Consider the following 115,343-nt stretch of genomic DNA (forward strand, 5'->3'; position numbering starts at 1 on the left):
CAGCAACTTGATTCTTGGTGGGTCGATCCATCGATACTATGCATTTATCGTTGCGGCATTACGAAGCTAATCGAACTGGAACTGATTGAGCTAGGGCACCAAGATTTGCTTAAAAAAGCTAAACGTCGTTTGGAAAAGCGAGTGATTGCCCAAACGCTCAATACGCAAAAGCTGCTCGGCAAATCGCCTTATGAGTTGTATCTGGATTGGGATTTTGATAGGGACGATGGAATCATTTTGTATACGTTTGATTAAGTGATGGTGACGCTTTGAGCATGTGGGAAGTTCATGATGATCGCTTTATTATGAACACATTGAAATGTGTTTGAACCTGATTTTTGCTGGACACAATTTACTCTACTATTAGACGAATATGCACAGACGGATCAAAGACGAATCGCAAAAGGCAGTGTGGCATGTTCCACACCGCCTTTTTACAATGATCATGCTATAAACGCTACGTATAACTGGTAGCTTGTCTCAAGTACATGTACAGTTTGTCGAGCTAACCATCGCTTGGTACTGAATCGATTAAGGTGCGTTTAAACACAATTTTCATGTGAGGTAGCCCACTATTACCTTGTCTCACATACATTCAGGGTATGTCTTTTTCATCATCGCTTAATCATGAACGTACCTTAACTTATTCATCATCAAGCAATGGTTGGATAGACAAACCGTAAATTTAATCGATACAAGCAATTAGTAGGATGTCTCAAATTTATTCAGGGATTGCGTTCGTCTGAATCCTGCACGGTTCAAGCAGGGTTCAGATGGGCGCAACCTTACATCTTCTTGAGACAAGTCATTAGTCGGCTAACCGCGCTAAATGCGGAGTTTAATGTCGTATAATTTGGAGAAGTTCATAGTGTGATACAGGTATACGTTCATACGATGGAGTCGATCAGACAGCACATTTAAGCTGGGCAAGCTATTAGTATTTTGACCAAGATTAATCTGAGTGTTAAAGCTGCAGCAAGCGCTTATTTATAACTATGTTAGTACACAGTCAAAGTTGAAATTTAACTTGGTCGTTGTAGTAGGATTCAACTAACTAGGATTGAAACTACATAACTTAAACGAATGGCTTAGGGCTGGAGCCGAAACGGTTATCTCCGCGTGTACCTTCCAAACACATAAATACGAACAGTGTGATCGGCCCGACAACAGGAACGAAAAAGAACCATATCCATCCTCCGCTGCGATTTGTATCATGCAGACGGCGGATCGTTACGCTCAATCCAGGCAGAAGTACAGCTAACGAGTACAGCCCAGTCAGTAAATTGTTCAAGCTCAGCATATAATCGAGCAAATACAATGCGAGCGTGATCGGAATCGAGATCAGCACGTACATCCAGTATTCCATCCGTCTTGCACGACCTTTGAAATTAACATAATTTCTCAAAACTTTTACATACCAGTTCATCTGCGTTTCCTCCTATACATTATGTAGTAAAAACAATACATATATAACATATACATATGGAAAAACGAATGTTTAATTATGCTTTTCTGACTTTCATTACCAAAAAAAAGTAGCTTCTTAAAAAAATCAGTTATTTAGTCCTAGCTGTTGCCTGTACACGTATACAAAGCAACCGGAACAGATTTTTGCCCGGCTAGTACGGAAGACATCTAACTGACACTAACGCCCCAAAAACAAGCGCTAACTGTAGTCTGTTTCGTTTGCAATTAACGCTGGTCAAAGCTTATTTTCGTGATACAATACTTAAAGTCTATAAATGACCATGTGAACTAGGAAGGATCGTACAACTATGAAACAACCCCCGTTTATTGCCGTTGAAGGCCCGATTGGTGCCGGTAAAACAACGCTATCCACGATGTTGTCGCAGGAGCTTAGACTGCCGCTTTTAAAAGAAATCGTGGAGGAAAATCCATTCCTCGGCAAATTTTATGACAATATTGACGAATGGAGTTTTCAACTGGAAATGTTTTTCCTCTGTAATCGGTACAAACAATTGGAAGACACAGGCATCCAATATATTGCCAACAATCAGCCGGTCATTGCCGATTATCATATCTATAAAAATATGATTTTTGCTCAGCGTACATTAAAAGGTGTCAAACGGGATAAATATCGTCAAATTTATCATCTGTTAACCGATGATTTGCCCAAGCCGGATGTGATCATTTATATTCGTGCCAGTCTGGATACGTTGCTGCGCCGGATCGCCAAACGGCAGCGTTCGTTTGAGCAGGCGATGGATACGGCGTATTTGGAACAGCTTATTATCGATTACGATGAGGCGATGGCAGCGATTGCGGAGCGTGAGCCGGAAACGACGTTAATTACGATCGACGGTGACAGCATTGATTTTGTGGAAAATAAGGAGCAGTTCGCTAACATTGCTGCCCGCTTAAAGGAGATTATGCATGAACGAATACAACATACCTGAAAATGCGTTAATTACGATTGCCGGAACGGTCGGTGTCGGTAAATCAACACTTACTTCGACGTTGGCAGAACGTTTGCAGTTTAAAACATCGCTTGAAAAAGTAGATCATAATCCGTATTTGGAAAAGTTTTATCATGATTTTGAGCGGTGGAGTTTCCATTTGCAAATTTATTTTTTGGCGGAGCGTTTTAAGGAACAAAAACAGATTTTTGAAGCGGGCGGCGGCTTTGTGCAAGATCGTTCAATTTATGAAGATACAGGCATTTTTGCGCGTATGCATGCCGATAAAGGGACGATGTCGAGCACCGACTATGAGACGTATACAAGTCTGTTTGAAGCGATGGTGATGACGCCATATTTTCCGCATCCGGATGTGCTCGTTTATTTGGAAGGCAGTTTGCCCTCAATTTTGACGCGTATCCAGCTACGTGGACGGCAGATGGAGATCGATACCGATCGTTCGTACTGGGAGCAAATGCATGAGCGTTACGCAAACTGGATCAATGAATTTACGGCTTGCCCGGTGCTGCGCCTGAATATCGACGAATACGATGTTCATGATCCGGCTTCGATGGATGAAATTTTGCGCCAGATTAGCGCGGTAATCGCGGCATCGCGTGCGGAGAAGCAGCTTCCTATTTCGCGCTAATTCGCCTTAATATAGTTGGTTTGATGAAGTGAGCTGTATGTACATCGTAATCTAGTAGCTTGTATAGGTGTAGATTAAGATTGCCGTCGGATTTTACAATTCGATATATACATGGGTGAGCGAATAGGCATTAAGGCAGGAGTTGATCTTGCTTGTGCTTGTTCGCTTCTTTTGTTTATATGAAAGGTATTGTAGTAGTATGGATGTAGATTTGTTTTCCTGATCTGCTTGTGCCGGTACAAGTTTGGATGTGAAGCGGCGTGGAATCGATCATTTTTGAAAGCGTATACTGAAAAGGAATATACATCTCCACGTTATCGCCAATCTATACTATGTTTGAGAAAAACACCGGTAGACTGTCTTAAATAAAAATTGTGTCTAACCGTACCTAAATCGATTCAGCACCAAGCGATGGTTAGATCGACAAACTGTAAATGTATTTCAGACAAGCTGCTAGTAGGCTGTCTCAAATGGAAATTTTGTTTGAACGTACCTTCACCTATTCATCATCAAGCAATGGTTAGATCGACAAACCGTAAATGTATTTGAGACAAGCTACTAGTACTATGACCGCTTTCGATTTATAGTTTGATGTTGCACAGCTTCCCTCTATTCATCAGGACAGGCAGTAGAATTAAAATCAATATGCTATGCAGTCAAAGTACTAGCTACCGGAAAAGATCGATTTTATTAAATGCCCATTGGATGGAGGCGATGATGTGGAACGTTTAGTCGATATTCGCTGGCAGCAGTGTGCGCCGGAGTTGGAACGTTTGCTAGCGGGGGAAGGGAATTGTGAGATCGAACGATTGGTGCCGGGTTTTGAAGCGCAAGTATTCAAGCTGTCTGCCAGAGGGCAGCAGTATGTGCTGAAGCGCTGGAATGCGGAATCACAGCCGGATATTCGGCTTCAATATGAGCTGTTATCGATGCTCCATAGACAGCAGCTTGCTGTACCTACTGTCTACGGATATGGTTTCTGTCATGAACAAGCGGTGTTGCTTACGAGTTATAACGGTGCACCGATTCGCAAAATTACGACACCACAGCTATCATTGCTGGCACGTGAGCTGGCACGGTTGCATCAGATTAGTTCAGATACGATGCAAGGAGTGACGATTCCGACGTATGAGCGCAGCCGTTATTTTTACGTTGGTATTGACGATTATGAGGAGCTGGCACAGGCGCTGGATGAGCTGGTGCATCGCATTGTGTGGCGGGAGCGTTCGATTGTGCATGCGGATTATCATTTGGGCAATATCGTATATGATGGGGAGCGTTATACGACTATTGATTGGACGAATATGCAGCAGGAAGATGCCCGGCTTGATGTGGCGTGGGCGCTGTTAATGTTGGAGTTGTACGTATCGGCACGGTATGAACGTGTGTTTCGGCAAGCGTATTTGGAAATCTGTCCGCAGGCGAGCGAGCAGTTGGAATGGTTTACCGCGCTTGCTTTTGTACGCTGGCTGATGCAGTACGAAAAAGGACATACACCGAAGCTACCCGCCGCACGTAAACGGGCGCAAGCGCTGCTACAGCGCAATGAATGGTTGCAGCAGCAGGCGGAGTTGCTGCCGGGTTGGAGTAGGTTGCGTTAATAGGATAGAGCGGACTTTCGGCTGAGTCGTATCGTTGCATATTTCAATGAGTTCACTTTGTATAAGGAAAAAAGTGGGCTGTGATCTGTACTTTATTTGACGTACAAGCCGTATCGATGATCACAATATGATCCATACTCCCGCTATACACATACACGATGACATGACATTGATCAACAGAAAGACGGAGGCGATATGATGAACACATTTGATCCGCTGTACTACCCTTATGCATCCCGGCGCAATACCGTATATGCACATCACGGTATGGTGGCGACTTCACAGTCGCTAGCTGCACAAGCTGGACTCGATATATTAAAAAAAGGCGGTAATGCGGTCGATGCGGCGATTGCGACTGCCGCTTGCCTGACGGTGGTAGAGCCGACGTCCAATGGCATTGGTGGTGATGCGTTTGCGCTCGTGTGGATGAAGGATGAACTGCATGGTCTGAATGCGAATGGCGCTGCACCGCAAGCGATCTCGATTGAAGCGGTACGGGCGGCAGGGCACGAAGTCATGCCGACCTATGGCTGGACACCGGTGACCGTGCCAGGTGCACCGGCAGCATGGGGGGAATTGTCGCGTCGGTTTGGACGGTTGCCGTTGACGGAGGTGCTTGCGCCAGCGATCGACTATGCGGAGCAAGGCTTTCCGATCTCGCCAACACTTGGTTACTATTGGGAACTGACATTCCGGCGTTTTCGGGACATGTTAACAGGTGCAGCGTATCAAGGTTGGTTTGATACGTTTGCACCGCATGGACGTGCGCCACGGATTGGTGAACTATGGCGTTCGCCTGGACATGCAGCGACATTGCGCAGCATTGCGGACAGCGGTGCAGCTTCTTTTTATACGGGTGAGCTGGCGGAGCAGATCGATGCCCATTCGCAGCAATATGGCGGCTATTTGCGTAAAGATGATCTGGCAGCTTTTCAGCCTGAATGGGTAAAACCGATTTCGGTCGATTATCATGGTTATGAAGTATGGGAAATTCCGCCTGCCGGTCAGGGCTTGATCGCATTGATGGCGTTGAATATTTTAAAAGGGTATTCGTTTACTGAGCGCGATACGGTGGATACGCATCATCGGCAATGGGAAGCGATGAAACTTGCTTTTACGGATGGGCTAAAATACATTACACAGGAAGATAAAATGACCGTGCATACAGCGGATTTGTTGTCCGAACGCTATGCGGCAGCGCGGCGCGCATTGATCGGCAACGAAGCGTTGCAGCCGGAGCCGGGTAAGCCGCTTGCCGGCGGTACAGTCTATTTGGCAACGGCTGATCAAGAAGGTAATATGGTGTCGTATATTCAAAGCAATTATATGGGTTTTGGCTCCGGTATTGTCATTCCGGGAACAGGCATCAGTATGCAAAATCGCGGTCATTCTTTTTCGCTGGATGCACAGCATGACAATCGGCTGGAACCAGGCAAAAAGACGTATCATACGATCATTCCGGGCTTTCTGACCCGCAATGGACGTGCGGTCGGCCCGTTTGGTGTGATGGGTGGATTTATGCAGCCGCAAGGACATGTGCAGATGGTGATGAATATGATCGATTTTGGCTTAAATCCGCAGGCGGCGCTTGATGCACCGCGTTGGCAATGGTTGGAAGGCAAAGTGGTAGAGGTGGAGCCGGGTTTTCCGGATCATCTTGCCGAAAGTTTAATGCGCAAAGGGCATATCGTGCGTCGTGCAGTGACATCAGGCGGCTTCGGTCGCGGGCAAATTATCGTACGCGATGAGGCGACCGGTGCACTGATCGGCGGTACAGACGGACGCACAGATGGAGCGATTGCTGCATGGTGAGTAGTGAACATCGCTGTAAACGTAAGCACGTAAGCCAAGCAGATCGTGTGCAGCAGACGTATAAACAGACATGTAGCCGCGGCAGGCGCGCAGCGGTTTACTAGTAAGCCAAACTGAGCTGCTAGGGCAAAATAAACAGACCAATAACATAGTGGCAGACGTATGCTTGCCGATGTAGTGTACACATTTCAGCTATACACATAAATGAGGTGTGCCTACTTAGCAGTTATGTTTGGCAAGTAAGGAATGAAATGCAAACACAGTCAAGATGCTGCTTCTTTCTGATGTTTACTCATCCAGTTTTCCAATTGTTTGGCAAGCCATAATCCGGCACCGAGGAAGCAGACAACAGGCAATAACAGCCACGGATGCTCGATATAGTTGTCCAGATCAGAGCCGATATACGATACGGCAAAGATCATGACTGCGCGTCCTGTTGCTGAGGCGATGAGAAACGAACGCAGCGAAATGCCGCTCAATCCGGCAGCAGCATGCATAACGGTAAACGGTCCGAACGGGAGCAGGCTAAACAGAAACAAATACCAGAATCCGTTTTTTTCGATCCAGCCGAGGCTTTTACGCATACTTTTACGGGCGGCAATACGCTGGATCAATGACCAGTGTGACAGTTTGCGCACAAGTATAAATACAGTCATAATGCCTAGCATTACACCGATCCATGAGCAAATAAAGCCGTACCATAATCCGTTAGCGGCGGCATTCATGCCGATCACAGCAAGCGTTGGCAGCGGGGGGATGAATGACAGCAGAAATGCCATAATCATACTAATTAGCGGCCCGAAGGAACGGTAGCTTTCTACCCAATCCGCCATGTCGAGATGGGCTGCCACTACCCCTGTTGTAAATAAAATCATATCCATAGCGGTCTGCTCCTTTTTATAATGTATAGGCATATTACCCGCTAGAGACCGCTATGACAGCAGGCAAAGGACATCGATTTTGCTGCACATGTTGTGTCAATGGATACGAGCCGCTGGCGAGCATCGCTGCTTGATCTTGACTACATAATGCACCTGCCGCATCCTTCGTGCCAAGCGAATTTGGCTAAAAACAGCGCTTGTGGCAATGAGTACCGCACCGCGTGTAGCAGGCGATGTTCCCGTTCCGAAAGTATATGCAAGCCAAATTCCGCTTTGGTCAGCAGCAGTGCAGCGCTAATACAGCTGATCCAGCTAATAGAGCGATTCAATGCAAAAGGAGCAGCTCAACGAGTCTGCTCCTTTTGACTGAAAAAAGCTTCAATTTTGCGGCTGATCACTAGACAGATGACGATAAACAGGATGACGAGTGCGATATACCACGGTTTTTCCCAGTATACAGCGAGATCGGCACCGATAAAAGAGACGGCAAACACCATTAGCCCACGACCGAACAAGATCGCGATCAAAAAAGAGCGAAAACGTATACCGCTCAACCCGGCAGCCATATTAAGCAATGTAAACGGCCCGACCGGGAACAGACTGAGCAGAAATACATACGTAAAGCCATTATCTCTAATCCAACGCCGCGTGCGCTCCACACGCGGTTTGTTCACGATGCGTGCAAGCAGACGATGTTCGGACAGCTTGCGAATAAGTAGAAAGGCTGTCAGCGAACCCGTAACGATACCGATATACGAATACAAAAAGCCGAGCCATAACCCGTATACGGCAGCATTGACGCCAAGCACGACAATCGTAGGCATCGGTGGAATAAATGATTTGAGAAACGGAATCAACATGCTAATTAGCGGCCCAAGTGACCGATATTCGTTCATCCACCGTTTCAGATTTTCCTCGTTTATATAAGATAGCCATTCCGAAACTGAAAGCTCCATTCGTTGTCGTACTCCTTCGTTAAATAAGGTTAAGCTTGCGGGCGCAGCTATAGTACATGTTGTGTACAATTGCTTTTATTATAGCCGATTTGACGTTTGCGTAAGCAGAGCAGTGTGGGCGAAGTGAAGGCATTTTGGTAATTTTGGTTATGTTATGAACAATGGCAGCAACTATGCTATAAAAAATGAATAGTTGATGAGCAAGTACCGCGCACTATGTATAGTGTTATGTCGTTATAGATCGATGTAAAACTTTGTTGCTGTTGGCTCTGCTATGCCTTTGCACAAAGCGTCGGCAATCGTTGTTTCATCCGACTGCCATTCTCAACCTGTTCAATAACAGGTATACTAGTTTCAATAAGCAGGAGTCAGTGCCCGATGAAGTGAGCAGGTGCAGGCGAAGCATGCTTTTCATGTACATATTAAGATGAGGCGATTGGTTATTACTCGCCTCATCCGCTTGTAACTGTCGGAGCGGCTGTTCATGACGTTGCAGCATAAGGTAGTCGAGCCAACAACATATCAGCATCGTTTTGCTCGTTCTATCCGCTTAGTTGTTGAAGCAAGCAGCTTAATGAAGTGTGCTTGAACTCATTTACAAATTATTGTTGAAAAGGAGCTTGTTCTATGACGAACGAATGTAAATCTGTGATCGTAAAACACGTTGTCATCGGTGAAGGTGCGCCTAAAGTGTGTGTACCGTTGGTTGGCAGGACGACTGAACAATTGCAGGAGGAAGCACGCTTTTTGCAAACCGCTGATTTGGATGTGGTGGAATGGCGGGTAGATTTTTTTGAGCATGTGCATCAGATCGAGCGTGTGCGTGCAGCACTGTTGGAAATTAGGGCGTATTTGCCATCGGTTCCGCTTATTTTTACCTTTCGGACGGCGCGTGAAGGTGGAGAATGCGAGATGGCGATCGATGAATATGTGCAGTTAAATCAGGCGCTGGCATCTTCCGGCCAAGTCGATCTGATCGATGTGGAATTGTTTAGTGGTGATGAACATGTGCGTGCGATTGTGGACAAAGCGCATCAGCATCATACGCCGGTCATTATTTCCAATCATGATTTTGAAGCGACGCCGCCAAAAGAGGAGATGATTGCGCGTTTGCGCAAGGCGCAAGAGCTGGGCGGCGATCTGTTGAAATTGGCTGCGATGCCGCAATCGCCTGCCGATGTGCTTGCTTTGATGGAAGCGACGTATACGATGAAGGAACAGTATGCCGAGCGTCCGCTCATTACGATGTCGATGTCCGGCCAAGGAGTAATTAGTCGACTGGCTGGTGAACTGTTTGGCTCTGCACTTACATTTGGGGCGGCAAAACGCGCGTCAGCTCCGGGTCAAATTCCGGTTTCAGAGTTGCGTAGCGTACTGAATTTGCTCCATAATCAGTTGTAGTTGTAGTTGTAGTTGTAGTTGTAGTTGTAGTTGTAGTTGTAGTTGTAGTTGTAGTTGTAGTTGTAGTTGTAGTTGTAGTTGTAGTTGTAGTTGTAGTTGTAGTTGTAGTTGTAGTTGTACGTAAATGTCTTATACTTTTATACCGTATCCTCCACAACCATACTGTGGAGGATTTTCCTTATATCGACATGTATAATACAAATAAAGACGATGTGGAAGGAAGGATGAACGGAAATAAAGGCATAGATACGGAATCGTTAATCATATTCATTTAGTTAAGAGAGGAGATTCGTCTATGTATATCGTATCTTCACATCGACATATATGTTCAGCCGCCGAATTGGACGGTATAGAACAACAGTATCAGGTGAAGTTGCCGGAAGGATATGGTCAATTTTTACAGCAATACGGTCAGGGGACGTATTGTGATTGGTTTCATGTGAATATGCCTGATGCTGAACGGTTACAGCAATTTGCTGAATATGGACTATGGGAGCACGAACAAGATAGTCCGATTACGGCAACTCAGCTTAGAGATTGTGTTGTCATTGCAAGCACAGTGGATGGCGATATGTTGGCATTGCATAGCGATGTGAAAGGTGGATTGTGGTTACCGCGTCATTCGGAGCAGATTATGGCTGTATCGTGGCAGGAGTTGTCGTGGCAAGCGTTTATGAATGGGGAGCTGCAACGTTTGTATACAGGTGCTCCTACATCGTTGGAGCGACAATGTTATTTTGAACCGTGGAATGGACGGCAGCAGCATGAATTTGTGATGCTACAGCCACAATATGCTGCTGTGCATGTCGCGGCGGGGTCTGAGCTCACCCTTGAGCACAAGCAGGCTTATTTGCGCAATGTTGCAGCACAGATTGCCGAGCACTATGTGCCGGCATTACGACTGGAAAATCCGTATTGGGGCAAATTATTTTACCGCGAGCTGGAAGGGTATGTTCGTTTTAATTATGCGTATGGGAATGAAGTGGCTTTATTTTATGAGCCAGTGAGCGAACATGGTGATGGACAAGCGCAAGCTGGAAAGACGTTTATGGAAATCATGCGCGAGCAGTTGAAATTGTGGGGAATTTATTAAATAAAACTTTTAAAATGGGAACAAGTGTTCTATAATGTAGTTATATGATTTGGTGAATCGTTAAACGAACCGCTGGAAAGCTAGGTTGATCATCATGTTGTACAGCTTAACAACAGCGATATTCAGCGGTACGTCGACGAAATATTCGTTAATTGCCAAAAGCTGCTTTGAATTTAGCATTGCCTGTGTCACCTCAATCGGATTTGTCTTATAACGATTATGATGCGTATGTTCGATCCACTCGATATGTTGCATAGTAGATAAAGCTGCAAGCGGATATTTATATTCAGGCTGATTGTAAAAGATACACTATGAACAGCTAGTTATAACTGCATAGCCTGATCGTTGACCTATTCGTCTGTAGCCTCATTCTATTACTAATAAAGGAGGCTTTATCTGATGGCACTTGAAATAGATAATCAGTACATAGACAGTCTTGCTCCAAATGTAGCCGCAGCGAAAAATGGCCGTAGCTTACTGCAAAAAAAGAAGTTGGTAGCGTTATACCGCACCGCTGACGAGACGCTCATTTTCGGTGAATGTGCGGGTAGCGGAAAAAGCAATTATGAGTGCTCCGTCGATTTTGTGCAGCAGGACAAACCCGTCTCTCGCTGTACGTGCCCAAGTCGACAGTTCCCGTGCAAACACGCACTGGCGCTTATGTATGCTTATGTTGCAGGCGAGACATTTGCCGAGGCACCTCTACCAGATGAGATTGCTAGCAAACGTGAAAAAATGGAAAAACGCGAGGAAAAAAAGGAAGAACGACAGCAAGTAACACCAGCGGAATCGACGCGCAAAAAGACGGCTAGCCAAACTGCGCTCAAAAAGAAAATAAAGGCACAGCTGGATGGGCTTGATCTGCTGGAAAAATTTACGCTAACGCTTATTCGTAGCGGGCTAGGCACAGTTGACACCAAAGTTGTGAAAACGATTAACGAACATGTGAAACAGATGGGCAATTATTATCTAACAGGTGCGCAAAATGAATTGCGCCGTCTAGCGTTACTTATGGCAGACAAATCCGATCCTGAGCAGCGCTATACGGCGGAAGTGGAGCAATTATGCCGTATTCAGGCATTGGTGCAAAAGGGAAGAACCCACTTGCAGGCACGTTTAGAAGATTCGGAATTGGCTCTTGATACCGAATCTGCGATCGAGGAATGGTTAGGACATACATGGCAGCTTGCCGAGCTGGAACAATATGGTCGAAAACAAACGGACGGTGAGCTAGTACAGCTTGCGTTTGTCAGTTATGACGATGCCGGGCGACAGGAGTTTGTCGATCTCGGTTATTGGATTGAGCCGGGGAAAGATACGATCTGGCGTACGTTTCATTATCGTCCTTATCGTGCGGTCAAACATTTGCGTGAAGAAGATAGCTATACAGGTTCGGTACAGCCGATGGAATGGTATCGTTATCCGGGCGATTTGAATCCGCGTATTCGTTGGGAAAATGGCGTTTTGCATCCATTGCGTCCTGATCAGCTGGTCAACATTCGTCAGTACGCCAAGCGCGATTATACCGATGTGATCAAAACCGTCAAAAATCAACTTAAAAACCCGCTTGCTAATACTCATCCAGCGCTGCTGCTGCATGTGAAGTCCACCTGGAAAGGGGACAATGGCGAATTGTACATTACGGATGAACAGGATCAGCAGATTGTGTTGGGCGATGTGCGGGAGCAAGGGCTGCCGATTCCGGCAACGACTGCGCTTCTCGCTTATGTGGAACAGCATCATTTGCGAGATGCGGTATGGCTCGGTCTGTTTGAACATCGTGTCGATACTGGACAGTTAGTATTTCAGCCGCTATCGATAGTCGGTGAGCATGAAATCATTCGCTTGCTTTATTAGTTGCTCTATTCATTGGATAAAAACGTAAGCGACATGAACATAGGTCAAATGCAGATTGGAACGTTCGGATAGGGAAGACGTCGATAAGCTAAAGTAGTGTCGGATAAAGACCCAAATTGCTGTTTTATTTGTAGCGGTAGCTGATCGATCAGTGAAGTGAATCGAAACGATAGTTAACGATACGGTAATGTATAAGGAGGAATGAGCATGAGTACAGCATTGCTACAAGAAGTGTATCAAGAAGCTCGCCGTTTATATGTGGCAGGCAGTGAGCTGGCAACGGATGATTTCAGATTGAATCGCTTGCTGCCCAAGTTACAGCAACTAGGTGAGCGTTCGCCGGTGTTTAAACGTATCGGTGATGGGGTTGCCGCTTTAGTCGCTGGGACATCTTCGACTGGAGACGATGCAGATTCGGCAGCGCAATTGCAGCGGTTGACATTGCTTGTGTTAGCGGTGCTACGTACGCAAGGCAATACGACAAGCGAGGCGGAAGGAGCTGTACCGCTGTCTAATGATGCGACCGCACTGCGTACCCGGCTTACATACCGCCAGCTTGCTCCGGTGCAGCAGGCATTGACTACGACCGGCAGCGGACGACTGGAAATTGTGGAGCATGCGTGGAAAGAAGGTTATTTTGACGATTTACGCCTGTTGCCACTTGCGATGTCTGCGCTAGCTGATCCGTATACGGAAATTGCAGAGCTGGCGATGAACCGTATCGTGCCGGGTTATGGCGAGACGATTTTGCCATATTTGCTAAATGATTTTGATCCGCAAGGCGGCAAGCTGGACGTGCGTAAAATGAAGGCAATTCAGCTTATTGCCGGTGCCACGCATGCGGATTTTTACTACCGTATTGCCGAAACGGGCAAAGGGGATATGAAAGCGGCGGCGATTGCTGGTTTGGCAGGCGTGGAGCACTATACGCCATCATTACTGGAATGGAGTAATGATAAGAAAAAAGAAGTGCGTGCCGCTGTGTATGAAGCGCTGGCGCAAAGCAATTCGCCCCAGGCGCAAAATATGCTGTATACGAATTTTACGGAATCAAGCCGTGATGTGGAGATGGTCGTACAGGCGCTATGTAAAGCGATGCAGCCGGAACTGGCGGAGCGTCTGCATGCTGCGGCATGGGAGGCATTAAAGCTGGTCGCTTCACAACCGCTAGATGATGCTACAAGGGAACGTTACACGGCGCAATTACAAGCGTATTTTCACGTATGGCAGCAGTATGACCGGGATGCACTGCTTGACATGTATCGGTTTGTAGTGCGACATCCTGAGCCATTTGAAAATATGGTTTTATCAGGCGACAGTTATTATAAAACGACATTGCTCCGGCCCCCTGCATATGAGCTGGCACATCTGGGCAATGACGAAGATGTAGAGCTGCTGTATGCGCTGCAAGATCGTTATCCGCACTATATTATTGCAGCAACGATCGCTGCATATCGTTTTCGTTCGCCAGTGGAAATGTATGAGCGTTTTAGCAAAGGGCTTGGTGCGGGGAGCGTCCGTGGAGGGCGGAGTGCGACACCAAACAGCAAACGCATGTTCGAGTGGATGGAAGAACAATTGGTCGCTCGTCATGATGAGGAAGTCGAACTGTTGTATATCGATGGTGAGTTTCATCGCTATCCACTATGGTTTCATGTGCCATTGTCGTTGGAACAACTGCAACAACGCTGGGACCCGCGTTGGTTGAACATTGCCTTGGCGCATCGCCAGGAGTTGCTTGTAGCTGCGTTAGCAAGACCGGGTGCTACAGAAGCGGAGGAGATATTGCGACAAGCGTTAGTGGAACGCGGCAATTTCAGTCATCAGAATACAGGGTTATATTTCCGAGCATTGGATCGTATAGGCATAACACTGGACGATATGCGGGAGCTATTCTGGGATATGATGGAATCGCCAAAAGGCGGCGCTTCGAGTACAATCGATCCGTTTATTATGCGGTTGATCTGTCGCTTTCCAGCTCAAGATATCGAGCGGTTGGAGCAGCTCATTCCTGATAGTGATGTGAAAAGTGCGGGCAAGTTGCGCTATGCAGCTGCCTCGCAAATGCGAGCGGTCATTAACCAAATGAAGGAGATGAAGGCATGAGCAATGTGGAAGCATGGAATCAAGTATTGAGACAGCCGGCAGAACAGTTATATGCGCATGAACTGGAAGCGTTAAAAAAGGTGGATAAAGGGCATATTCCCCCTGGCTGGTACATGTCACCACAGTCGGTGCTCACCTTCATTACTGGCGGTAAAGCAGGTAAAGTCGATATTACACCTAAATATATCGGTAACCGTCGTTTGGTAGAAATGGCGATTGCAACACTTGTTACCGATCGTGCATTGCTATTAATCGGTGAACCGGGCACAGCCAAATCATGGCTATCGGAAAATTTGGCGGCTGCCATTTATGGGCATTCCGGGCTTGTTGTTCAAGGCACGGCGGGAACAAGTGAAGAACATGTGCGTTATTCGTGGAACTATGCGATGTTGCTTGCGAATGGACCGACGCAACAGGCATTGGTGCAAAGCCCGATTATGCGTGCGATGGAAGCGGGTGGGATCGCCCGGTTTGAGGAAATTTCGCGCTGTGCATCTGAAGTGCAAGATGCGTTAATTTCTATTTTGTCGGAAAAGACGATCTCGGTGCCGGAGCTTGGCAAAGAAATGCAAGCACGCAAAGGTTTTTCGATTATCGCCACCGCCAATACACGCGACCGTGGTGTGAACGAAATGTCGGCTGCGCTCAAACGCCGTTTTAATATTATCGTCTTGCCCGCACCGGACAGTCTGGAAACGGAAGTTGAAATTGTGAAAAAGCGTGTCGCTGAGATTGCATCTGCTTATGAGTTACAGGCGGCGATTCCGACCGATGAAGCGTTACATAAAGTAGTGACTATTTTTAGAGAGCTGCGTCAAGGAATGACACTGGATCGCAAAGATAAAGTGAAGTCACCAGCAGGCGTTATTTCTACAGCCGAAGCGATCTCGCTGTTAACGAACAGTATGTCGCTGGCAGCAAGCTTTGGTGGCGGTGAAATGACGGATGAAGACTTGGCAGCCGGTCTACAGGGGGCGATCGTCAAAGATGATGATAAAGATCGGATCGTCTGGCAAGAATATCTTGATCATGTGATGAAAAAACGCGGTGCAGAATGGCGCGGATTGTATCATGCATGTAAGGAGCTAAACGGATGAAGACGTTGCCAATAGCGGATGTGCACGTATTTGGTGTGCGCCACCTGTCCCCGGGTGGCGCTTACCATCTGCTGCACACGCTAGATCGCATACGTCCAACCGCTGTACTGATCGAAGGCCCGGCAGATGCAACGGCTGAAATTCGGCATCTTGTAGCAAAAGGGACTAAACCGCCGGTAGCGATACTGGCATTTACGGATGAGTTGCCCGTACGCACGGCAATGTGGCCGCTCGCTTCGTATTCACCGGAATACCAGGCGATGCAATGGGCGGTAAAGCATGGAGCGGAAGCGGTGTTTATCGATCTTCCGTCATCGATTATGATCGCGCTGGAACAACAGTATGATCAACAACTAAAGCGTGACAAAGGCAATGGAAATCCCGATAATTTGGATGCTGATGCTGATGCTGATGCTGATGCTGATGCTGATGCTGATGCTGATGCTGATGCTGATGCTGATGCTGATGCTGATGCTGATGCTGATGCTGATGCTGATGCTGACAATGTATCTGTTACGCAGCCTATACATGCTGGCATAGAGCCGTTAGCGGACGATGAACTATGGACGGCTAGCGGTAATGGCGAGCAGTTGCTAGAACAACCTGTCGCAACACGGGCACAATTGCAAGCGGATATGATCGACTCGAACGATCATCCGCTAGATTCGATGTACGAACGGATTGCCGAACTTTCCGGTGAATCGGATTATGATGCCTACTGGGAGCGGTATTATGAGCATCCACTAGGTGTAGATCAGTATGCCCATTCGATCGCTTTATTTTCAAAAGAGCTGCGTCTTTGGTCAGAACATGATGAGCGTCCGTTCGCTCGGCGTGCCTTTGCGTATCATGCGGTGCGGGAAGCCTATATGCGGCGGCGAATTGTGGAAACGATTCAAGCGGGGCATGAGCCAGAACGGATCGTCGTTGTATGCGGTTCTTACCATGCGTCTGCGCTAAATGTGAGCGCTGCATTGCCGCCGATGCATGATGATGAGCTTGCACAGCTGCCGCAGCGTTCAACCCGGCTTACATTGATGCCGTATTCGTATTATCGTCTGTCTTCGCTGTCCGGTTATGGTGCAGGTAACGATGCACCGCATTATTATGAGCTAATGTGGCGGATGATGCAAAAGGATACATTGCACGAATTGCCGCATCATTATTTATCCGGCGTTGCTCGTGAGCTGCGGCAGCAAGGTACGTATCGTTCGACTGCTGAAGTGATTGAGGCGGTACGTATGGCGAAGTCGCTTGCATCGCTGCGCGGTAGCATCCAGCCGATACTTGCTGATTTGCAAGATGCTGCGCGCACATTGCTAGGTCAAGGTGATTTGTCGGTAGTAGCGGAGCCGCTAACTCGGCTAAATATCGGTACAGCGATCGGTGAACTTGCCGAAGGGGTGAGCCAGACGCCGATTCAGGAAGACCTCAATCGCTTGCTCAAACAGCTTAAATTAACACGTTACAAAACAGCGGTCGCGTCCGAGTTGGCATTGGATTTGCGCGAAAATCGCCGCGCCAGTTCCGAAGCTTCGGCGTATCTTGATTTGCGCCGTTCGTTTCTACTGCATCGTTTGCGTTTGCTTGGCATCGAGTTTGCGCGGGAACAAGGTACCCGCCAGGAACAAGCGACTTGGGCAGAGCATTGGACGTTGCAGTGGTCGCCTGAAGTTGAAATTCAAGTCATTGAATCGACATTATTAGGCGAAACGGTTGAGATTGCTGCTGGCTATCGTTTTCAGCAACGATTGGAGCAATGTAACACACTGGCAGAAGCGTCAAAGCTGATCGCGATTGCTGTGCGTAGCGGTATGATTGCACAGCTTGAGCCTGCCAGACGGGTGTTGCAGCAATTGGCTGTAGATAATCGGGATGTGCTGCAAATATCGTCTGCGGCAGGTGAATTGTCGCGTATGATCCGGTATGGTGATGTGCGGCGGGTGGATACATCGCCACTTGTACCGTTGCTGGAACAGCTCTTTTTCCGGGGCTGCCTGTTTTTGACAGATAACTGTAATTGCAAAGATGAAGTCGCTACCGCCATGATGGGAGCGATTCACGAACTAAATGTGATCGGTCAGGAGCATGATGAAGCGGTTGATGGGGAGCTATGGCTGCAACAACTCGGTGAGCTAATGCGGCGTGATGATCTGAATGCGCGTTTGTCCGGTTTTGCCTGTGCGATGCTAATGGAGCGGTCGGCAATTGGTCATCATGATATCGCTGCCGAGATGTCGCGCCGTTTATCGCCAGGGGTGCCGGCAGAGCTAGGCGCAGGCTGGTTTGAAGGATTGTCCGGTCGCAATCGGTATATGCTTCTATCCCGTTTAAGTTTGTGGCAACAGCTTAGTGAATATATGGATGGGCTGGAAGATGAGCATTTTATGCGTGCACTCGTATTTTTACGTCGTGCGTTTAGTACGTTTTCGGCTGCGGAAAAAGCGCAGGTAGCCGAACTGCTCGGTGAAGTATGGGGTGTTCATGCTGAACAGGTAGCCGAATTGTTAACTGGCGAGCTGGAGCAAAAGGAAGAACAGATGCTCGATAATCTGAATGAATTTGATTTTGATGATTTTTAATTGGACAAGCGTAGCGGATCAAGTTTTGCCGGGAAGGAGTGGAGTTGATCGATGAAGCGGAATAGTTATGCATGGCATAGCCATCCAATGGGCAATCGTCTTTATTTATCGCCAGATGATGGTCATATCGGAGGAGGTTCAACGGGTGATGAACATATGCCGTCTGTGCAGCAATCGTCCAATGATACAGGATCAGCAGCTCCATCGGTACGTTCATTGCCATTACAGCCACAAGCCGCTGCCAAGACAGCAGCGCAGTCTCCAGCGTCGGCGGCGAAGCGTTTTGCGCGCTGGCGTTTAATTCTCGGCGCAGCTGCCGAGCAGGAGTTGAGCGGGTTACAGCAATCCGCCTATCCAGGGGAATGTCTGTTGTCTGATGATGAGCGGGTGATGGATGAGGCGTTAGCTGCAATCTATGATGAGACCGACGGGGCAGGTCATACAGGACAGTCTGGTGGCAGACGTACGACAAGCGGCAGAGGAGCGGGCAGCGGTGCTTCGGCGCCGGTATTATCACGTTGGCTCGGGGATGTGCGGACATTTTTCCCGGATGATGTCGTATCGATTATTCAGCAGGATGCGATGGAGCGTAAAGGCTGGAAAGAATTGCTGTTTGAGCCGGAAGTGTTGGCGCGTGTGAAGCCGGATATTGCGATGGTCGGTACGTTGATGGCACTGAAAGGCAAAATTCCCGAACGGACGAAGGAGACGGCGCGCCAACTTATTCAGGCGGTTGTTGATGATTTGAAGCAACGGCTGGAAAGCAATTTGCGCCGTGCGGTTACAGGGGCGCTCAATCGTCGTCAGCATTCCCCATTGCCCTCGCTGAGCGGGATCGATTGGAAACGTACAATTCAGCGCAATCTTAAACATTATGATCAGGAGCATAAGCGTATCATTCCGGAAAAGTTTTATTATTTTGATCGGGCGCAGCGCAGTAATGAATGGAAAGTCATTATCGATATCGACCAGAGCGGTTCGATGGCAGATTCGATCATTTGGGCATCGGTCGTAGCGGCGATCTTTGCCAGTTTGCCGTCGCTCGATACGAGAGTGGTCGCGTTTGATACGTCGGTCGTTGATCTGACCGAGCAATGTAACAATGATCCGGTCGATATGCTGTTTGGCATTCAACTTGGCGGCGGAACCGATATCGATAAATCGGTCGCGTATTGCCAGCAATTTATCGAAGAACCGAAAAAAACGCTGTTTATTTTAATTTCTGACTTGTATGAGGGCGGCAACCAAAATCGGCTAGTGCGGCGGATGCGGGAAATGCGCGAGTCGGGGGTGAAGACGCTCTGTTTACTAGCATTATCCGATGATGGCAAACCTTTTTATGATGCAGGTGTCGCGAAGCGTTTTACCCGTGATGGTACGCCGAGTTTTGCTTGCACACCGAATGTACTGCCTGCACTTGTAGAAGGCGCACTAAAAAATCAAAATCTGTCTGAGCTCGTACAGCGGCTAGGTATAAAGCTGGACAGCTAAGCTGCTTTTGTTTACGAATGCGCCAAATCGTGTAACCAATGGGTAGAGCTGCTTTTCGCGGACTGATCGGTTCCCGGCAAAGCACAGCATGAACTACACTTTGGAAACGATGAAGGAGGCAGCATTATGTACCCGGATTTGGCAGGCAAAACGGTTATTGTTACCGGCGCGGCAACCGGTATCGGTCAGGCGATTGCGCTTCGTTTTGGACAGGAACAGGCGAATGTGGTGATCAATTACCATAGCAATCATGACGGTGTAGAGGAAACGATTGCCCGAATTCAAGAAGCAGGCGGTCAAGCGATCGATGTGCAGGGCGATATGTCGAGCGAAGAAGATGCGCAGCGTATCGTGCAGACGGCGCATGATACGTTTGGCAGCATGGATATTATGATTAACAATGCTGGGATGGAAAATGAAGTGCCTTCGCATGAGCTGTCATTGGACGATTGGAACAAAGTCATTAATGTCAATCTGACCGGTGCCTTTCTTGGCAGCCGTGAGGCGCTTCGTTATATGCTCAAACATCAAGTGAAGGGCAGCATTATTAATATGTCGAGTGTGCATGAGCTTATTCCGTGGCCGCATTTTGTCCATTACACCGCTAGTAAAGGTGGCGTGAAAATGATGACTCAGACGCTGGCGATGGAATATGCACCGCATGGTATACGGGTCAACGGCATTGCACCAGGTGCGATCAATACGCCGATTAATGCGGAAAAGTTCGAAGACCCCGAGCAAAAAGAAGCGGTGACCAAGCTGATTCCGATGGGTTATATCGGTGAGCCGGAAGAAATTGCCGCTGTCGCTGCCTGGCTGGCATCATCGGAAGCAAGCTATGTGACTGGTATTACGTTATTCGCTGACGGCGGGATGACCAAATATCCTTCCTTTCAAGGTGGAAACGGCTAAAACGGGGGTGGTATGCATGATTCAGCGTGAAACCCAGATACAAGATCAAGGTCATCCTATAACCGGTTCAACCGTTAACAAACAGGATGATCCAGCGATTGTATGGTATCCCGAGCCGGACGATGTGCTAGATCATCCGGCGCTATCTTGCTATTTTCTGCCGCTTGTTTCTTTTACACAGGAGCATTTGCAAACTGGGCAGTCTTATCGGATTCATCTATTTGGCATCGAAGGACTGCCTTGTGTCGCACCGAGTCGTTATGGAGAGCCACATGTGTGGGGCTTTGCTTATAATGGTGGCAAATATCGCTGGCTTGGTGATCCGGCGGTATTTGGCGGTATTAATGTGTCTGAAGTGTACGCATGGTTATTGCAAGACTTTGACCGTAACTGTGAATATTATATGCATGAACGGATGAGTGCTGCCGATTATGTGACAGGTGCACAAACGGCGCTAAATAGCATTGCGAACTTTGATGCGCAGCAATATGCTCACAGTGTGTACAGTTATATGTACACACGTATCCATTATCAACGTACCGGGCAATTCCGACATATGGATGAGCTAACTGGCAATCCGCTTTCTTTTACAGGATTGCGCTCAGAGCGCTGGTTGCTCGATCGGCTGGAAGCACAGCAACTGGGCAGCTCGATTTTGGCTCGTTTTACACCGGTCGAGCGCAATCGCTATAAATTGGAACCAGCGATGATTGTAGGTGGGACAGAACGTTTTCATTTTATAGATAGCAGTCAAGGAGCTGTGGTGGCGGCGCTACATGCAGAACGCCGGCATGTGTATTTGTTGCAATAAGTGCACGCACGTGCATGTAATGAACATAGTAGCTTGACTAGCTTACATGTGCTGTCTGCTCGATTCCATCCTATGAACATCTATCTAGATCAGACAATGAACTTTTCTAGTACATTGACCGGGATGAATTTGAGTATTGAATCTGTTTTAAGGTCGTATTGATCAGGAATTCAGTACACAGCCCAAATTAACATTTAACTTGGTCAAGCTGCTAGTAGGCTGTCTCAAGTGGAAATTGTGTTTGAACGTACCTTAACCGATTCATCATCAAGCAATGGTTAGATCGACAAGCTATAAATGTATTTGAGACAAGCTACTAGGTACGTTTAAACTTAATTTTTACTTGAGATAAACGGACAGGTATATATGTGTATAACGGAAAGTTTCTTTTTGCAGCGGCAGTGCTCGTTTGGATTTAACTCGTTTGGATTTAACTCGTTTGGATTTAAAAGGATGAAGTGGAACGCTTATGAGTGATTGTATGATGATGCGTTTAGCCATCATAAACTGTTCTTTTAAAAAATGATCGGTAAACAGAAACAAGTATTCGTGCTTGTAGCAGTAGCTGTACATTCATCTTTTGCCCGAGTCTGTCAATTATCGATTCTGTTTACATGTAGCATCGATCTAGACTGCTGCCCAAATTGCGAAAATACTCGTATTGCGCTCCAAAAAGCATCGTCAAGGGATAGATGTTATTGTGGCGGTTATGCTATGATGGTGCTGAGGTGAGTTTATTGACGACAGAACAAAATCAACCATCGTCCACATCGGAAGACGTTGCCGCGAAAAAGCAAAGCCAAGCTGAAATGGCAAAACGTCTGTTAGCTCAAAAAAAGCAAAACAGTCAGGGCAAAGGCGCTAACAGTCAGCAATCGACCGGCACGAAATCGCTGAAAAGCCAGATGACCAAAAAAGTAAACAATCAACGCAAAAAGATGGGAACGTAATTGTTCGTTTCAATCTGCGTTTGCCGGATGATGTATTCGGATAAGCTGTACACTTAAGTACATGCAGTAAACTTAAGTACATGTAGTACACACAGACCCTTTGCAGCGCTCGATGAGCCGGAAGGGTCTTTTTCTCTGTTCACTTGGTTTGTCATGGTATGATGATAAAATAAGCAGCGTACGCATCTTTACATCTTATCTACCCTATATAAACGATCTGTCACTAAAGCAGACGATAATGGAAGCGGGGAATTATACAGCATGAAAAATATACTGATTACCGGCTACCGGGCGCATGAGTTGAATATTTTTAACCAAAAGCATGACGGGATTCCGTATATTCGGCAGGCGATTCGCAGCAAGTTGATTCCGTTGCTGGAGGAAGGGCTTGAATGGGTCATTACACCAGGGCAATATGGAGTTGATCTATGGGCATGCGAAGAAGCGATCGAGCTGAAAAAGGAGTATCCACATTTACGGGTATCGATTTTGTCGGCATTTGCCAGCCCGGAGGAACGATGGAGTGACGATAAGAAGGAGTATTATGAAGGTGTTTTAAAGCAAATTGATTTTCATGGTGTAGTTAGCAATCGTTCGTATGAAGGCATTTGGCAGTTTAAGGCGCGAGATGAGCTGTTGTTTCGTAAAACGGATGGGTTAGTGCTCGTATATGATGAAGATGCTGGTGAAGGCAGTCCGCGTTTTTTCAAGCAGGAAGCGTTGCGCAGACAGCAGGAGAATGGGTATCGATACATTAGCATTAGTTCGGAAGATATCCAAACGCTGGCGGACGAGCAGCGGATGGAGCAGCAATGGGAAGAACCGGAGCAAGGTGGAAGCGAAGGTGGAGACGAGTTTGGCGCAGATGGTGTAGCGGTACGAGAAGGAATAGAATGATCGGTATTACTGTAAGTAAGATCGGCACTGAATTCAGACATTGCTTGCGGGAGCACGGTGAGCAGCATCGGTATGATTGTGTGGGATCGGCACTGCGTGTCGCTATAATGTGGTGGATGCAGCAATTGACCGAAGCGCTGACGCCGTAGTTGTCTGTTTGTAAAATGATAGCTTGTAGCTTCGAGATACTTGGCAAATATTTGGCGAGCATAGCTGGCTGTTCATACCGAGCAAGCCAGCCGAGATTGTGGATAGTATGACAGAATGTGTGGGTAGGTAAAGTGCAGATCGTGATCACATAGCAGAAGATCATGAACATATAGCAGATCGTGACCACATAGCAGGAGATCATGATCATATAGCAGCTTGTGACTGTATAGCAGGCAGATCGTGGCTACATAACAGATCGTGACCACAAGTACATACAAAATTACTATCGACGGACACGATTTGTTCAATTTTAAAATACATTCAGGCTGAAGCGAGAAAGACTTAAGCCTCTTAAATACATTGTTATAAAAATTACAGCGGCAATAAAATAACTAAAAGTAAAAAAGTAAGGTGACAAATATTACATCCTCTCTCCCTATGCAGCATTATACTAAACCCATAAAAGATTCCAATTTTAGATATCAAAGATTGTGAAATATGTTACTTGAACATAAGATGCGTAAAAGTACAGTCACACCTTCAATCGCTAGCCGTCGCGGTTGGTGTAACTTGCGACACATGTACGTACAGATGCAGCCGTACGTTTGATACAGCGCAAGCTGCAATATAGACTAATGAATACAACGGAGGAATTGCTATGACAGCAACACGCGAACGACTTGTTCTGATCGGTAATGGTATGGCTGGAGTAGCGACATTGGAACAGATGATCAAGTTAGGCGGTAATTACGATATTACGGTGATCGGCAGCGAGCCGCATCCGAATTATAACCGAATTATGCTCTCTTATGTGCTGGAAGGCAGTCTTACGATCGATGATATCGTGCTGAACAGCCTGGAATGGTATAGCGCCAATAATATTACACTGCATACCGGCACAACTGTGACTGCAATTGACCCGCAGCAGCAGATCGTCATAGCGGATAATGGTTTGCATATTCCATACGATAAGGTTATCATCGCGACCGGTTCCAGTTCGCTGATTTTGCCGATTCCGGGGCATGACAAACAAGGTGTAGTCGGTTTTCGCGATATTGCCGATTGTCAGCACATGTTGGAAGCGGCGGCGCATTACCGTAAGGCAGCCGTGATCGGTGGCGGGCTGCTCGGTTTGGAAGCGGCAAAAGGGCTGGCAAGTCTCGGCATGGACGTAACCGTTGTACATTTGATGAATGATCTGATGGAACGTCAGCTCGATTCGATTGCCGCAAGTATGCTGAAAAAGGAGCTGGAAACGCACGGTATTCGCTTCCGCATGGGCGCGCAAACGTCCGCGTTGCTGGGCGGTGAACGGGTGGAAAAGCTGCTGTTCCAAGATGGTAGCGAGCTGGCAGCCGATTTTGTAGTGATGGCAGCCGGTATTCGTCCGAATATCGCGGTCGCTCGTGCTAGCGGCATCGAAACTGGACGTGGCATCATCGTTAACGATGATATGCAAACTTCGCTGGAACATGTATACGCGGTCGGTGAATGTGTAGAACATCGCGGCATATGTTATGGGCTGGTCGCGCCATTGTTTGAGCAAGCGCTTGTGCTGGCACGGCATATTTGCGGGTTGGAAACAAAGCCATATGAAGGCTCGACCGTATCGACTAAACTAAAAATTTCCGATGTTGATGTATTTTCGGCAGGTGTTTTTATCGAAAATGAGCAGCAATCGGTCATTACAGCGCGCGACGATTGGAAAAAAACGTACAAAAAGATCATTTTGGACAACAACCGCATCGTCGGTGCGGTACTGTTTGGCGATATTAATGATGCAGCCGAACTGCAAAAGCTGATTCGTCAGCAAGCGCCGATGACCGATGAATTATACGCAACACTGATAGGAACAGGTAGTTGCAGCCATAGCCAAACGAAGCCAACGGTTGCAGCGATGGCGGATGATGAGATTGTATGTGGTTGTAACGGTGTGACCAAGCTTGATATCGTGCAGGCAATTCAGGAAAAAGGTTTAACGAGCGTTGATGAAATTAAAGCATGCACCGGAGCGACACGTTCGTGTGGTGGTTGTAAGCCGGTCGTAGAGCAAATTTTGCAATTTGTGCTTGGCGATGGGACGGCGGTCGCTTCCAGTCAAGGCATGTGTACATGTACGAAGCTCGGTCGTGATGAAGTGGTGGCAGCGATTCGCGATCAAAGGCTGAAAACGATCAAAGAAGTGATGCATGTGCTAGAATGGAGCCAACCGGAAGGCTGTTCGAAATGCCGTCCGGCGATCAACTACTATCTCGGTATGATTCATTCGAACGTATATCAAGATGAAAAAGAATCGCGTTTTGTTAACGAGCGCATGAACGCTAATATCCAAAAAGACGGTACTTATACCGTCGTGCCACGCATGTACGGCGGCGTGACCACACCGGAACACTTGCAAAAAATCGCTGATGTAGCGGTAAAATATAACGTCAAAGCGGTCAAAATGACCGGCGGTCAGCGGATCGACTTAATCGGTGTCCAAAAACAAGACCTGCCGCTCGTCTGGGCAGAGCTGGATATGCCGTCCGGTTACGCTTACGCCAAATCGCTGCGTACTGTTAAAACTTGTGTTGGCGCGCAATTTTGTCGCTTTGGCACACAGGATTCGATGGGAATGGGTGCTGCGTTGGAACAGCGGTTTGAACGTCTTGATTTCCCTGCCAAATTCAAAATGGCGGTCAATGGCTGTCCGCGTAATTGTGCGGAATCGTGCACCAAAGATATCGGCATCGTCGGCAACGATGGCGGTTGGGAAATTTTTATCGGTGGCAATGGTGGTATTAAAGCACGTCTGGCAGATTCGTTTGGCAAAGTCAAAACCGATCAAGAGCTGATCGATCTGTGTGGAGCGATTATCCAATATTATCGCGAAACCGGTAAATATTTGGAGCGTACGTCGGAATGGGTGGAACGGATGGGGCTGGAGCAAATTAAAGCCGCGATTTTGGACGATGCCGACCAGCGCAAGCAATTGATCAAACGTGTCGAAATCGCGCTGGCACAAGTGGAAGACCCTTGGCAAAAAATGCTGCATGATGAACCGACACGTACCGCTCTGTTTGGCACAAAAGCAAATGTGTAACAAAGTAGGTCAAAGACATATATGCAGATGTGTGGGCAGACGTATCGTATACAGGAACATAGACACAAGCATAGGAATGAGAAAGGAGGAGCGACAATGACGATGACACAGACATTTTACAAAGCAGGGATGCTGGATGAGTTTTTAAGTCGAATTGGGCGTGTATTAGTCGTAGACGGACAGGAGATTGCCGTGTTCCGCACCTCGGATAATGCTGTGTTTGCACTGGAAAATCGCAATCCCCATCCAAAAGGCGGCACGATTGCCGAAGGGATCGTTTCCGGACATATTTTGTATGATCCGCTGTACGATTGGCAGATCGATCTTGCGACGGGTAAAGTGCAGGCACCGGATGAAGGTCAAGTGCGTACATTTCCGGTTAAATTGGAGCAAGGTGCGGTGTGGATTGGACTTTGATATGGACGGTTAGTAGGCTGACCGCGCTAAATGTACAGTTTAAAGTCGTATAGCTTAGCGAAGTTTACCGTATGATGTAGGTATATGTTCATACGATAGAGTCGATCGGACAATATATTTAAGCGGGTCAAACTAGGTGGTGTCTTCAAACTGTCATCCTTGTCAGTTTATCGGTCGAATGGGTCACGCTTCAAGTGAGTTGAGCTGCTTATACGACAATAATCTAATGAAAAAACGCATCAAACTGCTTATAAAGAAGTTTGAAGACACGTTCTAGTACGTTGACCAAGTTCAATGTTCATTTGGATTGTGTACTGAAATGCTGATCCATGCGACCTTAAAACAGATTCAATACTCAAATTAATCTCGGTCAAGGTACTAGTCATTTGTATCAAATACATTTACAGTTTGTCGATCTAACCATTGCTTGATGATGAATAAGTTAAGGTACGTTCAAACAAAATTTCCATTTGAGACAGACTACTAGTGACTTATCTCAGGAAGATGTAAGGTTGCGTCCATCTGAATCCTGCTTGAACCGTGCAAGGTTCAGATGGACGCAATCCTTGGATAGATTTGAGACAAGCTACTAGTTATCATTTTGATACAGATACAGATACAGATACAGATACAGATACAGATACAGATACAGATACAGATACAGATACAGATACAGATACAGATACAGATACAGGTACAGATACAGGTACAGGTAAAGAATAGCTATAGACGCAAGCTGTATTGCCTTATAAAAGGCAGGGCGGTTTGCGTCTTTTTGTATGATGATCAGCGTATGACGGTATGTTTGCCTACGACATTCGCAAAAATTAGTGACACAGAAACTTCATTTGCTTATAATGTAGCAGAAGTGGCACATATAACAGATATGGAAAAATAGTAATACAATAACTAAGTGCCACCGTACAAAAGCTGCGGCGCAACAGACAGATTGCATTTACAATGGAACCTCATCGGTCCGGGTTGAGGCGGAGGAGGGAGCAACGATGATTACGCTGGAAAGCGTGAGTAAATATTTTGGCTCTGCCGGGATGGGGCAGGCGGCAGTGCAAGCGGTCGATCTGCACATTGCCGCAGGCGGCATTCATGGCATTGTCGGCAGCAGTGGAGCAGGCAAATCGACGCTGCTGCGTATGATCAATATGTTGGAACGTCCAGATGCAGGGCGTGTAATTGTAGACGGCACCGAGCTGACCGCCTTGCCGGAACGTAAATTGCGGCAGATACGGCAGCAAATCGGCATGATTTTTCAGCAGTTTAATCTAGTACACAATCGCACCGCTGGCGGCAATGTGGCGGCACCGCTTGAACTTGCCGGGATGAAAGGAATAGCACGTAAGCAGCGAATTAGCGAATGTTTGGCACAGGTCGGTTTGTTGGAACGGTTGCATGCTTATCCGGCAGAGCTAAGCGGTGGACAGCGCCAGCGTGTGGCGATTGCGCGTGCGCTCGCTAACCGTCCGCAAATACTACTTTGTGATGAACCGACATCTGCGCTTGACCCGGCAACAACCGCTGGTATTTTGGAGCTGTTAACACAGATCAATGCGCAGCTTGGCGTGACGATTGTGATTGTGACCCACGAAATGGATGTTGTCAAAAGTATCTGTCATACCGTCTCGGTCATGGAGCGAGGTAGCATCACGCAGAGCTATGCACGGGCAGAGCACGGTTTTGCGCCTGCGCCGGATTATACGCTATCGTATCGTGAGCAATTGCTTGGCAAGCAGACTGGACAAGCAATGTCGGGCAGTGCTGGGCGGTCTAACGATTCGGAATGTCCGGAAAGTCAGCACAGTCAAAAAAGTTATCATCATCAAAAAAGTCATGCCATTCAGCATCAACAAGCACTACACTTTAACACAGCACCAGCACCAGCACCAGCACCAGCACCAGCACCAGCACCAGCACCAGCACCAGCACCAGCACCAGCACCAGCACCAGCACCAGCACCAGCACCAGCACCAGCACCAGCACCAGCACCAGCACCAGCATACAAACAGCAGCTAAACAGCAAACAGCAGCAGGACGGTGAGCGGAAATGAGCGGATCGCGAACATTTGGTGAGATGATGGAGCGTTATCAACATGAAATATGGCGGGCGATTGGCGAAACGTTTACGATGGTCGGCATTTCACTCGCTGCGGCAGTGCTAATCGGTCTGCCGCTCGGCACACTGCTATATTTGACCAAAAAAGGGCAGCTGTACGAGCAACCGCTATTCGCTAGTGTGCTCAATACGTTAGTAAATGTAGTGCGTTCGTTTCCATTTTTGCTGCTGGTCGTGTTTTTAATTCCGTTTACGAGGTTGGTGGTGGGCACATCGATCGGGACGGAAGCGGCGTCTGTGCCGCTGTCGATCATCGCGATCGCTTATTATTCGCGTCTGGTGGAGCAGGCATTGCTTGATATACCACGCGGCATTGTAGAATCGGCACGCGCGATGGGGGCGTCACCGCTGCAAATCGTATGTAAATTTTTGTTTGTAGAGGCGCGTTCGGGCTTGGTGCTTGGCTTGACTACATCAGCGATTAGCTTTATTTCGTATTCCACTGTCGTTGGCATCGTCGGTGGCGGTGGAATTGGCGATTTTGCGATCCGTTACGGGTATCAGCGTTTCGAGACTGATGTGATGATCTATATGATTGTGCTGATGATTATACTCGTGCAAGCTGTGCAATTTACCGGCAGCTGGCTGGCACGGTTATTGGATAAACGTTGACACTAACGATACTGTAGTTGGCATCGTTATTTTGGAAACAGAGGCTTGAATACAGATTGAACATTAGAGCTATAGTAGGCTGTCTCAAATGGAAATCAAGTTTTAACGTCCTTCAACCTATTAGACTGTCTCAAATGGAAATTTTGTTTGAACGTACCTTAACCGATTCATCATCAAGCAATGGTTAGATCGACAAACTGTAAATGTATATGATACAAGCTACTATGCCTGATCAAGCGATGATAAGATGGACAGACTGTAAATGTACTCAACACAAGCTAATAGTTTCATGCCATACGAGCAATATGATTGTTCGTGTGAACGTGTAGACGGGCAATATGATGAACGGCGATCTGTTGCAGTTTTGCTTTTATAAGTATGGCTCTGAATACAACTGAACTTAATTAATGGAGGAACACTATGAAAAATAAAAATGGATTATATATCGTATTGATCGCGCTGACATTGCTGCTAGCAGCATGTGGAAGCAAAACCGGTTCTGATTCAAGCGCCACTACAAGCTCCAACGATTCAGCAGCGACAACGAACGAAACGACACTCAAGGTGGCAAGTCTAATCCCACCGATGACCGATATGCTTGATATCGTCAAACCATTGCTCAAAAAAGATGGCATCAACCTCGAAGTTGTCGTACTGTCAGACAATGTGCAACCTAACGATGCATTGGCACACCAAGAAGTAGATGCGAATTTTTTCCAGCATGTGCCATATATGAACCAGTACAATGCTAGCAAAGGCGCTAATTTGGTTGCGATCCAGCCTGTATACAATGCGATCTATGGCGCCTATTCCAAAACGTACAAAAACATAAATGATCTGCCAGATGGCGCAGTTATCGCGATTGCCAACGATCCATCCAACATCGGTCGTTCCTTGCAAATGCTGGCGCAAGCAGGCATGATCAAACTAAAAGACGGCGTTGGCATGAACGCAACCCAAGCGGATATTACATCTAACCCGAAACATTACCAGTTCAAAGAAGTCGATCTGCTTATGCTTGCCCGGATGTATGATGAAGCCGATCTCGTTGCGATGACACCAGCCTATGCCAAACCGCTGAATTTGACGCCGGTAAAAGATGCACTGGTGACCGAAAAAGCAGACTCAACATTTGCGATCACGCTTGTCGCCCGCGCGGATAATAAAGACGCTGAACCGATCCAGAAGTTAAAGCAGCATTTGGCTGGGCCGGAAGTGAAGCAGTTTTTGCAGGACAATTATGCCGATATCGCTGTGCCTGCCTTTTAAAATAACAATGGAACAGCCAGGTTGCCATATATTCGGTGAGCTGGCTATTTTTTTGGCAGAGCGATGGAATAGGCATGTATCGATTGTAATGTATTTGATTGTAATGTATTGATCGTCATGTATCGATAATACTGTTTAGGATCGTTTTGCCTGTTATATAACAACAGGCTACGGCATTGGCATCGTAAAATGCTTCGCTAAGCTGGCTTGCCGTATTGCATTTGCGACACATACATGGTGTACTTCTTTTACATAAGTATTGCATCTAGTTTGTATAACGATGAAATGGCAGCGGTAAGATAAAAGGTGGAGTATTGCAGTTTTGCAGGAAGGTGGAATGAATACGATGCATCATACAGAAGCAACGCAGAAATTTGAAGCTTTTGTGCAGCAATTGACCGCAGCATGGCAACGTGAAATGGACGAACCGCTACAGCAGTGGAATGTGCCGCCGCATTTGTCTGCTAAGGTGAATGAGGATGGGACATTAAACGATTTTTTTGGTTATACGACGGTCATTCCGTTATCTGTGCAAGATCGGGCAAGCTGTGAGCAGGCGCAAGCGCTGCTGTTGGAACGGCTTGGCGATTATTTGGTGCCGCTGTTGCCAGAAACGTTTCATATGACGATTCATGCGCTTGCTAATGAGCGCAATACCGCTGGTGGCGCAGACGCGGTACAGCAGTGGATGCAGGCAAACGAACAGCAGATACATGATACATTTACCGTCATTGCCGAACGCTCGGCAGGGCGCAAAATTGCGATGCGTGCGCTTGGTGTCAGCACAAGTAACAACGATGTGATCAGCATTCGCTATGTGCCGGAAGCGGAGGAAGATTATCAACTGTTGCTAGATATTTATAATCGAATTGCCAAACTGTCACCGGAGCAGAGTTCGTATCGTCCGCATGTGTCGCTCGTTTATTTTAAGCTGCAACCATTAGGACAGGAGCAGATTGCCCGGTTGTATAAGACGATGGACGAAATGAATCGTACGCTGTCACTTGATGTCGTGTTGGAAGTGGATCGGTTAGCTGTGCAATCGCATGATCATATGAACCGATTTCCGACATTGTATACGATCGCTGATTTGCAAAAGGAGGATCATGACTAAGCAAACAGCGAACGATTTTCCTGCAAATGTCGCTCGTGTATGTCTACACATTGGTTACGTTCGATCTAAAGCATTCCAAACGCCGCTCCGCACGCATAAATAAAAGCCGCTATCCCTGTTCCGTAAGGACAGGCGATAGCGGCTTGTTCAACTCCGCGTTCAACTCCGCGTTCAACTCCGCGTTCAACTCCGCGTTCAACTCCGCGTTCAACTCCGCGTTCAACTCCGCGTTCAACTCCGCGTTCAACTCCGCGTTCAACTCCGCGTTCAACTCCGCGTTCAACTCCGCGTTCAACTCCGCGTTCAACTCCGCGTTCAACTATCCCGTACGGGCACAATCACTTCGCGCTGACGGCGTTTGCGCTTATTGCCTGCACCAAGTTTCCACTCCGATATGACCACACCGATCAGCACCAATGCCGCTCCAACATAACCTTTAAGCGACATCACTTCATGTTGAAACCAGTATGCAAACAGCGCAGCAAATACCGGTTCCAATGAAAAGATCAGCCCGGTGCGGGTCGGGGTTGTATATTTCTGCGCGATCGGTTGCACGACAAAACCAAATGCGCTGCACACTACGCTTAATGCCAGCACAGCGATCCAGCCAGCATTCGTATGTGGCAGTGCAGGCGTTTCGAAGCTCAGCGAAAAGATGAAGCCGTATAGCCCGGCAAAGCCAAGCTGCATAATGCCCAAATTCAGTGTACTTCGTGTCAAACGTGCCGCTGCGCCGGTAAGCAAAATATAACCGGCATAACAGAGCGCCGCCAATATGCAGAGCGCATCACCTGGATGAATGGCAAGCTGTCCGTTTAACGTCAGCAGTCCGATCCCAAGTACCGCGCATAATACGCCGATCATCTGTTTGCCTGCCAGTGCACGCCGAAATAGTATCCAATACAAGATCGGCACAAAAATAACGGTCAAACTAACCAAAAAGCCCGCATTGGACGTAGAGGTCGTCTGTAGCCCGAACATAATAAACGCAAACACACCAAACAGGCACAGTCCAAGCAGCGCGCCGTAACCGGTCGTGCGCCAGTCCAGCTGCCGTAACTGGCGAAAGAAGATTAGAGCTGTCAATATAAATGCCAATCCAAAACGCAGTGCGATCAGATTATAGGGGCTAAGCGAGTCCATGCCCATTTTCATAAATAAGTACGAGGAGCCCCAGCAGAGCGTGACCGTGAAAATTAGCAGGTCGGCTCGTGATTGTTTCATGTGTAATCCATCCTTTGCTGTCGCATCCGATCCACCGCTGCCGCTCTGCTCCGGATACATACTGGTAACGGGATCATTAGATCAGTATAGTATATTACAGATACAAGCATATTGAATGTTTGTAATGGAATACATGAAGAAATGTAATGCATCAAACTATAGTATAGACTTAGTTGAATTTTATGTTTGGCTATGCGCTCGTCTTGCTATTGTTCAACATTTAAACCGGCAGCGAAATTGAAATGAATCTAGGTGGAGAGGATCGCATAAACAATATGATCCAAAAGAGGGCACACCAAAACATCCGCCAATCCAGCGTTTACCGATAAAAGGAGTGTACCAAGTTTGAATATTCATAAATACGAAGTGCTGCTTAAAGTCGTCGAGTTGGGCAGTCTAACACGAGCAGCGGAAGTGCTCGGTTTTACCCAATCCGGGGTTAGTCATATTATTCATAGCTTAGAGCGCGAATTTGGCTTTCCGCTTTTGCTGCGCGATCGTTCCGGGGTGCGTTTGACGACGAATGGCGAGCGTGTGTTGGCGCCGCTACGCGAAACGGTCAATTGGAATGAGCAGCTAAAGCAGGTCGTTTCATCGATCCACGGGCTGACGTCCGGGGTGATTCGAATCGGTACGTTTACGAGCGTGTCGGTACATTGGCTGCCAGGTATGATCAAACATTTTCAAAGCGATTATCCGGGTATTAGCTTTCGGCTCGTTGAAGGCGATTATGAGCAGATTGAAGATCGACTTGCTGCTGGCGAGATCGATTGCGGTTTTATGACATTGCCGGCAAGGGGCAACTTTGACATTTTGCCGCTGCGTCAAGATCGAATGCTTGTCATCGTGCCGCCGGATCATCCGCTGCGGCATGCTGCGCATTTTCCGTTGGAACGGTTGGCAGAGGAAGCGTTTATTATGCCACGTGAAGGCTCGGATTATGATGTGCGGCGTGTGCTGGAACATACCGGCATTACGCCGGATGTGCATTTTGTGCTGGGCGATGATTATGCGATTATCGCGATGGTCGAAAATGGGTTAGGCATTAGCATTTTGCCAGAACTGGTGCTGCAAGGGCGTGATCATAATGCCGGTATGCTGGAACTGGAACAGCCTGCTTTTCGCTCGCTCGGGCTTGCCGTCCATTCGTTGTCCAAAGCGTCTCCGGCGACCCGGCGTTTTGTGCAATACGTTGGCGCATGGGTACAACCGGAAGCAGAGTAGTCGCTTGTTTGGCGTAAAATAAGTATGTCTGTTGTACTGCTCAGTACAACGTTGCAAAGGCAAGTCGGATCGAGCGCACGAAATAGCTCGTCCATGTATACGACAGGCGCAATGGCAATCATTTATATATGAATCACACAATCAATTTGCAAAAATACGTTATTATACGCATCGTTTCGATGTTGGCACTATAATACGGAGCTTCCATTTCCGACTGTTCGACTGTGTTTATTTGCTCGTAAACTATGTTATAATGAAGTCCGAATTCCAATGTAAGCGTTATTTCAAAAGAGGCAGTTAAAGACGACCTGCCGCTTACATAGTTGTACACATGATGGGCGTTGCAGGTTATGTATTGATCAAAAACGTATTTTGCAGGAGGTATAACGATGGCTCTTGGTACAAGCATGATCATGCGTTTACAGATGGACAAAAAACAGGTGAGCTTTGGTGAGGTAGCCGGCGCGATTGGGGAAGCTGGCGGCGATGTAGTAGCGATCGACGTGATCCATGCCAGCTCGGAGAGCACAACACGCGACCTGACGATCAATTTGCCGGAAAATGTACGCGAAAGCATGCTGCAAACAGTCGGCGCATTGCCGGGAGTCAAAGTCGTCAACGTATCGGATCGCACCTTTCTGGCGCATCTGGGCGGCAAGATTGAAGTACAGCCCAAATCACCGGTCAAAAACCGCGAAGATTTGTCGCATGTGTATACACCTGGCGTAGCCAAAGTGTGTATGGCGATTCATGAAGATCGGCAAAAAGCATTTTCATTGACCGTAAAGCGGAATATGGTGGCAGTCGTCTCCGATGGCACCGCTGTGCTCGGACTGGGCGATATCGGCCCTGAAGCGGCGATGCCGGTCATGGAAGGTAAAGCGATGCTGTTCAAACAGTTTGGCGAAGTGGATGCGTTCCCAATTTGTCTCAATACAAAAGATACGGAAGAAATTATTCAGGCGGTCAAATGGATGGCACCTGCATTTGGCGGTATCAATTTGGAAGATATTAGCTCGCCACGCTGTTTTGAAATCGAGCGCAGACTAAGTGAGGAACTGGATATTCCGGTATTCCATGACGATCAGCATGGGACGGCGGTTGTTGTGCTTGCCGGTCTGTTAAATGCGCTGCGCATCGTAGGCAAGCCACTGGAAACAGCCAAAATCGTCGTGCTTGGCATTGGTGCTGCCGGAGCGGCATGCGTACGGATGCTGTTATCGGCAGGTGCGCAAAATCTGATCGCTGTTGATAAAGAAGGCGCTCTCGTACGTGATGAGCAATATGCGCATGACATGTGGAACTGGATTGCGGCGAACAGCAACCCACAGCAAGAGCGTGGCAGTTTGAGCGATGTGATCCGTGATGCGGATGTGTTCGTGGGCGTCTCCCGTCCGGGTCTGCTGACGGTTGAGCATTTGCATACGATGGCGGATGATCGGATCGTCTTTGCAATGGCGAATCCTGATCCAGAGATCGATCCGGAAGTGGCGGAACCACATGTGCGTGTATTGGCGACCGGACGTAGCGATTATCCGAACCAGATTAACAATGTGCTGTGCTTCCCAGGTATTTTCCGCGGTGCACTTGATTGCCGGGCGTCCACGATCAATGAGGAAATGAAAGTCGCTGCCGCACGTGCGATCGCATCGGTTGTGAAGGAAGATGAGCTGAACGAACTGTACATCATCCCCGGTGTGTTTAATGAACAAGTCGTGCAAGAAGTACGCCGCGGCGTAGTTGAAGCGGCGATCAAGACGGGTGTCGCACGCCGTATTCCGCCTGAGTTCCGATGATTGCATCGCATGTCGGTGCAATCATCGCATTGATGGGGACGGTAGATCGAGACAGTATAAAGCAACTGTATCCATATCGTATGGAACGGTAGATTAGGACAATTTAAAATACCTAAATCGATATCGTAAAACGACCTGGCGGTTCATATTACCGTCGGGTCGTTTTGTGATTAAAAATGTATAGAGTTGCTCAAATGATACGTTACTGCATGCGGAGCTGCACCGCTTGGCGATTCAGAAGTAAAATAAAGCGTATTGCCTGTCCGCTTATGAAATGTGAGACGATCTTCATTATTTTTTGATACATAACATAGCTGCTCGGTTTTTGCGCTAATCGTATTATGATAACTGCTCGTTGGTGCCGTCTTTGCTTAGGGTGCGGTGAGTGGGGGCAGCAATAATGTGGCGGACAGTAGCAGTGAGATACAGGATTTCGTGATCATCCGATAACATCAGTTCCTTTCCGTAAAAAGGGCATAGGAGCGTGCCGCCGTGACTGTATTTATAGCGTTGTCTGCATTAGTATGGACAAAAGAGCATGTATAAAATCTCAAAATACGGAAAATGATCAATCCATTAAAATTATTCACTCGAACTCCGAATATTCATCCGGCACCTTATGATCGGTAGCGGAAGCCCAAATAAATTTCAGACAAAGGAGCCTACAATCATGGACAGCAAACGTTCGGAATTCACTAATATTCATACAAACCTGCACATGATACTACCGAATATGCATATGACACTGCCACAACAGCTAGCGACAAATGCGTCTATTACGTCCACAACTGGTCATAAAGCGGATATTCATGCTGCCGCTTGCCAGCCTGTACAGCCATCAACCGAGGAAACAGTGCCGCCACTTTCGGTCAGCGCAAGTTTGTATACGAGTAGGCTCGCCCATACGAGCGCTCGTCCGCAATTTTATGCCTATTATTATAAACAGTGGCAACGATACGAAATGGATTATCATCAACATCGCTCCACCGAAATTATGTATATGATCGCCGGCAATTGCCGTATCGAACTATTGCCGCCAGCAACCGATGGAGCTGTTTCTGAGACGACGCAGGCGAAGGGAACAGTGGATCGGGCTGTTTCTGAGACAACGCAGATGAAGGAAGCAATAGATGGAACTGTTTCTGAAACGACGCAGATGAAGGAAGCAGTGGATAGAGCTGTTCATGTAGCAGGTCAAGCTGCTCATGGCAAAATGCAGACGAAGACAGCAGTAGATGAAGCGACTCAACGGATGACAAAGGCGGAAGTCATCGAGCTGCAACGCGGTCAGTTTATATTGATTGATGCTGAAGTGCCACATCGTCTAATCGTAGGGGAGCAGCCGTGCCGGATGCTTAATTTGGAGTTTGGGCTGCGGCTGGATGAGTCGGATATATCGACATTATCACCGCCTGCAACGACTATTTTGCAACAGCTCGCCCGCCAGGAAGACGATCTAGCAGCGATGATTGGTCAGCCGCAGCGTTATAGCGTGCTGTCCGATCCGGAAGAAGTTTATTATACGCTCAAATCGCTTGTGCTGGAACTGGATCAACGGGGCGGCACATCGATGCTAAGCGAACTATTATTTGCCCAGCTGCTCGTACGCATTGCCCGCTTGTGGCGCGAACATGAGCAAAGTCGATCTTCCCAAAGCGAACGTTATGTGCGACAAAGCATAGAGTTTATGCGGCAAAATTACGATCGCAGCATTCGGATGGAGCAGATTGCGGCAGCGGTTAATGTGCATCCAGGCTATTTGCACCGTGTATTCCGCAAGCATATGGACACGACTCCGACCGAATATTTAAACACATTGCGGATGGAAAAAGCGATGATGTTGCTCGGCAGCACCGATATTCCGATCGCTGAAATCGCTGATTATGTCGGCGTAACGAGTCGGCAATATTTTCATCTATTGTTTAAAAAGCATACGGGACAGACACCTGCCGACTATCGTAAAACGATGGAACACACCCAATGGAGTGACTCGTGAACGGATGGAAAGTAACAATGAAAAAGCAAGTTTAAATATGTTCATGATAAAGCATCATAAGGTAGACTGATCCTAAAATTAATAGGGACAAGACATTATTAATGATTAACAGTTATAGTTTGCAATGACACTGCAAGCACTGATCTTGTATCCGTGCTTTTTTGATCTATGTTTAGCGACTATTTTTTGTTCAGGTTAGGATTTTGGACAGCTATCCGGCAAACTGGTGATGATATTGGTAACGCTTTAATCATGAGGGCAGTTACAATAAAATCAATCAAACCGCTGCCTGATCGGTTTGGAATTGTACTGTTATGCCAGTTGTTTGGACTAGCATAAAAACAGTAACCGTTCAGATCAGGGGAATAGGATCGAACCTGCCAACAGCAAACAACAACGGTGTCATGTATAGCAGGCAGATGAGCATATTATACGAGCGGTAATATGACGATGAATGATGGAGGATGCTAAATATGTCATTTAAAGTAACGTTTGTCGGAGCGGGAAGTATCGGTTTTACACGTGGGTTGTTGCGTGATCTGCTAGCTGTGCCGGAGTTTGCCGGAATTGAGGTCGCCTTTACCGATATTGCGCCGCATAATCTGGATATGGTTACCCGTTTATGTCAGCGCGATATTACGGAAAATGGGCTGGACATTACGATTCAATCGACGACCGATCGACGTGAGGCGTTGAAGGATGCGCGCTATGTTATTTGTACATTTCGTGTAGGTGGGTTAGAAGCATTTGCGACCGATGTTGATATTCCGCTGAAATACGGTGTCGATCAGTGCGTAGGGGATACGCTGTCGGCAGGTGGCATTATGTACGGTCAGCGTGGTATTGCCGAAATATTAAACGTATGCCGTGACATTCGTGAAGTCGCTGCGCCGGATGTGCTGTTGCTGAACTATTCCAATCCGATGGCGATGCTGACATGGGCGTGTAATCAGTATGGCGGTGTGCGTACGGTTGGATTATGTCACGGTGTACAGCACGGTCATGAGCAAATTGCCGACGTGTACGGTCTGGATAAACAGGACGTGGATATTATTTGCGCTGGTATTAACCACCAAACATGGTATATCCAAGCATCACATAAAGGTCGTGATTTGACCAAAGGGCTGCTGGAAGCGTTTGAAAAGCACCCTGAATATGGCCGCACTGAGAAAGTACGGATCGATATGCTGCGTCGCTTCGGTTATTATAGCACCGAATCGAATGGTCATTTAAGCGAGTATGTGCCGTGGTATCGCAAACGTCCGCAAGAAATTGTCGACTGGATCGATATGAATAGCTGGATTAACGGGGAAACAGGCGGTTATTTGCGTGTATGTACCGAAGGACGTAACTGGTTTGAAACCGATTTTCCAAACTGGATGAAGGAGGAACCAAAGCGTTTTGTGGCGGAAGAACGCAGCCAAGAGCATGGTTCGTACATTATTGAAGGGTTGGAGACAGGACGTGTGTATCGCGGTCATTTTAATATGGTCAATCGCGGTGTAATTACGAATTTGCCGGATGATGCGATTATCGAGGCACCGGGTTATGTAGATCGTAACGGCATTTCGATGCCACATGTGGGCGCATTGCCGCTCGGTCCTGCCGCCGTCTGCAATGTGAGCATCTCCGTCCAGCGGCTTGCGGTTGAAGCTGCCGTACATGGTGATGACCAACTGTTGCGTCAAGCATTTATGATGGACCCGCTCGTCGGAGCGGTATGCAATCCGCCGGAAATTTGGCAAATGGTAGACGAAATGCTCGTAGCAGGTGAAGCATGGTTGCCGCAATATGCCGAAGCGATTGCAGCCGCCAAACAGCGTTTGCAATCCGACACATTGCTGCCAACTCGCGAATATACCGGCAATACACGTCTTAAAGTGAAAAGCATCGAAGAAATGCAGCAAGATCGCGAAGCTGCCAGCCGCAACGCCGGTGAAGCGGATAAAGGCAAAGAGCGCGCGCAAATCAAGCAGTAACAGCAGTAAAAGCGTTCAACACAATGAACGCAGTTAAATAGGTTTATTGGAAAATAGTTAGTTGCATTTAACAGCCTGTTTGAAGCGAGCGGCAAACGGGCTTGTTTTGCAAATTTTGTCTTCCCTACACTATCCAATAATCTCTAGTACATTGACCGAGATTAATTTTGAATTTGGTTCAAGCGCTGGATCGTAAGGATTCCAGTATACTATCAAAATTAGCATTTAACATAGTCGATATACTATAGTCTATCTTTACCTAATCACTCTTACTAAATAGGTGCCCTATTCGCTTACCAACAGGCGAGTAGGACACCTATTTATCGTGCCAGCGCAAATATATAATACAATCAAGCACAATTGTGCTATACACAGTCGATCTCAACCTTTACGCTTGATAAGTGGGCATTATGGTGAAATAGAAGTGAAGGTAAATAATATGTATACGGCAGGCGAACGGATGTAGCCATTTATACTAATGGTGGCTATATGTTTGTAATGATGTGCTGTACATAAACGTTTTGCATCCGTGCACCGCTTGTCTGCTCAATGCTCGCACAACATGAAATTCGACAGGAGGTTATACAATATGTCTCAACCGCATGAACGTAAGTTAAACTGGGGAGTGGTCGGCACTGGTGGCATCTCCAACAAATTTATCGCTGATCTGCCGTTTACGAGCAATGGTGTCGCTTATGCAGCCAGCTCGCGCAGTATGGACAGCGCAGCAGCTTTTGTACAAAAATACAATATGAGCCGCGCCTATGACAACTATGAACAGATGCTGGCAGACCCGGAGCTTGATGCCGTCTATGTGGGCACACCGCATCCGTTACATAAAGACAATGTGCTGAAGGCGCTGCATGCCGGCAAGCATGTACTGTGTGAAAAGCCATTTACGATCAATGCGGATGAACTGGAACAAATGATCACACTTGCCCGCGCTAAGAAGTTGTTTCTAATGGAAGGCATGTGGACGCGCTTTTTGCCGCCATTGCTTAAAGTGCGCGAATGGATTCGTGATGGGCGGATCGGTGAAGTGTTGCTGACCAAAGCGGAATTTGGCTTCCGTATGCCTTGGGAGCCGGAACATCGCCTGTTAAACCCGGAACTGGGCGGCGGTGCGCTGCTCGATACAGGCATTTATCCGGTATCGTTTGCTTCGATGGTCTTCGGCGCACAGCCGGAAACGATTTTGAGCACTGCACATATGGGCGAAACAGGTGTGGACGAGCAATTTTCGATCATTCTCGGTTACTCTGGTGGACGTACTGCAACGCTAAACGGCTCGATTCGTCTATTGCTGCCAAATGAAGCATATATTCATGGCACCGCAGGCTACATCCATATCCCCCAATTTCTATTTAGCCGCGAAGCATCTTTGTTCGTGGATGGAGAAAAAATCGAAACATTTACCGATGATCGTGAATGCGAAGGTTACGCCTTTGAAGCGGAGGAAGCAGGACGCCTTATTTTGGAAGGTAAACTGGAAAGCGATATAATGCCACTCGACGAATCATTGGCAATTATGCGCATTCTCGATCAATTACGCGCACAATGGGGCTTTAAGTATTCATGGGAATAAAATGTACGATGAACAGCACCGTTATATGCTCAATCCAGCCGGTGTTTTAAGTATTCGTGGGAATAAAATGTACTGGATTTTAAGTATTTTAAGTATTTTAAGGCAGTCTGCTTTTAAGCGGACTGCCTTTTTGCCGTCGCTCCATCGGAATCCGTACCCTTAGTCCTTCCCAACGTGGTGTCTGACCTCCCACATCTGTATGCCCAAAAAATATGTCTATTTTTTGATAGAAGCCGCCTAAATCGGTTGATATACATAGTAGACTCTGTATAGTTTAACATTGCTCTAACTTCATTTTACAAAGGACAGCATAGGATAAAGGCATAAAACAGCGATCAAGCTGCCAAACGCAAATGCTAATCGCTGCGCCAGAGCAAACGATCTATCCAGCAGGCGAGCAAACGATTATGTAGAGCGAGGTGTATCGACATGACATTAGTAAACAACACAATGTACAAATGGATTAGCTGGCTGCTTGTATTGGCAGCGGTAGCGGTGTATGTAGCTTTTCATACGCGAGGAGCAGTATGGTCTGGTATGGTCTTATTGACCGCCGGCATTGTTATCGGGTTGCTCACGCTTCCGCGCACACAACGCATTTCATTTACGATGTTTTATGTGGTGGCGGTGCCGATCATTTATTTTATTCGCGCCTTTATGTAAGCGTATGAATTGGAATTTTTTAAATGATAATTGTTCTCATTTCAAAATAAAGATGCTATACTATTCCCGTACAGAAGCAGCGCTGAATGAACAGTCCGATGCAAATGACTGTTCATTCAGCGCTGCTGTGCGCCTAAGCCGGAGCGACTGTCCGGGGCAAGCAGCACGATAACCGCCCGCATAAACATTAGTTTGGCGTGGCGGCAGACGAGGGGGAAATACATATGCTACGTCGCTTTTTTGCTTATTACAGACCGTATAAACGGCTGTTTATGATCGATTTTGGCTGTGCGGTGATCGCTGGGCTGTTGGAGCTTGCGTTTCCAATCGCGGTGCAGCGAGTGATTGATGATCTGCTGCCGGGAGGGGATTGGACGATCATTTTGTGGGCATGTGCCGGTTTGTTTGGCATTTTCCTGATTAGCTCGGTATTGCAATATATCGTGACTTACTGGGGACATAAGCTCGGCATTAATATCGAAACCGATATGCGCAAAAAGCTGTTTGATCATATTCAGCGGCTGCCGTTTCGCTTTTTCGATAATGCCAAAACCGGTCATCTTGTGTCGCGCATGACGAGCGATTTGATGGATATCGGGGAGATTGCTCATCACGGGCCAGAAGATTTGTTTATCGCGATTATGACGCTGATCGGCGCGTTTGTTTTGATGGCAAATTTGAATTTGGAGCTGGCGATTCTGACGTTTATCGTCATTCCGTTTATGATCTATTTGTCGATCTTTTTTGGTAGCCAAATGTCGCGTACATTCCGCAAAATGTTTAGCGATATTGCCAATTTCAATGCGCGTGTCGAAAACAATGTCGGCGGGATGAGAGTTGTGCAGGCTTTTGCTAATGAAGATCATGAAATGGCGCAATTTGCCGTAGACAATGGACATTTTCGTCGTACAAAGCTAATCGCTTACCGGATTATGGCGTGGAACTCATCGATCAGTTATATTTTGATGCGGTTTGTATCGTTATTTGTGCTCGTATGTGGAACTTGGTTTGTGCTCAAGCATGGGATGAGCTATGGCGATTTTGTTGCGTTTGTGTTGTTGTCCAATGTGTTTCTAGCACCGATTAAGCAACTGAACTCCGTCATTGATACGTATCCAAAAGGCATCGCCGGATTTCGCCGTTATGAGGAATTGTTGAATACCGATACCGAAATTCACGATCTGCCTGATGCGGTGCCTGCGCCGCCGCTCAAAGGGGAGATTCGCTATCGCCGCGTATCGTTTGGCTATGAAGGTAAGGAGCCGATTTTGAACGAAATCGATCTGGAGATTACGGCAGGTGAGACGGTAGCGCTGGTCGGGCCATCGGGAGCGGGCAAAACGACATTGTGCAGTTTGCTGCCGCGTTTTTACGATATTCAGAGCGGTGAAATTACGATTGATGGACTCGATATTCGCCGGATGACATTATCGTCTTTACGTACGCAGATTGGAATTGTACAGCAGGATGTGTTCCTGTTTGATGGCACGATTCGCGAAAATATCGCGTATGGCAAGCTGGATGCAACCGAAGACGAAATTTGGCAAGCAGCGCGCCGTGCCCAACTGGAAACATTGATCCAATCGTACCCGGAAGGGCTGGATACGGTTATCGGTGAACGCGGTGTTAAATTGTCCGGCGGACAGAAACAGCGTCTATCGATCGCACGTATGTTTCTAAAAAACCCGCCGATTCTTATTTTGGATGAAGCGACCTCAGCACTTGATACCGAAACCGAAGCGGCGATCCAGCAATCATTGAATGAGCTGGCGGTTGGGCGCACGACGTTAATTATCGCGCACCGCCTAGCTACGATCAAAAACGCCGACCGTATCATCGTCGTCACGCCGGAAGGCATCGCCGAGCAAGGCGCACATGATGAATTGATCGAAGCTGGCGGCGCCTATGCTCGTTTGCATGCAGCGCAGTTTGGGGCATGAAGTGCAAAGTATAATATAGCCAGCACGTTGTAACCGTGTATGTATAATAGAATGCCTGTTAGTTTTGAGCCTCCTGTAAGGGGGCTTTATTTTTTACGCTGTTTCGATGCTTGCGTATTTGAATAGGTATGAGCTGGAGGAAAGTGATATCCGTCATCATAAGCTAACTCTGACATTTTGCGAACAGTAACTTTTGTAAAAGGGTTAGATTTTCCGACACGAAAAGAGAGCGGAATATAAAAAGTGGAACTGGGATCGTCTTTATGCATTTTTCGAATACGGAACTCACACAACTTATTGCTTAATGGACTCCGAAAATAAAAACTCGCTTGCGTCATATCATTTGGTCGTGCTAAATGAAGGTGAGGAGTATGGATCATTTGATAAATAAACGGTAAACAAAGCATACGTAGCTCATCATCTTCAAAAGCTCCTTTATTTACAGCGAGCAGATTCTCAAACGTAACAGCGCCGTTTTTTAAATCTAATAATCCCTTATGCCCACTTGAAACGCCTTCAAAGTGGTGGACACCAAGCAGATGCGGTAGATGATTCGGCTCAAAGCGAAGACGAATCTCTTTAAGTTTATTAGCAATTTCAAAGTGGAATTGTCGTCTGGCTAGATAAGTTATGTAAAATTCAGTTATCGTTTGTAAAGATAACTCACCGCGTACAGGTATATGATCAAGGGTCAGTAAGCGTTCAGCAGTTAATGGCAGCAACGTTCAGTCTCCTAATATAAAGAAAAGACCTTGATATCCTCAAGGTCTTTTCACAGTGTAAGTTGGCAACGGCAGAGACCTTCTCTCTGCGGGATCAACCAAGCCAGTAACACGTTCATATTCCCAACGTATTGCTGTAGTATGCAGCGATACTTTAATTATTTTCCATCTTGTTTGTGTAAGATGCCGCCCGGCGCGGTATGCGAAGTGCCAACAATCGACCCGCTCAAAAGCAGATCACATTCACATAAGGTATCATTATTCAAGCTAACGATACATAGTTATTTTAGCGTAATCTTAGATGGAATTCAAATGAATTTGTTAGTATTCAGTTGTTATCCATCTTTTTTTGAACATAAAATTATACCCGTCTCTGCCGCTCACCGTGGCAAATGCTGCAAAAAATTACGATGCGCAAATCCCCGCACCTGATCCTCGCTATAATGCTTCAGCAGCTCATTAATCACATTTTGCGCTTGTCCGGCATGTTCCAGTTCATGCACATGATAAGCGATGCCGTCAAAATCCGAGCCAAGTCCGATATGTTGCACACCGCCCAGCGCACAGAAATGATCGATATGCCGCAGCAGATCAGCGATGTGTACCTGTTCTTGTTCGCTAATAAAATAAGGGCAGTACACGACGTGAATCATCGCATCCCGCTGGAACATCGCTTGTGCTTGCTCATCGGTCAGATTGCGCGGATGATCGAAGATCGCGCGTGCGTTGGAATGCGAGGCAAATGGATACTTTGCGGCTTCCAGTACGTCCCAGAACGCACGTTCACATAGATGGCTCACATCGGTCAGCATCCGCTTGCGGTTGAACATGGCGACCAGTTCCCGTCCAAACGCAGTCAACCCCGCACCGCGTTGTTCCAACGCGCCATCAGCCGCCAAATTGGCAAAATTCCACGTTAGCCCGACCGAGCGTACACCGAGCTGATACAATAGGTTCATCTTTTTCAGATCATTGCCGATCGGATCGACACCTTCGAGTGTTAGCAGTGCCCCGATCTGTCCGGGCTGTAAGGCAGCGATGTCCGACCAGTCGGTAATATGTACCATCTGCGGATGTTTGCCGAGCACCTCGTCATAGAAATAATGGACTTGTTCCAATGCATTTTGAAAACGAAGCGGATCAGGCAGCTCCGGGTCTACAAAAATCGCAAAGCCTTGCATACGCACCTTACCCGCCTGTAACCGGGTATAGTTCGTATCCAACTCCGGTGCATCCGTATAGCTAAGTTTGCCTTGTGACTCGGTAATTTTGTACAGCGCATCACAATGAAGATCGATAATATGCATCGTTAACGACTCCTTTCGATAGACAGTTGCTTCTATGTATCAACGGCAATAAAATTACTTTACATCATACGCCAGCCAAACGATAAAGTACAGGTGAGTGATGGGTAATCATACAGAAGACAATGAGTATCAACCCGCAATGCCTGTCCGCAACGAGCCATTCACGATAGGGTAGACAGGCTGTGATAGATCACAAGATTGAGGTGCAAAATGAGGAAAAAGATAGATCGTATTCGCTCATTTATGCGGGCATGGTTGGATCGTGATCACGATCAGCGCATCAAATGGGCGGAAGTGTATTTGGCGCTTGGCGGTATTGTTCACCGCGCATTAGTTGAAGCACCGCGCAGACGGGCGGCGGCGCAACGTCAGCACGAGGATATACCGGTGTCACGAATGCGGGAGATTCCACTGTTGCCTGGAGATATACTATATACGCCCAGCTCAGAATCGACTTATTATGCCGGGCATATGGGCATAATCGGCACGGATGGGCGTGTATACCATGTACATCCATTTGGCCCGGTCTTTGCTGATACGGTGGAATGGTATGTCAAACGGTTTTACAGCGGCGATCGCTTTATCGTATTTCGTGCGCTGCGTGCAGAAGTTGGAACGGAAGCAGCGGCATGGGCGGAGCAGCATGTGCGGCAAGTACAGGCGTATCGTCTGCATACCGATATGGATCATATCGAGCACAATTATTGCTCCAAATTTATCGATCAGGCGTACCGCTTCACATCCGGCACGGACATTTGGGGCAAAGGCAAGCGCAAACTGCGACACGGTTACCTGTACCCATTTCGTATCGTCAAATCCAAACAGTTGCAGGTGTTAGGCACGTATTTCCGTGAATAGATAAATAAAAAAGGTGCACCGGAAGCAGCGTTTTGCTGTCTTTGGTGCACCTTTTGCTTCGGATGAGCTAGAGCGTGTATGCTTCAACGCAATAGTTTGCGTACACGCTCTAGCATCTAACTTGCCGCTAATTACCGTAATATGATCATGCTAATAGGCTGACTTAAGCACAACAAGACCGTAATAAGCAGCATACGCCAGTACTTTGACCAGCTTACATTCAATAGTTGATTGCCGACAGCTTATGCAAAATACAATGGCATGGTAGCATGAGAACATCGCTGCTTTGCAACATGAAACGGCATATTTAACGCAGTCAGCCTACTGCGTATACTACGCTAACTTTACAAAAAAGCTACCTGATTTTTGCCTAGTTCTTTGGCTTGCATTAACGCTTCTTCACCGCGCAAAATCAGATCGGTCGGGTGTACAAGCGGATCGGGTTGCAGCATTACGCCGCCTACACTGACGGTAATAAAATCGCTGCTGGACGAAGTGCCGGTCGGGATTTGCAGCGCTACTACACTGCTGCGAATATCTTCCGCCAGTTGCACAACGCCATCTTTATTCATACCGCGAACTTGCAACATAAATGTACCGCCACTAAAGCGCGCGATTTCAGCGTTGCAGCGAGCACTGGTTACGCTAAGCACGTCCGCTACCCATTGTACGCACAGATCGCCGCCATTTAAGCCATGAATCGCATTGTATTCACGCAGATCGTCGATATCGATTAACAATAGCGACATTAACTGTTCTTCCTGAATCGCCATATGCCAATTATCCATTAGCTTTTTCTCAAATGCCGTTCGGTTCGGCATATCGGTCAGCGAATCGGTCGCCATATAATTTTGCAACTGATTGCTCATCACACTGTATGCTTCCGATAACCCTATATCCTGCGTGGATTCACGCGCAATAATCATCACTGAAGGTTTACCGCCATAGCTAATTGCGGCGAGCGTAATTTCAAGCTTGAGCGAGTCGTTAGCTGTATTTTTGAACCAGGCATTGTTGGAGATCATATGGATTAGATTTTGTTCCAATTGATTCAAATAATGAATCATATCGTTTTTGAAATCATCCTGTACAAATTGCAGAAAATCCATCCCGATTAGTTCATCACTTATGTCCATCCCGAGCAATACCGCTGCCTCATGATTACAATAAATGATTTTGCGCTGAGTCAATGTGAAAAAAGCAACCGGTGACATTTCCATCAATTGAATGTACCGCTGTTCGTTCCGGCGCAATGTACGGGCATCTTGCAATGCCTGTTCTTCCAGTTCACGCAGCTGATTTTCCGTTTGCCGATGGACGATCGCTTTCAGTTCCGGCAAAATATTCAGCTCTTTGGGCTGCCACGGCATCGAGGTCGATTGTACAACTTGCCGCCATTTTTCAAACGATTTGCGCGGCGACAACCGGACGCCGTCATTTTCTTGAATTACCGCTTTGGCGGGATCGCCTGCCCATTCTACAACTTGCAGCACTTCCGGTCGGAACCAGATAATATAGTTTTGCAAACCAGGCGAAATCGCCAAATACAATGCGCCTGATGCTTTCGCTTTGTATGCTTTGGCTGGTTCGTATTCCAGACTGAGTCTGGAACTGGAATAAATGTAATCGCGCGAACGGCTGCCCATCCAGCCTGCCAGCTCGCGCACTTGTCCCGGTTCCGGTGTATCACCGTATAATAGCAGCTTGTCTTGATAGCTAACCGCAGCACCGGATGCGCTCATGAGCGCTAGCAAGCTATGCTCCTCATCATGAAGCTGCTCGGCAACACGAATCGAATTCATCGTGCCGGTGAAAATGCTGGCGATGCGCAAAGCGGTTTTGCGCAATTGGCGCTCGGATTCATAATCGTCAAGCTGCTGGCGTTGATACAGCTCATTGGAGAAAAACGCACCGAGGAAATTACACAGATTACGTTTGCGATGCGAGATGTATTTGGGTGAATAATGGTGACACGTAATGAGTCCCCATAGTTGATTGTTATGGATTAGCGAGATCGTCATCGTCGCACCAACGCCCATATTGTGCAAATATTCGATATGCAGTGGCGATACACTGCGTAGCACAGACAAGCTTAAGTTGAGCGGTTTGCCAGTCAGCGGCTGTGTTGTTGGAACAATGTCTACTGGCGTATAATTTACATCCACAATCAGACGCAGCCAGTTGCGCAAATATAGCTCGCGCGCCTGCTTTGGAATGTCGGAGGCTGGATAATGATGTCCTAGAAATGGCTCCAATTCCGCTTGCTTTGCTTCAGCGATCACTTTACCGTTCCATTGACTGTCAAATTCGTACACCATAACCCGATCATAACCGAGCATCTCACGAATTTGGTCTGCGGCAGCTTGACTCGCTTCAGCACGATTTGTCGTCTGTTTGACACGACCAAAAAAAGTCTGAATCCATTCAAATTCATTGCTGATCATCGACTCGTCTTCTGCCGGGCATTCCAGTTCGATAATAATCAAGCCTTCGCTTTCATGCAAAACCGCATAAAATTCGACTCGTTCACCGTTCACGTCTACATGGATTTCAATATATTGAAGATCAGATGTCGCTTCGGCTGACAGATCACCGCTCATTAACGTAAACAATTGTTCTTCGCCAATGATCGTTCCTAGCGGTTGCCCTAGCAGTTCTGTTGAGGGACGTCCGAGCAATTGATCGGTATTTGTGCTGCATTGCACAATTTTGTGCTCGCTGTCACGAGTGACGGCAAACAATACGCCATGTGGCTGAATCCGTCCGGGAATATGGATCGGCTCCTTATCACAATTGGTCAAATCGATCGGCTCGCTCGTAATGAAATTTCCATCCGTTAGCAGTGTACGATTAAGGCGCTGGTTGTTGTTGCTAGCATCAGACATAGCGGACTGTCCTCCATTCTCGTGTTGTACCGTACATTATGCATTAATCCATTGCTGCAACAAACGGAAAGTGTCCCGTGCGGAATAAACAATCTCCTGCCGGCTTGGATCGGAATCGCCCCATTTGAGCACAAGCTCACGGAAGCTAAGCCATTGATCCCGTGTGTGCTGTCCGTATCCGTTAAAATAAGAAATGCCTGCTTCCGGCTCAACGGGCAGGAATTTCATCAATTGCTTCGTAATAATCTGACCGCCAAGCGTAGAACCCTCGATCACATAAAAGCAGCCGATTAGCCGCTCTGCTGTCGAAATATCCGGCAGCTCGGTGCACAGTGGTAGCTCGGACAGTTGCTGCGTGGTCAGTCCGAGATGAAGCAAATCACGCTCCAACAACGCTGTTTTGCCGCGCATATTCATATCCAAGCCAAGCTGCTGGGGCAAACCGGAATGAAGGGCACGCTGTTCCAACGGCTGCAAAAAGCCATAAAAAAGCTGCAAATAGTTCGTATATTGCGGCAATGTCATCGTTTTGTCCATCATCGAACGGGCATAGCTGTTATTTTCAATCTGTTGATGGGCATCTGCGGTATCGATGCGCAGACGTTCCAAAATGTTGGTGCTCATCATTCATCCATCCTTTACTGATCGAGGTTGTTATGTTCATATATACCACCGGAGCAGGAGCGAAAAGCATGTGCATGCCTGTTATGTCCTTTTGTTTACCGTCCGCAAGCAATCCGCTGGTCATTATGTCACTGTTGATTTTTTTGGAAAATAATAGAAAACAGTATACGAGTTGTCGCTGGCACATCATAATGCTAGACTTTAGATTACGAATATAAGTTCGTAAATGACAAAAAGGCAGGATTCTATTTTATCATGCAAATAGAGCTAAATCATAGTGAAGTTTTAAAAGATACGATTCGGCAATTAAGCACAAAACAGCATAATTCCATCGAAATTGGATAAAAATAGTACGCACTATAGGCTGTGTAGCAGAACGTACCATATAATGAAAGTAAACGCAAATAGCTTATAGCCACAGCCGATCAACAAGCAAATAGGCATGTAAATGAAAGCGAGCCAAGCGCGCTTGGGCAATGTACAGTTGCCGCTGCAAACGTATTGCACAAAAAACACATCCTTCCGCATTTCGCAGGGAAGAATGTGTTTATTTGTTCCATCAATGTTGTACAGCTTTAGCTTGTCGTCCACGTACAAGTAGCAGGAACAGCAATACCGCCAGCAATTCAGCGCCGAAAATAACGATGCTCATCGGAATAGCGGTCGTACCGCTACCGAGCCCGACGAGCGGTGAAGCGAGCGCGCCAAGCGTCAGTGGTAGCAGACCAAGCAGTGCCGAAGCGCTGCCTGCCGAATTACCTTGATTTTGCATTGCCAGCGAGGTCGACATAGCACCGCCCGAGCCGACGCAAGCAACGATCAAAAATAACATGCTGGCGATCGCGAACAGTCCACCACCTGCCATCGCGATGATCAGTAGCGCCAGCGAAGCGGAAAAGGCAATACCGAGACTTAGCTTCAGCAACCGATATTCACCAAAGCGTCTGGACAATCTGCCAGCCAGCTGTGAGAATAAAATAATACCAAATCCGTTTAGCGCAAAAAACAAACTAAAACCTTGTGCTGAAACGCCGAAAATATCTTGAATGACAAATGGCGACCCGGCGATATACGCAAACATCGCTGCCATTACAAATGCCTGTGACAACGCAAACCCGATAAAGCTACGATCACCGATCAGCCGGGCGAATGTACGCAATGTTGTACTTAGTCCGCCGGTCGCTTTGCGATCCGCCGGCAATGTTTCCGGCAGTCCGAACCAAACGGAGACGAGCATAATCGCGCCAATCGCCGCCAGCACGACAAACACACCTTGCCACGGCACGACTTTTAGCAGCAAGCCACCGATGACAGGAGCAGCAATCGGTGCGACACCGTTGATTAGCATGAGTAGGGAAAAGAAGCGGGTTAGCTCATGACCGGAATACAGATCGCGCACGATCGCACGCGAAATGACGATGCCGGCAGCTCCGGTCACCCCTTGAATGAAACGAAGCAAAATCAGCACCCAAATATTGTCTGTTAACGCGCATAATAATGAAGAAATCGCATATAAAACAAGCGAAATGAGCAGTGGCATCCGACGACCTTTTACATCGCTAAGTGGCCCAACAACGAGTTGCCCGAAAGCAAGCCCGAGCAAACAAGCGGTCAGACTAAGCTGGGCGAGTGAAGCATTCGTATGCAAATGATCCGCAAGTGTTGGTAGCGCAGGCAGGTACATATCGATCGATAATGGCGCAAACGCCGACAGGGAACCGAGGATTAACGCGATGCCAAGACGGCGTGAACGGGTCAGTGACGATGCGGATAATGTACGTTTGGATAAAAGCTTATTGGACATAGCTATATTCATTTCCTTTCTGCCATTGTGCAGCACAATCCGGCGCTGCAACTCATTTTTGCACATGGTCTAGTGTAAACGATTATGTTCAACCGATAAAGCAAAGATTTCAGCGCTATACATTTCATGCTATAATAAATCCCAATGATTTATATATCCCGAATGACAATATAATTGAGGAAGGTAGGTCAAGCATCTTGTCTACAAAAGCTAAGCAACCGAAGCCCGAATGGATCAAAATCAAGATGACCAACAACGAAAACTATCAGGAAATTAAAAGCATGATGCGTTCCAAAACATTGCATACCGTATGTGAGGAAGCACGCTGCCCGAACATCTATGAGTGCTGGGCGAACCGTACCGCAACCTTTATGATACTAGGCGACATTTGTACGCGTGCATGTCGTTTCTGTGCGGTAAATACGGGGATGCCAACGGAGCTTGATTTGCAGGAACCAGAACGGGTAGCGGAAGCGGCTGAACAGATGGGCCTGAATCATTGTGTCATTACGAGCGTGGCTCGCGATGATCTGAAAGATGGCGGAGCGACGATTTTCGCTGAGACGATCCGTGCGATGCGCCGCCGCCTGCCGCTGTGCAGTGTGGAAGTGCTCATCCCTGACTTTATGGGCGATATCGAATCGCTGCAAATCGTTATGGACGCGAAGCCGGATATTTTGAACCATAATATTGAAACCGTTGAACGGATGTCCGATCGCGTCAGAGCGAGAGCCAAATATCCGCGTTCAATGGAACTGCTGCGCAATTCCAAAACGCTGCAACCGAACATTCCGACCAAATCGAGCATTATGCTTGGTGTTGGTGAGGAGTGGGATGAAATTTTACAAGCAATGGATGACCTGCGTGCCGTGGATTGCGATATTTTGACATTAGGGCAATATTTACAGCCAAGTCCGAAGCATTTGAATGTCGTGAAATATTACACACCGGAACAATTTGCAATTCTGAAGGAAGAAGGCTTGAAGCGCGGATTTAGCCACGTTGAATCCGGCCCGCTCGTTCGCAGCTCCTACCATGCGCATGAACAGGTGAAATCCGCATCCAAGTCGAAGGAGACTTCGACCGTTTAATTGCTGAAAGGCGGGAAGACCTTGATTCATATTGGCGGCAAAACGTATGAACTGATCAAAGAACACCGGAATGGCTGGAACCAGGAAATTTTCCGTGAACGCTATAGTGAGGTGCTTGATCGGTATGATTATATTCTTGGAGACTGGGGCTACAACCAGCTTCGTCTCAAAGGCTTTTATCGGGACGGTCATCCGAAAGCGGCAAAGGACAGCTCATTGTCCAGCATGACCGAATACATTAATGAATATTGCAATTTTGGCTGCGCCTACTTTGTTTTGCAAAAGACAAAGGACGGCCCAGCCGAACCGAAACCGAGCGAAAACGGCGAGCGCGACAAGCCGCAACGCTCCAGCCGCAATCACAATAAACGTGATCGCCAGGACAAAGGCAACGCTGGTAACAAGCAGCAAGGCGGCAAGCAACAGGCTGCCATACAGTCAAATGGCAATGTGCCTGCGGTTGTATCCGAATCCGCTGCGCCAACCAAGTCAAAGCAACAATCATCTGCAACTTCATCAGCACCAAATCATGCAGTTGAAGCTGCTAAACGTGAACCGTCTAAACCAGAAGTAGCTCCGAAAGTGGAGGTTGCCAAAGTGGAGAGTGCTCCGCCAGCAGAAGCTATTACAGCGGGAACAGCTCCCAAAGCGGAATCTATCCAACCTGAAGCTGTCCGAGCAGACGTTTCCAAAGCCGAAGTGTCCAAATCGGAAACGATTCGCACGGAAGCCGTTAAAACCGCAGCGTCGGAGACGGCAGTGTCAAAAACCGAAGCTACCGAAGCAGCATCTGCTAAAACTGTCGATTCATCCAATTCACAATCAAATAGCTAACTAGAAAAAGCCCTCATCCGATCAGCGGCAGTGTTGAAATACACTTCAAAGATCGGGAGGGCTTTTTCTAGTTGCGGTTAGTCCAAACATTTCAATCTGCCAAGCTGGCTACAATCAGCCAAGAAACGATTGCCGTACCCGGTTCCAGAACGGATACGGACGGTAGCGCGCAAAGCTTACGCGCACATTGGACACCTGACAGCGAATCGAGATCAGATCGTCAAGCGGAATGTTCAGATGATCGATCGTTAGTTGCAATCGCTGCGGTTTACGTGAATGAATATCACAGTGATGGTGCTTAGGCAGCATCATCGATGAGCCGAGTGTACGGTAAACCCGATTGTTGATCGAGGCGATTTCGGCAATTTGCAATGCTTCAATCGTCGGATGTACCATCGCGCCGCCAAGCGCTTTGTTGTACGCGGTGCTGCCGGACGGGGTTGAAATGCAGATGCCGTCGCCACGGAACATCTCGAAAATCTCGTCATTAATGTCGACCTGGGCGACAATCGTAGTGCCGTCCAGACCTTTTAATGTAAATTCATTCAATGCGGTATAACGGGATACACCGCTTTTCGCTTGAATTTCCAGATCGACTAGCGGATATTTGACAATTTTCGGATTGTTTTCGTCATTGTCTTCCATCTCGCCTGCCATAAATTTGACCAATTCCTCTAGCTCATCGGCTTTCCAGTCTGCATAAAAGCCTAGATGACCGGTATGAATACCGACAAAGGCGAGGTCGGGAATATGGTCGATAAACGTATGAAAAGCGTGCAACATCGTGCCGTCGCCACCGATGGATACGACGATCTCCGGCGATTGTGCATCCAGCTCGAAGCCATAATCAGCGGCTAGCTTATGAAACCGTTCACTCAGTTCGATCGATAATTGATCTCCGCGATCCAGTACATAGTATCTCAAGTTAGGAAAGCTCCTTTATCCAGAATCGTTAACCTGCTCCCTTTTGATGATAATCAATTCTTTCGGGGAAAACAATCTTTTTGCCTGTGATTGCTGCTTGAGGTGCTGCTGACATCGTATGATAGCTCGCTTATGTCCAGAGTTATGTCTACGAAACATAAACGCAATAATAGCTTATTTTGTAAAGAGCCTGTAATCTAATTGTAAAAGAAAACGCTTACAAAAATGGTTCTATTTTCGGCAAAATATGATAAAATAAAGCCAGAAGCAATCGTCGGAAGTCAAGCAATACATTCAAAACACATTTGGGAATTGGAGTGATCATGATGGGTGTTAGTATTATTTCCGGACTTCTGGTATGTGGTTTTGTCTATGTCATCCGATCCTCTTTTGCGCAGCCGGGGGAAGAAGACGGCAGCATGTACTGAGCATTACCGATGCTAAGCGGATCGATGTCCGTGACGCTGTGATGGTAGCAGTCAGCCGAATGAAATAAGTAGCATTTTCTTACGTTGATCCGAAGTTGATATTATAGAACGAATACCGCATATTGCTATTTGCATGAGGCTAATCGTGAAAAGCTGTTCCTGTCGTCTACATTCGGACGAGGAACAGTTTTTTTGTTGTGAATAGTGAGCAACACCGCTGTAACCAACTTGAGCGATCTGTAGCAAAAAGGATAACAGACGTATGTCAAAATACTGCATCTTTTATTAACACAGCTATCTAAAATTCAGCAACTAGCGAGGCATAACCAGTATAACTATGGTATACTTTCTCCAATGACGTAAGGAAAGTTGGCGATTTCAGTTGAACTATCGTGCATCTCTGTATGAATTGCTCGGCGGTGACGAAGGTGTTCGTCGTCTAGTCGAAGCGTTTTATCCGAAAGTGCAACAAGACCCGTTAATTGGGCCGTTGTTTCCGGAAAATATTGATCCTGTTATGGAAAAGCAGTATATGTTTTTGTCGCAATTTTTCGGGGGACCTTCGCTTTTCTCCGATCAGTACGGTCATCCGATGATGCGTGCACGTCATATGCCGTTTCCGATTACTCACGAAAAAGCGGACGCTTGGCTTGCTTGCATGAATGAAGCATTGATCGAAGTTGGCGTGGAAGATGAGTTGCGTTTATTTGTAATTGAGCGGCTATCCGGTCCGGCTCATCATTTTGTAAATACCGATTAAATGCCGATTCGTCCGGCTTGATAATTTTATAGTGGGGGAAGAATGCCAGATGGAAGATTCTATACAGTTAGAGCCGCTGTATCAGATTAAAGTAAACTGTCCACAGTGTGAGGAGGATTTTCAGACGAGTCGGGTGCGGCAAAGTCTGAAACGTGTATCGCGCAGGGACTCGGATTTTTGCGCCTATTACCATCATGAAAATCCTGATTTTTATGTGGTGCGTGTTTGCCCGCATTGCGGGTTTGCCTCGACCGAAAATTCGATGGCAAAGCTAAGCACACTGCATAAACAAAAGTATATGAATGAAATCGGGCGTCGTGTGACCAAGCGTGATATGGGCGGTCATCGGAGCCGTGAACAGGCGCTGGAGTCGTACAAGCTTGCCTTGATGTGCGCACAGACGATAGGGGATCGTGAGCGGATCATTGCCAGCTTTTTGCATCATATTGCTTGGTTGTATCGCTATAGCGGGGAAGTGGAGCAAGAACAGCGTTTTCTGCGTTATTGTATGGAATCGTATATTCGTGTATTTGAGTTGGAAAGTGTAGGCGGCAGCGATGCGCGTTTAATGTTTCTGATCGGTGAGCTGCATCGCCGTCTCGGTGAATTTAATCCAGCGGTCAAATGGTTCGGGCGTGTCATTAACGATCAGCGCATTACCGACTCAGCGATGATTCGCGCTTCGCGTGAGCAATGGACGGTATTACGTGAGCAAATGTTGGCGAAAAACCAGGAACTGCCTGACGAGATGAAATGAGATAAGTAAGCAATCAAGCTTGTCGTTAAAAGGGGTATCAGACGATATAGGCGCAGTGTCGGTCACCTTTTTGTCTAATAAAATGACGAGATAGACGGCTTGAAAACACTGCCTAATTTACGGTTATGTTTATGGCGGAATTTAAAACCATGTTGAATAACATAATGACGATGCTGCTGTTCAGATTGTTTGCTTATTCAGCGCTATACTTGTCTCCATCACAAACAAAAACAGGCTTGAACACTCCATCCGAGCGTTCAAGCCTGTTTAATGTGGTGAGCCTAAAAGCGAATCGTGACAACTAGCATCTGTGACGATCAGCCCATCGTAATGTCGATGTTTATGCTATTTTTTGGGAATCATAGATCATGTTGTATTTTCGTCATACTATACTAAAGCTTCCGTATTCAGATCAGCGCCAAGTTCGCTTATCGCAACACCGCATCGGTCAGCAAATAATCGCTGTCACTATCGAGCAATGTGACGCGATTGCTGCAACAAGGGAAGACGAGCAGCTTTTTTTTGCCATTGTGAATAGTGGCAAGCTCCTTAGGACGAAGCGGCAGCAGCACATTGCCGGTTCCGCAAAAAGGGCATTCTTGCACATACACATCGTTCATCACAATATCGTAAGGCCAAGCCTGGTTAAACGGAATCATTCGGACGCGCCGTCCTTTGGTTGTTCTTTAGCCAGCTCAGCAAGTTTTTGCATCAAAATATGCTGGGGCATATGCATCAGCTGTTCCAGCGGAATATTTAGTTTTTCGGACAGCTTGAGAGCTGTATCAGCCGAGATTTGCAGTGGGCGCATGTCAGACTCCCTCCTCATTACCAAATTAGTCTTGAATTAGAGTATACTATAGTTATAAACGATTGGCGATGTACGATATTGCCAGCGCTGTACATTTACCCGGAAAGGTGTTGTTGATCATCATGAATCATCCACTGAATCAAACCTGGAATTTGGAAACGATCTTTGCCGGTGGCTCGACATCGGAGGAGCTACATACGTATTTGCAACAGGTTACTAGCGATATCGCTACGCTGACTGAACGCTTAAAAGGATTGTCCGCACCGGAGACGGCGACACAGACGTACGATTTTGACGAGCTGCTCGATCGTTTGCAAGATGTGCGTATTCGTTTGCGGGAAGCGGGTGCTTTTGCCGGTTGTTTGACAGCGCAAGATCAGAGCGACAAGCAGGCGCTACGTTTGTCTGCATCACTGTCCGATTTGTCAGCGAAACTACAAGGGTTGTTCGTTCAGTTTCAAAGTTTGCTGCTGAATACGAGTGATGATGTGTTTCAACGTTGGATGCAGCGTCCTGAAGTGGCGCCAGTATCGTTTTACTTGAGCGAAATTCGTGCGCTGGCACGCGAAAAAATGTCGCCGGAGCTAGAAAGTCTAGTGCTTGGACTAGCTGTTGATGGCTATCATGGCTGGAGCGACTTTTATGATACGATCGTTAGCCATGTTCGCATTCCGTTCCAGCAAGATGGTGAGACGGTCATGCTATCTGCCGGGCAAGCTGCCAACAAGATGAGTGATACGAATCGCGACGTACGCGAGGGCATGTTCCGCAAATGGGAAGAAGCGTGGACAGGGGTAGAAGACTTTTGCGCGGATACGCTAAATCATATCGCTGGCTTCCGCTTGAAACTGTACGATAATCGTGGCTGGGACAGCGTGCTGAAAGAGCCGCTGGCAATCAACCGTATGTCCGAGCAGACGCTGCAAACGATGTGGGATGTGATCGTACAAAATAAACCGGTCTTTGTATCGTATCTAGAGCGTAAAGCGCAAGTACTCGGGGTGGAACGGTTAAGCTGGAACGATGTCGATGCCCCGCTCGGTACGGTCGATAGCCAGGTAAGTTATGATGATGCCGCAGAGCTGATCGTTGAGCAATTCCGCAAGTTTAATCCGGAGATGGCGGACTTTGCGGTCAAAGCGTTTCAGCAGCGCTGGATTGAAGCGGAGGATCGTGCAGGCAAGCGTCCAGGTGGATTTTGCACATCATTGCCGCGCAGTAAAGAAACGCGTATTTTCATGACTTATAGCGGTACGGCATCCAATGTATCGACGCTTGCGCATGAACTCGGGCATGGTTATCACCAGCATGTGATGAACGATTTGCCTGCCTTTAGTCAGCAGTATGCGATGAATGTAGCTGAAACAGCATCGACATTTGCCGAAATGATCGTAGCCGATTCGCTCGTCAAAGAAGCTTCCACTGCCGAGGAGAAACTTTCATTGCTGGAAGATAAAATTCAGCGTAGCATTGCCTTTTTTATGAATATTCATGCTCGTTTCTTGTTTGAAACACGCTTTTATGAGCAGCGTCGTGCCGGGATGGTCGGTAGTGAGCAATTAAATGAACTGATGGAACAAGCGCAACGAGAGGCGTTCTGTGATACGCTGTCATCGTATCATCCACATTTTTGGGCGTCCAAGCTGCATTTTTATAAAACCGCTGTCCCGTTCTACAATTTCCCGTATACATTTGGCTATCTATTCAGTACCGGCATCTATGCGCTGGCGCAACAGGAAGGTACGGGTTTTGCCGCAAAATATGATGCATTGCTGTACGATACCGGACGGATGACAGTGGAACAACTGGCGCAAAAACATCTGGGCGTTGATCTGACTCAGCCGGAATTTTGGCAGGGAGCTGTTGATGTGAGCATTGCGGATGTGAAGCTGTTTTTGGAAATGACGGAGCAGTATGCGCGTCCGTAAAGGATGGTATATCATCGATCGGGTAGGTTGATTGTGCAAGTTGATTGGGGAAGTTGGAGTCGGGTTAGTTGTGTGGTGGACTTGTATTCATGCTAGTACTCTGACCGTTTTAAATATATAGTTTGATACTGCACAGATTCCCTTTATAAATAAGGATATGCAGCAAATTGAAATCTAATATTGAAAGCAGTCAAGGTACTAGTAGGCTGTCTCAAATGAAAATTATGTTTAAATGTACCTAAATCGATTCAGCACCAAGCGATGGTTAGATAAACAAACTGTAAATGTATTTGAGACAAGCTACTAGTACGCTGTCTCAATTAAAAATCAGGTTCGCACATACCTAAACGTGTTCATTGTCAAGTAATTATGAACTAGGCATACCGTGAATTTATCTGCGACAAGCTACTAGTATAGCTTGTTATCGCCTTCTTTATGAACAGATTTAGGCAAATCCAATGCTCATTAGTCGATGTTGAAGCGATTGAAGTCAATCGCTCTAAGCCAATCGGAAGCGAGACAGGAAGGCGTGAACGCGCCTTCCTTTTTTTTATGGGAATAACTTAAAAAAGTGTCTTCTATCTTGTGATAACGCTTTAATATTAACAACAGAGAGTTTGATAGCTACAGTTTTTTATTAAATAAAGCATCCTATATTATATAATGTTATACAATTTATTTTACAAATAAAATTAATAAATTTGCGCATTTATGCAAATTGAATATTGTGAGATGAACGTAAACAGCGTAAAGAAAAAGGAATGTAACAACGGATAATAGCATAGAATATTGTCGAATTATAGGTATAAATACCTATTTATAAAGAAGTGTATTGCTAGATGTTTATAATCACCATATAATGAGTCTGAAGTCCCTATTTTACATGATTTACAGAGAAAGGAAGGGGAACAAATGCCTAAAAATGATTTGCTCTCGTTAGCCAGGCAAATGGATATCGTCTTTAAGGAATTGGAGAAAGAGCTAGCTCACCTTGATTCAGGCACGGTGTTTGTGCAAATACGTAATAACATGATCGGTAAATTCGGCATTCGTCATAATCCGATCAGCGGACGTAACGGAGAATGGGCAGGGCAGGAGGAACGATTGACGGTAATGCAGATCAAATCATTCCGTCAGATGGCAATTGAATCGCTAAAATTCAAACAGCATTGGACACATGGCGAAATCAGCTATGAATTTGCCGTTCGCAAAAGTTTGATTGTGGTCGACACTGTCATCGAATCCAACTACAACATGGCAAATCATATGATTCGATATCCGAAAACTACATACAGCGAAGCGAATGCAGAATGATCGTATCCGCAGTTGACAGATGGAGGCAGTGAATTACACTTGGAGCAACAGAGCAACAGAGCAACAGAGCAACAGAGCAACAGAGCAACAGAGCAACAGAGCAACAGAGCAACAGAGCAACAGAGCAACAGAGCAACAGAGCAACAGAGCAACAGAGCAACAGAGCAACAGAGCAACAGAGCGATTGAGGAAAAAGTAAATCCGTCTATATTACAGCCATCTTTTATGCGAAACGAAGCATGTTGCAGCAAAGCTCCATATCGTCTTTCATCCAAGCAGGTATTATGTTTTATGCCATTTTAGCTTATTTTGTTATATTTTATTATTGTGGCTTTGTAGCAAGCTATATTATCGATGTACTGCATGGAAGTATGGAGCAAAATAGCGACTACCCTTAGAGGATAGTCGCTATTTTTGGATGCTGCTATTGGATGCTGCTATTGGATGCTGTCCAATGAGCTCGGCTGATCGGTTTTGTTTATCGGTACGTTATTACAATATCGTCGATTTTTCGATCACATCGAGCTGCAAACTAAGCTCAACCGGTACGCCTGGCTCAAGCTCAATCAAGCCGGTAAATTCGCGCGGATGGGTAGAATTAGGCGCATCCGGCAAACAAGTGTACGGCTCGATGCACAGAAATTGATCGCTTTCGCCCTTTGTATACAACACCCAGTATTTAAAATAATCCGGGTCGGCGGAATAGCGCAATCCATAGCCGTCATCACGTTTCAGCTCGGCGCTGACCGGGCGTTTGTCACCGATGCGCAGCAAATTGTCCCAGTTGCGGTTAGCCATATTCATGCCGCTATTCAGCTCCTCCCATTCGTGCAGCGGCACGACTTCGCCGGTCGGAATTTGTTCTTCATCTTGCAAAAGCTGGTCGCTGACCGGCAATTTTAGCGTCCAGCGCGACGGCTCACCATCCAGCAAAAACCATGTATGTAGGCCAAAGCCGAATGGAGCGGAATGTTCGCCCAAATTCGTAATTTTGAGACGCTGCATAAGCGAAGTGCCTTGTAGCTGCAAACTCATTTCCAGTTTGAGCGGTATCGGATACTGGCGCATCCAATTCGGATCATTCGCAGTGAGCAGCTCGGTAACGATTTGGCAGCCGGTTTCGTTCTCATCGATATCGGCTACACGCCAAGGCTGAATACGATGCAAGCCATGAATATGATTGTCATGCGCTGTATTTTGATCAAATTGGTAGTCGATGCCATCATATGCAAAATGACCGCGCCGAATGCGTCCTGGCGGCATAAGCATCGGCATACCAAAATGGTAAGGCTTTTGCATATAAAAGTCTTTGTCGCTTTCTTCAGGACGGCGCAGTATATCGCGATTTTCCTGCAAATCGCGAATGCCGATCACATTGTTGCCCAGTTTGGGCAGCAGTGTCACTTCGAGCTGCTTGCTTTTTAAAATATACGTTTCATATCCGCTCCAGCTTCCTTTACTTACTGTCATTGCGTTGCCCCCCCTGATTATCCAATCCAATTGCGGTACAATATAGTTAGTATGTATCATACCAGATATTCACTGAAAATGGCGATTTCACATTTGACATTCATGCAGTTAGGGATTAATATAGGCTCAAGTTTACAGCTGTATCATATGGTGAACACAATGACAGAGAGTAGTAGACATGGACAGCCTTTTGCAGAAAGCCGGTGGATGATGCGAACCGGTGAAGATGCTGTGTCGAATGGACTCTGGAGTGCTGTGCAGAAACGGAGCTCGCTTTGGCGGGTCGTCTATAGTATGCAGGTCGGCAGCCCGCCGTTAACGGGAACTAGAGATCAGACGAATCGTCCGCCAGGCTGTTTGTAGCGCGATGTCACCGAGCTTTGGTGTACGGTATCGTGCGTGCAATCGGCATGATCGATTCCAGCGGTGCGCATCTTGGCTGTATGATGACAGTGCTAATCGTTTGTCATAAACGATGCTGCATCGGCACAGCGCTAGACGCATAGAGCAGGAGCGGAAGTCGGCAACTTAAGCGCCGAACCGTCTGATAAATAAGGGTGGTACCACGGTCACACGTCCCTTTTGGGGAGTGGCCTTTTTTGCGTTCAATTGTAGTCGTAATGATATGAAATCAGGAGGAATGTATGATGAAAACTGTACTATCCGGCATTCAGCCGAGTGGCTTGCTGACGATCGGCAACTATATCGGTGCGATTCAAAACTTTGTGCAATTGCAAAATGAATACAATTGCTTTTTTATGGTCGTTGATCTGCATGCGATTACCGTGCCGCAAGAGCCGGAAGCGCTGCGCGAAGCGTCTGAATCGGTAGCCGCATTATATTTGGCGGCAGGGCTTGATCCGAACAAAGCGAGCATTTTCCTGCAATCCCATGTGCCACAGCACGCTGAACTAGGCTGGATTATGACGACGCTGGCGTCGATGGGCGAGTTGGAACGGATGACCCAGTTTAAGGACAAATCGGCAGGTAAAGAAAATGTCGGTGCGGGTCTGTTTGTATATCCGGCGCTGATGGCAGCGGATATTTTGCTCTACAATGCCGATTTGGTGCCGGTAGGCGATGATCAGAAGCAGCATTTGGAATTGACACGCGATTTGGCAGCCCGTTTTAATCATCGGTTTGGCGACTATTTTACACAGCCTGATCCATTTATTCCGGAAGTGGGCGCGCGTATTATGTCGCTTGATGATGGCACGAAAAAGATGAGCAAAAGCAATCCAAACACAGGCAGTTATATCGCGCTGCTTGATCCGCCGGATGTCATTCGCAAAAAACTAAGCCGTGCGACAACCGATTCGGGCCGTGAAGTGCAATATGATCCGGCAAACAAACCGGAAGTGAGCAATCTGATGACGATTTATTCGCAATTTTCGGGAATGACACTTGCCGAGGTGGCAAACAAGTTTGAAGGTCAAATGTACGGGGCATTTAAAAAAGATTTGGCTGAAGTGGTCGTTGCTGGTCTTGAGCCGTTGCAGCAGCGTTATCATCATATTCGCGAATCCGGCGAAGTCCGTCACATTCTCCGCCAAGGTGCGCTCAACGCACAAGCCGCAGCGGAGAAAACATTGTCGGACGTAAAACAGCGGATGGGTTTTCTGCCCGCTTCATTTTAAGCGATAATCGCTTCGATCCAAGCGTGCAAAGCAGCATGTTAAGCGATACAAACAGCGATTAGGCGGTGTTGCCGTGACGTCGGTTGTGGCGCGCCTTGATGACAAAGCCCCAGCCGATGTTGGCGATGGCAAGCACACCAAGCAATACGGCGAGCCAGGCGGAATACGAGATCGCAATCGCACACAGCAACAGCAGCAAAATGGACGAAACGGCAAACCAGGCGGAAAGGATTTTACTCATTGGAATCTGTGCCTCCTGAATGAGAACGGCGGTAAGGGCAAGCGCGTTATTCACTGCCCTGCCGCTGTTCGGATCGGTTAGAATGAAAATGAACGTAAACGATTGGTGAACATAGTTTGATGTTGCCTGTCATACACCATTTGTACATGATTATGATCGATCGTACGATAATGCTGCATCATAAACGATAACAGGGGCGATGTAAGCGTGCAGCATCGCTCCTGTTTCTATTTTGCCCGACATCGGTTAACGGGTCAAGCGAGATTGTCTACGAAAGCGCATAGGTGGGAATGGATCAAGTGGGATGCATGTACGTGTACGTTAGTTCATTTACATCATCATTGTATTATAGGGCATCTGTATACAAACGACGCAAATCAAGTATAATTAGCTATGTCGTAGTGATAATGATTATCAATCGTACGGGGAAAGGAAGCGGCAGTCGTTGGTGCATACATACAACCGAACACTACAGTTAACAGGCTGGTTTGTCGTCGCAGCTGCCGGGCTGCTGCTGTCTGTCTTTTTTGCTGTTTCGTATGGAGCCAAAGAATTGACACTAATGGCAGTCTGGTCGGCGGTATTTCATTATGATGCTGCGTCTACGGCAGATCAGATCATTTATAATTTGCGCTTGCCGCGTGTGCTTGGTGCGGTATTGACCGGGATGGCGTTTGCAGTAGCGGGGGCGATGATGCAAGGGGTGACACGCAATCCGATGGCGGATACGGGCGTTTTGGGCATTAATGCAGGCTCGTCGCTTGTAGTGGCGCTTAGTTTTGCCTTTTTGCCAGCATTGTCGTATACCGGGTTGATGGTATTGTCATTTGTCGGCGCTGCACTCGCTACATTGCTAATCGTATTGCTTGGCGCGGCGACGCCTGGCGGTCTCAGCTCAATGAAGCTGACCGTGGCAGGGGCGATTATCGCCGCGATGCTGCATTCGCTTAGTACCGGTGTAGCGCTGTATTATGACTTAAGCCAGGATTTGGCGTTCTGGTATGCAGGCGGTTTAGGCGGGATTGACTGGCATCAGCTTAAGTTGCTGGCACCGGTCATTATACTGACGATTTTGTGGGCGATCATGCTAGGCAGACCGATTACGTTTTTATCGCTTGGTGAGGAATCGGCGGTCAATCTAGGTGTACGTGTGCGCCTAGTCAAACTGTTGGCGCTGACAGCTGTTGTCATTTTGGCAGGTGTATCGGTATCGGCAGCCGGGGCGATTAGCTTTATCGGGCTCGTTGTGCCGCATATTGCAAGGCGGTTAGTCGGTGTTGATTATCGGATCGTGATTCCGTTTTCGGCATTGCTGGGGGCGATATTGCTCGTCTGGGCAGACCTTGCTTCCCGCATCGTACAGCCGCCGCGCGAGTTTGCCATCGGGGCGATGGTTGCGCTTGTAGGTGTTCCTTTTTTCCTTATGCTGGCGCGCCGTGAAGGGAGGGAGCTATGATAGATATCGGTCGTGTACAGGCTGGCAAAATACGTCGTGCCTGGCTAGTCAGTTTGCTGCTACTTGGTGTGGCGGTTATCGTCATGCTGATCAGTCTGAATACAGGCACGATTCGATTATCGCCACTGCGTGTAGGTTATACATTGCTCGGTCTAGGTACACGTCAGGAACAATTGATTTTGTTTGATTACCGGTTGCCACGTATTTTAATTACGATGCTGGCAGGGATCGGGATCGGAGTGGCGGGGGCTGTGCTGCAAGGCACGTCACGCAATTCGCTTGCCGATCCGGGCGTGCTCGGCATTCACGCCGGAGCAGGGTTTGGGCTGATCGTATACGTTTCTTTTTTTCGTACATTGGAAGGTTCATCCGCGCTGTGGATTCCGGTATTTACGTTTATCGGTGGGGTGCTAGCAGCAACGCTCATTTTTGTGATGGCGTATGATCGACGGCGTGGACTGTTACCGATTCGGCTCATTTTGGTCGGAATTGCGGTGGCGTCGGGTATTAGCGCGATCACGCTGCTGTTGTCGCTGCGCTTGGATGAGGATACGTACACATTTACGGCGACATGGCTTGCTGGCAGTGTGTGGGCACGCGATTGGATCGATGTATGGGCACTGCTGCCGTGGATTGTGCTGCTCGTGCCGTGGGTATATTGGCGTTCACCTAGACTCGATCTGTTTGCGCTTGGGGATGAATTGGCGCTCGGTGTAGGTGGACATGTGAATCGCAGTCGGTTGGAGTTGATGCTGCTTGCGGTTGCGCTATCTTGTGCCAGTGTAGCAATGGTCGGTTCGATCGGCTTTATCGGGCTAGCCGCGCCACATATTGCGCGCCGTTTGACCGGAGCGAAGCATCAATATTTTTTGCCGGCTGCCGGCTTAATCGGTTTGGTCATACTATTAGGAGCAGATACGATTGGACGCTCTATTTTTCAGCCGAATTTTATTCCGGCAGGGGTTGTCGTATCGGCAATCGGGGGGCCGTACTTTTTGTATTTGCTGCTCAAAAGTCGTTTTTGAATGCTGAACCGTTTAACAGAACCGTTCGGACAGGTAGCCGAATGGTGAAGTGGCTTGGCGATTATTTGCCAGTATGTCGACCATCTGCAAGTATTTATAGCAGTGATAAATAACAGATTATAGCGAAGTTGCACTAAAACGGTGCGCTTGTGAAGGAGTAGAAACATGTTAAAACGATTAACGACAGTGATGATCATTAGCCTGCTCGTGGTGCTGCTTGCAGCCTGCGGTCAGCAAAGCGGGGCGACAACAACATCTGCGGAAGGGCAGACGAACAGTAAGGTGAAAACGGTCAATGGTGTAATTACACATACGGCAGATGCCCGTATCGCATCGATGTCGATTCATATTACGAACGATTTGCTGGCACTCGGCATTCAGCCTGCCGGATCGGTCATCGGTGGCGATGTAAAAGATTTCCTGCCGCATGTGGCGGATCGTTTGCAAGGTACAACTAAGCTGGGCGTAGTGACCGACCCGGATATGGAAGCATTGCTCGCTTTGCAGCCGGATGTGATCTATATCGATAAATCCCAGTCCGGCAAAGACCTTGCCAAATTCGAAGCGATTGCGCCGACGATTGTGATCGATATGGATCAAGGCACATGGCAAGATCAATTGAAGCAGATTGCAAGTCATATCGGACTGGAAGACAAAGCCGATCAATTTATTAAGCAATATACCGCCAAAGCGGATGAAGTGAGCAAACTGATCCATCAGAAGCTGGGCGATAATGCGAAAGTGATGGCGATTCGCGCCACCGCGAAGGAACTGCGTGTGATGAGCACCGGTCGTCCGGTCGGGCCGATTTTGTACGATGATCTGAAGTTGCAAGCGCCGGCAGGTGTGCAACAAATCCCAGCAACCGAGCCGTTTGCCGTGATCTCCAAAGAAGTATTGCCTGATTATGATGCCGATGCGATCTTCGTCATCATTAGCAAAGGCAAACAGGCAAAAGCGACATTTGACGAGCTGGAGCAAAATCCGGTTTGGCAAAATTTAAAAGCCGTTAAAGCGAAGCATGTGTACGTATTGGACGGTCAAAAATGGCTGGATTATTCCGCACTCGGTCATAGCATGGCGCTGGATGATGCACAGCAACTATTTTCCAAATAATCAGTAAATGAAAAAGACTGACTTCCGAGCCTGCTTGTTGTAAGCGGCGGACAGTCAGTCTTTTGATTTATAAAACGTCATATAACTCGAACTTCGCGAATATTGGAAATGACACATGTACATAAATCGTGTAATTCGCATCGGCGAAGGAGATCATTTTATTTTCGATCAGAGCAACTAGGCAAACGCATCCATTAATGATTCATGCTAGCTCATATGCAAACCAATCCGCTCGTTCATTTTATCCGGGCTAAGCCAGCCGACATACGAATCGAGCGTATTAAAATCGCGATCCATTACTACGACGGCGACAAATGGATATTGACGGCGATGGCGATAACGCACATCCGCCCAGCGTACGACATAACCGGTCGATGTCTGTTCCACTTCCGAAATCGTATACGATGAGAAATACAGCAATGCGCGAATATCGCGATGCTTGCGCGACGCTTCGATCGCCGGATGCTCCATCGAACGAACGGAATCGATCCAGATTAGCTTATCCGGGCTATACCAGCCGATGCGATAGCTGCCGTCTTGTTTGGCGTGCACGACATGCCAGCGGCGTAGTGAAATGGTCGGAATCAGCACATAATGCCCATCCGGTGCAGATGAACGTCCATCCTCGATGTCCATCCGCTCCACTTTACGTGTCAAATACGAGTGCGTTAACGTGCGCCATATATAGTAGACAGCAATCATACTGTACAATGTAATAAAAATCGGTGCGGTTGGCACCAAACCCGTCATCCATAGCAACAATGCAGCAATATGCGTACTAAAAATAAACGGATCAAAAATATTAATAATATTCCACGAAATCCACTTCTCGCTAAACGGACGTACCGCCTGTGTACCGTACGTATTGAATAGATCGGTAAACACATGCAGCACGACCGCAATCGCTGTCCATAACAAAATATGCCAGAAGCCTTCGCGATGGAGCAGCAGTGAAGTGCCGCTGCCGATCAACGCAATCCATAGCGCCATAAATGGCAAAGAATGCGTTATGCCACGATGATTGCGTACATAAGTAGCATTATCTTTCAGACGTAAAACGGTATCAAAATCCGGTGCCTGCGACCCGATAATCGTAGCGACCATAACAGCAATCGCTAGCCCGGGGTCAGCAGCAACAACAGGGTCGACATAAGCCAGTCCAGCAAGTCCAAATCCCATAGCAAAATGGGTGGCAGTATCCATTGGTTGTTCTCTCCTTACGTTATTCCAAAATAAGCATGCAGTTTATTAAAGTTGCTTCTATGCCGTAGCAGCGAGCGCGATTGATAACACGCCGCTTTACATGTGCATTCACTCATCACAAATCATTTGTATCTATCGTATGCAGCGATATGCTCACATAAATAGCTTATACGACATTGACGCACACAACTATACGCATGTAGTTTACCATAACCAGCTAACTAAAACGTGAAACGCGTATGAAATGTGTAGCTTGTCAAATAATTGTCATTATCATGCCTATTCACCTGCGCAATCACTAAGACTTTTACGTACAGATATGCTAAAGTTTATGGAGCGATTTTGTGTGTACCGCTTTGTTCACTTGGCAACCTCGCATTTGTGGGCGCTTGGCATTCGCCATGTTGAGCAATGCCACGTCGCAGGCTATCCGCTTTTAACAGTTGTTAACTGTATCCAACGCATTAAATATTAGATGCTGCTGTAAATTACGCTGCTGATTGCCGTACCGCTGCTCCTATATGCATACGGCTATACCGGGCTAATCTATACTCGCATCGATATTAGTATCGTTCATATGGCTCAGCATGGCAATCGCAGACTTCCAAAAGCAAGCTACCGACAACTGGACAAAAAACGCTTTCATTTTCTCAATCAACGATTTAACATTTAGCTTCATCTTGATGATCGCTACCGTGCATCGTTAAATGACTGATCAAATCGCCTGAGGCAAGCCTCTTTTTCATAAGACGAAATATTTCCAAATTGGAATTAATCAACTTACTAACTCATTTCCACCCTTAGCATTTTTAAATGCTACATCCCCCAACGTGTTCGCAAACTGTCATGCTGCAAGCAGCACGTAGCGGAGTAGTGTCTGCCCCACAGCACACCAAGTTTGCCTACGCCCTCACCAATCATAAGGGCAGCGATGGATAAATGATATATTCCTCCAACCCCGCCTTTTCGAGCTGTGCAGTCACATATTCATCCGGTGTACCTTCTACACCTGCATAACCGCGCCGTGTATACAGATGGGTCGCATCCGGAAACGCATCGCTTAACACCGCCCGTATTTTGCGGCCGGAAGAATCATTGTCCATAAACAGATACACATCATCCCGCCCGACCTGTTTGCGCAATTTTTCTAGCTTTTGTGAATTTAACGTGCCAAATGTGCACCAAATTTCCACTTCCGGCTGCAAGAGCCGGCGCAGCTTACTACGATCATTTTTGCCTTCTACGATAATATGAAGCAAGGGGATCACCTCTGTATGTGTATTGTAATAGAAGGGCGCGAGCGATGCAAAAGACGATAGCATAGCGACTGCTGACATAATCGCTATACTTCGAGTATAATTCGGTTATACGATAGACTGGCTTGCCGTAACAGGCACATAGATAGCCTGTAACGCCCCTGTGAAAGCGATCGTCTATATTGCTTATTGAACCGGATGAGTCTGCTTGAAACAGGGCAGGCTTGAAACGGATCGTCACCAAACGGATCGTTACCAAATGGAAAGTTGGAGGTGCAGCAGATGGACTGGCAAGTATGGAGTGAATTTTTTAGGCAAAATTGGCTGATCATTCTGGTTGCCCTGATTATATTGTTTCTCGTGATCAATCTGGTCAAAACGGTGATCCGCTGGTTAATTGTGATCGTAATTGTGATTGCGGTCTGCGTTTATAGTGGTGTATCGTTTAATCAGATTCAGCAGACGGTTACGAATGTGACCGACCAGACCGTAGGAGCATTGCGTGATCAGGCGCTAAACGTCATGAAAGATGAGGCAAAAGATGCGCGTTTTGTCCAGAATGCCGATGGAACGTATACGATCAAATCGGATAATATCGAGCTTAAAGGGAAGCCTGGTGGGGACAAAGTGAGCGTTACGTTCCGTGGTGTACCGCTAGGTGAGTGGGATATCAATGATACCATTCAGTCGGTCATTACACAGGCGAAGCGCAATACGGCTGCTGGACGTTAAAGCTTCGGATAGCTCGCAATAGCGGGGAGTGTAAAGAAGGAGGACATGAATGGAAGTTAAGGATATCGCAGCCTGGTTTGACAGTAGTCTGGTGTCCTGTTTGTTATATCTAATTATATTAATTTCAGTATGGCAAGGCATGCGCAGCGGAGCGAGCCGTTCGGCAGGACGACTGTTCTCATGGGCAGGACGCACATTGCTGACGATATTGGCACTTGCACTTGCCTGCCCATTCGCGCTGTTTGCTTCGCCTTATGTCAAAACATGGGCAGAGCGGGTGTCTAATTCCGTACCGGATGGAACGATGCCGTGGTGGCGTGAAATGTATTATTCCGCCGTATATTTGATCTCCGAATTTTCGTTGTTGCGATTTGCGGTCGTATTTATGCTTAGCTATGTCGTCGCCAGTATCGTATTTTCGCTGCTCGCGGCATTGTTGTTGCCGGAACGATGGCGGGCAGGCTATGTACCGACTGAAGCGCGTCGTTCCTCCTCGCTTAGCCGAATCGTCGGTGGGCTGATTGGTTTGCTTAACGGCTTGCTGCGCAGTGCGGTTGTGATCGTCGTGCTGTTTATTATCGTTAGTCTGTATCCGAACAATAAACTGACTTCTTATGTAGAAGCGTCGAAGCTGTACGATGGTACGGTCAAGTCGGTTGTGCAACCGCTGACCGGCTCATTTATTAAAGAGCAATTGCCGGTATTTACAAGCGCTGCCCTGCAAGAGCTGACCGGCATTTTTCAGCGTAAATACGATGTGGTCGATCGCAGCATTCCGGCGAATATCGAGCAGGCGGCTACCGAAATTGTCGGCAAGACGACAAATACGGAACAGAAAGCGCGTTTGCTGTATGAATGGGTTGGCTCCAGAATCAGTTATGATTACGGCAAAGTTGACGATTATGAGCAGCGCGGCGTATGGCATGAGCAGACGCCGGAAGATACATTTGAAACACGTAAAGGTGTATGTATCGATTATGCCCGTCTGTATGCGGTGATGGCGCGTTCGCAAGGTATCGATGTACGCGTTGTGACCGGGTTAGGATATAACGGTCAAGGCGGCTATGGGCCACATGCGTGGAATCAGGTGTATTTGCCTAACTCAAAACAATGGATTCCGCTTGATCCGACATGGGCTTCGGCGGGGAATTGGTTTAATCCGCCCAAGTTTGCTGAAACGCATATTGAACAAAGCGTATTGTAAGCGAGCGTATGCGCTAAAGCTAAGCTTATGACCGAAATTAAAAGTTAGTAATAAAATACTGTAAGGCAGCGTAATGAAGAAACGAATCGGTTTGATCGCCAATCGCTTTGAACCGATTCGCAAAATTTCTCAATGCCTATAACGGTGTGATATTATAGTTGTGTTGGCGTTGTCCTGTCCACATGAAATAGCGGGTTGGTTTGACCTGCTACAAACGAAACACATATTGAACGATTCAGGCATCATCATGCAATGCCGCAAGAGAAGGGAAAAGGTCAAGCAATGAAAAAATCGGGTATTGATGAGTCGTCCAAGCGCGAACTCAGAAATCAGCGTCAATTCTCTATCCGTCTAAATGTCTTCTTTTTTGCCACGTTTCTCGTATTTACTGTGCTGATTGTCCGGCTGGCGATTTTGCAGTTTGTCGAGGGGCCGACACTTCGTGAGAAGGAAGCGAGCATTTCCACCAAAAGTACGCCGATTCCGCCGATTCGTGGAAATATTTTGGATGCTTCCGGTAAGGCGCGTCTCGCTTATTCGACTTCTTCGCAATCACTTTATTTTACGATGACCAAAAACTATGCATTACCGCAAAACAAACCGGAATTGTATGAAATTGTCGGTAAACTCAAAAAAGTATTTAATGAATACGGTGATCCGAACGAAAAAATGACTGCCGATCAGATCATCAAAGCGATGGACATCAACTCCAAAGTCCAGTTCGGTTATACACCGCGCAGAATTAAAAAGAATTTGACCAATGCCGAGATCGCGCATTTTCTTGAGCATAAGGATGAGTTCAAAGGCATCGAGGTTGTTGAGGAAAGTGTGCGTCATTATGATCCCGATCAAGTAGCGACACAAACCGTCGGTTATTTGCGTCAGTTCAGCGGTGTAAGCACGACGATGGATCATTATATTAATAAATCAAGAGTGACCGAGGCAGGCGAGAAGTACTTGCCAACCGAGTATGTCGGTGTGGACGGAATCGAGTATGCGTATCAAGATGCACTGCGCGGCAAAAACGGTCTGAAAACGACACCGGTCAACGCGTTAAACCGTCCGATCGGACGCTCGGAATTAACCGCTCCCGAAAAAGGCGATAACGTCTGGCTGACGATCGATAAAAACTTGCAGATGGTTACGCAAAAAGCGATTACCGATCAGCTTGCGTACTTGCATTCCTATCGTAGCGGCAGCGCCTACGCGCCCAATGCGCAAACCGGTTATGCGGTAGCGATGGACGTGCAGACTGGCGGTGTGTTAGCGATGGCAAGTATGCCGGATTACGATACAAATGTTTGGGAAAATATGACGTCGGATAAATACCAGGATATTCAGTATCGCATCGCTAACGGCACGATTAAGGAAGTGTACCGTCAAGGGCATGCGTCTTCGATGGTATTGATGGGTTCGGTCATCAAGCCGTTGACCGTATTGATCGGCTTAAATGAAGGCTTGATTACACCCTATACTCATTATCAAGATATCGGTTATGCGGAGTTTGGTAAGGAAGGGCATGAAACTAAAATACGCAACGCAGGCAGTCATGCTTACGGTAATTTGACGCCAGCAGAAGCGATTCACCATTCCTCTAACACATTTATGATCGATGAAGTCGGTTTGCCGTTATATCGCAAATATGCGGCAGATTCGGTTAACGTTTGGGATAAATACATGAAGGAATTCGGATTGGGCGTATCGACCAAAAGCGGCTTGCCTGGTGAAAGTGCAGGTGCCGGCGAGTATATGGACATTAAGGCTGCCGGTAGTACACAGGCAGCGATGGCATTTGCCTCGTTCGGTCAGCAAGGAAAATATACAACATTACAGCTTGCCCAATATGTCACGACACTTGCGAATCGCGGTAAACGTTTGAAACCGCAGCTAGTGAGCAAAATTACCGATACCGAAGGCAATGTGGTCAAGCAGTTTAAACCACAGGTCGTCAATACGATCGATTTCCCGCAACAATATTGGGATACTGTGCTTGGCGGTATGCGAACCGATGTGCCTGCATTTAAGGATTCACCGTACACGGTTGCCCGTAAAACAGGTACATCTGAGCAATCAATCTACGGTCATACGGTCGATAACGGCGTATTTATCGCCTTTGCACCGCGTGAAAATCCGAAGATTGCGATTGCGGTCGTTATTCCAGAAGGCGGATTTGGTGCACAGAGTGCGGCGCCGATCGCGCGTAAAGTTTTCGACGCGTATGATCAGGAGTTTGGCATGGATGGCGTACCGAAAAAGCAGGCGGATACAAGCAAAACGACCGAGCAAACGGACAGCACGAGCACACAGTAATAAACGATGATCGACACCGAAATCGAGCTAGAGCAAAGGCAATCGATTATAGGAAGCAGGCGAACTCGCCTGCTTCTTTTTTGTGCTATTTTCCTTTGATCTTTCACATTTATAAGCGAGTGGGGTTGGAAATGGAGGGTAATATGGAAAGAGGGTAATCGTTTCGTTTGGTTCCGCTGCGACGGTATGCTAAAATGAAGAAACGACTACATATTTTGGAATCGTTACCGTTCATAATAGGGAATTAATAGAGCATAAACGAGTAGCTGCATTAACGTTGCAGCAACAATGCACGATCATGCAGGGGGGTTGTCCAGTCGATGAAAAAATGGAATTCGACCGAAGCGGAGGAATTTGAAGAAAGTAACCGACGTCAGTTTTCGATCCGGTTGAATATTTTTTTCTTTGCTACATTTTTGATTTTTAGTGTGCTTGTTGTGCGTTTGGCGATTTTGCAGTTTGTGGAAGCGCCAACATTGACGGAAGCCGAGTCAAGCGTTGTGAACAATGAGACACCGATTTTGCCGAGTCGCGGTACGATCTTCGACGCATCCGGCACTAAAGTGGCGTATTCGCTGTCTACGCAATCGCTTTATTTTACGCTTAACAAAGATTATCGCCGCCCCGACAATCAGGCTGAATTTATGCAAATTGTTGGCAATCTGAAGCAGGTGTTCAACACGTATGGCGATCCGAATAAAAAAATGACCGCCGATCAGATCATTGCAGCGATGGACATCGAATATAAGAAAAACTACGGCTATACACCGCGCCGCATTAAACGCGATTTGAGCAATAAAGAAATCGCTTATTTTCTAGAGCACAAAGATCGATACAAAGGGATTGAAGTGCGCGAAGAAAGCTTGCGTGAATATAGCCCAGATCGGGTTGCCGTGCAAACGGTTGGTTATTTGAAAGGCTTTTCTGGCGTTAGCGCAACGATGAACAAATACAAAAATCGCGCGCGTCTAAGCGGTGTAGCAGAGCGTTATATGGATACCGAGCTAGTCGGTGTCGATGGGCTGGAATACACATTCCAAGATGAATTGCGCGGCAAAAACGGCGTACGCAGCACGCCGATTAATGCGTTAAACCGGGTAGACGGTCGTGCCGAACTGACACCGCCGCAGAAAGGCTATAATCTGTGGATGACGATCGACCAAAATGTGCAGCTTGCCGCGCAGGAAGCGATTACCGATCAGATTGCGTTCCTACGTTCATATCGTAGTGGCAATGCATACGCACGCAATGCACTAACCGGCTATGCGGTGGCGATGGAAGTGGAAACCGGCAATGTAGTCGCGATGGCAAGCATGCCGAATTACGATCCGAATATTTGGTCACAATCGCCAACGAGCGAGCAGCTCAAAGCGATTGAGCCGTACTACCCAAACGGTACAATCCGTGAAATTTACAACGGCAAGCGCGCTTCTTCACTTGTGCTGATGGGTTCGGTCATTAAGCCGCTTACTGTACTGATTGGCATGAAGGAAGGATTTTTCGGGCCATATTCCGGATATTATGACCGTGGTTATGCCGAGTTCGGACGTGCAGGCTATGAAACAAAAGTACGGAACGCGCTCGGTGAAGTGCTTGGATCGCTGACGCCATCGACCGCGATTCAGAAATCATCCAACGCATTTATGATCGATCGTATCGGCAAACCGCTGTATAGCAAATACGGTAACGAATCGGTTAACGTATGGGATCGTTATATGAAGGAGTTTGGACTTGGCGTATCGACCAAAAGTGGGCTACCTTATGAAAGTGAAGGGCGCGGTGAGTATACGAATATTAAAGCGGCAGGTAGTGCACAGGCGGCGATGGCGTATGCTTCATTTGGACAGCAAGGTCGTTATACGACATTGCAGCTTGCCCAGTATGTGACGACGATTGCCAATCGCGGCGAACGGTTAAAGCCGCATTTTGTGAGCAAAATTACCGATGCGCAAGGCAATACGGTCAAATCGTTTAAACGCGAAGTGATCGATACGATTAACTTCCCGGCAGAAGACTGGAATGTAGTCATCAACGGGATGCGCAGTAAGGTTGCCGTCTTGGAAGGTTATCGTTATGATGTAGCGCGCAAAACAGGTACATCCCAGCAATCTGTATATGGCAAAATTGTCGATAACGGTGTATTTATCGCCTTTGCGCCACGTCAAAATCCGAAGCTAGCAGTTGCGGTTGTCATTCCGGAAGGCGGCTTCGGTTCCCGTAGTGCCGCACCGGTTGCGATTAAAATTTTGGACGCCTATGATCAGCAATACGGTCTGGACGGCGTGCCGAAAAAGAAGCAAGCTACCACAGACACAACGGACGCACAGACGGCGCAATAATACGATACAATGATCGATTGCAGTAGTAGCTTGACCGCCTTAAATAGGTAGTTTGATCGTGCAGAGCAGCGACGTTGTTAGGCTACGCTTCCAATGTATTTTTCATAACATGTAGTGAATTAGACATTGAATTTAAGCGTACCTTGACCGCGTTAAATGTTAAATCTGCTGCATATCCTTATGGATAGCGGGAATGTGTGCGACATCAAACGATATCGAAAGCGGTCACAGTAGTAGAGTGTCTCCATTAAAAATTATCCTAATCTGTCCATCTTCAAATGATGATGAGAGACATATACTTTGAATTTATTTGAGACAAGAGACAAGCGAGTAGTAGCGAAGTATACATGCACAATAATGAGTAGAAATGAACAGTGCCATAATGTATAATTCAAGCCTTTTGTTTTGGGGCAGCGAGCGAATACGCTTAGATTGCCCCAAACAAAAGGCTTTTTGGTATGCTCACATGCTATGTTTAAAATTACATTATTGTGTTTTCTTTCCCTACACCTTAAAATTTGCACAAAGGAAACAAATATAGCCTTTGCTAAAAAATAGTCATCGGAGAAAGTTTAGGTGATAGTGATGAGACGAGCTTAAATTCAATGTCTGGCTGACTACATCTTACGAAAAATACATTGGAATCGTAGCCTAACAACATCGCTGCTATGCAATAGCAAACTGTCTATTTAATGCGGTCAGCCTACTAGTAGGCTGTCTCAAATGGAAATTGTGTTTAAACGTCCCTAAATCGATTCAGCACCAAGCCATTGTTGGATCGACAAATTGTAAATGTATTCGAGACAAGCTACTAGTACGCTGTCTCAAATAAAAATCAGGTTCACACATACCTAAACGTGTTCATTGTCAAGCAATTATGAACTAGGCATACCGTAAATATATTTGAGACAAGTTATTAGTAGACTGTCTCAAATGGAAATTGTGTTTAAACGTACCTAAATCGATTCAGTATCAAGCCATTGTTAGATCGACAAACTGTAGATGTATTTAAGACAAGGTACTAGGGCGTGTCTTCAAACTACTTTACAGCGTTCGATACGGGTAATTTGCGTCAGATTAAGGTGTACAGGGTCTTATTTCTAACCTTTGTGAACAATAAATAATACGTAGGACGGTTTGAAGACACCACCTAGCTTGTCTATCGCCCTATTAGAAAGGAGCACAATATCATGATAACTATTCAACATGTTCTATCTGCCTGCAAGCGGGTTTTGGATCGATATAAACATACCCACTTTCTCTATGTACGTAGCGATATTACCATCGCCGGACTGTTCATGCTGCTAATTTTGCCAGGCTGTACAGGTGAACAAGCTGCCGGGCAATCCGATGCGCAGCGCTTGCACATCACCGCTACCACCGGCATGATCGCTGATGCAGCAGAGCAAATCGGCGGTTCGTATGTGCATGTGACCGGTTTGATGGGACCGGGCGTCGATCCGCATACGTACAAAGCATCCCAAGGCGATATTCGTAAACTGGATGATGCTGAGCTGGTGTTATATAACGGTCTGCATCTGGAAGGCAGTATGACGAAGATTTTGGCTAAAATGAGCCGCTCGCGGCACGTTGTTGCCGTCACTGACCGAATCGATCGTGCGGCGCTGCGGCAAAGCGATGAATATGCGAATGAGCATGATCCGCACATCTGGTTTGATGTGAGTTTGTGGAGTCAAGCGGTAGAGCGCATCCGTGATGCGATGATCGAAGCTGATCCGCAGCATGCAGCGATATATCGCAGCAATGCGAACGCTTATATACAGCAACTTCAGCAATTGCATCGCCATGTACAACAGCAGATTGCGACTATACCAGAGCCAAGTCGGGTGCTCGTCACCGCGCATGACGCATTTGGTTATTACGGCGCCGCCTACGGGCTGGAAGTGCGCGGATTACAAGGGTTAAGCACCGCCTCCGAGTACGGTTCGCGCGATGTGGCACAGCTGCGCAATATGCTTATACAGCGGCAAATTAAAGCTGTATTCGCGGAGAGCAGCATTCCTGCACGCGCAATGGAAGCGGTGATCGCCGGAGCAGCTGAGCAAGGACACACGGTGACGCTAGGTGGACAATTGTATTCCGATGCGCTTGGCAAACAAGGCGGCGCAGCAGACACGTATATCGATATGGTGAAGCATAATACGCATACGATTGTGCAGGCGCTGCGTTAACGCCGTATGGATGGTCGATGTATTGCGGTTAGTAGGCTGTCTCAAGTAAAAATTTTGTTTGAACGTACGTTAACCGATTCATCATCAAGCGATGGTTAGATCGACAAACTGTAGATTCATTTAAGACAAGCTACTAGGCTGAAGCTAGCACGCAGACCAAGTTAAATTTCAATTTTAATTATGTACTTGAATCCGTATCCATAAGAGCTTGAGCCAGCTTCAACACTCAACTTAATCTCGGTCAAATAATTAGTAATTGCGCAGACAACAAATAACGAACCGGATTTTAAGACAGTCCAGCAGTTTGTCTTAAATCAAAGTTAAGTGTGAACGTATCTAGGCGTATTTATGATCAAGTGAGAACATCCATTTATGTGAGACAAGTTACTAGACATCCGAATGGTATGTTCTATTTTGAATGGAGACAACGCAGTAGACATTATGTTGTTCTCTATTATCCATCATGAGTACAGTTGTCAGCGATGCCACTGTACAAAGTATACCGCCCCATGATCCGATACTGTGCCGCTTCATATTCAGAGTAACAAACAGCAACAAGTTTGCCGACTACGAAGCTATTTTATACCTTCATGTCCAGCCATATTTTATAAACAGGGAGGAACAGTCAATGAAATCACCTATCATCGTTAATCATTCGCTTGATCCACAACATATCCAGCAACAGGAAGCGGCACAATATGATCACAAACGCTCTGGCAACCGTCACCAACCGTCCGTTTCAACATCGATACAACAGTCGGACAGCCCACTTCATGTGCAAGGGTTGACGGTTACGTATCAACAGCAGCCGGTTGTGCAGCAGGTATCGTTTTCGCTGGCAGCAGGGCGATTGATTGGATTGCTGGGACCGAATGGAGCTGGGAAATCGACGTTGCTAAAAGCGATTCTCGGTTTGATCCCGTCGTTGGCGGGAGAGGTGAGCGTGTTTGGCAAACCCTATGCTAGCCAGCGGCGACGGATCGGTTATGTGCCGCAACGTGAATCGGTCGATTGGGATTTTCCGACCGATGCGCTGGATGTAGTGTTGATGGGCACATACGGACGGCTCGGTCTGTTCCGTCGACCAGGTAAACGAGAGCGGCAGACGGCGCTACATTGTCTCGATCAAGTCGGTATGGCGGATTATGCAGGACGGCAAATTAGCCAGCTATCTGGCGGGCAGCAGCAACGTGTGTTTCTGGCACGAGCGCTTGCGCAGCAGGCGGATTTGTATTTGATGGATGAGCCGTTTGCCGGCGTGGATGCGCTAACCGAAAAAGCGATCATTACACTGTTGGAACAAATGAAACGGGATGGCAAAACGGTGCTTGTGGTGCATCATGATCTGTCGACCGTACAGGCGTATTTTGATGATGTATTGCTGCTCAATCGTCAGCTAATCGCGGCGGGTGCGGTGGAGCAAACGTTTACGCCAGAACTGCTGCAACAGACGTATGGCGGCAAAATGGCGTTTTTGCAAACAACAGATGAGCAGGCAGAAGGCATTTGGCTGGCTAGTAAATAAGCAATCGCTCGGGATGAACATTTAGGTGCGGCATGATGAAGCGACATAGGAGGCGCTGTCATAAGCACATCAAACGATACTGTTGTATGACGACAACAATTAACGAATCCTACAAAACAGGAGGACAGATCATGGATGCACTATGGATGTTATGGACAGACCCCAATATGCGCTGGATCGTCATTGGTTGTATGTTGCTCGGTCTGAGCAGCGGCTTGATCGGCTGTTATATGCTGCTGCAAAAGCGCAGTTTGATCGGTGATGCGCTTGCCCATGCAGCATTACCGGGCATTTGTATCGCTTTTATGCTAACTGGTGTGAAATCGACGACAGGCTTTGTGCTCGGTGCGCTCGTTGCCGGAGCGATTGCGACATGGGGCATTCGCTGGATTACGAATTATTCGCGCATTAAACAGGATGCGGCGATGGGCATTGTATTATCGCTATTTTTTGGCATCGGGGTCATGCTGTTGACCCGGATTCAGCATAGCGGTGCAGGCGGGCAAAGTGGGCTGGACAAATTTCTGTTCGGTCAGGCGGCGTCGATGATGCGTGCGGATGTGTATATGCTGGCAGGGATTAGTATATTGCTGCTCGTATTATGTGTGCTGCTGTACAAGCCGTTCAAGCTGATTAGCTTTGATCCCGGCTTTGCGCGCGGGCTAGGCTGGCAGGTAGCACGGCTGGAACAATTGATGTTATTGCTGGCAGTGCTCGTCGTCGTAGCGGGCATCCAGGCGGTCGGTGTCGTGCTGATGTCGGCGCTGTTGATCACACCGGCGGTCGCGGCGCGGTATTGGACGAATAAGCTGTATGTGATGTTACTGTTGGCGGGGATGTTTGGCGCTGTGAGCGGGCTAAGCGGTACATTTTGGAGCGGTATGCTAACCGGTTTACCGACCGGGCCGGTGACGGTATTGTCGGCTACATTACTGTTTGCGTTATCAGCACTGTTTGCCCCACAGCGCGGCTGGATCGGCAAACGATGGCGTCAACGGCGGGCACGTCGTGCGTGGACACAAGGAGGAGCGACTCATGAGCAGTGATTTCTGGATCGTATTAACGGCGATATTGATGTCTGCTAGCTGCGGTCTACTCGGCTGCTTTTTGATTTTGCGCAAACTGGCATTAATCGGTGATGCGATCAGTCATGCGGTATTGCCTGGCATCGCGATCGCCTTTTTGTTTAGCGGTGGACGTGATTCGGTGGCGATGATGATCGGAGCGACGTTGCTCGGCTTGCTGTCTGTTTTTCTTATTCAGTGGCTGCGTAGTTCGGGAGTGCAATCCGATGCGTCGATCGGTATTATTTTTACGGCATTGTTTGCGATTGGCGTCATTATCGTCAGTTTGAATGCGCGTAATATCGATCTTGATCTGGATTGTGTATTGTTCGGTGAGATTGCGTATGTGCAGTGGGATACGTGGACATGGAACGGAATGGAGATGGGCCCGCGTTCGGTCTGGATGCTCGGGTTTGCATTGTTCGTTGTAGTGACGCTGATTATGCTATTTTATAAGCAATTTAAGCTGACTGCGTTTGATCCGGCGCTGGCGGCGGCATGCGGTATTCCGGTTATGCTATTTCATTATATGCTGATGGGGCTTGTCTCGATGACATCGGTCGCTTCGTTTGAAAGTGTAGGGGCGATTCTCGTTGTCGGGATGTTGATCATTCCGGCGGCGACCGCTTATTTGTTAACCGATCAGCTGGGTAGGATGCTGTTGTACAGCGTCATTGCCGGTGTGGCAAGCTCGCTGCTCGGTTATAGTGCAGCTTATGTGCTAAACGCATCGATTGGCGGCAGTATCGTTACGGTCGCAGGTGGGCTGTTCGTGCTCACTTTTCTGCTGTCTCCACGTCATGGTTTGCTGTTGCGTAAATGGCGTCAACGCCGCTTGGCAGCATAATACAGTAGCTTAAAACTTGATCTACAGTTTACAAAAACTTTTGAGAGGCTAAAGAATAGTATGCTACACTTATGCTCATATGCCAAATACGCTGGCATTGCTGTAAGATAAGTCTGTTATCGCTCATGCTGCTCGTTATACTTATGCTATTCATAATGTTTATGCTATTCGTTAAGTTGTATCGTGCTCATCATACTTTGACCGAGATTGATTTAAATTTTGAAGCTGTTTCAAGCGCTTATGGATAGATTTATAGAGATTTCAGTACTCAATCCAAATTTAAATTGAACTTGGGTGGCGTAATATACTAATTGCCTGCGGTCAAAACGAATACAATCAATCATGCGCTGTGCCAACAGTATAGAACAGTGTACAGAGGAGCGAATACGAGCAATAGCATCGATTGGCAATGCTCATGCGTTAGGTCGAGCCAAGGTGGAGATACGTTGATCCGGGCATTGAACCCGGACGGATGGAGGAGAATCAATACAATGACAACTCGTAAATACAAGCTGCTTGCACTTGATATGGATGGAACACTGCTCAATGATAATCACGAAATTTCGCTAGAAACGAGCAAATGGATTCATAAAGCGATGGATGAAGGCATTCACGTATGCCTGTCAACCGGACGCGCTGCTAGCAGTGCATTGCCGTATGGACAAGAGCTTGGATTAGAGACGCCAATGGTAACGGTAAACGGCAGTGAAGTATGGAAATCGCCGCGCGAGCTGTATCGCCGTACACTGCTCGATCCTGCCGCTGTGCGTCGTATGCATGAACTGGCAATGGAAAAAGAAGTCTGGTTCTGGGCGTATGCGGTCGAGCGTCTGTACAATCGCGATCATTGGCTGGCAGACGAGCAAGCGTTGGAAAACGTGGAATGGCTGAAATTTGGCTATAACACTAAAGATAATGAGCTACGCCATGACATTTTGATGGAATTGCAACAGATGGGCGGACTGGAAATTTCCAATTCTTCGCCCGAAAACTTGGAAATTAACCCGCTTGGCATTAACAAAGCGACAGGTATCGCTGAAGTGTGCAAGCTGCTCCATATCGATATGTCAGAGGTCGTTGCCGTCGGTGACAGCCTAAACGATCTAGCTGTTATTCAGGCGGTCGGTCTAGGTGTGGCGATGGGCAATGCGCAACAACCGGTAAAACAGGAAGCAGACCTTGTCGTCGCTAGCAACAATGATGACGGTATCGTTGAAGTCATTCGCGATCATATTCTCGTTTAAATCCGCTCATTGATAGTCCAGCCAAGCTATAGCACAATATTCAATGCTGAATAATCAATGCTGAATCGCTGCTGGAAAATAGAACTGTCTGTCAGTGATATGAAACTGTCAGTAACGTCAAACAGCCGCGAGGAGCGACAACTATAATCGGTACCGAACGCAACACCCGTATCTATTTCAATCCACGCTCCTGCGCGAGCAACGACGCAGGTAGGAATGTGATTACTTTTCCTGATGGGTTATTTCGATCCATGCTCCTGCGCGACGGGCTACAAGTGATGATGATCACTTATCCACACCGCGTTTTTTGAAACGAATGTGTCACCTGTACAGTATATAGGTATACAAATATTACATCTTACGCTAGAGATGAACATTCGTGGAGTGCGGTATGCACCGATGACAAGGAGAGACAGTGATGCTGGAAATTGTAGGTTGGACGCTCGTCATTGCGCTGTTTATAATCGGGATGGTCGGCACGGTATATCCGGTGCTTCCGTCTGTGGTGGCGATTTATTTTGCGTTTTTTGTGTACGGATGGTTTTTCTCGTTTGCTGAATTTAACGTCTGGTTTTGGATTATTGAGACGTTGATCGTCGTTGTATTGCTCGCTGCCGATTATTTAGTCGGTGCGTATGGGACGCGTAAATTTGGCGGCTCCAGATTAGCGGTTATTTTATCGGTTATCGGGTTGATCGTCGGCCCGTTTGTAATTCCTGCCTTCGGGTTGATTCTCGGCCCGTTGATCGGTGCGGTCGCTGCCGAGCTGATTCAAGGACGTGATGTGAATAGTGCGCTACGTGTCGGCTGGGGAACAGTACTTGGACTGTTTGCGAGTGCGGTCGTCAAAATTATTTTGCAACTGGCGATGATCGGAATTTGGGTCATCTGGATCGTGATCTATTGAGCACTAGCCTTTTTGCATGTCGCATTGCGAAGCGCACCGATCCATGTCTATAATAGAAATGCTGACATAAAAACATGACCGGAAGGCCAATCAGCCTTCCGGTTTTTTGGCATGATCCGCTTGGATGGGCGGGATGAGATGTACATACGGTTTAACATAACTGTACCGTGCTAATTGTACACTGCTAATTCGTTTATGATCCATGAAGTGCGAGAGAAGGGGAACTATTTTGTCCAAAAGTGAATCATTTATTAAAGGTACGATTATTCTGGCTGCCGCTGCGCTCGTCGCACGCGTACTAGGCCTTGTCCAGCGGGTGCCGCTGGAGCATATGCTCGGATTTTCAGGTGACGCTTCCTTTACGCTGGCAAACAATGTGTATTTGATGCTGCTCGCAGTAGCTACCGCAGGCATTCCAAGCACACTCAGCAAAATGGTATCCGAGCGTTATGCGCTAGGACGTCCGCATGAAGCGAAACGCATTTATTATGCAGCGCTGCTGTTTGGCGGTGCAGCAGGCATTGTGATGACCGTATTGATGTATGTCGGCGCTCCGTATTATGCCGCCCTCGCCAAAGAACCTGCGGCTGCACTGGCGTTACAAGCGATTGCGCCGTCGTTATTGCTGTTTCCGGCGATTGCGATGATGCGCGGCTATTTCCAGGGGCGTAATATGATGTCAGCAGGCGGCATTTCACAAATTATCGAGCAGTTTGCCCGCGTATTGACAGCGATCGTGCTAGCGTATGTGTTGCTGCGTATCGGATATGGCGATACCGAAGTGGCGGCAGGCGCTTCATTTGGTAGTGTGCTTGGCAGTGTAGGCGCTTTTCTAGTGATGGTCTATTATACGTTCAAGCTGCGCAAACAAGATGCGGCAAATCGGATATTGACCGAGCGTACCGGCGCGGAACCGGTCATTCCGCTGCGCCAAATTTACGGTGATATTTTTAAATTATCGATTCCGATCGTTATTTCTTCGCTGACGATTCCGGCGGTAAACTTTATCGACGGCACGCTGATCAAGCCGCTGCTAATCGGCAATGTCGGTGATGCGGCAGCGACGGCGGCGCTCGGTATTCTCGGTACACGCGCGCAAAGTATTGCCGGTATCCCGCCTATTTTGGCAATCGCGCTCAGTACGTCGCTTATTCCGGTCATCTCGGCGGCATATGCGCGCAAGGAAGAAGATAATTTGAAACGTCAGGTTTCGCTAGCATTGCGTATCTCGGTGCTGACGGGCATTCCGATCGTGCTGATGCTCACGACGGCGGCATATTCGATCAACGGGCTGCTGTTCACGAACACCGAAGGGGCAGGCATTATCGGGCTGCTGACGCTCGGTACGATTTTTCAAATTACGATGATGACGACCAACTCGATGCTGATCGGCATTAACAAAGTGAATTTGTCGATGGTGCATGTGTTGTGCGGAATCGCCGTCAAATTGTTGCTCAGTGTGCTGCTGGCACCGTTTCTTGGCATTTATGGCATTATCGTCGCGACAGGGCTATGTTTTCTGCTCATTACGATGCTTAATTTGCGCTCGCTGCGTCAGGTCGTATCGTTTTCGATTCTTGGCAACCGCTGGTTGGGCTTTATGATCACAAGCTTCGTACTGACCGTAGCTGGGCTGCTGTGCAATCAGGCAGGCGTCGCACTAACGGAATGGATGAATCATAGGGTTGCATTTTTTATCGGTTGTTGTATGGTAGGAATAGCGACACTGGTCATTTATCCGGTATTGCTCGTCTTGCTGCGTGTCGTACGCGCGGAAGAATTGTCTTCCTATCCAGGCCCACTGCGTAAGCTGCTTAGCCCATTGATGCGACTACAGCGTGGCAGAGCAGCTTGACCTTGAGCTATTGTACACGTTTTGATTTCAGCGTTAACTGTTCCATTGGGCGGTTAACCGTGCTAAGCGGGCATTTTCATTTATAAAAAGGAGGAACATGATATGCAATCTATCCATACAAGCGACAGCTTCCATACGGTGATTGCCGCACCGGAGTTAACGATCGCTGTGTTTAAAGCGGACTGGTGCGGAGACTGTAAATACATCGATCCATTTATGCCAGAGGTCGAGCAGCAGTACAGCGACCGTCTGCGTTTAGTAGAGGTGGATGTGGACGGTGTTGGCGATGTGAGCCAAGAACAGAACATTATGGGCATTCCAAGCTTTGTCGCGTATGCAAATGGCAAGGAATTGATCCGTTTTGTCAATAAAGCACGCAAATCACGCCAAGAGATTGAACAGTTTCTCGATCGTGCGGTAGAGGTGTACAAAGCGCTCAATGCGCAGGCGGCGGAATAAGCAGGGAGGAGAATGATCTTTGAGCGATTCAGAGATCATTCTTTTTTATTTTAAATAATTATAATAAATTCATGTTTAATCATTGTTATCGGTCGTTAGAATGGATTTTATATTTTTAATATTAAAATAAGATAAGTTCTTAAAATATTTCTCATCGTTCGACAAATCTAATTTCTATTTATTTGAAAATATGATCTATATATCCTATGAATTTTATGGAAGTGAAACAATAGATACAGAAATAAGAATGGTAGTTTGCTACTATGTGAAGATATATAGTTAACAAGTATACTGAGTATATCGTATTTGGCCAATTAACGAAATATAATAAACTAGGGATGATAATTAGATAATGAGAAAATTTAAATTGATTTCTAATCTTTTTTTAGCTTTCTTGTTTGTTTTAACACTTTCATTTAGTCAAGTAGCAAGTGCGAATATGAAAACTCAAGATACAGCTTCAAGTACTTACCAAACGACGCCTAACAACAGTTTAATATCAACAGTATCACAAGGTGTATATAGCAGTGGACCTTCCATAGGTATTGATGCTATAACTACCGAGTATTATCCGGGTACATCTGTTGCAATTCGTGCTGGAGATGTGTTAGTTTCAAACAATACCAGTTCTAATGGATTAACTGGTCATGCTGGTATTGTGGTCAATGATCAAGGAAGTGTAGCAACTATAAATGGATATAATAAATTTCTAACTTTAGAAGGTATCACAACATGGAAGTCTAAAAATACAAATACTAAAGTTATGAGGTATTCTAATTCTGGTGCTGCAACCCAAGCAGGAAATTGGGCAAAATCTTATATTAACAATTACAAGAGCCAAGTAACTTATGGTTTAATCAACACAATTGGTGTATATGAAAAAGAAACATATTGTTCTAAAATTGTTTGGGATGCTTATTATTTCGGCGCGAATATTTCTATTGATGGTCACACCCCATTTTGGAATGGAATATACGGACCATATCATTTGTTAAATGAAGCCAATTTTCGTCAAGTAGCTTCTTGGGGAAATAATTTTTAAATAAACAAAACAAGGCAACTAGAACTTAGTTGCCTTGTTTTGTTATTGAATACGGAGGAGATTTTTTTGAGAAAAAAAGTGATTGTTACAGCAGTGGTGACTATTATAACTATTAGTTTAGTGTTCATTGTTTATTTCTTTTTAAATGGTAATCCAATAAAAAAAGAGCAAGCTGAAGCTCAAGTTGAAAACTATTTAATTAATGTTAAAAAATATGACTCGCATGAAATTTTGAGTATTCGAGGAACATACTCTCTCGTGTCAGATCAAGCTCCATATGGAGCGAATGTATCGTTCTCCGATGAACCTCAAGTTATATATTCATATGCTATTTTTAAAGATGGGAAAATAATACAAGATGGTTATAATGGCGATTCACATAAACATTATGATGGCATAGATCAAAATTAGTTTACATTCTAAATAGATCAACGATTTGTCACAAACCGGATGGTAGCAATGGCGCTGGATTCGATATAATAAATAGTGACTTCACTTGAACGTCACTACTAATTTAATAGCGGGTGATTTTAATTATGGCACGTAAGCCACTAATAACGATTCAGCATTTGAAATGGTTAAGCTATATAACCTGTTTGGCGATGTTTCTGGCAACGATGGGCGGTTTGGTCGTCACCAAAACCGAGTCAGGAATGGGTTGCGGTGCCGAGTGGCCACTTTGTCATGGTGAGTTTATACCGGCACATACGATCGCTTCTCTGATCGAATATACCCACCGTTTAGTCAGCGGTTTTGCAGGTTTAATGGCGTTATTCGCTTTTATCGGTTTTATCTTTTTCAACAAAAATAAAGAGCTTCGTCTGTATGCAGTATTGACGTTTTTCTTCGTCATTTTGCAAGCGATTATGGGCGCATTGGCTGTTAAATTTTCGCAGTCTTCTCCTATTATGGCGCTGCATTTCGGCTTCTCCATGATCGCTTTTTCAAGCGCAATGCTCATGGCATTTACCGCACGAAGACTGCATAAATACCAGCGTACTCATACACATGAAAGCCAACCACCAGTCAGCAAACGTTTCCGCAATCTGACGTGGTTTTCGACCATTTTCACGTATATCGTCGTGTACACCGGTGCATTTGTTACCCATACCGATTCACGTGGCGGTTGTTCTGGCTTCCCGCTTTGTAACGGTGCCGTCATTCCCGAACTGTCCGGCGGCGTCGGCGTAGCTTTCCTGCACCGCGTAGCCGCACTGGCACTCGTAATCGTAATCGCTATTCTCGCTCATTATGCCTACCGTTACCATCCGAACAATCCAAGCATCCGCAAAATGGGCATCATCGCTGTGATATTCATCGTGCTACAATTTGTGAGCGGCGCTGTAAACATTTTTACAATGGACATTCCAGAAGTATATTTCTTTGCCACAATGGCACATACACTACTTATCCAATTCCTGTTCGGCATTCTCTGCTACATGAGCCTGCGCACATGGCAACTTAGCCGCAACTCCTACGTAGCCGCCGACGCCGAGCAACAACAATCCGGCAAACGAGGTGTACCTGTAACACATTAATTGCTCGTCTGCGATGCAAGCCATTTTCATGTTATACGATTTATTTCCTATAGAATGCCTGCCAACGCTTAAACACGTTGACAGGCGTTTTGTTATATTGTAACTATAAATGTTTTATATTTTCAGCAATACATCGATGAAAAATAACAAGTTCATGTTGTATTATTCGCCTATACGATTTTATGCAGAATTGAGAGCACCCTAATATGACGACCGCTTTCAATATATAATTTGGTAGTCTACAGTTGCCCATTATAATAAGGATATCTAGCGGATTAAAAATAATATTAAAAGCAGTCAAGATACTATTCTTTAAATAAAATGGTTTAAAACCTGCCGCCCCAACACATCATTCGCTACAAGCCCAAGCAATCCACACTTCCTCCCATAATGATTATTTGTTGAATTTCGCCAAAAAAGCGAACTTTACACTTTACAAAAATTATGAAGTTCACTATACTGATTAAAGATTTTCATTCGATGTTTTCATATTTTCTTATCGAGAGTGGTGGAGGGACTGGCCCGATGAAGCCCGGCAACCGATTTTGAAAATGGCAATTTGCTTTTTTTCAAAATGACATGGTGCTAAATCCTACAAAATGACGGCTGTCCAGCAATGCACAGTTCGTAGTTTTGGCAGATGAGAAGGCAATATCTTACGGATAGAGAGCCCTTTTCTGCAGAAAATGGGCTCTTTTTGTATAGAAAGAGAACCGGTTGAAAATAGGCAGAACGAAATCGCATTAAGACCGACAACCGGGAGGAGGACCTCAAGCTTGATTCGTCTTGAACATGTGACCAAAGTATATGGTAAAGGTAAAAATGCCACTCCAGCATTAAGCGAGCTGAATCTGTCGATTGAAAAAGGTGAGATTTTCGGTGTGATCGGACATTCCGGCGCTGGTAAAAGTACGCTTATTCGCTGTATTAATCTGCTAGAACGCCCAACTTCAGGGCAAATTTGGATGGACGATGTCGATTTAACCAAGCTAGGCAAAGGAGCTTTACAAGCACGCCGTCGCAAAATAGGGATGATTTTTCAGCATTTTAATCTACTGTCATCGGCAACCGTCTACGATAACATCGCCTTTCCGCTGCGCCTTGCCAAAACGGCGGAGAAAAACATCCGCGCCAGAGTGGAGGAGCTGCTGAAACTGGTCGGGCTGGAAGCGCATGCGTCCAAATATCCGGCACAGCTGTCCGGCGGTCAGAAGCAGCGCGTCGGCATCGCCCGCGCACTGTCGAGCGACCCGGATGTACTGCTCTGTGATGAAGCGACATCGGCGCTTGATCCGCAGACGACCGATTCGATCTTAAAACTGCTGCTTGATATTAATCAGCGTTTTAACTTGACGATCGTACTGATCACCCATGAAATGAATGTGATTCAGAGCATTTGTGACCGGGTTGCCGTCATTCATCAAGGTGGCATCGTCGAGCAAGGCGCAGTCGCCGAAGTGTTCCTAAAGCCGCAGCATCCGATCACCCGCGATTTTATTACGCGTGAATCGAGTCATAGCGAGTTGCTGGAAACGGTGCTTGCCGCATCGCATAGCGAGTCCTCGCTAGCAGCCAAAATTTCGTTTCTGGGCGGCAAAACGTATGAATCGATTATGTCGCGTACCGTACGCGAAACCGGGGTTGATTTTGCCATTTTGCAAGGAACGATTTCCACACTGAAAAGCGTACCGTACGGTCAATTGATCGTTCGCTTTGACGGAGCGCCAGATGCGATCCAGCAAACGCTGCACAAGTTGCAAGCAGAAGGCTTGAATGTGGAGGTGATGGAATCGTGAGCAATTTTGGTGAACTGGATTTTTCACAAATTGATTGGAGTGAATTTGGCACCGCAACGATCGAAACGCTGGAAATGATCGGTGCATCCGGACTGTTTACATTGCTGATCGGATTGCCGCTTGGCGTAATGCTGTTTATGACTTCACGTTCGACGTCATCGCTGCTCAAAGGCATCTATTCGGTCATTTCAGTCATCGTTAACATTTTGCGTTCGGTACCGTTTATTATTTTGATCGTGGCGCTGTTGCCGTTGACCGATCTGCTCGTTGGCACAACGATCGGTGTGCTCGGAACGATCCCGCCGCTGGTGATCGCTGCCGCTCCATTTTTCGCACGTTTGGTCGAAACGGCATTGCGTGAAGTCGATCGTGGTGTGATTGAAGCTGCCTATGCGATGGGCGCGTCGACCGGACAGGTCATTGGGCGCGTATTGCTGCGTGAAGCGATGCCAGGATTGCTAGCAGGTCTGACCGTAACGGTCGTTGCACTCGTATCCAATACCGCGATGGCAGGCATGATCGGTGCAGGCGGACTCGGTACACTGGCGATCAATTATGGTTATTATCGCTATGATATGGGCGTTATGCTCGTCGCGGTCGTATTGATGGTTGTAATCGTACAGGCGCTACAAATGCTGGGCGATCGCCTGGTCATTCATTTTTCACGTCGATAATCCAGTTATCAGGTAGGAATAATGCGTTTATGAAACTTTTATCATAAAAAAACAGATACGAAAAGGGGAACTTTCAATGAAAAAATGGTTGCTTGCACTCGTTAGCATTATGCTCATCGCGGTTGTCGCTGCTTGCGGCAATAAAGCGGATAACTCCAACACGGCTTCCGGCACGAATGGTAGCGGCAATGAAGCTGTTACACTGCGCGTCGGCGCAACGGCTGTACCGCACGCTGAAATTTTGAACCATCTGAAACCTGAACTGGCAAAAGAAGGCGTTAACTTGGACGTCGTTGAATTTACAGACTATATCCAGCCGAACGTACAATTGAACGACAAAAAGCTGGATGCGAACTACTTCCAAACAAAGCCGTACCTGGATGAGCAAAATAAATCCCGTGGTATGAATCTCGTTACTGTACAAGCTGTACACATTGAGCCATTTGGCGGTTATTCCAAAAAGTACACGTCGATCGATCAGCTTCCACAGGGCGCAACGATCGCGATTCCAAACGAAGTATCCAACGGCGCACGCGCACTGATCCTGCTGGCAAATAACGGCTTGATCGAGCTGAAAGACAAAACAAACATCACATCGACAACCAAAGACATCACATCCAATCCGAAAAACTTGCAATTCAAAGAGATGGATGCAGCGATGCTCACGCGTCAACTGGATCAAGTCGATATGGCGATGATTAATATGAACTATGTACTGGAAGCCAAAATCGATCCAAAATCCGCATTGATCGTAGAAAACAGCAGCGCACCGTATGCGAACTACCTTGTCGCTCGTGAAGATAACAAAGATTCGGAAGCGATCCAGAAGCTGGCTAAAGCGCTGACTTCCGATGATACCAAAAAATTCATCGAAGAACAGTACAAAGGCGCCGTTATCCCGGCATTTTAAAATAGCGTCACGATACGCTGTACAAGCAAGAGCATCCTGCCAGATAGGCAAGGATGCTCTTTTGTTTTGTCCGCTGACTCATCGCGATAAATTCCCCGCATAGTGGCATACTGAAATGGCTGCTTATCACATTCAGACACATACTTCAGCAAAGCGGGCTTTTGTCACTTCCGCCAGCTCGTCCAGCGCAAGCTCCATCTGCATACCGATCTTACCGGCGCTGACGATCATCTGTTCCAGCATTTCGGCGCGCTGATCGATAAAAGTAGGGTACAGCTTTTTCATCCCGACTGGCGAGCAGCCACCGCGAATATAACCGGTATGGGCAAGTAGCTCCTTTACCGGCAACATATCCAGCTTTTTCTCATTGGCAGCACGTGCCGCTTTTTTCAAATCAAGTTCTTCCGCAACTGGAATGACAAAAATATGCAGCCCATTTTTACCGCGTGTGACAAGCGTTTTATGTACGATTGGAGCAGGTTTCCCAATTTTCTCAGCAACAGCCGTGCCATGCACCTGCCCATCTTCAGGATCATATTCATACACATTGTAATGAATATGTTCTTTATCCAAAATGCGCAACGCATTCGTTTTTGTTATACTCATGCTCTATTGTCCTTTCTGTCTGTATTTCGATATACTTGGAAAGTAAAAGTATTGTCCATATCATACAGGGTAAATTCGCTAGAACTTAAACGCGCTTATATGATTCATAACGTACCATTTCTGTTCCTAATGTACTGCAAATCCCCCAAAGTTTCAAACAGGTTCAAGACCGGGTACATATTTTGGTAGCTAACCTGTTTATCGTTTCAAACGATGATTGTATAACTATGATTCCAATCATCTGAAAACATCCATTTGGCACATCCAGCCTTATGAAAGTACAATAAGGAGGCACATCTGTGGAACGAAAAATCGCCCTAATTACCGGAAGTGCCAAAGGTCTCGGCAAAATGACCGCACTCACCCTTGCCAGTCAAGGACATCATATCGCCTTAAACTATGTACACAGCAAACAAGAGGCAGCGCAGCTACAGCAGCAAATTACGGCGCTCGGTGTGCAGTGCATCGCTGTACAAGCGAATGTATCACAAGCAACGGAGATCGATCATCTGATCGATGAGGTGGAGCATCGATTAGGCACGGTCGACATTTTAGTTAACAATGCCGGGCCGTTTATTCGGGAGCGCCGGTTATTTGTCGATTATGAGCGCGCTGACATTATGGACATGTTACAAGGCAATCTGATCGGCACGATGTTGCTCGATCACCGTGTATTGCCAGGTATGAGAGCGCGTAAATGGGGACGGATTGTTCATTTTGGTTTTGGGCATGCGGCGGAATCACGGGCATGGCCGCATCGTGCGGTCTATGCTGCCGCCAAAGTAGGACTGGTGTCTTTTACGAAAACGCTTGCGGTCGAAGAAGCTGCCAGCGGCATTACTGTGAACATGATCTGTCCTGGTGATATACGCGGCGACAACAAAGAGAAGCGTATCGAAGAAGTGCTTGGCATGATCGATGGAGAGACACCGCGTGGACGACCGGGCAGCGGCGAAGATATCGCGCGTGTAATCGCCTACTTGTGCGACGACGACTCCGACTTTATTACCGGCAATATTATGGACATTTCCGGCGGGCTTGACCCGATCCGTCCGTATGTAAAATAACGAAATTAGTATGATACCAAAAAGAGGATGTCACCCGTCCCGCGACCGGGAAGGCGACATCCTCTTTGTTTTGGCTGATTGCCTATGAATTAACGCATGAAAAGGGACAGATTAGAATACCTGTACAACCTCTTCCACACCTTCAACTTCTTCGAAAAGGGCGCGTTCAATACCGGCTTTCAGTGTGATGGTAGAGCTTGGGCAACTACCGCATGCACCCATCAGCTTCAGTTTGACAATCCCATCTTCAACGTCTACCAGTTCCACGTCACCGCCATCGCGTTGCAGGAATGGACGCAGTTTATCCAAAACTTCAAGTACTTCATCATACATTTGTGTTTGTACGCTATCACTCATATTGTTCAACTCCTTTCGTAAGTATATTATAATATAAAAGTAAACCAATTTCAGCAATTGCGCCATTGATTTTTATACTCATTTCAAATTAATTTTAAAAATAGACATATTGGCGCATCGATATTATGTACCGGGCAACCGGAACAATACAGATTGGAGTGTTAAATCATGATGAGACCGATCATCGAATTTTGTCAGAGCAATATGCATCATGGCACCGGTCGCATCTTGAAGGAGTTGGAGAGCAACCCTGATTATGATGTGATTGAATACGGCTGTCTCGGCAATTGCGGACAATGTTATGCGATGCCGTATGCGATGGTCAACGGCGAAATTATCGCGGCTGACGATGTAGATGAGCTTCGTGAGCAAATTCAGGCAAAGATCGATGAAGCCGATGCATGGGCAAATCTTGATCTGGATTAAGTGTAATGCGTGTTCGCACAGGCAGACCGATCAATAACTAGACGATCTACACGATCACTTGATCTATTTGCTGTGATATAACGCGTTAATGATAAAAAGCCTTCTGTTTTTGTAAGCAAGCTTAGGGTTGAGTCCCTAGCTTGTCATACGACAGAAGGCTTTTTTGTTCGTAATACGCTACATTATGGATTGTATATCCGAATGGATGATCCGTATTTACATTCACACGGTTTGTCATAAGTGGAATCGCAACTGGATACGTACAGTACATAAACCGACTCCGCTTGCGGCAGCTCGCCTATTTTGCAACCAATATTAACCGAAATGGTGTTTGGACATCCAGAGCACGCCACTTTTCAGCAAGCGTGGTACGCGTCCAGTGACCGAGTTTTTGCCACGGAAACCAAAGCCGATGCCTGAACCGAATCCGTCGTGTTTACCGAGCGAGCCTAATGTGCCTTTTAATTTGAGCGGCTGTACTTTTGGTGTTTCATTTTTCCAGCCAGCAACGACCACATTAGCAATTTGCTCTGCTTGTGCCTGGGCAGCCTGTGCGCTAGCGGCAAACGGCAGTGAGGCACAGTCACCGCAGACGAACACTTCTGGACGACCTGGAATCCGATACAGCTCATCCAAAATGACCCGACCAGAGTTATCCTGATTGACATTCAGCTCATCGATTAGCGGGACTGGACGAATGCCGGCAGTCCAAATCGTAATGTCGGCGGCAATACGTTCTTCCGGTCCGTTATATACACAGTCCGGCTCGACGCGGCTAATGTTAATTTTGTTGCGCAGCTCCACATCATGCTCACGGAACCATGCTTCTACATATTTGGACAATCGTGCCGGAGAGGAGGAGAGCAGACGCTCACCACGATCAAGAATGCGCACATGCAAATCCTCACGGCTTTCGCGAATTTCGGCAGCGATCTCAATCCCGCTCAAACCGCCACCGACGACATTAATCGTCGAGCCTGGTGGCAAATTGTTCACACGACGGTACGTTTCGCGTGTTGCTTCAAACGTCTGAATTGTGCATGTATATTCCTGTGCACCGGGTACGCCGTGAAAATTATCGGTACAGCCGAGCGCGATTACAAGCTGGTCATATTCCAGTGTCGTCTCATCCGCAAATTCGATCACTTTCTCATCGAGCTTTACATTGCTCACTTCACCATGACGAATCGTTAGCTTGGAATGCGACGGGTATTTGACCCGTAGCTCCACGTCCGACGATGTGCCCGCTGCAAGTGCGTAATATTCGGTTTTTAAGCCTTGGAAAGGCATACGATCGATCATAATAATTTGTGTATCGGCTGGGATTTTCTGATCAAGCAGTTCGTGCAGCAATGTGGTGCCGCCGTATCCGCCACCTAGAATGACAAAGTTTTTCATAATATCTTCTCCCTTATATGCAGTGTAGGTAACAAGGAATGCCAGAGTCATTCCCGAATAGCAATAACATAGTTGGAAACGATTATGATGTATACTGGCATCATCCGGTACAGAGGCGACTGGCAGAGACCGGGTGAAGCCGGATCGGCCTGGAGCTTACGACGGACGGTATGTACCGCATCAGAAGGCAGGCGGATAAACAGGCTTTACTTGCAGAGAGCGCATGTTTATGATGTCTCGTCCATAAAGTAAAGCCTGATATAGGATAACATGCAAAGCAGTACGGGCGCACAGTAGCGGCGGCAGTTCGAATAACTGTCGCCGTTCCGCTTATTCGTATACTTTGATTTCGTTATAGAACGTATCTCGTTCAACCGGAATGCGGCCAGCGCCTTTGACGAGCCATATAAGCTCTTTACGGGTTAAGCCTTCCGGTGTGAGTGCGCCGGCAGCGTGACTGATTTTCTCCTTCAGAATCGTACCGTGTACGTCTGAAGCGCCAAATGCTAGCGCCATTTGAGTCAGCTGGGTGCCGATGTTAATAAAGTACGCTTTAATATGATCGATATTGTCAAGCATCAGGCGACTAATCGCAATCGTTTTGAGGTCTTCATAAGCGGAGTTGCGACGCATAATGCTGGCGTTTTTGCTTTTTGGTTGCATCGACAGCGGGATAAACACTTGGAAGCCATTCGTTTCATCTTGCAACTCACGAATTTGGATCATATGCTGGACACGATCTTCATACGTTTCAATCGAGCCGTACAGCATCGTCGTATGCGTACGCATACCAAGCTCGTGTGCGGTACGATGGACTTCCAGATAACGATCGACATTCGCTTTGTTAACACGCATCTTTTTACGATATTCGTCGGACAAAATTTCCGCACCGCCGCCTGTCAGTGACTGCAATCCAGCTTCACGCAGTTGTACAAGCACTTCCCGTATGCTCAAGCCGCTAATACGAGTGAAGAAGTCGATCTCAGCTGCCGTATATGCTTTGAGCGTCACATCCGGGAACGCTTCATTCAGCGCTTTGAGCGAATCGATATAATATTGGAATGGCACATGATTGTTGTGACCGCCGACGATATGGAACTCACGCACACCCGGATGGATATGCTGCTGCACGTAATCGACCATTTCCGGCCCGCTCAGCGTGTAGGAACCTTCTTCGCCTTCGTCTTTACGGAAGTTACAAAATGCGCAATGCGCTTCACAAACATTCGTAAAATAAAGGCTCATATTTTCGATAAAATAAACCTTTTTGCCATTCTTGCGCAAGTTGGCTTCATTGGCAAGCTGACCAATCGTCAAAATATCATCACTTTCATATAAATAAACGCCATCTTCAAGCGACAAACGTTTACTGGAACGCACCTTGTGAATAATTTCCGCCATGCGTGTGTCCGTATGCGGGGTAATAATGGTGGACATGCTGGATTCCTCCTGTTCTCCTTGACGCTTCGAGCTTACTTCTGTATGTGGTATCCCAATCTGATAAGACACTCTTGTCCTGTCTTACACCAATTTGACCCGATTGAATACTAGCTGAATTGCAGTGGGCATCGTTTCATCTGTGATTCGTTGCAGTTTTCGACATCGATCCGGATCATTTAAAATGATGCCCATTATTCAATATACAACAATATACATAAGAAGTCATGCGAATTAACAATAAATGTGAAAAAAGTTACAACGATAAATAAGGCTAAAAATGCAATTGTTTATGATAGAAATTCGACATTTCATGTCATTGTTCACTTACCCATTATAAACCTCTCCTGTGACACGGGCAACACAATTGCTTAAAAAATGAGGTATTTTCCTTTGTTTTCAAGCCTTGAGCCCATTTCGCTGTAGGAGTATAATGGAAAGGGAAAAGGAGGGGATCGAAATGATTACCATTAGTGAAGCAGCAGCTACACGGATGAAAGACATTATGGCTGCGCAGGATGTTCCCGGTCTGTTTGTACGCGTAGGTGTAAGTGCGGGCGGATGCAGCGGATTTTCATATGCAATGGGGTTTGACAGCGAGGAATCCGATCAGGATGTATATATGACGATTCAAGATATGAAAGTAGTTGTGCTGAAGGATGATATGAAGTATTTGAACGGTCTGGAAATCGATTACGAGGAATCCGGTCTGTCAGGTGGATTTACGATTCATAATCCGAATGCGATCGTAACATGCGGTTGCGGATCGTCTTTTCGTACCCGTGAAGAAGATGAATCGCTGGCACAGCCGTGCGAGGATTAAACGGTTACGTTTGAGCTTATCATAAATCGTCCAAAAGCGCAGTTTATAGTGGCATATCGCCCATAGCTGCGCTTTTTGGCGCGATTATTTATTTACAAATATCGTCTGTTCCCGTTGGTAAAACGTAAGGTCTCCTTCTTCATTGCGCAAAGCTATGTAGTCCGGGCCGATTCGTTCGATGATACCATGCTCGACGCTAAAACCGGGCTGCCAGGCATACACACGCGATTGAAACAATGCTGCTGCGAAGAAATGGGCGTTAGTCGTTAATTTCCGTTCTGTACTTCCGTTCATGTGTGCCTCCTTAACGGGATATCGTATCCTATACTTGCTTATTACTTACTATTTTAAAAGAAATCATACCTAAATTACAAATGTGCACGAATCGTTTCCAAACTATGCTCTCTAACCGCTACATAACGAAAGCTTACCGGCTATCGTCATCTAGCGGTTACGATTGTACTGAAATACGTTAGCGATGACGCAAACGATGATGACTATACGTTTGCTCGTTAAGCTGGCTGCTTAACGGGAACGTACAGCATAAGCGATCCCGTTTGTCACATCGAGTGCATTCAATTGACCGCCATACACAGCGCCGCCATCAATACCGATAATCCGATTCACTCCATAATAAATATCATAGCGCGTCTGATCCTTGTACAGATAAAAGGTTGGCGTATGACCAAACACGACGAATGTGTCGCCATCATATTCGTTGTGGAACGCTTCCCTAATCCAAATGAGCTGTCGTCTGGAGCACTCGGATACCGGTTTGCCCGGTTCAACGCCTGCATGTACAAACAGATAGCCGTTCGTCTCGTAATACAGTTTTAGGCTGCGAATAAACTCTAGATGCCGCTCCAGCGTCTCGCAATGAAGATCAGGCAGTTGAAAGTCTTCACCGGACAGTGTGATTAATTGCTCGGCAGTAAAACCGTAGCTTTGCAGCGTGGCGAGACCGCCGTTTATTTTGAGCCAGCGATTCCAGTCCGCTTCACGTCCGCTCGTGAGCGCATTAAGCATCAAATCTTCATGGTTGCCAAGCAGTGCAATCGCACCGCCCTCTACTAGCTGTATGACACGCTCGATCGTTTCCCTTGCATCCTGTCCACGATCTACATAGTCGCCTAATAGCACCAGTTGATCATGATCAGGCGTATAGCCGATTTTGTCCAGCAGCCGATTTAGCAAATCGACTTCGCCATGAATATCGCTGATCGCCAGAGTACGTCGTTTCATGGAAGGTCCCTCCTTCAGCGTGAACCGTTACGGTGTTTGATGTGTTTTGCTTATCATATCATATTTGTATGATGTCATCTGCACACAACGAAAAACCACCGGTTCGCAGCGTGGCGATCCGGTGGCTAAGGTGACTCGATATGTTGTTTTGCAATCTATGTGGTACTGTACAATGTTCAGGCAACGCTGTTCGCCATAAACGAAATCAGCGCTTAAGAACCGGAAGATTGAGACGAGGAAGACGAGCTGGACGAGCTGGATGTTCCGGTTTTAGCGGACGATGAGCTGGAAGTGTTCGATTTAGGAACTGGAGGTGCATCTGTGCGCGGTGCCGGTGGAGCAGGTGGAGCATCTGCACCTGGTACCGGTGGTGCTACAGGTGTACCGTCTGCGTTCAGTGCAGGTGGATCATGCACTTCGATTTCCTTCACCGTTTTTGTGTTTTTCTCCAGAATGATATCCACATGGTCGCCTACTTGCACATCGGACAAGGAAATGTCGGTTTCAGTTCTGTCTTTGCCTGGACCGCCGCTAACTTTTTCGATTTCTGTGGAGCTATTGATTGTAAAGCTGAGCGTTTCACCGTACGTATTTTTGGAAACAGAACCGTTATTGGAATAGGTACTGGATGTTACCGTACCACTTTTGCTTGTTGTTGTACTCGTCAGACCGAGAGGACCAGCGCCAGGTGCAGGAGGGGCAGGTGGTGTTTCGATCGTGATCGTATTGCCGCTTACTGCTGCAACCTTACCGTGAGCGCGATCATAATTCGCATACTTATCCGCCGGAGGTGCATCTGCACCCAGCTCGGGTGGAGCTGGAGGAGCATCTGGTGGAGCAGGCAGCTCGCCATTAGCTGGTGGAGCCGGAGGCGCTGGAGGCTGAGCCGGTGCACCGTTGCTGTTTGTTGTTGCCTGACTGTTTTGTCCATTCGAGCTTTTCGCGGTCGTACTTTGTTTCGTTGTACTTCCAGTCGTTGTCTCATCACTTGCGTCAGCAAATACATGTGTCGATGCAGTTATCGTTCCCGCCAGTAAGATCGCCGAGAAAGCAGTGCCGGAAAGCACTTTCCATGTGTTTTTCATAGTAATATTCCTCCTTTGATAATTGCCTGTGCTGAACAAGTCGTGTTTGCCTGTTCGATTGCAAGTGTAGCCAGCGAATATGAACTCTATATGAACAACTATTTAAAAAATTGGATTTTTACGCGCATCAACACCGTTGTATACGCCGTAAACCCGCACGGCTATGCGGGATTCAAAGAAAATAAAAAAACGAGTGAATTTTTAAAATACGCTGTAAAATGAGTTGCAATGATAGTTTGCAGATGGATGGAACAAACGCGATATCCCACTAACCTTTGGCAATCGAGTCGGAGACTGTTTTGCAAATGATATGGAACATAGCGGAGTGTTCAAGCAATCAGATAAGCGCGAAAATGATTTATAATGTGGCGATGATCTAAGTGTGATCTGAACTGTTTTTATAATTAGCACACAAACGCCAAAAAAGCTGCCCCGTTAGTAGACAGGACAGCTTTCGATTGATTGAATAGACAGGGCAGACGATCATCACAGGCAACTTTAAGGCACAAACAATGTTCAGTCTGTTTGAAACATCGTTACATCGCGACTGTACAGGCTTTTCGTTCCGGATTGCAGATTGCGTACACGTACATACTTGCTTGTATAAGCTTCCACATAGCCGCGCCCGATCTCACAATACACGCCAGCAGCATCTTCTTGCCAGACGGTAATGAGGTTACCGGACAAGCCGGCGGTAAAAAAATGGATGTCTTCAGTCAACGTATGTTTTTTGTTCGATTTCATGGAGGAGCCCCTTCCTATATTTAAAACCGCTATCACCCAGCGGAATTGTTCCGGTAAAGATTATACTCCATGCGTATCTATCTGGCGATAGCTTTTTGAACAAAAAAATGAAAAAGTCTATAAATTTTCATCTTCATTCCGGTGTAAGCGGTCATTTGCTTGTACAGCCTATAAGTAACCGTAGCGCATCGCTTGCACAATGAGCGCGATTATTGCCAGATGTGCAGGGTAAAACGCTCGCCATAGCCATGCCGGTGCACGTGGCAACCGTAGCTGTGGCGACGATTGCTGTACGGCGATCAGCAGCGTAGCCACAATGCTAAAGCTTTGCAGCGAGCTGTTAAAGCCGCCAAGCTGAAACATTATATTAAGTATAAAATGCAGCAGCACCGCCCAATAGCCTGGCGCATAGCGGAAAATAACAATGAGCGCGATACCATATGCCCCATAATCCGTATGCAACACTTCAGCGCCCAAGGCGACCGCTAACGCCAGCAAAATAGAGAGCGGCAACCATTTATGCGGTATGCGATCCAATGCCATCATCAGCAGCAGTCCGAGCAGCAAAGTGAACACGACATTCAGATTGGAAATGTTGAACGCATACATAAACGGAAACTGTGATAGCACCGCGATTAGCAATAACCGTACAGTGTACTTTTGCACATTACGGGTGCGCTGGTAGCCGACAACGAGCAAATAACAATAGATCGGAAAAGCGATTCGTCCGATGATGCGCAAATAACGATCATCACTAAAAAAGGCATATCCGAGATGGTCGATCAGCATCGTGATCATAGCAATCCATTGCAATAGGCTGCACCTCCAATGTGCTCATTCAGGCAAAATTAAGCAAAATTCCACGAATCGCCAGCGAAATGACGAGCACGCCAAACACGATAAAACCGATGCCCGCACCTTTTCGCGCTTCTTTTACAAATTTTCTACCTAGCACGATCATCATCACACCGATGACGAGCAAGATTAGCGAGATAATAAAACGTAACGCAAAATATACACCAATACTCAAAAATGTAGCCTCCTTTTGAAATAAACGATTCCAAACGCCGTTGTCAAGCAGTATACGCCTGTTCGCGGTCGATCAAATCAGCTGATAGGAATGTAAAATCAATCCATTTGCAGCGGTTTCGCGTACTTCTTTTTACTATACGCTAAAAGTGCGACTCTTTAACGCATAAAAGTTGAACAATTTGGCAACTTCGATAGTGTTTGTATTACTTCAAGCATGAATGGATGCGAAATTGCTCGTAGAGTATAACGGTTTGCTTACATACTGTAGCGTCTGTAACTAGCGTGCACGCATATCAAAAAGCATCCGAGCTGCTGGTCACATGGGATCATACAGCCCGGATGCGCCGGGTTTAACCGTTATGCTGCTTCACTCGCCGTCTAGAGCGGCGGCATGCAGCACTTGTTCCACTAGGAAAGTAAGGCTACATTTTTAAATTACTACTATGCCCAGGCGACAGCTTGGCATCAGGATCAACATATACTTTGGCATTGTTGATCGCTGTTGGCGCTTCACCAAAGCCGACCGCAATTAGCTTCAGCTTGCCCGGATACGTCGTAATATCGCCTGCGGCGAAAATGCCTTCAACATTCGTTTCCATCCGGGAATCGACGACGATGGAATTTTTCTCGATCTGAATGCCCCATTCAGCGATTGGACCGAGTGAGGAGAGGAAGCCGAAGTTGATGATTACATCGTCCACTTCGATTTCCTGTGTTGCTTTAGTTTTCACATCGGTCAGCGTGACACGCTCGATCTGCTCGCCGCCATGCAGCTCGGTAATTTCGGTCGGTGTAACAATTTTGACGCTGGACGCGAGCAGGTTTTCGACACTATGCTCATGGGCGCGGAATTTATCACGACGATGAATAAGCGTCACTTCGGTTGCGATTGGCTCTAGCATTAATGCCCAATCTACCGCCGAATCGCCGCCACCGCTAATCAGTACTTTTCTGCCGGCAAAACGGCTTAAGTCGTTCACAAAATAGTGCAAATTTTGCTTCTCATACTGAGCCGCATTGTCCAGTTCGAGACGACGCGGTTCAAAGGCGCCTACACCAGCAGTAATAATGACCGCTTTGCCTTCATGTACGCCTTTGTCTGTCGTCACAACAAAATGACGATCGCCCTTTTTCTCGACATTCAGCACTTTTTGTTCCAGCAAAATATCGGTATCAAAATGATTCATCTGCTGATGCAAATTGTTCACGAGTTCCTGAGCCGTCACTTTTGGAAACCCGGCTACATCATAAATGTATTTTTCAGGATACAGCGCGGCAAGTTGCCCGCCCAGCTGTGGCATACTTTCAATCAGTTTTACGGACGCCTGACGCATACCGCCATAAAAAGCGGCAAACATGCCCGCAGGTCCTCCGCCAATAATAATAATATCGGTACGTTCTCCGGTGGTTGTAGATGTCACCGTGTACACCTCCAAAGTATGATGGTTGCAATATGCAAGCAGCGTAATCGCGAACATGCGGTATTGTCTTAAGTGCAGCGTATTCCATTACATAGCCTGACATTACAGATGTAGCGCCAGTATTCATTATACGTGTAGGTAATTATATTTTCAAAGTAAGAAAATTTGGAGAAAAGGTGAAGATTGGTGGTGGACAAATATAATGGTGACTTGCTGATTAGTAATACTCTGAATTGGCTGTAGGGCAAAGGTGTGCATATGTATAAAGTGGTTGATCATTCAGTCGTTTTAATTGGTGAAGTGTATCGACAAAGTATTGAAGCAGGCTTTGAAGGGTATACGGCGTTTGTTTCCAAATCCGATAAGATCGACTATTATATCCAGCGAATTGGCGCTTCTCAAATGGGAAATACGACAAAAATGTAGATCGACTCGGTTGCTGCCAACAGGCTGCTCGGATTATACTTTTACTAAAGGAAATGATCGTATGACAAGAGATGTTCAGATCATAATCCAAGGTGATCCAAAGACAGTGCGTGTGAAAACAAGCAAAGCGCTCATAAATAACAGACGTAATGTCTTGTCTGGCGTTAAAGGAACGCATGTAAACGGTACTGCTCGTTCCGGTGTTTATGCTATTCCTCCATCCAACGATAAGATGCATGAGATTCGATCGTTTATGCGTGAAGTGATATCGAACAAGCATCGTTAATCGAATTTATTTCGTGAGACTGTCTATAGGACAGTCTTTTTTTATACGTCTTTCTTGGTTACTAGCATCGTGGGAGCATGGGCAATGACGATATAACATGGTTGTATTTTGCCTCTATCTACGTATTTTAGACCTAGCGTATTAAACTGCTTGTACAATTATGAGCCAAATCTGTCTGCAAATTCGATGTTTCACTACCCTGTAAGCGTTTTATAAAATTAGAAGGACAACTACCTACTACTAACTGTGCAATAAACGTAGTTTAAAGTTCATTTTTCTCTTGATCTTTTGTACATTTATCGCTATCATTTCAGTTGTGTCGATAATGTTTGTGACAGAAAACGAACATTTTTTTTGGAAAAACCAAAATTTTTTTGAAAAGACTAGCAATAAAGGTTACAATGTTATGTGATCTATCACATAGACACTTTGTTGCGGCGCACACATTCGTTCGTTGTTGTGTATATTTTCACAATAGTAACAAGCGCCGATTGAACCGGAATACAGCCTGTACTTCGCTGATTTCCGGGGGTTTGCAAACCGGTATCCGAAGTATGGTTAATAAGGATTAGATATGTTTTACCTTATGCCTGACGGCGACTCGCCGTTGCCGGTGAGCGTTCGTGATTGAAGCAGCATCTATTTAAATTCGGCATTTTTAATGCTTAATTGAACAAAACTGGAAGGGGAAAAACGACATGAGTAGCATTCCAAAAATCGTCATTCTCGGCGCCGGCTATGGCGGCATTATGACAGCACAACGTCTTCAAAAAGAACTGAACTATAATGAGGCTGACGTAACGCTCGTTAACCGTCACGACTATCATTATTTCACTACCCACCTGCATATGCCAGCAGCAGGTACAGATGCACTGGATAACGCACAAGTATCAATTTCCAAACTGGTCGACGAGTTCAAAATCGACCTCGTTAAATCGAACATTCAAAAAATCGTACCAGAGGAGAAAAAGGTCATTTTGGAGGACGGTACACTGTCCTACGATTACCTCGTAATCTCGCTCGGTGGCGAACCGGAAACATTCGGCATCCCAGGTATGATGGAAAATGCAATGATGATCCGCAGCATCAACTCTGTTCGCAAAATTCGCGAGCATATCGAAGGTCAATTCGCAGCATACAAACAAGATCAGAAGCCTGAACGTCTGAGCTTTGTTGTAGGTGGCGCTGGTTTTACCGGGATTGAGTTTGTTGCTGAACTGGCAGATCGTATTCCTGAACTGTGCCGCAAGCACGGGATCGATCGTTCGCTCGTCAAAATTTACAATGTTGAAGCAGCTCCAACTGCATTGCCAGGTTTCGACCCTGAGCTGGTTGAGTATGCGATGAACGTTCTGAAAAATAAAGGCGTTACATTCAAAATCGGTATTGCGATCAAAGAATGTCAGCCTGATGGCGTTATCGTCGGCGACGATCTGGAAAAAATCCCTGCCAATACCGTTGTATGGACAGGTGGTATCCGTGGTAACCGTCTCGTGGAAGAAGCTGGCTTTGAAAATATGCGCGGTCGCGTAAAAATCGACGAATTCCTGCGTGCACCAGGTCACGAAGACATCTATATCATCGGTGACAGCGCGCTGATGTTCAACCCTGAAGGTCGCCCATACCCTCCAACTGCACAGATCGCTATGCAGCAAGGACCGGTTGTAGCACAAAACATTTTGGCGTCCATCCGTGGTCATGAGCCGAAGAAATTCGTCTTCCATAACAAAGGTACAGTTGCATCGCTTGGTAAAGGCGAAGCGGTTGGTATCGTTGGTGATAGAAAGCTGAAAGGCTTTGTAGCTGCGCAGCTGAAAAAAGTAATCGATATCCGTTGGCTGTTCATCATCGGCGGCGTATCGCTTGCTCTGAAAAAAGGTAAATTCCTGTAAGATGAGACATTGCAGCGTTCAGGTGCGCGGTCTGCTCACACGTGATGAGCTGGATCGTTATAATGGCTTAATGGAAGTTGGCGGATTTTTGGAAGATAGCGGTCGGTATGATCTGGCTTATATCGTTCAAAAGGAAGTGGACATTCTAATCCTGCCGGCGATTGAGCGGCTTAAGGATAAAAGTCGCACACGCGACCGGGAGGAGCAGGAATATTTGTCTTCCCGTGAGCAGGACAATTCTTCAGCTGCTATCGATTAAGAGCGCAGATGGAGAAAGGCAAGCTCTCTGACTGATCGGCTCGTTGATGCAGCAGATTCAGATCATAGAAGATCAAGCTTAGCGGTAGAAGATCAAGCTTATCATCTGGAATGAAAATAGGCGCTCCGAATGGATATTCATTCGGAGCGCCTATTTGTATTGGAGCGAGGCGTGCATAATGCTGGCAGCGAGCAGACGTTACATTGGGGTTAGCTGATCAAGGGGCGGGTCAATGTATAGTCGGAAATCGCTCCGCTTAAGCGGAACGGCGAGTCGTCGTATAGGTCTGCTCCGCGTCGGAAGCGGGTGTGCTCTCGTTTGTAGATGTTATCGCTGCATCCGTAGTTTCCTCATCCACTTTAAATTGGCTCATTTCCTGAAGCAGCATATTGGCACTGACGGTCAGATGTTGGGACGAATCGGAGATGCTGACGATCGATTCGGATTGTTCCATCGTAGACGAGGCAGCTTGTTCGGTAGCGGCTGCGCTTTGTTCGGCAACGGCAGCCAGTCCGGTAATTACATCGGAGACACGTGCCGCATCGCTCTGTACATTGTCGATGCCGGATAATACGAGCGAGATGCGTGATATAATACCATCGACCGAGTGATGAATTTCTTCAAATGAGTGGCGCGTATCTTCCATTGAGTTTTGCTGATGTTCGTTCGTTTCGCGGAACGAAGTGAGTACTTCAGAACTTTGTTTGCCTGCTTCCTGTAATTCAAGCAGCAGGCGGTTAATGTCTTCCGCCGAGCGTGCCGATTGATCGGCAAGCTTTTGCACTTCGCTGGCGACGACGGCGAACCCGCGTCCATGCTCACCGGCGCGTGCTGCTTCGATGGACGCATTCAATGACAATAAATTCGTCTGGCTGCTAATTTCACGGATAGCTTGTGTAATCGTTGCAATTTCATCCAGCTTTTGAATGAGCATCGCATTGGACGCTTCCACACGATAGGTTGCCTGCTGGCTTGCTTGTGCTAGTCCGTTCTGACGGGTAATCGCGTCCGTACCGCGTGTCATCGCTTCATTTACTTGATCGATCATACCGGAAGCTGCACCAGCATGGCTCGATACGTGTTCCAATGATGATGTCATCTCCGCTACAAGTGCTGCGCCGCCTTGAATCGACTCCGCTTGTTCATTGGCACCACGCGCGATTTCTTCGATGACGGTCGAGATTTGACGGGCGATATCGCCGGAATTAGCGGCATGTTTGTACATTTCAACTGAAGCATCATTGACGTTGGCGGCAGAGTGAGAGACGGTGGCAATCAGTTTGCGTAATGATGAAGACATCGTATTAAAAGCAGTGCCAAGCTGGGCGATTTCATCTTTGCCACGCACATTCATATGTACGGTCAAATCGCCTTCAGCTAGGCGCTGTGCATTTTGCTTAAGCTGGCTCAACGGCTTCACGATCCGAGTGGCGATTAGCGTTGCCAGTACGATACAAACGATCGTTAGTGCAATCAAAATGATAGCAATTTTGTTGCGCAGTGTCACATACTGAGCCAATGCATATTTTTCGGAGATGGAAGTGGCAATCGTCCAACCGCTATTCGGCAACTTTTGAAAATAAAGCAATTGCGGATCACCATTATAAACATAAGTGAGTTGTCCAGACCGGTTAGCGAGTATATCGGCGGCAATTGCGCTGTAATCGCTTTGCTTGCCGAGTAGCTTGTTTAACAAATTAGGATTAGGATGAGCAAGCACAGTTCCGTTATTGTCTAGCAAAAAGCTGAAACCGCCTGGTGTTTTGATTTGATTAATATATTTGGTAATCGTCGTCAGATGAATGTCTGCGCCAAGAATACCGGCAAAATTGCCATTCTCATCTGTCATCGGCATCGTGATCGGTACGGAGTATTTATTCGTACTTGGATCAAGATAGGGATCATTAATGTTCAGCTTGTTGGCGGCTTTGCCGCTAATGTACCACGGACGCTGGAACAGATCATAACCTGCATACGGCACCCAGCCGCTGCCGTCAATGAGTCGTTTTCCTTTTGCCAAACCCATATACAGATCGGAAATATTGCCGTCGTTCAGTTCGCTTTTGTATACAGATAGCTGTTTAGTTGTGACTTCATCCAATGGAATATTGTCCTGAATAAAGGCGCCCATCGTTTCCAGCACTTTGCTGTTCGTATTGATCCAGCCTTCAGTTTGAACGACAGCTGTTTGCACGGTACTTTGCAACTCGTTATGTACCGCTTCAAATGCTTGATCTTTAATGGCATACAAGGCAACAACGCCTACTGGCACCGCGAGCAGTACCGCCACACAGACGACGAGTACAATCAATTTCATTTTTAACGACATCGTATTCCCCCTTTACGTTCTCGTTCCCATTCGTAGCGCAAATGATTCGCGCTGTACGATTGAATTGGAAAACTAACTTGCTTTTTATATCGTCTGGATTAAATTGAAATATTATCTTTTTCGACAATTTTCATAAGGAATAATAGTAAAATTATTTCATTTTAGTACGTAAATGGTCTGTCTACAATGAGTACGCTTATAAGTTCAAAGTTATACGAATATTAAACTATTAGAAGGGCTATTTAGAAAACGGTTTGATTGAAGAAATTGACAGGGAAGTGTGGAAGATTATAAATAAAACTGTATCTGCATTCGTTCATTCTGAAAGTAACGCCGCTGACCGAATCCGGTTGTAACGTAAAAGGAGAAATGATCTGTGCAGCTCGGCAAATATACACCTGTTTGCAGATCGTACTCGATACGTTAGCCGGCGAAGCTGTGGCATTTTTATTGGTAGCAGTGCATTTATCGAGAAGCGGATTTAGCGTTTACGTTTGCCTGCCTGTTCGTGGGGATGAACGATCGCTATCAAACGTATGCGGAAACGGTAATAGTAGTGTTGCGCAGAAATAACGGCAAACAGCCAGCATCCGTATGAAAACGGAATGCTGGCTGATGAAACAATCGGAGCGGTTTTTGCGGCTACATTATAGCTTTAACATCTCGTCGAATTTTTCGCTGTTGAGCAGGCTGCCGACGTAGAAAGCGCCAAATTCGCCAAAGCGTGCGCTCGCTTCGTCAAAGCGCATTTCATATACGAGCTTTTTGAACTGAAGTGCATCGTCTGCGAACAGTGTAACGCCCCATTCCCAGTCGTCCAAACCGACCGAACCGGTAATAATCTGTTTGACTTTACCTGCATAGCTGCGTCCGATCAGACCGTGGCTGCGAATCATTTCACGGCGTTCTTCCATCGGTAGCATATACCAGTTGTCCGACAGATTGCGTGTTTTGTTCATCGGATAAAAACAAATGTAACGCGAACCCGGTAAAGCAGGCTTCAGTCGTGCCACCACATGTGGATTTTGCATTGGGTCTTCGTCGCTATTGCCAGCCATATAGCTGCTCAGCTCGACGACACTGACGTACGAATACGCTTTTTGCGTAAAGCGAGCGAATGTCGTTTTGGCAAATTCCACTTCGATCGCGTTCAGGTCTTCCAGCGTCTCGCGCAGATGCATCATAACAAAATCGGCTTTTTGTCCGACAATATTGTAAGTAGCTGTGCTGCCGGTTCCGGCTTCGTTCACGCTGTTCCACTCATCCAGCAGTACGTTCAGTTCTTCCAGAGCGACCGCTCGTTCTTCATCATCGGCAGCTTTCCAGGCTGTCCAGTCCATCGTACGGAAGTCATGCAGGGCATACCAGCCCTCCAGTGTAGCTACTGCTTCGTTCATAATTATGAATCACTCCTGTACGTAATATAAATATCCGGCAAGCCGGAGTCTTGCTTGTATTATTAAAAAAAGCGTTTGTCATTGCTGATCAGCATGCTTGCGCAAACCGTCGTCTTGCTCGTCAATAGCAGATCATAATGGAACCGATCACGCTTATGCTGACTTTTTTATTGTACCGCAAGCACCTAGACAGGGCAATTGACTTCACACTCTGTTCATGGTTGCTTCATCCGAATTGTTCATCCGCTGCAACGATTTGAGCGGCATTCGTGAGCTAACGAAGCACAAAAAAATGGGCGATCTGGCGTAAGGTGGCAAACGATGGATGCTCAGCAAGAGCGGTGCGGATTGAGTCGGAAATTTGAACTTCTTTTTCCGCTTGAACGAAACGGATTTGTGGTAGAATAGAATTCCGCATATTGGGCGCAAGCAAAAAAGGGGGCGAATTATGCGCATCAAAAATTTGCTTCATTTTACAGAAAATCATCGCTACTGCGTATACCGCGAGTTTGGACTTGGTCATTTGGACGAGCGGATGTTAAGTCTTGTCTACCAGCCGTTGACCGGTGCGTTTGCGATCAGTTTGTATCGGCTGCTATGTGAGCAGGTAGATGCACGCCGTGTTGGTTATTCGGCTGTGGAGCAGCAGCGCGGATTGTTCCTTACACTCGGTTTGGAGCCGGGCGAACGCGGACGCAAGCAACTGATGGAACAGGCTTCACTGCTGGAAGCGGTCGGTCTGTTGCAGACGAGTCGTGTCTATTTTCCGGAGCAGGATGATTATATATATGAATACGAGTTGCAGCCACCGTTGGCGCCGGGCGAGTTTTTTCGTACCCAGCATTTGACATTGCTGCTGCGTGATAAGGTTGGTAAGTTTGCGGTGCTGGCGCTGCGGGAGCAGTTTTTTGCCGTACAGCCGGAGGAATGGGAACATCCGTCGGTACAGCGGGAAAATATTTCGCAGCCGTTTTATGATATTTTCGAGCTAAACACGCATGTGATCGATTATGAGCTGGAGCAGGCGTTAACCGAAGTGAGCGCACAGCCGCGCGGTCGCCAGCCGAAGGTGAGCGAGGAAGATTTGATTAATTACGCCGATATTATTCGTTATTTTCCGCGTGGTTCACGCAATCGTCAATATGTGGAGCAGCTTCGCTTTCAGCCGGAGCAGATGAACATACTGAGCTATATTGCGTACAAATATAAGCTAGACATTCAGGACATTTGCCGTATGCTGGATGAGGACGGTGTGTTTACAACTAGCGGTGAGCTGGCGGAGGAAGAAATTCAGCGGCGGGCGAATTTGCAATTCCGGCAAGGCAAAAAGCGTACCGAGGAGCGGCAGATTTATGAAGCAAAAGTCGTTTCCTTACGTAAGCAGCAAGAAGCGGAGCACAAAGCCGCATCTGCAACCGGCGATGAAGCGGTATCCGATACGCCGGTGGAACATGCGGTCGAGATGGAATTTTTCCTTGATGTGCCGCGTCAGTTTACCGGCAAATGCGATACGAGTCAGTACAATATGATGCTGCGCAATCAGCCGTATACACGGGTACTGGAAATGTTTTATCCAGGCAGTGTGCCGAACAGCATTCACGACATTTTCGAGCATATCGATATTAATTATAAGCTGCCTGAAGAAGTGATGAATGTGCTCATTCATTATTTGCTGGCGGTGAAAATGTCGCAGCCCGGCGAGCGCCTAAGCAGCAAATTCGTCGACTGGATCGTAACCAATATGCTGAATCAGCAGGTGAATACGTACGAAAAAGCGGTGCGTTATGTGCGCGAGCAGCAGAAGCTGGATCAGCAGCTGAACGATCCAGCACAAGGGCGTACAGCAGCAGGTGCCGGCGGCAAACGCGGCAATCGTACGTACAATCGCAATGCCCGTTCAAAGCCGGAAATTCCGATTGTGGAAAATACAAAAGGACAGGCGTCCGGCATTTCCGAAGATGAGTTGGCAGAAGTGATGCGGCTCGCGGAACAATTGCAATCCGGCAAACCAAGCGTATAAATTTGTCCATTTATGATCGTAATATTGCCACAATGTATGTTAAATAAAGGGAGGAGCCAACCACCATGGAATCCATCGGTGATCTGCTGCGGCAGATGAAAAATTCCCGGTTTCGGGAACAATCGGATAAAATTGCCGCACAGCTACTAGGTGATCCGCTGGTGCTGGAACTGCGCAGCAAGCATCCCGAGCTAACCGATCGGGAGCTGCTGACCAATCTGAGCAAGCTATATCAGTATATTGGTGACCGGCGTCATTGCGACAATTGTCCGGGGCTGGATCGTTGTCCGAATGACTTTCAAGGGCATTACACCAATCTGGTCGTCCAGCCTTCTGAGGAAGGCACACGGCTGCATGAGCGCAAAACGCCATGTCAAAAGCAACGGGTGAGACAGCATGAGCTACAGGTGCGTGAGCGTATCCAGAGCTTTTATGTCGATGACCGTGCGCTGAATGAAGGCTATAATGCGATGGAAATCGTAGCGAAAGATATGGAGCGTGTACCGGCGGTCAAACAAATTTTCAATTATATTAATGGAGTGAAACAAGACGGTCTGTCTGCCAAAGGGCTGTATTTGGTCGGGCATTTTGGCACGGGCAAAACGTTTTTAATGTCTTATATGCTGCATGAACTCGCCAAAGTAGGTTATACTGGCGTGATCGTATATATGCCGGAGTTTGTCGAAGATTTGAAATCGATGATACAAGATAACAACCGTTTTAAACAAACGATCGAGATGATGAAAAACACCGACCTGCTCGTATTTGACGATATCGGGGCGGAAAATTTAAACCCGTGGGTACGTGATCATGTGCTTGGTGCAATTCTAAATTATCGGATGGAGCGCAAGCCGACATTTTATACGTCCAATTATTCGATGGAAGCATTGCTGCAACATTTAAGCTTCACAAACAAAGACGGTGAGGAACGATACAAAGGCGAGCGTCTGCTCAACCGGATCGCTCCATTTGTCGATGTGGTCAGTGTAAGCGGGGAAAATAAACGCGGCGGGTTGGACGGCATTTGAGTAGATGGATGAAGAAATGAATGTATGCAAATTTGCCCGCTGCTCCATCGCAATCCATTGTATCCATTCGGTATACTGGTATCGCGTAAATGGAGCAGCTTGAGCCGAATCAATTGAGTACTGATGTCAGATGTTAATGGCATAGGCATAGTGCCAAGCAAGCGGCAATAGGATGACGCCAATGATGAGTTTCTGATGAAAAGCATTCCTTTTTTACAAGAAATGATTATAATAGAAACAGTCAGAACAGAAGTTGATTCCAAAACGGAAAATACTTACTAAATTAA

Annotated in this window: 96 protein-coding genes, 2 pseudogenes, 1 riboswitch and 1 other annotated feature (1 of these 100 cut by a window edge); of the genes and pseudogenes, 68 read left to right on the plus strand and 30 right to left on the minus strand. The window is 46.9% G+C overall.

Annotated elements, in window-relative coordinates; genetic code table 11:
• Positions 1–255: the end of a Na-translocating system protein MpsC family protein gene (locus U1I11_RS13910; protein ID WP_322906730.1), read on the plus strand. It extends 423 nt beyond the left edge of the window; 255 of the gene's 678 nt are visible here — the last part of the coding sequence; its start codon lies beyond the left edge, outside the window; the stop codon is at positions 253–255.
• Positions 256–1,075: 820 nt separating this feature from the next.
• Here the strand turns inward: U1I11_RS13910 and U1I11_RS13915 are convergent.
• Positions 1,076–1,426 carry a DUF805 domain-containing protein gene (locus U1I11_RS13915; protein WP_322906731.1) on the minus strand — a complete coding sequence of 117 codons (351 nt, stop codon included), beginning with the start codon at positions 1,424–1,426 and terminating at the stop codon, positions 1,076–1,078.
• A gap of 349 nt (positions 1,427–1,775) precedes the next feature.
• Between U1I11_RS13915 and U1I11_RS13920 the strand changes: the two genes are divergently transcribed.
• The 4 genes from U1I11_RS13920 (at position 1,776) to U1I11_RS13935 (ending at position 6,479) form a co-directional block, all read left to right on the plus strand.
• Positions 1,776–2,417: a deoxynucleoside kinase gene (locus U1I11_RS13920; protein ID WP_322906732.1), complete on the plus strand. Its 642-nt coding sequence runs from the start codon at positions 1,776–1,778 to the stop codon at positions 2,415–2,417.
• A complete protein-coding gene (locus tag U1I11_RS13925; RefSeq protein ID WP_322906733.1) occupies positions 2,395–3,066 on the plus strand; it encodes a deoxynucleoside kinase in 672 nt (223 codons plus the stop codon). Before U1I11_RS13920 ends, U1I11_RS13925 begins: the two co-directional genes overlap by 23 nt.
• Before the next feature lie 719 nt (positions 3,067–3,785).
• Positions 3,786–4,667 (plus strand): phosphotransferase family protein, encoded by an 882-nt coding sequence (locus U1I11_RS13930; protein ID WP_322906734.1) that lies wholly within the window; start codon positions 3,786–3,788, stop codon positions 4,665–4,667.
• Positions 4,668–4,865: 198 nt separating this feature from the next.
• A complete protein-coding gene (locus U1I11_RS13935) occupies positions 4,866–6,479 on the plus strand; it encodes a gamma-glutamyltransferase family protein (protein ID WP_322906895.1) in 1,614 nt (537 codons plus the stop codon).
• Between the two features lie 263 nt (positions 6,480–6,742).
• On the opposite strand, the gene U1I11_RS13940 is transcribed toward U1I11_RS13935, so the two are convergent.
• Both U1I11_RS13940 and U1I11_RS13945 read right to left on the minus strand, forming a co-directional pair.
• Complete coding sequence (locus tag U1I11_RS13940; RefSeq protein WP_322906735.1) at positions 6,743–7,360, minus strand: TVP38/TMEM64 family protein; 618 nt, start codon at positions 7,358–7,360, stop codon at positions 6,743–6,745.
• 344 nt (positions 7,361–7,704) lie between these two features.
• A complete protein-coding gene (locus tag U1I11_RS13945; protein WP_322906736.1) occupies positions 7,705–8,316 on the minus strand; it encodes a TVP38/TMEM64 family protein in 612 nt (203 codons plus the stop codon).
• Positions 8,317–8,943: 627 nt separating this feature from the next.
• On the opposite strand from U1I11_RS13945, the gene aroD reads away from it, so the two are divergent.
• The 19 genes and pseudogenes from aroD to U1I11_RS14040 all read left to right on the plus strand — a co-directional run bounded on the left by aroD (position 8,944) and on the right by U1I11_RS14040 (position 32,285).
• Positions 8,944–9,717, plus strand: coding sequence for a type I 3-dehydroquinate dehydratase (gene aroD / locus U1I11_RS13950; protein WP_322906737.1), 774 nt, complete (start codon positions 8,944–8,946; stop codon positions 9,715–9,717).
• 295 nt (positions 9,718–10,012) lie between these two features.
• A complete protein-coding gene (locus U1I11_RS13955; protein ID WP_322906738.1) occupies positions 10,013–10,810 on the plus strand; it encodes an SMI1/KNR4 family protein in 798 nt (265 codons plus the stop codon).
• A 399-nt stretch (positions 10,811–11,209) separates the two neighbouring features.
• Positions 11,210–12,667: an SWIM zinc finger family protein gene (locus tag U1I11_RS13960; protein ID WP_322906739.1), complete on the plus strand. Its 1,458-nt coding sequence runs from the start codon at positions 11,210–11,212 to the stop codon at positions 12,665–12,667.
• A gap of 207 nt (positions 12,668–12,874) precedes the next feature.
• Positions 12,875–14,773 (plus strand): hypothetical protein, encoded by a 1,899-nt coding sequence (locus U1I11_RS13965; RefSeq protein WP_322906740.1) that lies wholly within the window; start codon positions 12,875–12,877, stop codon positions 14,771–14,773.
• Positions 14,770–15,870: an AAA family ATPase gene (locus tag U1I11_RS13970; protein WP_322906741.1), complete on the plus strand. Its 1,101-nt coding sequence runs from the start codon at positions 14,770–14,772 to the stop codon at positions 15,868–15,870. Before U1I11_RS13965 ends, U1I11_RS13970 begins: the two co-directional genes overlap by 4 nt.
• On the plus strand, positions 15,867–18,452 hold the full coding sequence (locus tag U1I11_RS13975) for a DUF5682 family protein (protein WP_322906742.1): 2,586 nt from the start codon (positions 15,867–15,869) through the stop codon (positions 18,450–18,452). The genes U1I11_RS13970 and U1I11_RS13975 overlap by 4 nt, the downstream gene beginning before the upstream one ends.
• A gap of 51 nt (positions 18,453–18,503) precedes the next feature.
• Positions 18,504–19,943: a VWA domain-containing protein gene (locus U1I11_RS13980; protein ID WP_322906743.1), complete on the plus strand. Its 1,440-nt coding sequence runs from the start codon at positions 18,504–18,506 to the stop codon at positions 19,941–19,943.
• Between the two features lie 126 nt (positions 19,944–20,069).
• Positions 20,070–20,855: a glucose 1-dehydrogenase gene (locus tag U1I11_RS13985; protein ID WP_322906744.1), complete on the plus strand. Its 786-nt coding sequence runs from the start codon at positions 20,070–20,072 to the stop codon at positions 20,853–20,855.
• A gap of 16 nt (positions 20,856–20,871) precedes the next feature.
• The gene (locus tag U1I11_RS13990) at positions 20,872–21,666 is read left to right on the plus strand and encodes a hypothetical protein (protein WP_322906745.1); all 795 of its coding nucleotides are present in this window, start codon (positions 20,872–20,874) and stop codon (positions 21,664–21,666) included.
• 728 nt (positions 21,667–22,394) lie between these two features.
• Entirely contained in the window at positions 22,395–22,616 is a 222-nt protein-coding gene (locus tag U1I11_RS13995) for a hypothetical protein (protein ID WP_322906746.1), read from the plus strand.
• Between the two features lie 261 nt (positions 22,617–22,877).
• Positions 22,878–23,513 carry an SLOG family protein gene (locus tag U1I11_RS14000; RefSeq protein ID WP_322906747.1) on the plus strand — a complete coding sequence of 212 codons (636 nt, stop codon included), beginning with the start codon at positions 22,878–22,880 and terminating at the stop codon, positions 23,511–23,513.
• Positions 23,510–23,662 carry a hypothetical protein gene (locus tag U1I11_RS14005; RefSeq protein ID WP_322906748.1) on the plus strand — a complete coding sequence of 51 codons (153 nt, stop codon included), beginning with the start codon at positions 23,510–23,512 and terminating at the stop codon, positions 23,660–23,662. Before U1I11_RS14000 ends, U1I11_RS14005 begins: the two co-directional genes overlap by 4 nt.
• Positions 23,663–24,321: 659 nt before the next feature.
• Positions 24,322–26,745 (plus strand): nitrite reductase large subunit NirB, encoded by a 2,424-nt coding sequence (nirB, locus tag U1I11_RS14010; RefSeq protein ID WP_322906749.1) that lies wholly within the window; start codon positions 24,322–24,324, stop codon positions 26,743–26,745.
• 96 nt (positions 26,746–26,841) lie between these two features.
• The gene (nirD, locus tag U1I11_RS14015; RefSeq protein WP_322906750.1) at positions 26,842–27,162 is read left to right on the plus strand and encodes a nitrite reductase small subunit NirD; all 321 of its coding nucleotides are present in this window, start codon (positions 26,842–26,844) and stop codon (positions 27,160–27,162) included.
• Positions 27,163–27,738: 576 nt separating this feature from the next.
• Positions 27,739–27,885, plus strand: coding sequence for a hypothetical protein (locus U1I11_RS14020; RefSeq protein ID WP_322906751.1), 147 nt, complete (start codon positions 27,739–27,741; stop codon positions 27,883–27,885).
• A gap of 281 nt (positions 27,886–28,166) precedes the next feature.
• A pseudogene (locus U1I11_RS14025) lies at positions 28,167–28,871 on the plus strand (methionine ABC transporter ATP-binding protein); the annotation flags it as partial.
• Positions 28,872–29,221: 350 nt separating this feature from the next.
• Positions 29,222–29,902: a methionine ABC transporter permease gene (locus U1I11_RS14030; protein WP_322906752.1), complete on the plus strand. Its 681-nt coding sequence runs from the start codon at positions 29,222–29,224 to the stop codon at positions 29,900–29,902.
• Between the two features lie 420 nt (positions 29,903–30,322).
• The gene (locus U1I11_RS14035; protein ID WP_322906753.1) at positions 30,323–31,171 is read left to right on the plus strand and encodes a MetQ/NlpA family ABC transporter substrate-binding protein; all 849 of its coding nucleotides are present in this window, start codon (positions 30,323–30,325) and stop codon (positions 31,169–31,171) included.
• 337 nt (positions 31,172–31,508) lie between these two features.
• The gene (locus U1I11_RS14040) at positions 31,509–32,285 is read left to right on the plus strand and encodes a hypothetical protein (protein WP_322906754.1); all 777 of its coding nucleotides are present in this window, start codon (positions 31,509–31,511) and stop codon (positions 32,283–32,285) included.
• Positions 32,286–32,600: 315 nt separating this feature from the next.
• On the opposite strand, the gene U1I11_RS14045 is transcribed toward U1I11_RS14040, so the two are convergent.
• Positions 32,601–33,509, minus strand: coding sequence for a DMT family transporter (locus U1I11_RS14045; protein ID WP_322906755.1), 909 nt, complete (start codon positions 33,507–33,509; stop codon positions 32,601–32,603).
• A 345-nt stretch (positions 33,510–33,854) separates the two neighbouring features.
• Here U1I11_RS14045 and U1I11_RS14050 point away from each other — a divergent pair, with 345 nt between their 5' ends.
• The 7 genes from U1I11_RS14050 to U1I11_RS14080 all read left to right on the plus strand — a co-directional run bounded on the left by U1I11_RS14050 (position 33,855) and on the right by U1I11_RS14080 (position 44,692).
• Positions 33,855–34,733 (plus strand): LysR family transcriptional regulator, encoded by an 879-nt coding sequence (locus tag U1I11_RS14050; protein WP_322906756.1) that lies wholly within the window; start codon positions 33,855–33,857, stop codon positions 34,731–34,733.
• Between the two features lie 389 nt (positions 34,734–35,122).
• Complete coding sequence (locus U1I11_RS14055; RefSeq protein ID WP_322906757.1) at positions 35,123–36,529, plus strand: NAD-dependent malic enzyme; 1,407 nt, start codon at positions 35,123–35,125, stop codon at positions 36,527–36,529.
• Between the two features lie 670 nt (positions 36,530–37,199).
• On the plus strand, positions 37,200–38,525 hold the full coding sequence (locus U1I11_RS14060) for a helix-turn-helix transcriptional regulator (RefSeq protein WP_322906758.1): 1,326 nt from the start codon (positions 37,200–37,202) through the stop codon (positions 38,523–38,525).
• Between the two features lie 473 nt (positions 38,526–38,998).
• On the plus strand, positions 38,999–40,504 hold the full coding sequence (gene melA / locus U1I11_RS14065) for an alpha-glucosidase/alpha-galactosidase (protein WP_322906759.1): 1,506 nt from the start codon (positions 38,999–39,001) through the stop codon (positions 40,502–40,504).
• Positions 40,505–41,093: 589 nt separating this feature from the next.
• Positions 41,094–42,089, plus strand: coding sequence for a Gfo/Idh/MocA family protein (locus tag U1I11_RS14070; RefSeq protein WP_322906760.1), 996 nt, complete (start codon positions 41,094–41,096; stop codon positions 42,087–42,089).
• 429 nt (positions 42,090–42,518) lie between these two features.
• The gene (locus U1I11_RS14075) at positions 42,519–42,752 is read left to right on the plus strand and encodes a hypothetical protein (RefSeq protein WP_322906761.1); all 234 of its coding nucleotides are present in this window, start codon (positions 42,519–42,521) and stop codon (positions 42,750–42,752) included.
• A gap of 224 nt (positions 42,753–42,976) precedes the next feature.
• Positions 42,977–44,692, plus strand: a complete 1,716-nt coding sequence (locus U1I11_RS14080) for an ABC transporter ATP-binding protein (RefSeq protein WP_322906762.1) — start codon at positions 42,977–42,979, stop codon at positions 44,690–44,692.
• 86 nt (positions 44,693–44,778) lie between these two features.
• On the opposite strand, the gene U1I11_RS14085 is transcribed toward U1I11_RS14080, so the two are convergent.
• Positions 44,779–45,414, minus strand: coding sequence for a PBECR4 domain-containing protein (locus tag U1I11_RS14085; RefSeq protein ID WP_322906763.1), 636 nt, complete (start codon positions 45,412–45,414; stop codon positions 44,779–44,781).
• 380 nt (positions 45,415–45,794) lie between these two features.
• Positions 45,795–46,721, minus strand: a complete 927-nt coding sequence (locus U1I11_RS14090) for a dipeptidase (protein WP_322906764.1) — start codon at positions 46,719–46,721, stop codon at positions 45,795–45,797.
• A 210-nt stretch (positions 46,722–46,931) separates the two neighbouring features.
• Between U1I11_RS14090 and U1I11_RS14095 the strand changes: the two genes are divergently transcribed.
• A complete protein-coding gene (locus tag U1I11_RS14095; protein ID WP_322906765.1) occupies positions 46,932–47,579 on the plus strand; it encodes a hypothetical protein in 648 nt (215 codons plus the stop codon).
• A 344-nt stretch (positions 47,580–47,923) separates the two neighbouring features.
• On the opposite strand, the gene U1I11_RS14100 is transcribed toward U1I11_RS14095, so the two are convergent.
• From U1I11_RS14100 to U1I11_RS14110, 3 genes are all read right to left on the minus strand, one after another.
• Positions 47,924–50,464 carry a diguanylate cyclase domain-containing protein gene (locus tag U1I11_RS14100; RefSeq protein ID WP_322906766.1) on the minus strand — a complete coding sequence of 847 codons (2,541 nt, stop codon included), beginning with the start codon at positions 50,462–50,464 and terminating at the stop codon, positions 47,924–47,926.
• 36 nt (positions 50,465–50,500) lie between these two features.
• Positions 50,501–51,091, minus strand: coding sequence for a biliverdin-producing heme oxygenase (locus U1I11_RS14105; protein ID WP_322906767.1), 591 nt, complete (start codon positions 51,089–51,091; stop codon positions 50,501–50,503).
• A 556-nt stretch (positions 51,092–51,647) separates the two neighbouring features.
• Complete coding sequence (locus U1I11_RS14110; protein WP_322906768.1) at positions 51,648–52,892, minus strand: multidrug effflux MFS transporter; 1,245 nt, start codon at positions 52,890–52,892, stop codon at positions 51,648–51,650.
• Positions 52,893–53,089: 197 nt separating this feature from the next.
• Between U1I11_RS14110 and lipA the strand changes: the two genes are divergently transcribed.
• Positions 53,090–53,983 (plus strand): lipoyl synthase, encoded by an 894-nt coding sequence (gene lipA, locus U1I11_RS14115; protein ID WP_322906769.1) that lies wholly within the window; start codon positions 53,090–53,092, stop codon positions 53,981–53,983.
• 21 nt (positions 53,984–54,004) lie between these two features.
• Positions 54,005–54,817, plus strand: coding sequence for a YutD family protein (locus U1I11_RS14120; RefSeq protein WP_322906770.1), 813 nt, complete (start codon positions 54,005–54,007; stop codon positions 54,815–54,817).
• 114 nt (positions 54,818–54,931) lie between these two features.
• On the opposite strand, the gene U1I11_RS14125 is transcribed toward U1I11_RS14120, so the two are convergent.
• Complete coding sequence (locus U1I11_RS14125; protein WP_322906771.1) at positions 54,932–55,741, minus strand: NAD kinase; 810 nt, start codon at positions 55,739–55,741, stop codon at positions 54,932–54,934.
• An 810-nt stretch (positions 55,742–56,551) separates the two neighbouring features.
• Between U1I11_RS14125 and U1I11_RS14130 the strand changes: the two genes are divergently transcribed.
• Together U1I11_RS14130 and U1I11_RS14135 are read left to right on the plus strand one after the other, a co-directional pair.
• Positions 56,552–56,929 carry a globin domain-containing protein gene (locus tag U1I11_RS14130; RefSeq protein WP_322906772.1) on the plus strand — a complete coding sequence of 126 codons (378 nt, stop codon included), beginning with the start codon at positions 56,552–56,554 and terminating at the stop codon, positions 56,927–56,929.
• Between the two features lie 49 nt (positions 56,930–56,978).
• Complete coding sequence (locus U1I11_RS14135; RefSeq protein ID WP_322906773.1) at positions 56,979–57,686, plus strand: DUF2225 domain-containing protein; 708 nt, start codon at positions 56,979–56,981, stop codon at positions 57,684–57,686.
• Positions 57,687–58,114: 428 nt separating this feature from the next.
• Here U1I11_RS14135 and U1I11_RS14140 read toward each other — a convergent pair whose 3' ends face one another.
• Entirely contained in the window at positions 58,115–58,345 is a 231-nt protein-coding gene (locus U1I11_RS14140; RefSeq protein ID WP_322906774.1) for a hypothetical protein, read from the minus strand.
• Positions 58,342–58,497 carry a YycC family protein gene (locus tag U1I11_RS14145; RefSeq protein WP_322906775.1) on the minus strand — a complete coding sequence of 52 codons (156 nt, stop codon included), beginning with the start codon at positions 58,495–58,497 and terminating at the stop codon, positions 58,342–58,344. Before U1I11_RS14145 ends, U1I11_RS14140 begins: the two co-directional genes overlap by 4 nt.
• A gap of 122 nt (positions 58,498–58,619) precedes the next feature.
• Between U1I11_RS14145 and U1I11_RS14150 the strand changes: the two genes are divergently transcribed.
• Positions 58,620–60,425, plus strand: coding sequence for a M3 family oligoendopeptidase (locus U1I11_RS14150; RefSeq protein WP_322906776.1), 1,806 nt, complete (start codon positions 58,620–58,622; stop codon positions 60,423–60,425).
• A gap of 912 nt (positions 60,426–61,337) precedes the next feature.
• Entirely contained in the window at positions 61,338–61,739 is a 402-nt protein-coding gene (locus tag U1I11_RS14155; RefSeq protein ID WP_322906777.1) for an O-methyltransferase, read from the plus strand.
• A gap of 492 nt (positions 61,740–62,231) precedes the next feature.
• Here the strand turns inward: U1I11_RS14155 and U1I11_RS14160 are convergent, their stop codons facing one another.
• Positions 62,232–63,209: an aldose 1-epimerase gene (locus U1I11_RS14160; protein ID WP_322906778.1), complete on the minus strand. Its 978-nt coding sequence runs from the start codon at positions 63,207–63,209 to the stop codon at positions 62,232–62,234.
• Positions 63,210–63,359: 150 nt separating this feature from the next.
• Positions 63,360–63,793: a binding site (T-box leader), on the plus strand.
• Positions 63,794–63,856: 63 nt separating this feature from the next.
• Between U1I11_RS14160 and trpS the strand changes: the two genes are divergently transcribed.
• Positions 63,857–64,846, plus strand: a complete 990-nt coding sequence (gene trpS / locus U1I11_RS14165; RefSeq protein ID WP_322906896.1) for a tryptophan--tRNA ligase — start codon at positions 63,857–63,859, stop codon at positions 64,844–64,846.
• Positions 64,847–64,904: 58 nt separating this feature from the next.
• Here the strand turns inward: trpS and U1I11_RS14170 are convergent, their stop codons facing one another.
• Positions 64,905–65,087 carry a hypothetical protein gene (locus tag U1I11_RS14170; RefSeq protein ID WP_322906779.1) on the minus strand — a complete coding sequence of 61 codons (183 nt, stop codon included), beginning with the start codon at positions 65,085–65,087 and terminating at the stop codon, positions 64,905–64,907.
• 445 nt (positions 65,088–65,532) lie between these two features.
• Between U1I11_RS14170 and U1I11_RS14175 the strand changes: the two genes are divergently transcribed.
• The 3 genes from U1I11_RS14175 (at position 65,533) to U1I11_RS14185 (ending at position 68,684) form a co-directional block, all read left to right on the plus strand.
• Positions 65,533–66,543, plus strand: coding sequence for a FecCD family ABC transporter permease (locus U1I11_RS14175; protein ID WP_416235620.1), 1,011 nt, complete (start codon positions 65,533–65,535; stop codon positions 66,541–66,543).
• Positions 66,540–67,568 carry a FecCD family ABC transporter permease gene (locus tag U1I11_RS14180; protein WP_322906780.1) on the plus strand — a complete coding sequence of 343 codons (1,029 nt, stop codon included), beginning with the start codon at positions 66,540–66,542 and terminating at the stop codon, positions 67,566–67,568. The genes U1I11_RS14175 and U1I11_RS14180 overlap by 4 nt, the downstream gene beginning before the upstream one ends.
• Positions 67,569–67,733: 165 nt before the next feature.
• Entirely contained in the window at positions 67,734–68,684 is a 951-nt protein-coding gene (locus U1I11_RS14185) for an ABC transporter substrate-binding protein (RefSeq protein ID WP_322906781.1), read from the plus strand.
• Positions 68,685–68,891: 207 nt separating this feature from the next.
• Here the strand turns inward: U1I11_RS14185 and U1I11_RS14190 are convergent, their stop codons facing one another.
• Complete coding sequence (locus U1I11_RS14190) at positions 68,892–69,887, minus strand: metal-dependent hydrolase (protein WP_322906782.1); 996 nt, start codon at positions 69,885–69,887, stop codon at positions 68,892–68,894.
• Positions 69,888–70,804: 917 nt separating this feature from the next.
• Complete coding sequence (locus U1I11_RS14195) at positions 70,805–71,146, minus strand: toprim domain-containing protein (RefSeq protein WP_322906783.1); 342 nt, start codon at positions 71,144–71,146, stop codon at positions 70,805–70,807.
• A 279-nt stretch (positions 71,147–71,425) separates the two neighbouring features.
• Here U1I11_RS14195 and U1I11_RS14200 point away from each other — a divergent pair, with 279 nt between their 5' ends.
• The 18 genes from U1I11_RS14200 to U1I11_RS14285 all read left to right on the plus strand — a co-directional run bounded on the left by U1I11_RS14200 (position 71,426) and on the right by U1I11_RS14285 (position 93,781).
• Positions 71,426–71,875, plus strand: a complete 450-nt coding sequence (locus U1I11_RS14200; protein WP_322906784.1) for an ATPase — start codon at positions 71,426–71,428, stop codon at positions 71,873–71,875.
• A 49-nt stretch (positions 71,876–71,924) separates the two neighbouring features.
• Positions 71,925–73,079, plus strand: coding sequence for a transglutaminase-like domain-containing protein (locus U1I11_RS14205; protein WP_322906785.1), 1,155 nt, complete (start codon positions 71,925–71,927; stop codon positions 73,077–73,079).
• Between the two features lie 282 nt (positions 73,080–73,361).
• Positions 73,362–75,389 (plus strand): peptidoglycan D,D-transpeptidase FtsI family protein, encoded by a 2,028-nt coding sequence (locus U1I11_RS14210; protein ID WP_322906786.1) that lies wholly within the window; start codon positions 73,362–73,364, stop codon positions 75,387–75,389.
• A gap of 320 nt (positions 75,390–75,709) precedes the next feature.
• Positions 75,710–77,728: a peptidoglycan D,D-transpeptidase FtsI family protein gene (locus U1I11_RS14215; protein ID WP_322906787.1), complete on the plus strand. Its 2,019-nt coding sequence runs from the start codon at positions 75,710–75,712 to the stop codon at positions 77,726–77,728.
• Positions 77,729–78,918: 1,190 nt separating this feature from the next.
• Positions 78,919–79,920: a metal ABC transporter solute-binding protein, Zn/Mn family gene (locus tag U1I11_RS14220; protein ID WP_322906788.1), complete on the plus strand. Its 1,002-nt coding sequence runs from the start codon at positions 78,919–78,921 to the stop codon at positions 79,918–79,920.
• Between the two features lie 748 nt (positions 79,921–80,668).
• Positions 80,669–81,445: a metal ABC transporter ATP-binding protein gene (locus U1I11_RS14225; RefSeq protein ID WP_322906898.1), complete on the plus strand. Its 777-nt coding sequence runs from the start codon at positions 80,669–80,671 to the stop codon at positions 81,443–81,445.
• Positions 81,446–81,576: 131 nt separating this feature from the next.
• Positions 81,577–82,491 carry a metal ABC transporter permease gene (locus U1I11_RS14230; RefSeq protein WP_322906789.1) on the plus strand — a complete coding sequence of 305 codons (915 nt, stop codon included), beginning with the start codon at positions 81,577–81,579 and terminating at the stop codon, positions 82,489–82,491.
• A complete protein-coding gene (locus U1I11_RS14235) occupies positions 82,481–83,356 on the plus strand; it encodes a metal ABC transporter permease (protein ID WP_322906790.1) in 876 nt (291 codons plus the stop codon). Before U1I11_RS14230 ends, U1I11_RS14235 begins: the two co-directional genes overlap by 11 nt.
• A gap of 491 nt (positions 83,357–83,847) precedes the next feature.
• Positions 83,848–84,600, plus strand: coding sequence for a Cof-type HAD-IIB family hydrolase (locus tag U1I11_RS14240; RefSeq protein ID WP_416235621.1), 753 nt, complete (start codon positions 83,848–83,850; stop codon positions 84,598–84,600).
• Positions 84,601–85,021: 421 nt separating this feature from the next.
• Positions 85,022–85,507, plus strand: a complete 486-nt coding sequence (locus U1I11_RS14245; protein ID WP_322906899.1) for a DUF456 domain-containing protein — start codon at positions 85,022–85,024, stop codon at positions 85,505–85,507.
• A 229-nt stretch (positions 85,508–85,736) separates the two neighbouring features.
• Complete coding sequence (locus tag U1I11_RS14250) at positions 85,737–87,362, plus strand: putative polysaccharide biosynthesis protein (RefSeq protein ID WP_322906791.1); 1,626 nt, start codon at positions 85,737–85,739, stop codon at positions 87,360–87,362.
• A gap of 102 nt (positions 87,363–87,464) precedes the next feature.
• Positions 87,465–87,821 (plus strand): thioredoxin family protein, encoded by a 357-nt coding sequence (locus U1I11_RS14255; RefSeq protein WP_322906792.1) that lies wholly within the window; start codon positions 87,465–87,467, stop codon positions 87,819–87,821.
• Between the two features lie 352 nt (positions 87,822–88,173).
• Positions 88,174–88,863 (plus strand): hypothetical protein, encoded by a 690-nt coding sequence (locus U1I11_RS14260; RefSeq protein WP_322906793.1) that lies wholly within the window; start codon positions 88,174–88,176, stop codon positions 88,861–88,863.
• Positions 88,864–88,929: 66 nt separating this feature from the next.
• Positions 88,930–89,274, plus strand: a complete 345-nt coding sequence (locus tag U1I11_RS14265) for a DUF3139 domain-containing protein (protein WP_322906794.1) — start codon at positions 88,930–88,932, stop codon at positions 89,272–89,274.
• 125 nt (positions 89,275–89,399) lie between these two features.
• Positions 89,400–90,401 (plus strand): COX15/CtaA family protein, encoded by a 1,002-nt coding sequence (locus U1I11_RS14270; protein ID WP_322906795.1) that lies wholly within the window; start codon positions 89,400–89,402, stop codon positions 90,399–90,401.
• Positions 90,402–90,894: 493 nt separating this feature from the next.
• Positions 90,895–91,048, plus strand: a riboswitch (SAM riboswitch).
• Positions 91,049–91,177: 129 nt separating this feature from the next.
• Positions 91,178–92,197 (plus strand): methionine ABC transporter ATP-binding protein, encoded by a 1,020-nt coding sequence (locus U1I11_RS14275; RefSeq protein WP_322906796.1) that lies wholly within the window; start codon positions 91,178–91,180, stop codon positions 92,195–92,197.
• A complete protein-coding gene (locus U1I11_RS14280; RefSeq protein ID WP_322906797.1) occupies positions 92,194–92,871 on the plus strand; it encodes a methionine ABC transporter permease in 678 nt (225 codons plus the stop codon). The genes U1I11_RS14275 and U1I11_RS14280 overlap by 4 nt, the downstream gene beginning before the upstream one ends.
• A 76-nt stretch (positions 92,872–92,947) precedes the next feature.
• Positions 92,948–93,781: a MetQ/NlpA family ABC transporter substrate-binding protein gene (locus U1I11_RS14285; RefSeq protein WP_322906798.1), complete on the plus strand. Its 834-nt coding sequence runs from the start codon at positions 92,948–92,950 to the stop codon at positions 93,779–93,781.
• Positions 93,782–93,913: 132 nt separating this feature from the next.
• Here the strand turns inward: U1I11_RS14285 and ybaK are convergent, their stop codons facing one another.
• A complete protein-coding gene (ybaK, locus tag U1I11_RS14290; protein ID WP_322906799.1) occupies positions 93,914–94,387 on the minus strand; it encodes a Cys-tRNA(Pro) deacylase in 474 nt (157 codons plus the stop codon).
• A gap of 299 nt (positions 94,388–94,686) precedes the next feature.
• On the opposite strand from ybaK, the gene U1I11_RS14295 reads away from it, so the two are divergent.
• Entirely contained in the window at positions 94,687–95,454 is a 768-nt protein-coding gene (locus U1I11_RS14295; protein ID WP_322906800.1) for an SDR family oxidoreductase, read from the plus strand.
• Positions 95,455–95,565: 111 nt separating this feature from the next.
• Here the strand turns inward: U1I11_RS14295 and U1I11_RS14300 are convergent, their stop codons facing one another.
• Positions 95,566–95,811, minus strand: a complete 246-nt coding sequence (locus U1I11_RS14300; RefSeq protein ID WP_322906801.1) for a NifU family protein — start codon at positions 95,809–95,811, stop codon at positions 95,566–95,568.
• Positions 95,812–95,979: 168 nt separating this feature from the next.
• Between U1I11_RS14300 and U1I11_RS14305 the strand changes: the two genes are divergently transcribed.
• Positions 95,980–96,237: a YuzB family protein gene (locus tag U1I11_RS14305; RefSeq protein ID WP_322906802.1), complete on the plus strand. Its 258-nt coding sequence runs from the start codon at positions 95,980–95,982 to the stop codon at positions 96,235–96,237.
• Positions 96,238–96,552: 315 nt separating this feature from the next.
• Here the strand turns inward: U1I11_RS14305 and U1I11_RS14310 are convergent, their stop codons facing one another.
• Together U1I11_RS14310 and mqnE are read right to left on the minus strand one after the other, a co-directional pair.
• Positions 96,553–97,635, minus strand: a complete 1,083-nt coding sequence (locus U1I11_RS14310) for an NAD(P)/FAD-dependent oxidoreductase (protein WP_322906803.1) — start codon at positions 97,633–97,635, stop codon at positions 96,553–96,555.
• Between the two features lie 330 nt (positions 97,636–97,965).
• Positions 97,966–99,072 (minus strand): aminofutalosine synthase MqnE, encoded by a 1,107-nt coding sequence (gene mqnE, locus U1I11_RS14315; protein WP_322906804.1) that lies wholly within the window; start codon positions 99,070–99,072, stop codon positions 97,966–97,968.
• A 460-nt stretch (positions 99,073–99,532) separates the two neighbouring features.
• Between mqnE and U1I11_RS14320 the strand changes: the two genes are divergently transcribed.
• The gene (locus U1I11_RS14320) at positions 99,533–99,895 is read left to right on the plus strand and encodes a HesB/IscA family protein (RefSeq protein WP_322906805.1); all 363 of its coding nucleotides are present in this window, start codon (positions 99,533–99,535) and stop codon (positions 99,893–99,895) included.
• Positions 99,896–99,979: 84 nt separating this feature from the next.
• Here the strand turns inward: U1I11_RS14320 and U1I11_RS14325 are convergent, their stop codons facing one another.
• The 7 genes from U1I11_RS14325 to U1I11_RS14355 form a co-directional block, all read right to left on the minus strand.
• Positions 99,980–100,189 carry a hypothetical protein gene (locus U1I11_RS14325; RefSeq protein WP_322906806.1) on the minus strand — a complete coding sequence of 70 codons (210 nt, stop codon included), beginning with the start codon at positions 100,187–100,189 and terminating at the stop codon, positions 99,980–99,982.
• A 231-nt stretch (positions 100,190–100,420) separates the two neighbouring features.
• A complete protein-coding gene (locus U1I11_RS14330) occupies positions 100,421–101,137 on the minus strand; it encodes a metallophosphoesterase family protein (protein WP_322906807.1) in 717 nt (238 codons plus the stop codon).
• Positions 101,138–101,349: 212 nt separating this feature from the next.
• Positions 101,350–102,222 (minus strand): hypothetical protein, encoded by an 873-nt coding sequence (locus U1I11_RS14335; RefSeq protein ID WP_322906808.1) that lies wholly within the window; start codon positions 102,220–102,222, stop codon positions 101,350–101,352.
• 516 nt (positions 102,223–102,738) lie between these two features.
• On the minus strand, positions 102,739–102,966 hold the full coding sequence (locus U1I11_RS14340) for a hypothetical protein (RefSeq protein ID WP_322906809.1): 228 nt from the start codon (positions 102,964–102,966) through the stop codon (positions 102,739–102,741).
• Between the two features lie 168 nt (positions 102,967–103,134).
• A complete protein-coding gene (locus U1I11_RS14345; RefSeq protein ID WP_322906810.1) occupies positions 103,135–103,779 on the minus strand; it encodes a TraX family protein in 645 nt (214 codons plus the stop codon).
• Between the two features lie 25 nt (positions 103,780–103,804).
• Positions 103,805–103,996 carry a hypothetical protein gene (locus tag U1I11_RS14350; protein ID WP_322906811.1) on the minus strand — a complete coding sequence of 64 codons (192 nt, stop codon included), beginning with the start codon at positions 103,994–103,996 and terminating at the stop codon, positions 103,805–103,807.
• Positions 103,997–104,420: 424 nt separating this feature from the next.
• Positions 104,421–105,419 carry an NAD(P)/FAD-dependent oxidoreductase gene (locus tag U1I11_RS14355; RefSeq protein ID WP_322906812.1) on the minus strand — a complete coding sequence of 333 codons (999 nt, stop codon included), beginning with the start codon at positions 105,417–105,419 and terminating at the stop codon, positions 104,421–104,423.
• Positions 105,420–105,677: 258 nt separating this feature from the next.
• On the opposite strand from U1I11_RS14355, the gene U1I11_RS14360 reads away from it, so the two are divergent.
• From U1I11_RS14360 to U1I11_RS14370, 3 genes are all read left to right on the plus strand, one after another.
• The gene (locus U1I11_RS14360) at positions 105,678–105,845 is read left to right on the plus strand and encodes a hypothetical protein (protein ID WP_322906813.1); all 168 of its coding nucleotides are present in this window, start codon (positions 105,678–105,680) and stop codon (positions 105,843–105,845) included.
• Positions 105,846–106,829: 984 nt separating this feature from the next.
• Positions 106,830–108,023, plus strand: coding sequence for an NAD(P)/FAD-dependent oxidoreductase (locus U1I11_RS14365; RefSeq protein WP_322906814.1), 1,194 nt, complete (start codon positions 106,830–106,832; stop codon positions 108,021–108,023).
• A 1-nt stretch (position 108,024) separates the two neighbouring features.
• The gene (locus tag U1I11_RS14370; RefSeq protein WP_322906815.1) at positions 108,025–108,282 is read left to right on the plus strand and encodes a hypothetical protein; all 258 of its coding nucleotides are present in this window, start codon (positions 108,025–108,027) and stop codon (positions 108,280–108,282) included.
• Positions 108,283–108,538: 256 nt separating this feature from the next.
• Here U1I11_RS14370 and U1I11_RS21675 read toward each other — a convergent pair whose 3' ends face one another.
• The 3 genes and pseudogenes from U1I11_RS21675 to hemQ form a co-directional block, all read right to left on the minus strand.
• Entirely contained in the window at positions 108,539–109,702 is a 1,164-nt protein-coding gene (locus tag U1I11_RS21675; protein ID WP_416235626.1) for a methyl-accepting chemotaxis protein, read from the minus strand.
• 132 nt (positions 109,703–109,834) lie between these two features.
• Positions 109,835–110,611, minus strand: a pseudogene (locus U1I11_RS21680) (cache domain-containing protein); the annotation flags it as partial.
• A 647-nt stretch (positions 110,612–111,258) separates the two neighbouring features.
• The gene (gene hemQ, locus U1I11_RS14380; RefSeq protein WP_322906817.1) at positions 111,259–112,008 is read right to left on the minus strand and encodes a hydrogen peroxide-dependent heme synthase; all 750 of its coding nucleotides are present in this window, start codon (positions 112,006–112,008) and stop codon (positions 111,259–111,261) included.
• 448 nt (positions 112,009–112,456) lie between these two features.
• Between hemQ and U1I11_RS14385 the strand changes: the two genes are divergently transcribed.
• Both U1I11_RS14385 and dnaI read left to right on the plus strand, forming a co-directional pair.
• The gene (locus tag U1I11_RS14385) at positions 112,457–114,028 is read left to right on the plus strand and encodes a replication initiation and membrane attachment family protein (protein ID WP_322906818.1); all 1,572 of its coding nucleotides are present in this window, start codon (positions 112,457–112,459) and stop codon (positions 114,026–114,028) included.
• A 65-nt stretch (positions 114,029–114,093) separates the two neighbouring features.
• Positions 114,094–115,056, plus strand: coding sequence for a primosomal protein DnaI (dnaI, locus tag U1I11_RS14390; RefSeq protein ID WP_322906819.1), 963 nt, complete (start codon positions 114,094–114,096; stop codon positions 115,054–115,056).
• Positions 115,057–115,343 lie beyond the last annotated feature (287 nt).

This window comes from Paenibacillus campi (assembly GCF_034659835.1).
Classification (GTDB): Bacteria; Bacillota; Bacilli; order Paenibacillales; family Paenibacillaceae; genus Saccharibacillus; species Saccharibacillus campi.

Coding starts and splice junctions, on each gene's coding strand:
- U1I11_RS14100 (WP_322906766.1), bottom strand. CDS start 50,464: ATGTCTGATGCTAGCAACAACAACCAGCGCCTTAATCGTACACTGCTA.
- U1I11_RS13965 (WP_322906740.1), top strand. CDS start 12,875: ATGAGTACAGCATTGCTACAAGAAGTGTATCAAGAAGCTCGCCGTTTA.
- U1I11_RS14210 (WP_322906786.1), top strand. CDS start 73,362: ATGAAAAAATCGGGTATTGATGAGTCGTCCAAGCGCGAACTCAGAAAT.
- U1I11_RS14200 (WP_322906784.1), top strand. CDS start 71,426: ATGGACTGGCAAGTATGGAGTGAATTTTTTAGGCAAAATTGGCTGATC.
- U1I11_RS13915 (WP_322906731.1), bottom strand. CDS start 1,426: ATGAACTGGTATGTAAAAGTTTTGAGAAATTATGTTAATTTCAAAGGT.
- U1I11_RS14095 (WP_322906765.1), top strand. CDS start 46,932: ATGAGGAAAAAGATAGATCGTATTCGCTCATTTATGCGGGCATGGTTG.
- U1I11_RS14305 (WP_322906802.1), top strand. CDS start 95,980: ATGATGAGACCGATCATCGAATTTTGTCAGAGCAATATGCATCATGGC.
- U1I11_RS14070 (WP_322906760.1), top strand. CDS start 41,094: ATGTCTCAACCGCATGAACGTAAGTTAAACTGGGGAGTGGTCGGCACT.
- U1I11_RS14190 (WP_322906782.1), bottom strand. CDS start 69,887: ATGGATACTGCCACCCATTTTGCTATGGGATTTGGACTTGCTGGACTG.
- nirD (WP_322906750.1), top strand. CDS start 26,842: ATGACGATGACACAGACATTTTACAAAGCAGGGATGCTGGATGAGTTT.
- U1I11_RS14370 (WP_322906815.1), top strand. CDS start 108,025: ATGAGACATTGCAGCGTTCAGGTGCGCGGTCTGCTCACACGTGATGAG.
- U1I11_RS14310 (WP_322906803.1), bottom strand. CDS start 97,635: ATGAAAAACTTTGTCATTCTAGGTGGCGGATACGGCGGCACCACATTG.
- U1I11_RS14235 (WP_322906790.1), top strand. CDS start 82,481: ATGAGCAGTGATTTCTGGATCGTATTAACGGCGATATTGATGTCTGCT.
- U1I11_RS14140 (WP_322906774.1), bottom strand. CDS start 58,345: ATGATTCCGTTTAACCAGGCTTGGCCTTACGATATTGTGATGAACGAT.
- U1I11_RS14285 (WP_322906798.1), top strand. CDS start 92,948: ATGAAAAAATGGTTGCTTGCACTCGTTAGCATTATGCTCATCGCGGTT.
- dnaI (WP_322906819.1), top strand. CDS start 114,094: ATGGAATCCATCGGTGATCTGCTGCGGCAGATGAAAAATTCCCGGTTT.
- U1I11_RS14335 (WP_322906808.1), bottom strand. CDS start 102,222: ATGAAAAACACATGGAAAGTGCTTTCCGGCACTGCTTTCTCGGCGATC.
- melA (WP_322906759.1), top strand. CDS start 38,999: ATGTCATTTAAAGTAACGTTTGTCGGAGCGGGAAGTATCGGTTTTACA.
- U1I11_RS14385 (WP_322906818.1), top strand. CDS start 112,457: ATGCGCATCAAAAATTTGCTTCATTTTACAGAAAATCATCGCTACTGC.
- U1I11_RS14360 (WP_322906813.1), top strand. CDS start 105,678: ATGTATAAAGTGGTTGATCATTCAGTCGTTTTAATTGGTGAAGTGTAT.
- U1I11_RS13940 (WP_322906735.1), bottom strand. CDS start 7,360: ATGGATATGATTTTATTTACAACAGGGGTAGTGGCAGCCCATCTCGAC.
- U1I11_RS14110 (WP_322906768.1), bottom strand. CDS start 52,892: ATGTCCAATAAGCTTTTATCCAAACGTACATTATCCGCATCGTCACTG.
- U1I11_RS13955 (WP_322906738.1), top strand. CDS start 10,013: ATGTATATCGTATCTTCACATCGACATATATGTTCAGCCGCCGAATTG.
- U1I11_RS14185 (WP_322906781.1), top strand. CDS start 67,734: ATGTTAAAACGATTAACGACAGTGATGATCATTAGCCTGCTCGTGGTG.
- U1I11_RS14320 (WP_322906805.1), top strand. CDS start 99,533: ATGATTACCATTAGTGAAGCAGCAGCTACACGGATGAAAGACATTATG.
- U1I11_RS14220 (WP_322906788.1), top strand. CDS start 78,919: ATGATAACTATTCAACATGTTCTATCTGCCTGCAAGCGGGTTTTGGAT.
- U1I11_RS14205 (WP_322906785.1), top strand. CDS start 71,925: ATGGAAGTTAAGGATATCGCAGCCTGGTTTGACAGTAGTCTGGTGTCC.
- U1I11_RS14330 (WP_322906807.1), bottom strand. CDS start 101,137: ATGAAACGACGTACTCTGGCGATCAGCGATATTCATGGCGAAGTCGAT.
- U1I11_RS13980 (WP_322906743.1), top strand. CDS start 18,504: ATGAAGCGGAATAGTTATGCATGGCATAGCCATCCAATGGGCAATCGT.
- U1I11_RS14005 (WP_322906748.1), top strand. CDS start 23,510: ATGATCGGTATTACTGTAAGTAAGATCGGCACTGAATTCAGACATTGC.
- U1I11_RS13935 (WP_322906895.1), top strand. CDS start 4,866: ATGAACACATTTGATCCGCTGTACTACCCTTATGCATCCCGGCGCAAT.
- U1I11_RS13920 (WP_322906732.1), top strand. CDS start 1,776: ATGAAACAACCCCCGTTTATTGCCGTTGAAGGCCCGATTGGTGCCGGT.
- U1I11_RS14075 (WP_322906761.1), top strand. CDS start 42,519: ATGACATTAGTAAACAACACAATGTACAAATGGATTAGCTGGCTGCTT.
- U1I11_RS14000 (WP_322906747.1), top strand. CDS start 22,878: ATGAAAAATATACTGATTACCGGCTACCGGGCGCATGAGTTGAATATT.
- U1I11_RS14030 (WP_322906752.1), top strand. CDS start 29,222: ATGAGCGGATCGCGAACATTTGGTGAGATGATGGAGCGTTATCAACAT.
- U1I11_RS13990 (WP_322906745.1), top strand. CDS start 20,872: ATGATTCAGCGTGAAACCCAGATACAAGATCAAGGTCATCCTATAACC.
- U1I11_RS14215 (WP_322906787.1), top strand. CDS start 75,710: ATGAAAAAATGGAATTCGACCGAAGCGGAGGAATTTGAAGAAAGTAAC.
- U1I11_RS13945 (WP_322906736.1), bottom strand. CDS start 8,316: ATGGAGCTTTCAGTTTCGGAATGGCTATCTTATATAAACGAGGAAAAT.
- U1I11_RS14255 (WP_322906792.1), top strand. CDS start 87,465: ATGCAATCTATCCATACAAGCGACAGCTTCCATACGGTGATTGCCGCA.
- U1I11_RS13960 (WP_322906739.1), top strand. CDS start 11,210: ATGGCACTTGAAATAGATAATCAGTACATAGACAGTCTTGCTCCAAAT.
- U1I11_RS13970 (WP_322906741.1), top strand. CDS start 14,770: ATGAGCAATGTGGAAGCATGGAATCAAGTATTGAGACAGCCGGCAGAA.
- U1I11_RS14230 (WP_322906789.1), top strand. CDS start 81,577: ATGGATGCACTATGGATGTTATGGACAGACCCCAATATGCGCTGGATC.
- hemQ (WP_322906817.1), bottom strand. CDS start 112,008: ATGAACGAAGCAGTAGCTACACTGGAGGGCTGGTATGCCCTGCATGAC.
- U1I11_RS14300 (WP_322906801.1), bottom strand. CDS start 95,811: ATGAGTGATAGCGTACAAACACAAATGTATGATGAAGTACTTGAAGTT.
- U1I11_RS14325 (WP_322906806.1), bottom strand. CDS start 100,189: ATGAACGGAAGTACAGAACGGAAATTAACGACTAACGCCCATTTCTTC.
- U1I11_RS14105 (WP_322906767.1), bottom strand. CDS start 51,091: ATGATGAGCACCAACATTTTGGAACGTCTGCGCATCGATACCGCAGAT.
- trpS (WP_322906896.1), top strand. CDS start 63,857: ATGAAAACTGTACTATCCGGCATTCAGCCGAGTGGCTTGCTGACGATC.
- U1I11_RS14045 (WP_322906755.1), bottom strand. CDS start 33,509: ATGAAACAATCACGAGCCGACCTGCTAATTTTCACGGTCACGCTCTGC.
- U1I11_RS14270 (WP_322906795.1), top strand. CDS start 89,400: ATGGCACGTAAGCCACTAATAACGATTCAGCATTTGAAATGGTTAAGC.
- U1I11_RS13985 (WP_322906744.1), top strand. CDS start 20,070: ATGTACCCGGATTTGGCAGGCAAAACGGTTATTGTTACCGGCGCGGCA.
- U1I11_RS14035 (WP_322906753.1), top strand. CDS start 30,323: ATGAAAAATAAAAATGGATTATATATCGTATTGATCGCGCTGACATTG.
- mqnE (WP_322906804.1), bottom strand. CDS start 99,072: ATGTCCACCATTATTACCCCGCATACGGACACACGCATGGCGGAAATT.
- U1I11_RS13925 (WP_322906733.1), top strand. CDS start 2,395: ATGAACGAATACAACATACCTGAAAATGCGTTAATTACGATTGCCGGA.
- U1I11_RS14090 (WP_322906764.1), bottom strand. CDS start 46,721: ATGCATATTATCGATCTTCATTGTGATGCGCTGTACAAAATTACCGAG.
- U1I11_RS14180 (WP_322906780.1), top strand. CDS start 66,540: ATGATAGATATCGGTCGTGTACAGGCTGGCAAAATACGTCGTGCCTGG.
- U1I11_RS14145 (WP_322906775.1), bottom strand. CDS start 58,497: ATGCGCCCACTGCAAATCTCGGCTGATACAGCTCTCAAGCTGTCCGAA.
- U1I11_RS14365 (WP_322906814.1), top strand. CDS start 106,830: ATGAGTAGCATTCCAAAAATCGTCATTCTCGGCGCCGGCTATGGCGGC.
- U1I11_RS14080 (WP_322906762.1), top strand. CDS start 42,977: ATGCTACGTCGCTTTTTTGCTTATTACAGACCGTATAAACGGCTGTTT.
- U1I11_RS14135 (WP_322906773.1), top strand. CDS start 56,979: ATGGAAGATTCTATACAGTTAGAGCCGCTGTATCAGATTAAAGTAAAC.
- nirB (WP_322906749.1), top strand. CDS start 24,322: ATGACAGCAACACGCGAACGACTTGTTCTGATCGGTAATGGTATGGCT.
- U1I11_RS14260 (WP_322906793.1), top strand. CDS start 88,174: ATGAGAAAATTTAAATTGATTTCTAATCTTTTTTTAGCTTTCTTGTTT.
- U1I11_RS14040 (WP_322906754.1), top strand. CDS start 31,509: ATGAATACGATGCATCATACAGAAGCAACGCAGAAATTTGAAGCTTTT.
- U1I11_RS14160 (WP_322906778.1), bottom strand. CDS start 63,209: ATGACAGTAAGTAAAGGAAGCTGGAGCGGATATGAAACGTATATTTTA.
- U1I11_RS14240 (WP_416235621.1), top strand. CDS start 83,848: ATGACAACTCGTAAATACAAGCTGCTTGCACTTGATATGGATGGAACA.
- aroD (WP_322906737.1), top strand. CDS start 8,944: ATGACGAACGAATGTAAATCTGTGATCGTAAAACACGTTGTCATCGGT.
- U1I11_RS14150 (WP_322906776.1), top strand. CDS start 58,620: ATGAATCATCCACTGAATCAAACCTGGAATTTGGAAACGATCTTTGCC.
- U1I11_RS14060 (WP_322906758.1), top strand. CDS start 37,200: ATGGACAGCAAACGTTCGGAATTCACTAATATTCATACAAACCTGCAC.
- U1I11_RS14170 (WP_322906779.1), bottom strand. CDS start 65,087: ATGAGTAAAATCCTTTCCGCCTGGTTTGCCGTTTCGTCCATTTTGCTG.
- U1I11_RS14340 (WP_322906809.1), bottom strand. CDS start 102,966: ATGAAATCGAACAAAAAACATACGTTGACTGAAGACATCCATTTTTTT.
- U1I11_RS14055 (WP_322906757.1), top strand. CDS start 35,123: ATGGCTCTTGGTACAAGCATGATCATGCGTTTACAGATGGACAAAAAA.
- U1I11_RS14155 (WP_322906777.1), top strand. CDS start 61,338: ATGCCTAAAAATGATTTGCTCTCGTTAGCCAGGCAAATGGATATCGTC.
- ybaK (WP_322906799.1), bottom strand. CDS start 94,387: ATGAGTATAACAAAAACGAATGCGTTGCGCATTTTGGATAAAGAACAT.
- U1I11_RS13975 (WP_322906742.1), top strand. CDS start 15,867: ATGAAGACGTTGCCAATAGCGGATGTGCACGTATTTGGTGTGCGCCAC.